Annotated in this window: 106 protein-coding genes, 4 tRNA genes and 1 pseudogene (2 of these 111 running past the window's edge); 63 read left to right on the top strand and 48 right to left on the bottom strand. The window is 66.3% G+C overall.

Annotated features, from left to right (window positions below; all coding sequences use genetic code 11):
• Positions 1 to 417, bottom strand: partial view of an EamA family transporter RarD gene (rarD, locus tag ACIGJD_RS14800; RefSeq protein ID WP_483689510.1) — the 5' end (the start) only. 480 nt of this gene lie to the left of the window's left edge; the window shows 417 of its 897 coding nt (coding positions 1-417); its start codon is at positions 415 to 417; its stop codon lies off the left edge, out of view.
• 247 nt (positions 418 to 664) lie between these two features.
• On the opposite strand from rarD, the gene ACIGJD_RS14795 reads away from it, so the two are divergent.
• The 8 genes from ACIGJD_RS14795 to ACIGJD_RS14760 all read left to right on the top strand — a co-directional run bounded on the left by ACIGJD_RS14795 (position 665) and on the right by ACIGJD_RS14760 (position 10,381).
• Complete coding sequence (locus ACIGJD_RS14795; protein ID WP_483686812.1) at positions 665 to 1,660, top strand: DNA topoisomerase IB; 996 nt, start codon at positions 665 to 667, stop codon at positions 1,658 to 1,660.
• A gap of 38 nt (positions 1,661 to 1,698) precedes the next feature.
• Positions 1,699 to 3,165, top strand: coding sequence for an FAD-dependent oxidoreductase (locus tag ACIGJD_RS14790; RefSeq protein ID WP_483686811.1), 1,467 nt, complete (start codon positions 1,699 to 1,701; stop codon positions 3,163 to 3,165).
• 58 nt (positions 3,166 to 3,223) lie between these two features.
• Positions 3,224 to 3,829, top strand: coding sequence for a TetR/AcrR family transcriptional regulator (locus ACIGJD_RS14785; protein ID WP_483686810.1), 606 nt, complete (start codon positions 3,224 to 3,226; stop codon positions 3,827 to 3,829).
• Complete coding sequence (locus tag ACIGJD_RS14780) at positions 3,829 to 5,103, top strand: glycosyltransferase (RefSeq protein ID WP_483686809.1); 1,275 nt, start codon at positions 3,829 to 3,831, stop codon at positions 5,101 to 5,103. The genes ACIGJD_RS14785 and ACIGJD_RS14780 overlap by 1 nt, the downstream gene beginning before the upstream one ends.
• 81 nt (positions 5,104 to 5,184) lie before the next feature.
• The gene (locus ACIGJD_RS14775) at positions 5,185 to 6,564 is read left to right on the top strand and encodes a helix-turn-helix domain-containing protein (RefSeq protein ID WP_483686808.1); all 1,380 of its coding nucleotides are present in this window, start codon (positions 5,185 to 5,187) and stop codon (positions 6,562 to 6,564) included.
• Positions 6,565 to 6,697: 133 nt separating this feature from the next.
• Complete coding sequence (gene exaC, locus ACIGJD_RS14770; protein WP_483686807.1) at positions 6,698 to 8,221, top strand: acetaldehyde dehydrogenase ExaC; 1,524 nt, start codon at positions 6,698 to 6,700, stop codon at positions 8,219 to 8,221.
• 3 nt (positions 8,222 to 8,224) lie between these two features.
• The gene (locus ACIGJD_RS14765; protein WP_483686806.1) at positions 8,225 to 8,632 is read left to right on the top strand and encodes a DUF779 domain-containing protein; all 408 of its coding nucleotides are present in this window, start codon (positions 8,225 to 8,227) and stop codon (positions 8,630 to 8,632) included.
• A gap of 186 nt (positions 8,633 to 8,818) precedes the next feature.
• A complete protein-coding gene (locus ACIGJD_RS14760) occupies positions 8,819 to 10,381 on the top strand; it encodes an APC family permease (RefSeq protein WP_483686805.1) in 1,563 nt (520 codons plus the stop codon).
• A gap of 84 nt (positions 10,382 to 10,465) precedes the next feature.
• Here ACIGJD_RS14760 and ACIGJD_RS14755 read toward each other — a convergent pair whose 3' ends face one another.
• The 3 genes from ACIGJD_RS14755 to ACIGJD_RS14745 form a co-directional block, all read right to left on the bottom strand.
• The gene (locus ACIGJD_RS14755; RefSeq protein ID WP_483686804.1) at positions 10,466 to 11,101 is read right to left on the bottom strand and encodes a DUF2461 domain-containing protein; all 636 of its coding nucleotides are present in this window, start codon (positions 11,099 to 11,101) and stop codon (positions 10,466 to 10,468) included.
• Positions 11,102 to 11,228: 127 nt separating this feature from the next.
• A complete protein-coding gene (locus ACIGJD_RS14750) occupies positions 11,229 to 12,725 on the bottom strand; it encodes a catalase (protein WP_483686803.1) in 1,497 nt (498 codons plus the stop codon).
• 7 nt (positions 12,726 to 12,732) lie between these two features.
• Positions 12,733 to 13,218: a Fur family transcriptional regulator gene (locus ACIGJD_RS14745; protein WP_142133005.1), complete on the bottom strand. Its 486-nt coding sequence runs from the start codon at positions 13,216 to 13,218 to the stop codon at positions 12,733 to 12,735.
• Positions 13,219 to 13,298: 80 nt separating this feature from the next.
• Between ACIGJD_RS14745 and ACIGJD_RS14740 the strand changes: the two genes are divergently transcribed.
• The gene (locus ACIGJD_RS14740; RefSeq protein ID WP_483686802.1) at positions 13,299 to 14,570 is read left to right on the top strand and encodes an MFS transporter; all 1,272 of its coding nucleotides are present in this window, start codon (positions 13,299 to 13,301) and stop codon (positions 14,568 to 14,570) included.
• A 28-nt stretch (positions 14,571 to 14,598) separates the two neighbouring features.
• A complete protein-coding gene (gene htpX, locus ACIGJD_RS14735) occupies positions 14,599 to 15,465 on the top strand; it encodes a zinc metalloprotease HtpX (protein WP_483686801.1) in 867 nt (288 codons plus the stop codon).
• A 31-nt stretch (positions 15,466 to 15,496) separates the two neighbouring features.
• On the opposite strand, the gene efeB is transcribed toward htpX, so the two are convergent.
• The 4 genes from efeB to ACIGJD_RS14715 all read right to left on the bottom strand — a co-directional run bounded on the left by efeB (position 15,497) and on the right by ACIGJD_RS14715 (position 19,704).
• Positions 15,497 to 16,858 carry an iron uptake transporter deferrochelatase/peroxidase subunit gene (efeB, locus tag ACIGJD_RS14730; protein WP_483686800.1) on the bottom strand — a complete coding sequence of 454 codons (1,362 nt, stop codon included), beginning with the start codon at positions 16,856 to 16,858 and terminating at the stop codon, positions 15,497 to 15,499.
• A complete protein-coding gene (gene efeO, locus ACIGJD_RS14725; RefSeq protein ID WP_483686799.1) occupies positions 16,855 to 18,060 on the bottom strand; it encodes an iron uptake system protein EfeO in 1,206 nt (401 codons plus the stop codon). The genes efeB and efeO overlap by 4 nt, the downstream gene beginning before the upstream one ends.
• Before the next feature lie 32 nt (positions 18,061 to 18,092).
• Positions 18,093 to 18,953 (bottom strand): iron uptake transporter permease EfeU, encoded by an 861-nt coding sequence (efeU, locus tag ACIGJD_RS14720; protein WP_483686798.1) that lies wholly within the window; start codon positions 18,951 to 18,953, stop codon positions 18,093 to 18,095.
• A gap of 259 nt (positions 18,954 to 19,212) precedes the next feature.
• Positions 19,213 to 19,704 (bottom strand): YajQ family cyclic di-GMP-binding protein, encoded by a 492-nt coding sequence (locus ACIGJD_RS14715; protein ID WP_159631240.1) that lies wholly within the window; start codon positions 19,702 to 19,704, stop codon positions 19,213 to 19,215.
• Positions 19,705 to 19,893: 189 nt separating this feature from the next.
• Here ACIGJD_RS14715 and ACIGJD_RS14710 point away from each other — a divergent pair, with 189 nt between their 5' ends.
• From ACIGJD_RS14710 to ACIGJD_RS14700, 3 genes are all read left to right on the top strand, one after another.
• A complete protein-coding gene (locus ACIGJD_RS14710; protein ID WP_483686797.1) occupies positions 19,894 to 20,148 on the top strand; it encodes a hypothetical protein in 255 nt (84 codons plus the stop codon).
• Between the two features lie 164 nt (positions 20,149 to 20,312).
• Positions 20,313 to 20,394, top strand: a tRNA-Tyr gene (locus ACIGJD_RS14705).
• 187 nt (positions 20,395 to 20,581) lie between these two features.
• A complete protein-coding gene (locus ACIGJD_RS14700; protein ID WP_483686796.1) occupies positions 20,582 to 21,007 on the top strand; it encodes a CBS domain-containing protein in 426 nt (141 codons plus the stop codon).
• 88 nt (positions 21,008 to 21,095) lie between these two features.
• On the opposite strand, the gene ACIGJD_RS14695 is transcribed toward ACIGJD_RS14700, so the two are convergent.
• Both ACIGJD_RS14695 and ACIGJD_RS14690 read right to left on the bottom strand, forming a co-directional pair.
• A complete protein-coding gene (locus tag ACIGJD_RS14695; RefSeq protein ID WP_483686795.1) occupies positions 21,096 to 22,127 on the bottom strand; it encodes a LysM peptidoglycan-binding domain-containing protein in 1,032 nt (343 codons plus the stop codon).
• Between the two features lie 336 nt (positions 22,128 to 22,463).
• Positions 22,464 to 23,198 (bottom strand): potassium channel family protein, encoded by a 735-nt coding sequence (locus ACIGJD_RS14690; RefSeq protein WP_483686794.1) that lies wholly within the window; start codon positions 23,196 to 23,198, stop codon positions 22,464 to 22,466.
• 70 nt (positions 23,199 to 23,268) lie between these two features.
• Here ACIGJD_RS14690 and ACIGJD_RS14685 point away from each other — a divergent pair, with 70 nt between their 5' ends.
• Together ACIGJD_RS14685 and ACIGJD_RS14680 are read left to right on the top strand one after the other, a co-directional pair.
• Positions 23,269 to 23,823: an acyl-CoA thioesterase gene (locus tag ACIGJD_RS14685; RefSeq protein ID WP_483686793.1), complete on the top strand. Its 555-nt coding sequence runs from the start codon at positions 23,269 to 23,271 to the stop codon at positions 23,821 to 23,823.
• Between the two features lie 94 nt (positions 23,824 to 23,917).
• Entirely contained in the window at positions 23,918 to 24,355 is a 438-nt protein-coding gene (locus ACIGJD_RS14680; protein WP_483686792.1) for a thioredoxin family protein, read from the top strand.
• Positions 24,356 to 24,418: 63 nt separating this feature from the next.
• On the opposite strand, the gene ACIGJD_RS14675 is transcribed toward ACIGJD_RS14680, so the two are convergent.
• Positions 24,419 to 24,697 carry a putative quinol monooxygenase gene (locus ACIGJD_RS14675; protein ID WP_483686791.1) on the bottom strand — a complete coding sequence of 93 codons (279 nt, stop codon included), beginning with the start codon at positions 24,695 to 24,697 and terminating at the stop codon, positions 24,419 to 24,421.
• A 103-nt stretch (positions 24,698 to 24,800) separates the two neighbouring features.
• Between ACIGJD_RS14675 and ACIGJD_RS14670 the strand changes: the two genes are divergently transcribed.
• A complete protein-coding gene (locus ACIGJD_RS14670; protein WP_483686790.1) occupies positions 24,801 to 26,477 on the top strand; it encodes an AMP-binding protein in 1,677 nt (558 codons plus the stop codon).
• Here the strand turns inward: ACIGJD_RS14670 and ACIGJD_RS14665 are convergent.
• Together ACIGJD_RS14665 and ACIGJD_RS14660 are read right to left on the bottom strand one after the other, a co-directional pair.
• A complete protein-coding gene (locus tag ACIGJD_RS14665) occupies positions 26,474 to 27,097 on the bottom strand; it encodes a hypothetical protein (RefSeq protein ID WP_483686789.1) in 624 nt (207 codons plus the stop codon). The two genes, ACIGJD_RS14670 and ACIGJD_RS14665, sit on opposite strands and share 4 nt — an antisense overlap.
• A gap of 135 nt (positions 27,098 to 27,232) precedes the next feature.
• Positions 27,233 to 28,219, bottom strand: coding sequence for a DNA-3-methyladenine glycosylase family protein (locus ACIGJD_RS14660; protein ID WP_483686788.1), 987 nt, complete (start codon positions 28,217 to 28,219; stop codon positions 27,233 to 27,235).
• Between the two features lie 133 nt (positions 28,220 to 28,352).
• Between ACIGJD_RS14660 and ACIGJD_RS14655 the strand changes: the two genes are divergently transcribed.
• Entirely contained in the window at positions 28,353 to 28,757 is a 405-nt protein-coding gene (locus ACIGJD_RS14655; protein WP_483686787.1) for a VOC family protein, read from the top strand.
• A gap of 14 nt (positions 28,758 to 28,771) precedes the next feature.
• Here ACIGJD_RS14655 and ACIGJD_RS14650 read toward each other — a convergent pair whose 3' ends face one another.
• Positions 28,772 to 29,959: an SLC13 family permease gene (locus ACIGJD_RS14650; RefSeq protein WP_483686786.1), complete on the bottom strand. Its 1,188-nt coding sequence runs from the start codon at positions 29,957 to 29,959 to the stop codon at positions 28,772 to 28,774.
• 59 nt (positions 29,960 to 30,018) lie between these two features.
• On the opposite strand from ACIGJD_RS14650, the gene ACIGJD_RS14645 reads away from it, so the two are divergent.
• From ACIGJD_RS14645 to ACIGJD_RS14625, 5 genes are read left to right on the top strand one after another with little or no spacing between them, the layout of a single operon-like run.
• Entirely contained in the window at positions 30,019 to 31,404 is a 1,386-nt protein-coding gene (locus tag ACIGJD_RS14645) for a cystathionine beta-synthase (protein ID WP_483686785.1), read from the top strand.
• A 25-nt stretch (positions 31,405 to 31,429) separates the two neighbouring features.
• Positions 31,430 to 32,593 (top strand): cystathionine gamma-synthase, encoded by a 1,164-nt coding sequence (locus tag ACIGJD_RS14640; protein ID WP_483686784.1) that lies wholly within the window; start codon positions 31,430 to 31,432, stop codon positions 32,591 to 32,593.
• 53 nt (positions 32,594 to 32,646) lie between these two features.
• Entirely contained in the window at positions 32,647 to 33,153 is a 507-nt protein-coding gene (locus ACIGJD_RS14635; protein WP_483686783.1) for a winged helix-turn-helix transcriptional regulator, read from the top strand.
• On the top strand, positions 33,150 to 34,508 hold the full coding sequence (locus ACIGJD_RS14630; RefSeq protein WP_483686782.1) for an MFS transporter: 1,359 nt from the start codon (positions 33,150 to 33,152) through the stop codon (positions 34,506 to 34,508). The genes ACIGJD_RS14635 and ACIGJD_RS14630 overlap by 4 nt, the downstream gene beginning before the upstream one ends.
• Before the next feature lie 35 nt (positions 34,509 to 34,543).
• Positions 34,544 to 35,314: an SDR family oxidoreductase gene (locus ACIGJD_RS14625; protein WP_483686781.1), complete on the top strand. Its 771-nt coding sequence runs from the start codon at positions 34,544 to 34,546 to the stop codon at positions 35,312 to 35,314.
• An 18-nt stretch (positions 35,315 to 35,332) separates the two neighbouring features.
• On the opposite strand, the gene ACIGJD_RS14620 is transcribed toward ACIGJD_RS14625, so the two are convergent.
• From ACIGJD_RS14620 to ACIGJD_RS14605, 4 genes are read right to left on the bottom strand one after another with little or no spacing between them, the layout of a single operon-like run.
• On the bottom strand, positions 35,333 to 36,538 hold the full coding sequence (locus ACIGJD_RS14620; RefSeq protein WP_483686780.1) for an acyl-CoA dehydrogenase family protein: 1,206 nt from the start codon (positions 36,536 to 36,538) through the stop codon (positions 35,333 to 35,335).
• Between the two features lie 11 nt (positions 36,539 to 36,549).
• The gene (locus ACIGJD_RS14615; RefSeq protein ID WP_483686779.1) at positions 36,550 to 38,043 is read right to left on the bottom strand and encodes an APC family permease; all 1,494 of its coding nucleotides are present in this window, start codon (positions 38,041 to 38,043) and stop codon (positions 36,550 to 36,552) included.
• Complete coding sequence (locus tag ACIGJD_RS14610; RefSeq protein WP_483686778.1) at positions 38,040 to 39,251, bottom strand: glutathionylspermidine synthase family protein; 1,212 nt, start codon at positions 39,249 to 39,251, stop codon at positions 38,040 to 38,042. Before ACIGJD_RS14610 ends, ACIGJD_RS14615 begins: the two co-directional genes overlap by 4 nt.
• Before the next feature lie 3 nt (positions 39,252 to 39,254).
• Entirely contained in the window at positions 39,255 to 39,878 is a 624-nt protein-coding gene (locus ACIGJD_RS14605) for a Tat pathway signal protein (protein WP_483686777.1), read from the bottom strand.
• A gap of 178 nt (positions 39,879 to 40,056) precedes the next feature.
• On the opposite strand from ACIGJD_RS14605, the gene ACIGJD_RS14600 reads away from it, so the two are divergent.
• From ACIGJD_RS14600 to yidC, 5 genes are all read left to right on the top strand, one after another.
• On the top strand, positions 40,057 to 40,710 hold the full coding sequence (locus ACIGJD_RS14600; RefSeq protein ID WP_483686776.1) for an MOSC domain-containing protein: 654 nt from the start codon (positions 40,057 to 40,059) through the stop codon (positions 40,708 to 40,710).
• A 407-nt stretch (positions 40,711 to 41,117) separates the two neighbouring features.
• On the top strand, positions 41,118 to 43,106 hold the full coding sequence (locus tag ACIGJD_RS14595; RefSeq protein ID WP_483686775.1) for a DEAD/DEAH box helicase: 1,989 nt from the start codon (positions 41,118 to 41,120) through the stop codon (positions 43,104 to 43,106).
• A gap of 298 nt (positions 43,107 to 43,404) precedes the next feature.
• A tRNA-Thr gene (locus tag ACIGJD_RS14590) sits at positions 43,405 to 43,476 on the top strand.
• A 60-nt stretch (positions 43,477 to 43,536) separates the two neighbouring features.
• A tRNA-Met gene (locus tag ACIGJD_RS14585) sits at positions 43,537 to 43,610 on the top strand.
• Between the two features lie 93 nt (positions 43,611 to 43,703).
• On the top strand, positions 43,704 to 44,492 hold the full coding sequence (gene yidC / locus ACIGJD_RS14580; protein ID WP_483686774.1) for a membrane protein insertase YidC: 789 nt from the start codon (positions 43,704 to 43,706) through the stop codon (positions 44,490 to 44,492).
• Positions 44,493 to 44,499: 7 nt separating this feature from the next.
• Here yidC and ACIGJD_RS14575 read toward each other — a convergent pair whose 3' ends face one another.
• Both ACIGJD_RS14575 and ACIGJD_RS14570 read right to left on the bottom strand, forming a co-directional pair.
• Positions 44,500 to 45,399 carry an SDR family oxidoreductase gene (locus ACIGJD_RS14575; protein WP_483686773.1) on the bottom strand — a complete coding sequence of 300 codons (900 nt, stop codon included), beginning with the start codon at positions 45,397 to 45,399 and terminating at the stop codon, positions 44,500 to 44,502.
• Complete coding sequence (locus tag ACIGJD_RS14570; protein ID WP_483686772.1) at positions 45,396 to 45,848, bottom strand: nuclear transport factor 2 family protein; 453 nt, start codon at positions 45,846 to 45,848, stop codon at positions 45,396 to 45,398. Before ACIGJD_RS14570 ends, ACIGJD_RS14575 begins: the two co-directional genes overlap by 4 nt.
• A gap of 92 nt (positions 45,849 to 45,940) precedes the next feature.
• Between ACIGJD_RS14570 and ACIGJD_RS14565 the strand changes: the two genes are divergently transcribed.
• Both ACIGJD_RS14565 and ACIGJD_RS14560 read left to right on the top strand, forming a co-directional pair.
• Entirely contained in the window at positions 45,941 to 46,600 is a 660-nt protein-coding gene (locus ACIGJD_RS14565) for a TetR/AcrR family transcriptional regulator (RefSeq protein WP_483686771.1), read from the top strand.
• A gap of 40 nt (positions 46,601 to 46,640) precedes the next feature.
• Positions 46,641 to 47,195 carry a dihydrofolate reductase family protein gene (locus tag ACIGJD_RS14560; RefSeq protein WP_483686770.1) on the top strand — a complete coding sequence of 185 codons (555 nt, stop codon included), beginning with the start codon at positions 46,641 to 46,643 and terminating at the stop codon, positions 47,193 to 47,195.
• Here the strand turns inward: ACIGJD_RS14560 and ACIGJD_RS14555 are convergent.
• From ACIGJD_RS14555 to ACIGJD_RS14535, 5 genes are read right to left on the bottom strand one after another with little or no spacing between them, the layout of a single operon-like run.
• Positions 47,180 to 48,400: an MFS transporter gene (locus ACIGJD_RS14555; protein ID WP_483686769.1), complete on the bottom strand. Its 1,221-nt coding sequence runs from the start codon at positions 48,398 to 48,400 to the stop codon at positions 47,180 to 47,182. The genes ACIGJD_RS14560 and ACIGJD_RS14555 overlap by 16 nt on opposite strands.
• A gap of 39 nt (positions 48,401 to 48,439) precedes the next feature.
• A complete protein-coding gene (narI, locus tag ACIGJD_RS14550) occupies positions 48,440 to 49,237 on the bottom strand; it encodes a respiratory nitrate reductase subunit gamma (RefSeq protein WP_483686768.1) in 798 nt (265 codons plus the stop codon).
• Positions 49,238 to 49,239: 2 nt separating this feature from the next.
• A complete protein-coding gene (narJ, locus tag ACIGJD_RS14545) occupies positions 49,240 to 49,860 on the bottom strand; it encodes a nitrate reductase molybdenum cofactor assembly chaperone (RefSeq protein WP_483689509.1) in 621 nt (206 codons plus the stop codon).
• A gap of 11 nt (positions 49,861 to 49,871) precedes the next feature.
• Entirely contained in the window at positions 49,872 to 51,581 is a 1,710-nt protein-coding gene (gene narH / locus ACIGJD_RS14540) for a nitrate reductase subunit beta (protein WP_483686767.1), read from the bottom strand.
• Entirely contained in the window at positions 51,581 to 55,291 is a 3,711-nt protein-coding gene (locus tag ACIGJD_RS14535; RefSeq protein ID WP_483686766.1) for a nitrate reductase subunit alpha, read from the bottom strand. The genes narH and ACIGJD_RS14535 overlap by 1 nt, the downstream gene beginning before the upstream one ends.
• Before the next feature lie 104 nt (positions 55,292 to 55,395).
• On the opposite strand from ACIGJD_RS14535, the gene ACIGJD_RS14530 reads away from it, so the two are divergent.
• Together ACIGJD_RS14530 and ACIGJD_RS14525 are read left to right on the top strand one after the other, a co-directional pair.
• Positions 55,396 to 56,052: an NAD(P)H-binding protein gene (locus tag ACIGJD_RS14530; protein WP_483686765.1), complete on the top strand. Its 657-nt coding sequence runs from the start codon at positions 55,396 to 55,398 to the stop codon at positions 56,050 to 56,052.
• Between the two features lie 21 nt (positions 56,053 to 56,073).
• Complete coding sequence (locus ACIGJD_RS14525) at positions 56,074 to 57,645, top strand: Na+/H+ antiporter (RefSeq protein ID WP_483686764.1); 1,572 nt, start codon at positions 56,074 to 56,076, stop codon at positions 57,643 to 57,645.
• A gap of 6 nt (positions 57,646 to 57,651) precedes the next feature.
• Here the strand turns inward: ACIGJD_RS14525 and ACIGJD_RS14520 are convergent, their stop codons facing one another.
• Complete coding sequence (locus tag ACIGJD_RS14520) at positions 57,652 to 58,854, bottom strand: ROK family protein (protein WP_483686763.1); 1,203 nt, start codon at positions 58,852 to 58,854, stop codon at positions 57,652 to 57,654.
• Between the two features lie 96 nt (positions 58,855 to 58,950).
• Between ACIGJD_RS14520 and ACIGJD_RS14515 the strand changes: the two genes are divergently transcribed.
• The 10 genes from ACIGJD_RS14515 (at position 58,951) to ACIGJD_RS14470 (ending at position 68,397) form a co-directional block, all read left to right on the top strand.
• On the top strand, positions 58,951 to 60,663 hold the full coding sequence (locus tag ACIGJD_RS14515; protein ID WP_483686762.1) for a glycoside hydrolase family 13 protein: 1,713 nt from the start codon (positions 58,951 to 58,953) through the stop codon (positions 60,661 to 60,663).
• 31 nt (positions 60,664 to 60,694) lie between these two features.
• Positions 60,695 to 61,636, top strand: a complete 942-nt coding sequence (locus ACIGJD_RS14510; protein ID WP_483686761.1) for an aldo/keto reductase — start codon at positions 60,695 to 60,697, stop codon at positions 61,634 to 61,636.
• A gap of 166 nt (positions 61,637 to 61,802) precedes the next feature.
• Positions 61,803 to 62,666, top strand: coding sequence for an HpcH/HpaI aldolase/citrate lyase family protein (locus ACIGJD_RS14505; protein WP_141942759.1), 864 nt, complete (start codon positions 61,803 to 61,805; stop codon positions 62,664 to 62,666).
• A 27-nt stretch (positions 62,667 to 62,693) separates the two neighbouring features.
• On the top strand, positions 62,694 to 63,638 hold the full coding sequence (locus tag ACIGJD_RS14500; RefSeq protein ID WP_483686760.1) for a DUF2797 domain-containing protein: 945 nt from the start codon (positions 62,694 to 62,696) through the stop codon (positions 63,636 to 63,638).
• A gap of 42 nt (positions 63,639 to 63,680) precedes the next feature.
• Entirely contained in the window at positions 63,681 to 63,905 is a 225-nt protein-coding gene (locus ACIGJD_RS14495) for a DUF3188 domain-containing protein (protein ID WP_483686759.1), read from the top strand.
• A gap of 64 nt (positions 63,906 to 63,969) precedes the next feature.
• On the top strand, positions 63,970 to 64,431 hold the full coding sequence (locus tag ACIGJD_RS14490) for an FAS1-like dehydratase domain-containing protein (RefSeq protein WP_483686758.1): 462 nt from the start codon (positions 63,970 to 63,972) through the stop codon (positions 64,429 to 64,431).
• Positions 64,432 to 64,433: 2 nt separating this feature from the next.
• On the top strand, positions 64,434 to 64,871 hold the full coding sequence (locus ACIGJD_RS14485; protein WP_483686757.1) for a MaoC family dehydratase: 438 nt from the start codon (positions 64,434 to 64,436) through the stop codon (positions 64,869 to 64,871).
• Between the two features lie 10 nt (positions 64,872 to 64,881).
• Positions 64,882 to 66,156, top strand: coding sequence for an MFS transporter (locus tag ACIGJD_RS14480; RefSeq protein WP_483686756.1), 1,275 nt, complete (start codon positions 64,882 to 64,884; stop codon positions 66,154 to 66,156).
• A gap of 22 nt (positions 66,157 to 66,178) precedes the next feature.
• Entirely contained in the window at positions 66,179 to 67,246 is a 1,068-nt protein-coding gene (locus tag ACIGJD_RS14475; RefSeq protein WP_483686755.1) for a UDP-N-acetylmuramate dehydrogenase, read from the top strand.
• A gap of 47 nt (positions 67,247 to 67,293) precedes the next feature.
• Positions 67,294 to 68,397 (top strand): winged helix DNA-binding domain-containing protein, encoded by a 1,104-nt coding sequence (locus ACIGJD_RS14470; protein WP_483686754.1) that lies wholly within the window; start codon positions 67,294 to 67,296, stop codon positions 68,395 to 68,397.
• Positions 68,398 to 68,463: 66 nt separating this feature from the next.
• On the opposite strand, the gene asd is transcribed toward ACIGJD_RS14470, so the two are convergent.
• From asd to ACIGJD_RS14400, 14 genes are all read right to left on the bottom strand, one after another.
• Positions 68,464 to 69,594 carry an aspartate-semialdehyde dehydrogenase gene (gene asd, locus ACIGJD_RS14465; protein WP_364397219.1) on the bottom strand — a complete coding sequence of 377 codons (1,131 nt, stop codon included), beginning with the start codon at positions 69,592 to 69,594 and terminating at the stop codon, positions 68,464 to 68,466.
• 114 nt (positions 69,595 to 69,708) lie between these two features.
• Positions 69,709 to 70,119 (bottom strand): hypothetical protein, encoded by a 411-nt coding sequence (locus ACIGJD_RS14460; protein WP_483686753.1) that lies wholly within the window; start codon positions 70,117 to 70,119, stop codon positions 69,709 to 69,711.
• A 76-nt stretch (positions 70,120 to 70,195) separates the two neighbouring features.
• Positions 70,196 to 70,624: a hypothetical protein gene (locus ACIGJD_RS14455; RefSeq protein ID WP_483686752.1), complete on the bottom strand. Its 429-nt coding sequence runs from the start codon at positions 70,622 to 70,624 to the stop codon at positions 70,196 to 70,198.
• A 117-nt stretch (positions 70,625 to 70,741) separates the two neighbouring features.
• A complete protein-coding gene (locus tag ACIGJD_RS14450; RefSeq protein ID WP_483686751.1) occupies positions 70,742 to 71,158 on the bottom strand; it encodes a hypothetical protein in 417 nt (138 codons plus the stop codon).
• 2 nt (positions 71,159 to 71,160) lie between these two features.
• A complete protein-coding gene (locus ACIGJD_RS14445) occupies positions 71,161 to 71,805 on the bottom strand; it encodes a hypothetical protein (RefSeq protein ID WP_483686750.1) in 645 nt (214 codons plus the stop codon).
• A 23-nt stretch (positions 71,806 to 71,828) separates the two neighbouring features.
• Positions 71,829 to 72,809, bottom strand: coding sequence for a hypothetical protein (locus ACIGJD_RS14440; protein ID WP_483686749.1), 981 nt, complete (start codon positions 72,807 to 72,809; stop codon positions 71,829 to 71,831).
• A gap of 113 nt (positions 72,810 to 72,922) precedes the next feature.
• Positions 72,923 to 73,141, bottom strand: coding sequence for an NF038396 family protein (locus ACIGJD_RS14435; protein ID WP_483686748.1), 219 nt, complete (start codon positions 73,139 to 73,141; stop codon positions 72,923 to 72,925).
• 4 nt (positions 73,142 to 73,145) lie between these two features.
• Positions 73,146 to 73,730 (bottom strand): dihydrofolate reductase, encoded by a 585-nt coding sequence (locus tag ACIGJD_RS14430; protein WP_483686747.1) that lies wholly within the window; start codon positions 73,728 to 73,730, stop codon positions 73,146 to 73,148.
• Positions 73,727 to 74,530 (bottom strand): thymidylate synthase, encoded by an 804-nt coding sequence (locus tag ACIGJD_RS14425; RefSeq protein ID WP_483686746.1) that lies wholly within the window; start codon positions 74,528 to 74,530, stop codon positions 73,727 to 73,729. Before ACIGJD_RS14425 ends, ACIGJD_RS14430 begins: the two co-directional genes overlap by 4 nt.
• Positions 74,508 to 76,148 carry a hypothetical protein gene (locus ACIGJD_RS14420; protein ID WP_483686745.1) on the bottom strand — a complete coding sequence of 547 codons (1,641 nt, stop codon included), beginning with the start codon at positions 76,146 to 76,148 and terminating at the stop codon, positions 74,508 to 74,510. Before ACIGJD_RS14420 ends, ACIGJD_RS14425 begins: the two co-directional genes overlap by 23 nt.
• 71 nt (positions 76,149 to 76,219) lie before the next feature.
• Positions 76,220 to 77,188 carry an NUDIX hydrolase gene (locus ACIGJD_RS14415; RefSeq protein ID WP_483686744.1) on the bottom strand — a complete coding sequence of 323 codons (969 nt, stop codon included), beginning with the start codon at positions 77,186 to 77,188 and terminating at the stop codon, positions 76,220 to 76,222.
• 8 nt (positions 77,189 to 77,196) lie between these two features.
• On the bottom strand, positions 77,197 to 79,446 hold the full coding sequence (locus tag ACIGJD_RS14410) for an RNA degradosome polyphosphate kinase (RefSeq protein WP_483686743.1): 2,250 nt from the start codon (positions 79,444 to 79,446) through the stop codon (positions 77,197 to 77,199).
• 131 nt (positions 79,447 to 79,577) lie between these two features.
• Positions 79,578 to 80,546: a mycothiol synthase gene (gene mshD, locus ACIGJD_RS14405; RefSeq protein ID WP_483686742.1), complete on the bottom strand. Its 969-nt coding sequence runs from the start codon at positions 80,544 to 80,546 to the stop codon at positions 79,578 to 79,580.
• 33 nt (positions 80,547 to 80,579) lie between these two features.
• A complete protein-coding gene (locus tag ACIGJD_RS14400; RefSeq protein ID WP_018769102.1) occupies positions 80,580 to 81,278 on the bottom strand; it encodes a winged helix-turn-helix transcriptional regulator in 699 nt (232 codons plus the stop codon).
• A gap of 341 nt (positions 81,279 to 81,619) precedes the next feature.
• On the opposite strand from ACIGJD_RS14400, the gene ACIGJD_RS14395 reads away from it, so the two are divergent.
• The 5 genes from ACIGJD_RS14395 (at position 81,620) to ACIGJD_RS14375 (ending at position 86,321) form a co-directional block, all read left to right on the top strand.
• A complete protein-coding gene (locus tag ACIGJD_RS14395) occupies positions 81,620 to 82,387 on the top strand; it encodes a permease (protein WP_483686741.1) in 768 nt (255 codons plus the stop codon).
• 173 nt (positions 82,388 to 82,560) lie between these two features.
• A complete protein-coding gene (locus ACIGJD_RS14390) occupies positions 82,561 to 83,169 on the top strand; it encodes a nitrobindin family protein (protein WP_142133067.1) in 609 nt (202 codons plus the stop codon).
• 64 nt (positions 83,170 to 83,233) lie between these two features.
• Positions 83,234 to 84,316, top strand: a complete 1,083-nt coding sequence (gene ygfZ / locus ACIGJD_RS14385; protein WP_483686740.1) for a CAF17-like 4Fe-4S cluster assembly/insertion protein YgfZ — start codon at positions 83,234 to 83,236, stop codon at positions 84,314 to 84,316.
• Positions 84,316 to 84,741, top strand: coding sequence for an ankyrin repeat domain-containing protein (locus ACIGJD_RS14380; protein WP_483686739.1), 426 nt, complete (start codon positions 84,316 to 84,318; stop codon positions 84,739 to 84,741). Before ygfZ ends, ACIGJD_RS14380 begins: the two co-directional genes overlap by 1 nt.
• A gap of 50 nt (positions 84,742 to 84,791) precedes the next feature.
• Positions 84,792 to 86,321 (top strand): DHA2 family efflux MFS transporter permease subunit, encoded by a 1,530-nt coding sequence (locus ACIGJD_RS14375; protein WP_483686738.1) that lies wholly within the window; start codon positions 84,792 to 84,794, stop codon positions 86,319 to 86,321.
• Here ACIGJD_RS14375 and ACIGJD_RS14370 read toward each other — a convergent pair.
• The 5 genes from ACIGJD_RS14370 to ACIGJD_RS14350 all read right to left on the bottom strand — a co-directional run bounded on the left by ACIGJD_RS14370 (position 86,283) and on the right by ACIGJD_RS14350 (position 90,487).
• Complete coding sequence (locus ACIGJD_RS14370) at positions 86,283 to 86,999, bottom strand: GNAT family N-acetyltransferase (RefSeq protein ID WP_483686737.1); 717 nt, start codon at positions 86,997 to 86,999, stop codon at positions 86,283 to 86,285. The genes ACIGJD_RS14375 and ACIGJD_RS14370 overlap by 39 nt on opposite strands.
• Positions 87,000 to 87,045: 46 nt before the next feature.
• The gene (locus tag ACIGJD_RS14365) at positions 87,046 to 88,071 is read right to left on the bottom strand and encodes a 6-phosphofructokinase (protein WP_483686736.1); all 1,026 of its coding nucleotides are present in this window, start codon (positions 88,069 to 88,071) and stop codon (positions 87,046 to 87,048) included.
• 228 nt (positions 88,072 to 88,299) lie between these two features.
• Positions 88,300 to 88,557, bottom strand: a complete 258-nt coding sequence (locus ACIGJD_RS14360) for a PspC domain-containing protein (RefSeq protein ID WP_483686735.1) — start codon at positions 88,555 to 88,557, stop codon at positions 88,300 to 88,302.
• A 3-nt stretch (positions 88,558 to 88,560) separates the two neighbouring features.
• The gene (locus ACIGJD_RS14355; RefSeq protein WP_483686734.1) at positions 88,561 to 88,815 is read right to left on the bottom strand and encodes a hypothetical protein; all 255 of its coding nucleotides are present in this window, start codon (positions 88,813 to 88,815) and stop codon (positions 88,561 to 88,563) included.
• Between the two features lies 1 nt (position 88,816).
• Positions 88,817 to 90,487: a PspC domain-containing protein gene (locus ACIGJD_RS14350; protein WP_483686733.1), complete on the bottom strand. Its 1,671-nt coding sequence runs from the start codon at positions 90,485 to 90,487 to the stop codon at positions 88,817 to 88,819.
• A gap of 125 nt (positions 90,488 to 90,612) precedes the next feature.
• Here ACIGJD_RS14350 and ACIGJD_RS14345 point away from each other — a divergent pair, with 125 nt between their 5' ends.
• Both ACIGJD_RS14345 and ACIGJD_RS14340 read left to right on the top strand, forming a co-directional pair.
• Positions 90,613 to 91,992: an ATP-binding protein gene (locus ACIGJD_RS14345; RefSeq protein WP_483686732.1), complete on the top strand. Its 1,380-nt coding sequence runs from the start codon at positions 90,613 to 90,615 to the stop codon at positions 91,990 to 91,992.
• Positions 91,989 to 92,708 (top strand): LuxR C-terminal-related transcriptional regulator, encoded by a 720-nt coding sequence (locus tag ACIGJD_RS14340; RefSeq protein ID WP_483686731.1) that lies wholly within the window; start codon positions 91,989 to 91,991, stop codon positions 92,706 to 92,708. The genes ACIGJD_RS14345 and ACIGJD_RS14340 overlap by 4 nt, the downstream gene beginning before the upstream one ends.
• Positions 92,709 to 92,908: 200 nt before the next feature.
• On the opposite strand, the gene ACIGJD_RS14335 is transcribed toward ACIGJD_RS14340, so the two are convergent.
• Positions 92,909 to 94,126 carry a pyridoxal phosphate-dependent aminotransferase gene (locus ACIGJD_RS14335; RefSeq protein ID WP_483686730.1) on the bottom strand — a complete coding sequence of 406 codons (1,218 nt, stop codon included), beginning with the start codon at positions 94,124 to 94,126 and terminating at the stop codon, positions 92,909 to 92,911.
• Between the two features lie 276 nt (positions 94,127 to 94,402).
• On the opposite strand from ACIGJD_RS14335, the gene ACIGJD_RS14330 reads away from it, so the two are divergent.
• The 9 genes and pseudogenes from ACIGJD_RS14330 (at position 94,403) to rplL (ending at position 99,983) form a co-directional block, all read left to right on the top strand.
• Positions 94,403 to 94,475 (top strand) — tRNA-Trp (locus ACIGJD_RS14330).
• 82 nt (positions 94,476 to 94,557) lie between these two features.
• Positions 94,558 to 94,842 carry a preprotein translocase subunit SecE gene (secE, locus tag ACIGJD_RS14325; RefSeq protein WP_286398234.1) on the top strand — a complete coding sequence of 95 codons (285 nt, stop codon included), beginning with the start codon at positions 94,558 to 94,560 and terminating at the stop codon, positions 94,840 to 94,842.
• 114 nt (positions 94,843 to 94,956) lie between these two features.
• Entirely contained in the window at positions 94,957 to 95,757 is an 801-nt protein-coding gene (nusG, locus tag ACIGJD_RS14320) for a transcription termination/antitermination protein NusG (RefSeq protein WP_483686729.1), read from the top strand.
• 128 nt (positions 95,758 to 95,885) lie between these two features.
• On the top strand, positions 95,886 to 96,317 hold the full coding sequence (gene rplK / locus ACIGJD_RS14315; protein ID WP_018760472.1) for a 50S ribosomal protein L11: 432 nt from the start codon (positions 95,886 to 95,888) through the stop codon (positions 96,315 to 96,317).
• Positions 96,318 to 96,497: 180 nt separating this feature from the next.
• Complete coding sequence (gene rplA / locus ACIGJD_RS14310) at positions 96,498 to 97,205, top strand: 50S ribosomal protein L1 (RefSeq protein ID WP_142133078.1); 708 nt, start codon at positions 96,498 to 96,500, stop codon at positions 97,203 to 97,205.
• 217 nt (positions 97,206 to 97,422) lie between these two features.
• Positions 97,423 to 97,521 (top strand): annotated as a pseudogene (locus ACIGJD_RS14305) (GNAT family N-acetyltransferase); the annotation flags it as partial.
• 7 nt (positions 97,522 to 97,528) lie between these two features.
• Positions 97,529 to 98,647, top strand: a complete 1,119-nt coding sequence (locus ACIGJD_RS14300) for a GNAT family N-acetyltransferase (RefSeq protein ID WP_483686728.1) — start codon at positions 97,529 to 97,531, stop codon at positions 98,645 to 98,647.
• Between the two features lie 296 nt (positions 98,648 to 98,943).
• Positions 98,944 to 99,528 carry a 50S ribosomal protein L10 gene (rplJ, locus tag ACIGJD_RS14295; RefSeq protein ID WP_142133080.1) on the top strand — a complete coding sequence of 195 codons (585 nt, stop codon included), beginning with the start codon at positions 98,944 to 98,946 and terminating at the stop codon, positions 99,526 to 99,528.
• Between the two features lie 77 nt (positions 99,529 to 99,605).
• Complete coding sequence (rplL, locus tag ACIGJD_RS14290; protein WP_018760467.1) at positions 99,606 to 99,983, top strand: 50S ribosomal protein L7/L12; 378 nt, start codon at positions 99,606 to 99,608, stop codon at positions 99,981 to 99,983.
• Positions 99,984 to 100,062: 79 nt separating this feature from the next.
• On the opposite strand, the gene ACIGJD_RS14285 is transcribed toward rplL, so the two are convergent.
• A complete protein-coding gene (locus ACIGJD_RS14285; protein ID WP_483686727.1) occupies positions 100,063 to 100,560 on the bottom strand; it encodes an aminoacyl-tRNA deacylase in 498 nt (165 codons plus the stop codon).
• Positions 100,560 to 101,759, bottom strand: coding sequence for an acetyl-CoA C-acetyltransferase (locus tag ACIGJD_RS14280; RefSeq protein ID WP_483689508.1), 1,200 nt, complete (start codon positions 101,757 to 101,759; stop codon positions 100,560 to 100,562). Before ACIGJD_RS14280 ends, ACIGJD_RS14285 begins: the two co-directional genes overlap by 1 nt.
• A 246-nt stretch (positions 101,760 to 102,005) precedes the next feature.
• On the opposite strand from ACIGJD_RS14280, the gene ACIGJD_RS14275 reads away from it, so the two are divergent.
• The 6 genes from ACIGJD_RS14275 to fusA form a co-directional block, all read left to right on the top strand.
• Positions 102,006 to 102,530, top strand: a complete 525-nt coding sequence (locus tag ACIGJD_RS14275; RefSeq protein WP_483686726.1) for a hypothetical protein — start codon at positions 102,006 to 102,008, stop codon at positions 102,528 to 102,530.
• Positions 102,531 to 102,844: 314 nt separating this feature from the next.
• A complete protein-coding gene (gene rpoB, locus ACIGJD_RS14270; RefSeq protein ID WP_142133082.1) occupies positions 102,845 to 106,354 on the top strand; it encodes a DNA-directed RNA polymerase subunit beta in 3,510 nt (1,169 codons plus the stop codon).
• 104 nt (positions 106,355 to 106,458) lie between these two features.
• The gene (locus tag ACIGJD_RS14265; RefSeq protein ID WP_483686725.1) at positions 106,459 to 110,358 is read left to right on the top strand and encodes a DNA-directed RNA polymerase subunit beta'; all 3,900 of its coding nucleotides are present in this window, start codon (positions 106,459 to 106,461) and stop codon (positions 110,356 to 110,358) included.
• Positions 110,359 to 110,738: 380 nt separating this feature from the next.
• The gene (rpsL, locus tag ACIGJD_RS14260; RefSeq protein WP_009358312.1) at positions 110,739 to 111,113 is read left to right on the top strand and encodes a 30S ribosomal protein S12; all 375 of its coding nucleotides are present in this window, start codon (positions 110,739 to 110,741) and stop codon (positions 111,111 to 111,113) included.
• A 1-nt stretch (position 111,114) separates the two neighbouring features.
• A complete protein-coding gene (rpsG, locus tag ACIGJD_RS14255) occupies positions 111,115 to 111,585 on the top strand; it encodes a 30S ribosomal protein S7 (protein ID WP_003803829.1) in 471 nt (156 codons plus the stop codon).
• A gap of 69 nt (positions 111,586 to 111,654) precedes the next feature.
• Positions 111,655 to 112,727 carry the 5' portion of an elongation factor G gene (gene fusA / locus ACIGJD_RS14250; protein ID WP_483686724.1) on the top strand. Its footprint extends 1,042 nt past the window's final position, so 1,073 of the gene's 2,115 nt are visible here — the first part of the coding sequence; its start codon is at positions 111,655 to 111,657; its stop codon lies beyond the right edge, outside the window.

Below are 112,727 nucleotides of genomic sequence, written 5' to 3'. Positions count from 1 at the left end.
CCCGTACGAGTAGGTGAGGACACCCACCGCCAGGAAACCTACAGCCACCGCGGCCCACTGGAGCGGCCGCAGCCTTTCCTTCAGCACCAGCACGCCCAGCAGCACCGAGACCAGTGGGTTGATGAAGTAGCCCAGGGACGTTTCCACGGCCTGTCCCGTGGTCACGCCGTAGGTGTAGGTCAGCCAGTTGATGGCGATCAGGAACGCAGCCAGCGCCAGGGAGCCAAAAACCCGCCGGTCCTTCAGGGCCGCGGCAAGCACCCGCCACGTCCTGGTGACGGTGATCAGGAGTGCGCAGAACAGCAGCGACCAGACCACGCGGTTGGCGACGATTTCGACGGCGCCCGCCGGCATCAGGATGAAGAAGTACAGGGGGAGCAGCCCCCACAAAACGTACGCGCCGATGCCAAACAGCATTCCCGCCGTCGTGTCCTTGCCCGCGGGCCCGGGACGCGCCGGTGCCGGGGCACCTGCTGTCGATTTTGCCGCGGAGGGAGAGGCGGCCGGGGTGGCGACGGGCGTGGCTGGAGAGCTTCCTTCTGGCATGGGCACGCTGTCAATAACAGCATCCAGCCGGCAGGTATTCCAGCCGGCAGGCGGCAATCCGGAAAATAATCAGTAGGCTTGCTTTCATGACACGTGCGCCTCTGCCGAAGCCCGCCCCATGAGGCTCCGGCGCAGCAATGCCTCGGGCCGTGGCTACCGCAGGGTGGCCGCCGGCAAGGGCTTCAGTTACCGGGACCTGGACGGCTCCACGCTTCCGGCCGGTCCCATCCGCGACCGGCTGGAAAGCATCGGCATCCCGCCGGCCTGGACCGACGTCTGGATCGCCCCGTTTGAGAACGGCCACATCCAGGCCACCGGCGTGGACGCTGTCGGCCGCCGCCAGTACATCTACCATCCCGAGTGGCGCGAGCGTAAGGACCGGGTGAAGTTCGACCGCTCCCTCCAGTTGGCCGAATCGCTGCCCGCAGCCCGTCGGCGCGTCACCATGGACCTGCGCAGCGACGGCTTCCCCCGCGAACGCGTCCTGGCCGGCGCCTTCCGCATGCTGGACAGCGGGTCGCTCCGTGTGGGCTCTGAGCGGTACACGAACGAGAACGGCAGCCGCGGCCTTGCCACCCTGCTGTGCGCCCATGTCCAGGTGCGCAAGGATCGTATCCTGCTGCGCTTCCCGGCCAAGAGCGGCAAGGACTGGGAATCGGAAATCCGGGATCCGGACCTCGCCGTCCTGCTGCGCCTGCTCAAGCGCCGCGGCCCCAACGCCCGGCTCCTGGCCTACAAGGAGGGCAGGACCTGGCGCCCCGTCACCAGTGCGGACATCAATGCCTACGTGAAGGAGCGCACCGGGTCCGACTTCACGGCCAAGGACTTCCGGACCTTGCGTGGAACGGTGGCTGCTGCGGAAAGCCTTGCCCGCACGGGCGCCCAGCGCACTGCCGCCAAGCGCAAGCGGGCCATCAGCCGGGCAATGTATGACGCCGCGGAGACGCTGGGCAACACCCCTTCCATCGCCCGGAAGAGCTACGTGGATCCCCGCGTGGTGGACCACTACCACGACGGTGAAACCATCGACCCGAAACGGCTGGACTCGGCGGAAGCGGAACTGCGCGCGCTGCTGTACCGCGAAGGCAAGGTTGTGCCCCTGCCCGCCAACTAGAATGGGGGACTGTGCGCTGCACCATGCTGCGCACCCTCATGGATCATGAGCAGGACCAGTCAGAAGGGCTCCCGGTGTCCAACCACAGCGAAACCCCAGCCAACCGTCCCCTCCGCGTTGCCATCGTCGGCGCGGGACCGGCAGGAGTCTATGCTGCGGACATCCTCACCAAGTCCAGCGGCGTGAAGGATGGCGACTTCCAGGTCAGCATCGATCTCTTCGAGGCCTACCCTGCGCCCTACGGCCTGATCAGGTACGGCGTGGCCCCTGACCACCCCCGTATCAAGGGCATCGTCAACGCCCTGCACAAGGTCCTTGACCGCGGCGACATCCGCTTCCTGGGCAACGTGACCTACGGCCGGGACCTCACGCTGCACGATTTCCGCGCCTTCTACGACGCCGTCATCTTCTCCACGGGTGCCGTCAAGGACGCGGACCTGGACATCCCGGGCATCAACCTTGAGGGCTCCTTCGGCGGCGCCGACTTCGTCTCCTGGTATGACGGCCACCCGGACGTGCCGCGGGAGTGGCCCTTGGAGGCCAGGGAAATCGCCGTCATCGGCAACGGGAACGTGGCCCTGGACGTGGCCCGCATGCTGGTCAAGCACCCCGAGGAACTGCTTACCACCGAGATCCCGGACAACGTTTACGCCGGCCTCAAGTCCTCGCCTGTCACCGACGTGCACGTCTTCGGCCGCCGCGGGCCGGCCCAGGTCAAGTTCACGCCGCTGGAGCTGCGCGAGCTCAGCCACATGGACGACGTGGACATTGTCCTGTACCCCGAGGACTTCGAATTCGACGAGGCCTCGGACGAGGCCATCCGCACCAACAACCAGGTGAAGACCATGGTGAACACCCTCACCAACTGGTTGGTGGAGGAGCACGCGGAATCCGAAAACCCCTCCTCGCGCAGGCTGCACCTGCACTTCCTGCACAACCCCGTTGAAGTGCTCGACGACGGCACAGGCAAGGTGGGTGGCATCAAGTTCGAGCGCATGCAGCTGGACGGGACAGGCAACGCCAAGGGGACGGGGGAGTATGTCGAGTACCCGGTCCAGGCCGTCTACCGGGCCATTGGCTACCACGGCTCGGCCCTGGATGAACTGGAATACGACGCCAAGAGCGGCGTCATCCCCAACGAGGGCGGCCGCGTATTGGATGCCGAAGGCAACCCGGTCCCTGGTGTCTACACCACGGGGTGGATCAAGCGCGGTCCCGTCGGGTTGATCGGGCACACCAAGGGTGACGCGTTGGAGACCATCGGCTTCCTGCTGGAGGACCGGCTGAACCTGCCCGCGGCCAGCAACCCGGATCCGCAGGCCATCATCGATCTCCTTGAGGAACGCGGCATCGAATACACCACCTGGGAAGGGTGGAACAAGCTCGATGCGCACGAGGCAGGCCTGGGCGCGGCCTGGACCGGCCCTGAAGAACTGGACCACGTGGTGCGCGAACGCATCAAGGTGGTGCCGCGCGAGGACATGATCCGCATCTCGCGCAGCTGACCCGATCCCGGGACCTTGGGCCCTGTCTGCGGGCTGTATTCGAGTTAATCTGATTAACATGAATACGGCGGCGGCCAGGAGCCGGCCCTACGATTCGCCCAAGCGGACTTCCGCCGCCGCCCAGACCGGGCGTCGCATCCTGCAGGCTACCGAGGACCTCTTCATGGAGGGCCCGCTCGCCGACGTCACGCTGGGCGCCGTTGCTGCGCGGGCCGGCGTGACGGTCCAGACCGTCATCCGCAGGTTCGGAGACCGGGCAGGCCTCATTGAGGCCTGCAGCGCGGCCGCGATGGACCGGGTGGGCAGCGAGCGCAACGCTGCTCCTCCCGGCGACGTGCCGGCCGCCGTCGACAATCTCCTGCAGCACTACGAAACCACCGGCAGCCTGGCCCTGAAGCTGCTCGCGGAGGAACACTCCTCGCCTGAACTGGGCCGGATCACCGAAGGGGGCCGCCTCCTGCACCGCCAGTGGTGCGCCATGGTCTTCGCCCCGTTCCTGGAACCCCTGCAGGACAGCCCGGAGCACGACCGCCGGCTGGCCCAGTTCGTCGCGCTCTGCGACGTCTACACCTGGAAGCTGCTCCGCCTCGACGCCGGGCTTTGCCGGGACCAGGTGGCACATTCCCTGCTCGAAATGCTGGAACCCTTCACGCGGAGGTCCTGATGTCCACTGTCCTTGCCTACACCTCACCCGCCATCGGCCACCTCTTCCCGATGGTCCCGCTGCTTCAGGAGCTGAAGGCCCGCGGGCACGAGGTCCATGTCCGCACTCTCCGCCGGCAGGTTCCCGTGCTCCTTGCGGAAGGACTCCAGGCGCGGCCGCTGGATGACAGGATCCTTGCGGTGGAGGCCGCGGATTATCAGGCCGGCAAGGCAAAAGCGGCCTTGGCTTCCAGCGTGGAAACCTTCACTGCCCGCGCCCGCGTCGACGCCCCCGACCTCCAGAAAGCCATCGATGATGTGGACCCCGACCTGCTGCTCATCGACATCAACGCATGGGGAGCCCGCATCCAGGCGGAGGCATCGGGACTGCCGTGGGCCACGTTCAGCCCCTACACTCCGCCGCTGCAGTCGAAGGGCACGCCTCCGTTTGGTCCCGGACTCGCCCCCATGCCCGGGCTGCTGGGGAGGGCCCGGGACGCGCTGGCCCGGCGGCTGGTGATCGGCGCCGTCGAAAAGCTGATGCTGCCGAACATCAACTCCCTGCGGGCTGAACTGTCCGGCGGCAAGCTTCCGCCCGTCAGCGGTGCCGACGACATGTTCCGGACCTCGCCGCTGATGCTCGTGGCCACGTCCCGACCGTTCGAATACCCGCACCCCGACTGGGGCCCCGGCGTGCGCATGATCGGCGCACTCCCATGGGAGCCTCCGGTCAACCCTCCAACGTGGCTCCAGAACGCGGAGGATCCACTGGTCCTGGTGACCACCTCGTCCGAATACCAGGCGGACGAAGCCATTGTCCGGGCCGCCCTGGCGGGGCTGGCCGCAGAGCCCTTCACCGTCGTCGCCACCTTGCCGGCGGCGGAAACCGGTTCTGCCGGTGCCCACCGCGCCTCCGGAACCGAGAGCCTCGAGCCTGTGCCGTCCAACGCGAGGCTCGAGCATTTCGTCCCCCACGGCCCGGTCCTTGAGCATGCCGCCGTTGCCGTCACGCACGGCGGGATGGGGGCCACCCAAAAGGCGCTGTCCAAGGGGGTTCCGGTGGTGGTGGTTCCGTTCGGCCGTGACCAGCACGAGGTCGCGGCCAGGGTGGAGGCCGCGGACGCCGGGGTGCGGCTGAACCGGAAGCACCTCAGCCCGGAGAAGCTGCGCGCCGCCGTCCACCAGGCACTGGCCAAAGCGCCGGGCGCGCGGCGGGTTGCCCAGGGCTACGCTGCGGCAGGGGGAGCTTCTGCCGGAGCGGACGCCCTGGAGGAGCTGGTCCGGATACACCCATGACACGGGCTTTTTGGCCAGCTATGCTGGCTTGGCCACCCTCCAGCCCTGCATGGCTGGCTAAAACCCTGGACCGGGAGTTCGATGACGAACCTGCTCCATCCTGAATCCCGCCAGCGTGCCGCGCTGGCCGGGCACGAGCGCCTGGACGCCCTCACTCCCGGAATTCCGGGCCTGGGCGATGCCACCCCCGAAGTTCCGGGCCTGCGCAAGCTCATCCGGGAGTCCTGGCAGCGGTCCGCACGTTTCAAAGCCAACCCGGACAATACCGCCGCACCGCTGGCCTTCGATTGGGACGAGTTGGAGGACTACCGCCGGCAGCACCCCCTGGCCGCCATCATGCCGGTAATCAATAAACTCCTGGTCCAGCCCAGCCACGACAGCGGCCTCCTGGTGGCCGTGGGCGATGAAGTGGGCAGGCTGCTGTGGGTGGACGGCGACCCCACCCTCCAGCGGCGCGCCGAAGGCATGATGTTCGTTCCCGGCGCAGACTGGTCCGAGGCCAGCGTCGGCACCAGCGCACCCGGAACCGCCCTTGCCCTGGGCCGGGGGATCCAGATCGCCGGTGCCGAGCACTACCAGCGCGCCGTTCAACCCTGGAGCTGCACCGCCGTCCCTTTCCATGACCCGGACTCCGGCGCCATGCTCGGCGTCGTGGACATTACCGGTACGGACACAGCGGTGGCCCCGCATACGCTGTCGCTGGTGGAGGCCACGGTGGCCGCCGCCCAGGCGCAGCTGCGGGTGGAGCGCCTGCAGCATGCCGCGGAGCTGGCCAGGAAACCCGTACGGCGGCGGTCCACGGCTTCCGGAAGCAGGCAGGCACCAGGTGCGGGGGACGGCGGCCGGGGCAGGGAAGGCAGCCTCTACCGGAACAGCCTGCAACTGCTGGGCCGCGACCAGGCGCTGCTCAGCCTGGGTGGGCGGACGGTCTCCCTGTCCGCCCGGCACAGCGAGATCCTTGCCCTCCTCAGCACGCACCCGGACGGGCTCAGTGCCGAGGAGCTCGGCTCCCTGCTGTACCCGGGACAGGGTTCCACCATTACGCTCCGGGCCGAGATGGTCCGCCTCCGCAAGGTCATCCAGGAGCTGAGCCCGGACGCAGTTCCCGGCTCACGTCCGTACCGGCTCCCGCTGGACCTGGTGCCGGACACGGGCCAGGTGCTCAGCTGCCTGCAGCGCGGGGCGCACCGGATTGCCCTGGAGATCTACCGCGGCGAGGTGCTTCCGCGCTCCGAGGCGCCCGGCATCGTGGACCTGAGGAACAGGGTTTCGTCCCTGCTCCGGGAAGCTGTCCTTACCGATGGCAGCGCCGAGTCCCTGCTCAAGTACGCCGCGCTGCCTGAGGCAAGGGACGACGTCGGCATCCGCCGCGCCGCGCTCCGCCTCCTGCCGCCGCGCTCACCCAAGCGCGCCGCCATCGTCGCCGACCTGGAACGGCTGGAAGCCGAACTCCGCGCCTGAATGCCAGGCCTGCACCCCGTCTATGGCGCAGGCCACACCCCTGCAACGTTGCTGCAACCTTCCCGCTCCTACGCTGGGTCCATCGGCAGCGCCCTAACGGGGCCGCCTTCTGCACAGCAAAGGAGCTAAGCACATGACCGTTTACGCACAGCCGGGAACCGACGGTTCGAAGGTCACCTTCAAGGACCGGTACGAGAACTGGATTGGCGGCGAATGGGTGGCCCCGGTGAAGGGCCAATACTTCGAGAACGTCACCCCGGTGACGGGCAAGGCATTCTGCGAGGTGGCCCGCGGCACGGCGGAGGACATCGAACTGGCGCTGGACGCGGCGCACAAAGCCGCCCCCTCCTGGGGAAAGACCTCCGTGGCGGAGCGCGCCGCCATCCTGAACAAGATCGCCGACCGCATCGACGAGAACCTCGAAATGCTGGCCGTGGCCGAAACCTGGGACAACGGCAAGCCCGTCCGGGAAACCCTCAACGCGGACCTGCCGCTGGCCTCGGACCACTTCCGCTACTTCGCCTCCGCCGTCCGGGCCCAGGAAGGCAGCCTCTCCCAGCTGGACGAGAACACCACGGCTTACCACTTCCACGAGCCGCTCGGCGTGGTGGGCCAGATCATCCCCTGGAACTTCCCCATCCTGATGGCCGTCTGGAAGCTGGCCCCCGCGCTCGCCGCCGGCAACACCGTGGTACTCAAGCCCGCCGAGCAGACGCCGTCGTCCATCCTGGTGCTGATGGAGCTCATCGCGGACCTACTGCCCGCCGGTGTGGTCAACGTGGTCAATGGCTTCGGCGTGGAGGCCGGCAAGCCGCTGGCATCCAGCTCCCGGATCCGGAAGATCGCCTTCACCGGTGAGACCACCACCGGGCGGCTGATCAGCCAGTACGCCAGCCAGAACCTCATCCCCGTCACCCTGGAACTGGGCGGCAAGAGCCCCAACATCTTCTTCAACGATGTTGCCCAGGAAAACGACGCCTTCTATGACAAAGCCCAGGAGGGCTTTGCGCTGTTCGCCTTCAACCAGGGCGAGGTCTGCACCTGCCCCTCGCGGGCGCTGATCCAGGAGGACATCTACGAGTCCTTCATGGCAGACGCAGTGGCCCGGGTGGAAAAGATGATCCAAGGCAACCCGCTGGACACCGAAACCCAGGTGGGCGCGCAGGCGTCCAATGACCAGCTGGAGAAAATTCTGTCCTACATCGACATCGGAAAGCAGGAAGGCGCCAGGATCCTCACCGGCGGTGCCCGTGCCGAGCTGCCGGGCGACCTGGCCGGCGGCTTCTACGTCCAGCCCACCGTGTTCGAAGGCCACAACCGGATGCGGATCTTCCAGGAGGAGATCTTCGGACCCGTCGTGGCGGTGACGAAATTCAGCGACTACAACGACGCCATGGGCATCGCCAATGACACCCTGTACGGCCTGGGCGCGGGTGTATGGTCCCGCAACGGCAACGTGGCCTACCGCGCCGGCCGCGAGATCCAGGCCGGCCGTGTCTGGGTGAACAACTACCACGCCTACCCGGCAGGTGCCGCTTTCGGCGGCTACAAGTCCTCGGGCATCGGGCGCGAGAACCACGCCATGATGCTGGACCACTACCAGCAGACCAAGAACCTGCTGGTCAGCTACGACGAAAACAAGCTGGGCTTCTTCTAAGCCATGGTTCCGACCAGGCTGGACGCCGCCGTGACGCTGCCCGGGGAGGACTTTTCCCGGGTGGCGCTCACGCCAGACGCTGTGGACCTGCTGCGCATCCTGTGGGACCGGCACGGCCCGCTCATGTTCCACCAGTCCGGCGGCTGCTGCGACGGGTCCTCGCCAATGTGTTACCCGGCGGGGGAGTTCATGACCGGCGACTCGGACGTCCTGCTGGGACTGTTCGATCTCTCCGACGGTCTGCAGCCCATGCCGCTTGAGTTCTGGATGTCGAGGGAACAGTTCAATTACTGGAGCCACACCCACCTGACCATCGACGTTGTCCCCGGACGGGGGAGCGGCTTTTCGGTGGAAGCGCCGGAGGGCAAACGCTTCCTCATCCGGTCAACGCTGATGGACTGGCCGGTCTAGGAAGTTCGACTCAGCGCCACTCGGGGCTCTCCATTCGGAGGGCCCCGAGTTCGTTGGGCAGAAGAATGTTCGGCGTTTAGGGTAATAACGACATCTCACTATTTGGGACGATTGGGACCGTCCAGTGGATGGACACTATCGTTGATAGGTCTGTTTCCCTCACAAACCAAGATTGTGACCCCCCTTATGAACCTTCTGCGGACAAAATCCATCGAGCAGTCGATCGCCGACGCCGATGAGCCCGGACGCAAGCTCAAGCGTTCCCTCAGCACCTGGGACCTCATGATCATGGGCGTCGCCGTTGCTGTCGGTGCCGGTATCTTCTCGGTGGGTGCCAAGGCTGCCGCCAACTTCGCCGGTCCCGCCGTCACGCTCTCCTTCGCCATCGCCGCCATCACCTGCGCGCTGGCCATCATGTGCTACGCCGAGTTCGCCACCGCCATCCCCGTGGCGGGGTCGGCCTATGTCTTCACCTACGCCACCATGGGCGAACTCCTTGCCTGGATCATCGGCTGGAACCTGATCCTTGAGCTGTTCACTGCAGCGGCCGTGATCGCCAAATACTGGGGCATCTACCTCAGCAAGGTGTTTGCCCTCACCGGCCTCGACGTCCCGCCGGCCATCTCGCTGGGCGGTGTGGACCTTTACTGGGGCGCCTTCCTGATTGTGGCCATCTTCACCGTGCTGCTGGTGCTGGGCACCAAGCTCTCCGCCCGCGTGGGCAACATCTTCACGCTGATCAAGATCGCCGTGGTGCTGTTCGTGATCGTGGTGGGCTTCACGTACGTGAAGTTCGAAAACTACACTCCCTTCGTTCCAGCAGCCGAGCCCACCGCGGGCACCGGCGCCGCGGACGTCCTGAAGCAGTCCTTCTTCGGCTTCCTGACCGGCGCTGCCCCCGCCCAGTACGGCACCATGGGCATCTTTGCCGGTGCCGCCCTGGTGTTCTTCGCCTTCATCGGCTTCGACGTGGTGGCCACCTCCGCCGAGGAAGTGAAGAACCCGCAGAAGACCCTGCCTCGCGGCATCTTCGGCGGCCTGGCCCTGGTAACGCTGCTTTACATCCTGGTCTCCCTCGCCCTGACCGGCATGGTGTCCTACACCCAGCTGGCCGAAGCCAAGAGCCCCACCCTCACCACCGCTTTCGAAGCGGTCGGCGACACCTCCGCCGCCAAGGTCATCGCCTTCGGTTCCCTGGTGGGCCTGACCACCGTCATCATGGTGCTCCTCATGGGCTTGTCCCGCGTGGTGCTGGCCATGAGCCGCGACGGCCTGCTGCCGCGCGCGCTGTCCAAGACCAGCGACAAGCGCGCAACGCCGGCCCGCCTCCAGATCATTTGCGGCACCGCGGTTGCCCTGGTGGCAGGCCTCACCAACGTGGACCTGCTCGAGGAAATGATTAACATCGGCACGCTGTCCGCCTTCGTGGTGGTCAGCCTGGGCATCCTGGTGCTCCGCAAGAAGCGCCCGGACCTCAAGCCTGCCTTCCGCGTCCCGTTCGGCAAGGTCCTGCCAGTGGTTTCCGCCGTGCTGTGCCTGTACCTGATGACCAACCTGGCCGTGGAGACCTGGATCTTCTTCGCGTTCTGGCTGGTCCTGGGCCTGGCCATCTACTTCGCCTACGGCCAGCGCCACTCGCGGCTCAACGAGCGCTTCGCCGAGGCCAACGCCACGGTCAACGGCACCGCCGGCAAGGCTTCGCACACGGCAGAAGAGCCTGATGACGAGGACGAGCTGAGCCGCACCTGACGGCCCGCCTTCCGAGTTGTCCAACTGCCCGCCCGGCCTCTGCCGGGCGGGCAGTCCCGTTTCCGCCGGTAGATTCGATGCTGTTCACGGTGCCGCGTACCTCCCCACCCACTCGACGAGCGGCCGCAGCTGCCGCCACCTGCCGGCAATCTCCGCCGCTGCAGCCTCCGTGGACATCCATTCCTCCTGGCCCAGGTCCACTCCCGTATACAGGGTCTTGTGCTTGAGAAGCTCGGCCCGCGGATGGTGCCGGTCGAAGCCGCGGGGGACTGTCTTGAGCTTCTCGCCTTCAACGCGGAAGCCCGCCGCAGCGATCGCATCCACGATCTCCTGCAGGGAAGTACCGCTGCCTGGGGCGTCTGCTGCCGCCCGGAACCTGGCCAGCTGCGCAGGCGTATGGGAACGGTACCCGCCTCCCACCAGCAGCCCGTCGGCGCTGACCTGGAGGTAATAGCCCACCCCTTCCTGACGGGTGGCGAAGGCGCCCTGGGCCGTCTTGTAGGGGGACTTGTCCTGCGAAAAGCGGACGTCCCGGTAGGGGCGGAACAGCTTGGCCGGACCAAACTCCGGCTCGAGCTCGGCCAAAAGTGCCCACAGCGGCTCCCTGACTGCGGCGTCGTACACGTCCTTGTGGCCAAGCCACCACTCGCGGTTGTTGTTCTCTTCCAGCTCCGCATAGAACCGGAAGGCTTCCGGGGGAATGCCTGCAATTGTGTCCATGAACGGAGCCTAGGAGGGCCGCCGGAGAGCCGGCCAGGGGACCAGGACCGTATGTGCAAAAAAGACCACCCCTCCACGACAAGCCCGTGGAGGGGTGGTCTTTCAGTTCAGCCTGCAGGAAGCCTGTCTAGCCGATCTTGTTGGCGGACTCAGCATCCGAAGCCGGAGCCGACGGGGCAGCCCCGGCACCGAGGTTGGCGCGCAGCTTGGCGCCCAGTTCGGCGTCGACGTTGGTCCAGTACTGGATGGCGCGTTCCTTGATGTCGGAACGCTTCACGCCGCCCACCGCACCGGTGATGGTCTCCAGGAAGCGGGCCTTTTCACCTTCGTTGTAAACCTCGCGGTAGAGCGCACCGGCCTGAACGAAGTCGCCGTCCTCGGCGTGGAGGGAGTGCGCGGCGAGGGTCAGTTCGCCGTCGTTCTCCCAGCCGCCCGCAGCGTTCTGCGGCTCAACTGCAGCCGGGCCGCCAAAGGTGTTGGGGGCGTAGACCGGAACCGAGGGGGCGTTGAACAGGAAACGTCCCTGGCCGTCCTGGCTGTAGTTGTTGACCTGGTTCTTGGGCTGGTTCACCGGGATCTGCGCGTGGTTGGTGCCCACGCGGTAGCGGTGTGCGTCCGCGTAGGAGAAGATGCGGGCCTGCAGCATCTTGTCCGGGCTGGCGGCGATGCCGGGCACGAAGTTCGACGGCGCGAAGGTGGCCTGCTCGATCTGCGCGAAGTAGTTCGCCGGGTTCTTGTTCAGCTCCATGGTGCCCACCTTGATCAGCGGGTAGTCCGCGTGCGGCCACACCTTGGTGAGGTCGAACGGGTTGAAGCGGTAGGTCTTGGCGTCCTCGTACGGCATGACCTGCACATGCAGGTCCCAGGACGGGAAGTTGCCGGCCTCGATGTTCTCGGACAGGTCGCGGATGTAGAAGTCCGCGTCGGAACCGGCAAGCTGTTCTGCCTGCTCGGAGCTCATGGAGTTCACGCCCTGGTTGGACTTGAAGTGGTACTTGACCCAGAAACGCTCGCCGTCGGCGTTGATCCACTGGTAGGTGTGCGAGCCGTAGCCCTGCATTTCGCGCCAGGAGGCGGGCAGGCCGCGGTCACCCATCAGCCAGGTGACCTGGTGGGCGGACTCGGGGGACAGGGTCCAGAAATCCCACTGCATGTCGGCGTCGCGCAGGTGCGTGCCCGGGAGGCGCTTCTGCGAGTGGATGAAGTCCGGGAACTTGATGCCGTCGCGGATGAAGAAGACGGGGGTGTTGTTGCCCACGAGGTCGTAGTTGCCCTCGCTGGTGTAGAACTTCACGGCGAACCCGCGGGGGTCCCGCCAGGTGTCCGGTGAGCCGTTCTCGCCCGCAACGGAGGAGAAGCGGATCAGCATTTCGGTCTCGACGCCCGGCTGCAGGAATGCGGCCTTGGTGTACTTGGAAACATCCTCGGTGGTCTTGAACGTGCCGAATGCACCGCCGCCCTTGGCGTGCACTACGCGCTCCGGAACCCGCTCACGGTTGAACTGGGCGAGCTTCTCCACCAGGTAGTGGTCAGTCAGGATGATGGCACCATCGGCACCAACTGACTTCGAGTGTGCATCGGACGTAACCGGCGCACCTGACTGGGTTGTGGAAACGGCAGTCATTGTTCTCCTATTTCTCTTTTTCTTGCGAGGGACTATGGGGAGGAAGTTGCTGGGCCTGCTGGCATTCCTGGCAGATGCCCTGGTACATGACGTCCGCAATCTGGATGGTCATGGGCTTGGCGTCCGGGTTCCAGTGCGGGGTGAGGCAGGGTGCGTGGCCGACGGCGCAGTCCACGTCTTCCACGCGGCCGCAGCTGATGCAGATGGCGTGGTGGTGGTTGTCGCCCACGCGGGTTTCATACAGGGCGGGGGAGTGCGGCGGCTCGAAACGGCGCAGCATGTGCAGGTCCGTCAGGTCACCAAGGACCACATACACGGACTGGGCCGTCAGTTCGGGAAGCTCGGCGCGGGCGGCGGCAAGGATGCTTTCGGCAGGGGAATGCGGGTGGCGTTCGACGGCGGCGAGTACAGCGAGCCGCTGCTTGGTCACCCTGCGGCCGTGGGCGCGCAGGGCTGCAGCCCACGCTTCCTGGCCGTCAAAGTGCTCCGTCATGGCTCCATTGAAGCACTTATTATGACCAACTCACAATAAGGCTTGGCTTACCTTCCCGTGTTGCCCGCTACTGTTGCCGGGTGGGGAAAATACTTGCCGATGTCGCGCCGCTCAAGGAAAGCCCCGCATTCCGCCGGCTCTGGCTGGGATCGGCTGTGTCCGCCGTCGGGAGCCAGCTCACCCTGGTTGCCGTGAGCCTCGAGGTGTACCGGCTGACCCAGGACAGCTTCTATGTGGGGCTGCTGGGCATCTTCGCGCTGGTTCCCCTGGTAATCGGCGGCCTGATGGGCGGGTCCATCGCCGACGCGCACGACCGCCGCCGCATCGCCCTGCTCGCCTCCGCAGTGCTGTGGCTGACCACCGGCCTGATCGCGCTCCAGGCCTGGCTGCACCTGGGCAGCGTCTGGCTGCTGTACCTGCTCGTGGCACTGCAAAGTGGAGCCCAGGCCATCAACCAGCCGGCCCGCAGTGCCATCATCCCTATGCTGATCCGGAAGGAACTCCTGCCCGCGGCCAACGCGCTCAGCATGCTGTCCATGGGCCTGGCCATGACCGCGGGGCCCCTCCTGGCCGGAGTCCTGGTGGCCTGGCTGGGGTTCGGCTGGACCTACACCATCGACTTCGCCAGCTTCGCCTTCGTCCTGTGGGCTGTGTACCGGCTCCCGCCCATGCCGCCCGCCGGAGCCGGCGGCAGGCCCGGCACCCGTTCCGTGATCGAGGGGTTCCGTTTCCTGGGTACCCGGCGCAACCTCCGCATGACCTTCATCATCGACCTCGTGGCCATGGTCCTTGCCCAGCCGCGGGCGTTGCTCCCGGCCGTCGCGGCGCTGATGATCGGCGGCGGAGAGGCAACCGTGGGCATCCTGCTGGCGTGCACCGCCGTCGGGGCTTTCCTGGCAGGCCTGTTCTCCGGCCCGCTGGGCAGCGTCCGCCGCCAGGGGACTGCCGTCGTCGTATCCGTCATGGGCTGGGGCGCCTCCATCGGCGCGTTCGGCCTGGTGGTGCTCCTCGCGGGCCCCGCCCCGGACGGCGCCGTGACCGTGTGGCTGCTGCCCGCCGCGGTGTGCTGCGCCCTTGCCGGCATCGCGGACTCCATCAGCAGCGTCTTCCGGAACACCATCCTCCAGGCTGCAGCCCCCGACCACCTGCGCGGGCGGCTGCAGGGCGTCTTCATCGTGGTGGTGGCCGGCGGCCCGCGGATCGGGGACCTGCTGGCCGGCGGCGCGACTAAGCTTTTGAGCGAGGGCTGGGTCCTGCTGGTTGGCGGTGTGCTGTGCATCGCGGGGGCGTGGCTGGCGGCGAAACTGCAGCCCGGTTTCCGGAAATACGATGCCCGGAACCCGGTGCCCTAGCAAGCCGTTCCTTAAGCAAGGAGGAAACGTGCACAACCATCACAACGGCCTGAAGACCGCCGCACTGTTCGGGGTTCTGTGGGCGGTGCTGCTGGGCCTCGGCGGGCTGATCGGAGTGGGGACGCGGAGTTCGGCGCCCATCTGGATCATGGCGCTGATCGGCGTCGGCACCACGTTCTACGGCTATTGGAACAGTGACAAGATCGCCATCCGGTCCATGCAGGCCTTCCCGGTGACCGAAGCCCAGGCGCCGCAGCTCTACCAAATCGTCCGCGAGCTGTCGATGCGCGCCAACCAGCCCATGCCGCGCATCTATGTCTCGCCCACGATGAACCCCAACGCCTTCGCCACCGGCCGCAACCCGCGGAACGCGGCCGTCTGCTGCACCGAAGGCATCCTGCAGCTCCTGGACGCCCGTGAGCTCCGCGGCGTCCTGGGCCACGAACTCATGCACGTCTACAACCGGGACATCCTTACCTCCTCGGTGGCGGCTGCCGTCGCCGGCGTCATCACCTCGGTGGGGCAGATGCTGCTGTTCTTCGGCGGCGGCGACCGGCGCAACGCCAACCCGCTGGCCATGATCGCCATGGCGCTGCTGGCGCCCTTCGCGGCGTCACTGATCCAGATGGCCATCTCCCGCACCAGGGAGTACGACGCCGACGAGGACGGTTCGCAGCTCACCGGCGATCCGCTGGCGCTCGCCTCAGCCCTGGCCAAGATTGAGCGCGGCGTCGGCCTTGCGCCGCTGCCGCAGGACCAGCGGCTGGTGAACGCCTCGCACCTGATGATCGCCAACCCGTTCCGCGGCGGGGCGATGAACAAGCTGTTCGCCACGCACCCGCCCATGCGGGACCGGATCGCCCGGCTGGAGCGGATGGCCGGCCGGCAGCTGTAGCCGGATCGGAGCGCGTCCGGACGGTCCCACCCTAGGTGAAGAGGCCGTCCCCTATGAAACCGCCGGGCTTCACCCCGCCGGGGACCGCGAACAGCCCGGAGCCGGTGTGCTTCAGGTACTCCACGGCCAGCGTGTCGCCCTTGGCCATGGCCAGCTGCATGGGCACGTAGTGGGTCCGCGGGTCGGTGACGAAGGCGATGAAGAACAGTCCGGCGTCGAGGTGGCCCACGCCGTCGGACCCGTCCGTGTAGTTGTAGCCGCGGCGGAGCATCCGCACGCCGCCGTTCTGGGCGGGGTGTGCCATCCGGACATGCGAATCGAGCGGAATCAGGGGCTTGCCGCCCTTGCCCTGGCGGGCGAAATCCGGCTCGCTGAACTCCTCCCCGCCGGACAGGGGCGAGCCGGTCCCCTTGGTCCTGCCGATCAGGCCTTCCTGCTCGCCCAGCGAGGTCCGGTCCCAGATCTCGATGTGCATCCGGATCCGGCGCGCCACCAGATAGCTGCCGCCCGCCAGCCAGTCGTCCTCCGGCCGGTGCACCTGGGCCCACACGTGCTGGTCCAGCAGTTGCGCGTCCTCAACCTTGAGGTTGTTGGTGCCGTCCTTGAACCCGAACAGGTTCCGCGGGGTCTGCTGGGCGCGGGAGGTGGAGGACGTCCGGCCAAAGCCCAGCTGTGACCACCGGACCCGGACCTTCCCGAATCCTATCCGGGCCAGGTTCCGGATGGCGTGGACTGCCACCTGGGGGTCGTCTGCACACGCCTGGACCACCAGGTCACCGCCGCTGCGGGCAGGATCCAGGTCGTCGCCGGGAAAGTGTGGCAGGTCGACCAGGGCCTCGGGCCGCCGCCCGTCCAGGCCAAAGCGGGCAGTTCCGTCCTTCTCGAAGAGGCTGCCGCCGAACCCGAAGGTGAGGGTCAACTTGCCCGCATTGAGGTCCAGGGCCTCGCCGGTGTCCTCGGGCGGTGCGCCGTAGGGCCCGTCGATGGCACCCGTTGCCCCCGCCGGCCGGCCCGCGGTGAGCGCTGCCGCAGCCTCGGTCCAGTCCTTGAGCAGTTGGATGAGTTCTTCACGCTTGGTCGTGGTGACATCGAACGCCGCCATGTGGAGGCGGTCCTGGGCGGGGGTGGTGATGCCGGCCTGGTGGACCCCATGGAAGGGGACAACAGAGTCGTCGGCAGCAGGCGCGGGCGCAGCGGAGGCAGCGACGGCGTCGTGACCCAGGAAGCCGGCAGCGAGCCCCGCGGCGGCGCCCCCCAGTCCGGCGATGCCAAACAGACCGCGCCGGCTCAGGCGGGATCCCGCCGTCGACTGTTCACCGCCGCCTGAACCAGAAGGTGGGCCGGAAAGCCCGGAAGCTTCCGGGGGCCGGCCGCCAAACGGGCACCCGGTCACAGGACCACCGCCGCGGTCAGCCGGGACAGCGGTTCCCCGAGGGCGTCAACCAGCGAGGCGAGCCGCTGGACCTGTTCCGGAGTCAGTTTGTCGTAGGAGGTGAAATCCGCGCCCTGGGCATGGGTGGCCAGTTCAGCCTGCAGCGCCGCGAACTTCTCGTCCAGTGAGGCGGCCAGGGCGGGGTCCTTCTGCAGCAGGGCGGGCTTCAGGCCGTCGAACGCAATGCGCGCGCCGTCAACGTTCGCCTGGAAGTCCCAGAGGTCGGTGTGGGACCAGATCTCCTCTTCACCGGTCACCTTGCCCGTGGCCACTTCGTCGAGGAGTTCCTTGGCGCCGTTGCCCAGCATGTCCGCGGAAATCTCAAGTGTGCGGGTGCGTTCCACCAGATCCTTGGTGTCGGCCACCATGCGCTCGGCGATGGCTGAGCGTTCGGCAGGCGTCATGGCGGTGTAGCCGGCGGGCGGGAAGAGGTCCTTTTCCGCGCGGTGCCAGCCGGTCCATTCCTGGCCCGGTTCGAGGTCGGCCTCGCGTGCATCCAGCTGCGGGTCCAGGTCCCCGAAGGATTCGGCAACGGGCTCAATCCGTTCCCAGTGCTGCCGGGTAGCCGCGTACAGCCGCTTCGCCTCACCGGCGTCGCCGGCCGCGAAAGCTGCGGCGAACTGTTCAGTGCCGGTGAGCAGCTGTTCGCCCTGGTCCTTGACGTAGGACGCGTACTGGGAGGTGGCAGTGTCGAGCAGGTGCTGGAAGTCGGCGTCCGCAGACGGCTGGTTCCCGGACTGGGTCACCTCCAGCGCACCCCTGATCCCGTCGCCTTCCATGCCGGGCTTGCAGGCGGTGGTGTAGCTGCCGGCCGGGGCGGTCACCACCAGGTTGCGGCTCAGCCCCGGGCCAATGTTCTCCACTTCGCCCAGGATGCGCAGCCCGTCGGCTGCCAGCAGGTAGAACTCCGTAACTTCGGTGCCTTCATTCTTGACCGAGAATGTGAGGTTGCCGCTGGGGACGCTGGTTGCCGAGACTTTGCAGTCGGTGTTCGAGCTGACCACGTCGATGGCACCCCCGGAGGCGTCCGAGGCCTTGGTGTTGTCCGTGCAGCCGGTCAGGAGCAACGGGACAGCGACGACGGCGGCCGCCAGCGAAGCGAGCTTGGTACCGCGGGCGGCATTGTTGGGCAGTTGGTTTTTGGGCAGGGTGAAGCCAGGCATGGGGGATTCCTTTGGGTGCGGGTGGCGGGGAGTTAAGCGGCTGCGACGGCCTTGCCGGCGGGGTTGGCGGCGGAGGCAGCGGGGCTGGGCGGTGTCTTGCGGTTGATGCGCAGGTACAGGAACAGCACCGGCAGGACGTAGAGGAGCCAGGCGGCTGCTTCAAGCCAGGTTGTGGCGGGAGAGAAGTTCAAGGTTCCCTTCAGCAAGGTGCCGTACCACGACGACGGCGGGACGGTGCCGCTGATGTCGAAGGCCAGGGAATGCAGCCCCGGCAGCAGGCCGGCCTCCTGGAGGTCGTGGATTCCGTAGGACAGGACGCCGCCGGCGATGATGACGAGCGCGGCGCCGGTCCAGGTGAAGAACCGGGAGAGGTTCACTTTCAGGACGCCGCGGTGCAACAGGTAACCGAAGCCGGCCGCGGTGGCCAGGCCGAGGAGGGCGCCGGCAAGCGGTTGGGTGGATTCACCCGTTGCCTTGGCCGCGGCCCACAGGAAGAGCGCCGTTTCCAGGCCCTCACGTCCCACCGCAATGGCGGCAACCACGGCCAGGCCCCACCCGGATCCGCCGGCTGACTTGTCGACGCGGGACTTCAGGTCGCTTCCCAGCGTCCGCGCGGTACGGGCCATCCAGAAAACCATCCACGTGACCAGGCCGACGGCGAGGATGGAGAGGGTGCCGCCGATCGCCTCCTGCGCCTCGAAGGTGAGTCCTTTGGGACCGAAGGTCAGGAGCGCGCCGAAGCCGGCCGACACAGCCACCGCCGCCGCAACACCAGCCCAAATGCGGGGGATGAGGTGGCGTCGGTCCGTCTTGGCCAGGTAGGCCATCAGCAGGACTACCACCAGGGTGGCTTCGAGTCCTTCGCGCAGGCCGATCAGGAAGTTGGCAGTCATGGAAGTTCTTTCACTCAGGTAAGCCTTACTTAGGAAGACCTAAGAAAGAGGTTACCCGGCCTGCGGGATTACGCAAACTAAATGTGCCGTAATATCCTGCCGCTCGCGTTCGGCGTCTGTTGCCCTTGCTGCGCCTGGGGTGCTGCGACGCGGTTAACCGCCGCCGACACGCAAAAAGGCCGGCGCACCCCAAATTCGGGGTGCGCCGGCCTTTTTGCGCAGCGAGGATCCTCTCGCGCGTCGAAAACGACGGCGGGGGCTAGCTGCGGAAGTTCACGAACTGCAGGTCGGCTTCCTCGAAGTCCTTCAGCAGGGCCATGGTGGCCTGCAGATCGTCACGGGACTTGGACGAAACGCGGAGTTCGTCGCCCTGGATCTGGGACTTGACGGACTTGGGGGCTTCGTCGCGGATCAGCTTGTTGATCTTCTTGGCCAGGTCCTGGGCGATGCCTTCCTTGATGGAGGCCTCCAGGCGGTACTCCTTGCCGGAGGCGTAGGGCTCGCCTTCGTCCAGGGACTTCAGCGAGATGCCGCGCTTGATCAGCTTGGACTGGAAGACGTCCAGGACAGCCTTGACGCGTTCCTCCGAGTTGGCCTTCATGAGGATTTTTTCGCCACTGAAGTCGATCTCGGCACCGACGCCCTTGAAGTCATAGCGCTGGGCAATTTCCTTCTGTGACTGGTTGAGTGCGTTGGCCACTTCCTGCTTGTCCACCTTGCTTACGACGTCGAACGTTGACTCGCCTGCCATGACTCTCCTTTTGCTGATGGGAACCCTGCGCGAAGGACAGGGCCTGGATTCCTGCGTTCCAGCCTAGTACGGATGCCCCGCCCGGTGGGATGCGCATTTCACAGTTCCCTCTCAGCGGAAGCACCGGCGGAACGAAGGAGGGGTGGCCAGAGTTGGACCAGATGTACAGCAGTTGAAGGGAACACCACGATGCACCGCAAAGCCGCCCGTTACGTCACCCGCACCACCACCGCAGCAGCCGGGGCGGTGGCAACAGCCGCAACGTCAGTGGCCGCGGCAGCGGTGGCGGCATCCATCGTCTTCAGCCCGGCGGCAGACGCCTCCTCCCGGATGGACGGCGTGCGCGCAGACCTCCAGCGGGCAGTCCAGTTGAACCAGATCACCGAAGAACAGGCGCTCAGCTTCGAGGCCAAGCTGGCGGGGCGCATCCTGGGCCAGGCGTGAGTCCGCTTTTTGGCGTATTTTCGGGGCTTTTGAGGTGCCGCAGGACCCGATTCGATTCTTCGCCCGAAGTTCTGTAAAGTTGTCTTGCCCGCGGTTACTGAAGCGGAACGGACCGGAAACGGCCCTTCCGAACACTGCATCGGCGGGTACTTCTTTTGAAGTTCGGCAGATTACCCGAGCGGCCAAAGGGGGCTGACTGTAAATCAGCTGGCAACGCCTACGGGGGTTCGAATCCCTCATCTGCCACCCAAGGAAAGCCTCCGGAACCATCAGGTTCCGGAGGCTTTTTCGTTGCCTGGCTCTCCTCGTGAACCCTCCGAAAGAAGCCTTCGTCCGCCGTCGACACCCTCTTGGGGCGGGCGTAATCTGGCAGCATCGGCGCATGTGCTCCGGTGCCCTGCGTCGATATCCCATATCGATGAAGGAGGATTCAATGAGTGCCGTACGCGAATTCATGACTACTGATGCGCGATGTGTCGGGGAGAATGAATCCCTTCAGGAGGCTGCCCGGCTGATGCGGGACCTCGATTGCGGAGCTCTTCCCATCTGCGGTGACGACGGCAAGTTGAAGGGCATGATCACCGATCGTGACATCGTGCTCAAGTGCGTCGCCGCCGGCCGCGACCCGGGCCAGATGATGGCCCGCGACCTCGCTGCCGGCAAGCCGTACTGCGTTGATGCCGACGCCAACGTTGATGCAGCCATCGACATGATGGAGCAGCACCAGGTCCGCAGGCTCCCGGTGATCTCGGACCACAAGCTGGTGGGCATCATCAGCCAGGGCGACATTGCGCGCAACTACTCCGAACAGCGCGTGGGTGAACTGGTGGAACACATCTCGGAACGCCACGGCATCTAGCGCAGGCAATCATGGCCTTGTCCGCGGATCCAGCCCCTGAAGGCCAGGACCCGCGGACAAGCTTAGGAAGTCCTGCGGTGGGACAGGTTCAGTTCAGCGCGATCAGGAGCATCGTGCTGGTCCCCGGGATACAGGTCTGCAGGATGGCCCGGGGGAAGCCGCCGAACACCCCGATGACGTCATTGGTGGTTCCCGGGTTGGGAACCGTGCCGCGACCCGTCACCGTGTAGGTGCCGTAGCCCGGAATGCTCACCGTCTCGCCCACACCGATCCCGGAGAACCGGGCCCACCCGCCGCAGAAGTCGTGCTCGGTGATGAACAGCGAGTAGCCGTCGTTCGGCGTGTAGTGGATCGGCCCGATGCAGGCGTCAACCATGGACTGTCCGCCCGAGCCCGCAACGTAGATGGTGCGGACGGCGGGCGCTGCAGGGACGGCCACGGGAGCGGGCGCAGGAGCGGGCGCCGCGGCTGGAGCCGGTGCCGCGGCGGGCTCAGGTGCGGCAGCCGGCGCCGGTGCAGGGGCGGCGACCGCTACTGGCGGGCCGGTCAGCAGCAGCGTCTCGCCCGGGTAGATGATGCTGTAGGCGCTCAGTCCGTTGGCTGCGAGCATCGCGTTCATGTCCACGCCATGGTCCGCGGCGATCGCCCCCACGGTGTCACCGGGCACCACGGTGTAGAGGTTGGGGTCACCGGCGGGTTCGGGGGCCGGTGCGGGCGCGGGTTGGACAGGGGGCACTGGTTCCGGCGCAGGAGCGGGTTCCGCAGGAGGGGCAGGCGGCGCCTCCGCAGCCGGGGCGGCTGCCTGGGCCGCCACCGCGGCAACGGCGCCTTGGTCTCCCTGCCCGGACCCGGGGCCGGAAGGCGCTTCGGCGGGGGTGCTGGGCGACGGCGGTGAGGCGGCTTCCGCAACCTGGGCGGCCGCCGTCGTACTTCCATTGAGGGAGGCGGGCGGCGCGGCCAGGGCGCCGACGCCCACGGCGGCCACCACTGCCGCGGTGGCCATGCCGGCCCAAAGCTTGTTGCTGATAACCGGATGGCCGGTGCTGAGGTCCGTGCGGGGTTCGTCGGTGGCGAAGCTCCGGCTGGTGACGTCGGGGGAGGGGGAGGAAGGCTTGTTCATGGGTTGCCCATCAGGGATCGGTCCTGTCCGGGCATGCGGTGCACGCCGGGACTGGACGGAGCGAGATGTCATTGCACCGCCGGCCCCGGCGAACGACGGAGCCGCTGGCGGTACAGGTTGGAGGCATCCGCACACCCAGAAAATGCGGAGCTCCGCGTGAAGGAAGGTCTCCCGGAAGCCACCCGGGGGACCTGCCAGTGCGTGTTGGTCCTAGGAATCCCGAGTCTAGGAATCACGCCAAGGGGCAGGCACCAGTAGGAATTACCCGACTTTTCCGGCCCGGTACTCGCCCGCCCGGGACCCCCTACTCAACCCCCGAAGGCCCGGTACTTGCCGTCACAGCGGGCGGTGGTCCCGCAGTTCCGCGATTTCCCGGCGCAGCAGGGCAATCTCCGCCACCAGTTCCGCCACCTCAACCCGGACCGGTTCCTCCACTGCCTCGGCCACGGATTCAGCGGTGTCCTCGACGCGTTGGACCAGCCAGGACGCGATGGAGGCGGTGACAACACCCAGCACCGCGATACCGCTCATCATCAGCGCCGTGGCCACCAGGCGGCCGATGGGTGTCACCGGATACATGTCCCCGTAACCCACCGTGGTAATGGTGGCGGTGGCCCACCACAGGGCGTCGCCGAACGTGGTGATCTTGGCATCAGGCGCCCACTGCTCCACATCCAGCACCGCCAGCGCCCCTACAAAGACCAGCAGCGCCGCGGAGGCCGCAACGTAAGTGACCACCCGGCCGCGCAACGTCTCGCCCACGGTGCGGTGCAGCACGGACAGCAGCGTCACCAGGCGCAGCAGGCGCAGGGGCCGGAAGAACGGCAACGCCACGATCACCAGCTCGTGCAGGTTCCGGACGAACCACTGCCGGCGGTTCTCGGCCAGCCACAGGTTCGCCGCGTAATCCAGGACGAAGATGCACCAAGTCACCCACATGACGGCCTCAAGCCAATCGGCACCCGCGCCCTCAATGCGGCCGATCACCTGCCACGCATAAGCGGCCAGGAACACCAGCGCCGTAGCCATCAGGGGCCACTCCGCCAGGGCCCGGTAGCGTTGCTGCGTCATGCAGGAAATCCTACGGCGGATGGCCCCAGGCAGCAGGCCGCAAGATGTTACTGACGGGTAGCATTAGCCTATGCACCTGCTCCTGAGAACCCTTCTGCTGCTCTTCCGTTCGTCCCGGCGCCCGCCTCTCGCTGTCTGGGAAGCGTCGTCGCTGCCGCTGCGGGTACTGCCGACGGACATCGACATCGCCATGCACGTCAACAACGGCATGTACCTCTCCCTGATGGACCTGGGCCGGTTTGACCTGATGGTGCGCAGCGGCGTCTGGAAGCGGATGCGCCGGCGGGGGTGGAGCCCGGTGGTGTCGGCCGAAACCATCTCCTTCCGAAAATCACTCCAGCTGTGGCAGGAATACACCATCGAGACCCGCATCATCGGGCTGGACACCAAGGCCATCTTCTTCGAGCAGCGCATGGTGGCCGACGGCGAGATTTACGCACGTGCCTACATCGCCACCCGGCTGGTCACCAAGGCCGGCCCGGTAAGCCAGGAGGACATCCTCGCGGAATTCGGCGCCCCGCCCGCAGACCTCATGCTTCCCGAGTGGATCCACGAATGGCGCGCCTCCAGCGCCCTCCCCGGCAGCCGCACACCGGCGCCCCACCTCTGGGGCGCCGGCGCCTGAAAGCCGGGTGCCGGCGTCGTCCTTCCTGCTATTCCCAATGACGCGGGGAGCGAACAGGCGCGACAGGGACGGGCCGGGCGCGTACCGTGGACACATGGCTACCCTTGACATCACAGGTGAAAAGTTCGCATCCACGATCGAAGGCAACGACATTGTCCTGGTCGATTTCTGGGCAGAATGGTGCGGTCCCTGCAAGCAGTTCGGCCCCACGTACTCCGCGGTCTCGGAGAAGCACCCCGACGTCCTCTTCACCAAGGTTGACACCGAAGCCGAGCAGCAGCTCGCGGCGGAGGCAGGCATCACCTCCATCCCCACGCTGATGGCCTTCCGCGAAAAGGTGCTGGTGTTCTCCCAGCCCGGCGCTCTGAACGCCCAGCAGCTGGAACAGGTGGTGGACGCCGTGAAGGCGCTGGACATGGAAGAAGTCCACGCCCACGTGGCCAAGCAGCGGGAGGAAGCAGAAGCGGCGGCAAGCAGGCCCGCCGGATCCCAGGGCGGCACCCAGGACGGTACGCAGATCCCCGACTTCTAAGACTCTTAAGCAAATGCGGGACCTCCCATTGGAGGTCCCGCATTCTGTGTTTAAGGCTTTGCGCTAGACGCGTTCCACCTTCACCGGCTCGGCCAGCAGCGCGCTCAGCGACTCGTTCAGGTCCTGCACTGCGGTGCCCTTGGAGTGCTTGTCCAGATCCTCCTGGGACGCCCACTGCTCGGTCAGGACCAGCTTTTCCTCCGTGGCCTCGGTCAGCTCGTAACGGATGCAGCCGGGCTCCTTCACCACCTCATCGATCGCGATATCCAGCGCGAGCTTCACGCGGTGGAACTCGCCCTCGTTGGGGATGAACGTTGCTATCAGGTCAATGGGTGCACTCATGGTTTTCACAATACCGGGCGCCGCCGAACCCGCCGGTTCTGTTGCGTCCGTTTCCCCGCCTGTCGTCCTTCTCCTGCCGTGATCCTGTTGGTAGCGTGCCTTCATGCGTGCTTACACAGCCGGGGACACTGACGTCCCGCTCCTGGAGGAAACCATCGGCGCCAACTTTGAGCGGGTGGTGGCGCAGTTTCCGCTCCATGACGCCCTGATAGAGGCCGCGCCGGTACCGGGCGGTGACGCCCGGCGCTGGAGCTACACCAAGATGAACGACGACGTCGACCGGCTGGCACGTGCGCTCCTCGCCCTGGGCGTCGCCAAGGGGGAGCGGGTGGGCATCTGGAGCCCCAACTGCGCCGAATGGACGCTGCTGCAGTACGCCACCGCCAAAGTCGGCGCCATCCTGGTCAACGTCAACCCCGCCTACCGCAGCCATGAACTCGAATTCGTGGTCAAGCAGAACGGCATGCGCGTGCTGGTCACGGCGCCCTCGGACAACAACAGCGACTACGTGGCCATGGCCCGCCAGGCGCTCCTTACCTGCCCGGATCTGCGGGAGCTCGTCTTCCTCCCGGACCACGGCCTGGATCTACTCAAAGCCGGCAGCCCCCAAAGCGACGCGGAACTCACGTACGCCGAACTGCTCACCCGGGCGGACGGCGTGGCGCATTCGGTCCTGCAGGCCCGCATGGCCGACCTTTCGCCGCACGACCCCATCAACCTGCAGTACACGTCCGGCACCACCGGATTCCCCAAAGGTGCAACGCTGACGCACCACAACATCCTGAACAACGGCTTCGCGATCGGCGAGCTGCTGGGCTACACGGAACGGGACCGGGTGGTCATCCCCGTGCCGTTCTACCACTGCTTCGGCATGGTGATCGGCAACCTCAATGCGCTCAGCCATGGTGCCGCCACGATCATCCCGGGGCGCGGCTTTTCTCCCGCCGCCGCCCTCGAGGCGGTCCAGGATTTTGAGGGGACGTCGCTGTACGGCGTGCCCACCATGTTCATCGCCGAGCTGGCCCTTGCCGACTTCGGCAGCTACGACCTGTCCACGCTCCGTACCGGTGTGATGGCGGGTTCGCTGTGCCCCATCGAGGTGATGAACCGGGTGATTTCGGAGATGAACATGGTGGATGTGGCCATCTGCTACGGCATGACCGAGACCTCGCCGGTGTCCACCATGACCCGCAAGGGGGACACGCTCCAGCAGCGCACCGAGACAGTGGGACGCACCATGCCGCAGCTGGAGAGCAGGATCGTGGACCCTGCCACCGGCGAGGAGCTGGAGCGCGGGCAGATCGGCGAACTCTGCACCCGCGGCTATGCCGTGATGGCAGGGTATTGGAACCAGCCGGACAAGACGGCTGAGGCCATCGACGCCGACGGGTGGATGCACACCGGAGACCTCGCCCGCATGGATGACGACGGGTACGTGGTGGTGGAAGGCCGAATCAAGGACATGGTGATCCGGGGCGGCGAGAACATTTACCCCCGCGAGATCGAAGAGTTCCTGTACACCCACCCCGACATCCAGGACGTGCAGGTGATCGGGGTCCCGGATTCGCGGTACGGCGAGGAACTGATGGCCTGCGTCATCCTCAAGCCAGGGGCAGGGCCGCTGACCGCTGAATCCCTCACCGAGTTCTGCCGCGGGCAGCTGGCCCACTACAAGATCCCCCGCTATGTGGAAGTCAGGGAGAGTTTCCCCATGACGGTTTCGGGGAAGATCCGCAAGGTCCAGATGCGCGAGGAAGCCGTGGCCCGGCTGGGCCTCTAGGCGTTTACGCGGCGCCTGCGGCTGGTTCCCGCCCGGACAGCCACGACGGCGGCGACGGCAACGGCTGCCAGTGCCGCCAGGGCCAGGACCGCTCCGCTTTCCCACTGCGGCAGCGACAGCGTGCGGGTACTGCCGCCGGTCGTCTCGCTGCGGGGGATGTTCCAGTCTTCCTGGGAGGGGAAGATACCGGCCGGGAGCTTTTCCTGCTGGAGCTCACGCTGGGCGGCCAGCCGGTCCCGGACCTCCTGGTTCGGGGCGGGCACAATCGTGTCTGCGACCACCGCCGCAGGAAGGTTCACGATGTACGGCTCACCGTAAAAGGCTGAGGATGCCACCGATTCCAGCCAGGTGCCCGGCGGTGTCTCGACGCCGTGCCGTGCGAAGGCGGCGCGCAGCATCTCCTGGATCTCGGCGAGGCTCCTGCCATCGGCGTCCCGGGTGACCTCGAAGATGGCCAGCTGGAGCCGCACCTTCTCGTCCCCCATTGGGTCGGCGACGGTGGGATCATCACTGTTCGGGTCATCGGCGGTGGGGTCCTGTGCATCGGGGTCCAGGGCTGCGGGGCCGGCGGCCTGCCGCTCGCTGCTGGCCCGGTTCGTGCTGACTGGGTTGGTGCTCATGGGGTCCCTTCCGTCCTGTGCAGCCCTCCGCCCCGGCGGGCGGCTCTCACCAATGGCCGTACCCACTGCGCGGCCGGTCAAGCACCGGGTTGAAAAGAGGGCCCGTGGTGCGCGCCCGGATCACGGCCCGCAGGGTCAGTGCCCGCGGTGGTCCTGGATGGTCATGCGGGGGCCGAAGGTGGGCTTGCGGTAACCGGTGCTCTGGATCATCCTGACCACGCGCTGCCGGTGCCCGCGCCAGGGTTCCAGCAGCCGGAGCATGCCGGCGTCGTCGGTCCGGCGTCCGGTCAGTGCCGCCCCCACGTATGCCGCCAGGTGGTAGTCACCAACCGAAATGGAGTCCGGGCAGCCATGCGTGCGCTGGACTACCTCGGCCGCGGTCCACACCCCGATGCCGGGGATCACCTGCATCTTCTCGGCTGCCTGCCCGGCCGGCAATGCGGCAAGGCGTTCGAGCGCGACGGCGGAACGCAACGCCCGCATGACCGTGGCCGAGCGCTGGGGTCCTACGCCGGCCTTGTGCCACTCCCAGCTGGGAACCTGCAGCCACTGCGCCGCGGTCGGTGGCACGACGAGGCCCGCCGGTGTGGACGTTCCGGCCGGGGGAGCCGGCGTTCCATAGCGGTGTGTCAGGTAGCGGTAGGCGCGCCGCGCCTCAATCACCGTCACCTTCTGTTCCAGGATGATCGGCACCAGCTGGTCCACCATGCGGCCGCTGGAGGGCAGCCGCACCGCGAGGCAGCGCCGCCGCGCCTCCCGGACCATACGGGGGAGGGTGGCATAGAAGGAGGGGTCGTCGAAACCGCGCCAATCGTCGTCCGCACCCAGCAGCCGGGGTGCCGCTTCCACGGCGGCCGCAGCCCCGGGGCCCCATGCCTGGATGTCCACCAACGGCACGCCTGCTTCGCCGCCGCCCGCCGGGGCGAGCCGCATGGTTGCCGGGCCGTCCGGCGTCGTAAATGCGTTCCAGATGACGTCCCCCTGGACGCTGAACGAAGGATCACTGTTGCCGCGCAGGAGCGGCGCAAGGGTGCGGGAAAGACTGTAGGGAGCCTCCGGATACCACCGCAGGGACACGTCCGCCGCGGCTGCCAGCCGGGGAGGTGCCTCTGCGATCGTCATGCCTTCCATCGTCCCACGGACCACCGACAGCGGCGGGACCATCGGCCCTTCTGCGCCTTCCGGGCCCGGATTACGATCACCGTGGCACCCGGGCGACCGGCAAATGACCCCGAATAACGGAACACGGAGGGCAATGATGGGCGGAGTAGTGCATTTCGAGATCCCCGCGGACGACCAGAAGCGGGCCAGGAAGTTCTACCAGGAGGCGCTGGGCTGGCGGATCGAGGCGGTGCCGGGGATGGACTACAGCATGGTCATCACCACGGACATGGACGACGACGGCCAACCGGCGGCCGCGGGCGCCATCAACGGGGGAATGATGGCCAGGGACGGCCGGATCACTACCCCGGTCATCACAGTCGACGTTCCGGACATCAACGCCACCCTCAAGAGCGTGGAACAACTGGGCGGCTCGGTGGTCATGCCCAAGAACGAGATTCCAGGAATGGGCTACACCGCGTACTTCAAGGACCCCGAGGGCAACGTCATGGGCCTGTGGGAAAACCTTCCCGGGGCGGGCCCGGGAGCGGGCAGCTGATCGAGAGCCGGGCCTCAGGGCATCCCGGACACGGCCCACAGCGTTAGGACGGCCAGCGGGACGGTCAGCGCAACGGCCACCAGGCCAGCTGCGGCGAACCCTCCCCACCTGATGGGGACGTTCAGGACGCGCAGCCGCTCGTGCCACAGCAGCGTGGCGAGCGAGGCCCACGGGGTCACCAGCGGGCCCAGGTTCACCCCGATCAGCAGGGCAGCCAGCCTGGCCGGCGATCCCGCCACCGGTTCCAGCGCCAGATAGGCGGGAAGGTTGTTGGCGGCGTTGGCCGCGGCCGCCCCGACGCTGGCCAGTTGCAGCAGTGCGGGCAGGGTGTCCCCGGACCCGGCCACACCTGCCAGCAGGGTGGTGAGCCCATGCGCGTGCAGGGCCTCCATCAGCATGAACAGGCCCACCGTCAGCATCAGCGGCCGCCAGGGGACCATGGACCACCGCAGCACGGAGGGCCTGCGGCGGAGGAAGACCGCCAGCAGGACGGCGGCCGCGGCGAGTGCCGGGTACTGGACGGGTATCCCGGACACCAGCGCGGGCAGCAGGACCAGGAGCGTGACGGCCGCCGCCTTCAACAGGGTGGTGTCGCGGACGGGATGCGCCGGCTGCGGCCCGTAGGTGCCGCGCAGGTCCCGGCGGAACGCGAGCCAGAGCAGGGCAAGCGGGACCAGCAGGCCAACCAGGGCAGGGGCCCAGACCAGCCCCGCAAAGCGCCACGGGGTCAGGCCCAACCGGTCCTGGGCCAGGAGGTTGGTCAGGTTGGAGACCGGCAGCAGCAGGGAAGCGGTATTGGCCAGCCAGATGCTGGTCAGCGCAAACGGCAGCGGCGGGATCCGGGCATGGACTGCGAGGAGGACCACAACGGGAGTCACCAGCACGGCGGTGGTATCCAGGGACAGGAATACCGTGGACACCGTGGCTACTGCCACCACCAGGAGCCATAGCAGGAAGACGCGCCCCCGGCCCAAGGCCGCAAGCCGGTCCGTCACCACCCGGAACAACCCTGCCTCGTCCACCAGTTCGGTGACCAGGGACATGGCCAGGACGAAGGCAAGGATGGGAATGGTGCGGGTTGCCAGCTCCCCGAACGCTGGCAGGGGGAGTACGCCCCAGGCCAGGGTGGCCACGCCCGCTGCCAGGATGGCGCCGGGCAGCAGGTAACTCCGGGCGGCTTTGAGCCATGCGAACTGCTTCACCGGGCTATCCTCGCACCCCCGGCAGGGAAGGGCTCACAGGAAGCGGTAGTTTTGTACCTATGAAGTACGCCCAGTCCATCCTGGACCTCATCGGCAATACCCCGCTCATCAAACTCAACCACGTGACCGAAGGCATCAAAGCCACCGTCCTGGTCAAGCTGGAGTACCTGAACCCCGGCGGCTCCATCAAGGACCGCATCGCGGCGCAGATGATCGAGGACGCCGAACGCGAGGGCAAGCTGAAGCCCGGCGGCACCATCGTGGAGCCCACATCCGGCAACACCGGGGTGGGCCTGGCCCTGGTGGCACAGCAGAAGGGCTACAAGTGCGTCTTCGTGGTCCCGGACAAGGTGGGCGAGGACAAACGTGCCGTGCTCCAGGCCTACGGCGCTGAAGTGGTGGTCACCCCCACATCGGTTCCGCCGGACAGCCCGCAAAGCTACTACGGTGTGTCCGACCGGATCACGCGCGAGACCCCCGGCGCGTTCAAGCCGGACCAGTTCTCCAATCCTGCGGCACCGGGCAGCCACTACAAGACCACGGGCCCGGAAATCTGGCGGGACACCGACGGCAAGGTCACCCACGTGGTCATCGGCGCCGGCACGGGCGGCACCATCACCGGCACCGGCCGGTACCTTAAGGAGGTTTCGGCTGACAGGCCGGAGTCCGACGGCGGGGTGGTACGGATCATTGGCGCGGACCCGGCAGGCTCGGTCTACTCAGGCGGTACCGGCCGGCCCTACTTCGTCGAGGGCGTGGGCGAAGACATGTGGCCGGCGAACTACGACAAGACCATCCCGGACGACGTCATCGCTGTCACCGACGCCGACTCCTTTGCCATGACCCGCCGCCTGGCCCGGGAAGAGGGGCTGTTGGTGGGCGGCTCCTCGGGCATGGCTGTAGTAGCGGCCCTGCATGCGGCCAGGGAGCTGCCGGAAAGCGCCGTCGTCGTGGTCATCCTTCCTGACTCAGGCCGCGGCTACCTTGCCAAGATCTTCAACGACCAGTGGATGCGTTCCTACGGGTTCCTTTCCGGCGGCGAAGAAACCTCGGTGGGGGAGGTCATCAAGTCCAAGAACGGCGAACTGCCGGACCTGGTGCACATCCACCCCAACGAGTCGGTGCGCGACGTCATCAACATCATGAACGAGTTCGGCGTCAGCCACATCCCGGTCCTGTCCCAGGAACCGCCCGTGGTCATGGGTGAGGTCCTGGGTGCCGTGGACGAGCGCACCTTGACCGCCAAGCTGTTCCGCGGCGAAGCCAAGCTGACGGACAAGATCTCCGAGCACATGGGGCCCAAGCTGCCCGTCATCGGATCACTGGAAACCATCTCCGCTGCCAGGGAGTTGCTCTCGGACTCGGACACCCTGATGGTTACGTTCGTGGGCGCGCCCGTGGGCATCCTCACCCGGCACGACCTGCTGGCCTATCTCAGCAACTGAACTGCGCTACCAATAAAGGAGCATCATGCCTGCCTCTGAAAACCAGGGTTTCAACACCCGCGCCGTGCACGCCGGCCAGGACTTCGAGCCCCGCACCGGTGCCGTGGTGCCGCCGCTGCACTTCAGCTCCACGTACGCGCAGGACGGCATCGGCGGCCTGCGCAGCGGCTACGAGTACGGCCGTGGCGGCAACCCCACCCGGGACGCGCTGCAGGAACAGCTCGCGGCGCTGGAACTGGGCACCCACGCGTACAGCTTCAGCTCCGGCCTCGCCGCCGAGGACGCCCTCATCCGCGCGCTGACCCGTCCCGGGGACCACATTGTGCTGGGCAACGACGCGTACGGCGGCACGTACCGGTTGATCAGCCGGGTTCTGGGGGACTGGGGCATCGGCAACACGCCCGTGGACATGGCCAACCTGGACCGGGTCCGCCATGCGGTGGAAGCCCACAAGACCCGGTTCGTGTGGGTGGAGACGCCGTCCAACCCGCTGATGAAGATCACCGACATCGTGGCGCTCGCCGACATTGCGCACGACGCCGGCGCCCTCCTTGTCGTCGACAACACCTTCGCGTCCCCGTACCTGCAGAACCCGCTCGCCCTGGGTGCCGACGTGGTGGTCCATTCCACCACCAAGTACATCGGCGGCCACTCCGACGTGGTGGGCGGCGCCGTCGTTGTGAAGGACGCAGAGCTGGCCGAGAAAATCGGCTTCGTGCAGTTCGCCGTGGGCGCCGTGTCCGGGCCGATGGATGCGTTCCTGACCACCCGCGGCCTGAAGACGCTGGGCGTCCGGATGGACCGGCACAGCGAGAACGGGCAGGCCGTGGCCGAATGGCTGCTGGAACGCCCCGAGGTGGAGGCCGTCCTCTACCCGGGCCTGCCACACCACCCGGGCCACGAGCTGGCCAAGCGCCAGATGCGCAAGTTCGGCGGCATGGTGTCCGTCCAGTTCAAGGGCGGTGAAGCTGCTGCCAGGAAGGTGGCCGAGTCCACGTCCGTGTTCACGCTGGCGGAGTCCCTGGGCGGGATCGAGTCGCTCATGAACTACCCCTCCGAAATGACCCACGCTTCGGTCAAGGGCACCGAGCTGGCCGTCCCCGTGAACCTGCTGCGCCTCTCTTGCGGCATCGAGGACGCGGAGGACCTGATCGCGGACCTGGACCGGGCGTTCTCCAACATCCCTTAACATCCCTCCGGAAACCCTAGCTTTCTTCAAGAAAGTCAACTAGCTTTTTCCGTATGCCTCTTCGATCCGACTGGTCCCAACGCAACTGCAGCATGGCCCGCGGCCTGGACATCCTGGGCGACCCCTGGAGCATCCTGGTGCTGCGCGAGGTCTTCTTTGGAAACGGCCGCTTTGATGCCATGAAGGACCGGCTGGAGGTGGCGGACTCGGTCCTCACCAAGCGCCTGGCAGGCCTGGTTGAGTCGGGGCTGCTGGCGAAAAAGGCATATGACGACGGCGGCCGCACCCGCCGGGAGTACGTCCTCACCCCCATGGGTGAGGACGCGCTCCCGGTCCTGAACGCGGTGACCATCTGGGCGGAGAAGCACCTGCCGGCGCCCTCGGACAAGGCGCACCTCTACGTCATCCATGCCGGGTGCGGGAAGCCCACCACCTCGGCGGACACCTGCACGGAATGCGGGGAAAGGCTGACCGCGGCTAACACCAGCTGGCACAGCCGGGCCAGGTCTGAGCAGCCCATTCCGTTGTCCACTGCTTCCGCGAAGGGATCAGCCGCATGAGCACCCTGCCTGAAGAGGCCTCCAAGGTTCCCGCGGACTCCGCTGCCCTCCCCTCGCCGCCACGTAAGCGCACGCGCCTGCACCCCGCCTGGATGGTGGCCGCCGTCGCGTTCCTTGCCCTCGTCGGGGCAGCAGGGTTCCGGGCCGCCCCGGGTGTCCTCATGGTCCCGCTCCAGCAGGAGTTCGGCTGGTCCACCACCGTGTTGTCCGCGGCCGTGAGCATCAACTTGGTCCTCTTCGGCCTGACCGCACCGTTCGCCGCCGCCCTGATGGAGCGGTTCGGGGTCAGGGCCGTCACCGCCACGGCACTGGTCCTGATCGGCATGGGCAGCGCCCTGACCGTCCTGGTGAACCAGTCCTGGCAGATCCTGCTGACCTGGGGCCTGCTGATCGGGCTCGGTACGGGCTCCATGGCCCTGGTCTTTGCCGCCACCATCGCCAACACCTGGTTCACCAAAAGCCGCGGACTGGTGATCGGCATCCTCACCGCCGGCAGCGAGGCCGGGCAGCTCGTGTTCCTGCCCTTCATCGCCATGCTGGCCCAGGACCCCGGCTGGCGGCAGGCCTCGCTGCTGATCGCCGCCGGCGCGCTGGCCGTGGTCCCGCTGGTGCTGAAGTTCCTCAAGAACTCGCCGGCCGACGTCGGGGTGCTGCCCTACGGTGCTGCGCCGGTGGACCTCGAAGCTCAAGAGGCCGCACTGGTCCGGGACAGCGGCCCCCGGACCAACGCCGCCATCCGTGCCCTGCAGGTGCTCCGCCGCGCCAGCAAGGTCAGGACCTTCTGGGCGCTGGCGGCCGGGTTCGCCATCTGCGGCGCCACCACCAACGGCTTGATCGGCACCCACTTCATCCCCTCCGCGCACGACCACGGCATGCCCGAAACCACCGCAGCGGGGCTGCTCGCCGTCGTCGGAATCTTCGACATCATCGGCACCATCGCCTCCGGCTGGCTGACGGACCGCTTCAACCCCCGCATCCTGCTGGCTGTCTACTACCAGTTCCGCGGCATCGGCCTGCTGGTGCTGCCGCTGCTGCTCAACGCCGAGGTGCAGCCCAGCATGATCGTGTTCGTAGTGATCTATGGCCTGGACTGGGTGGCCACCGTTCCGCCCACGGCAGCCATCTGCCGCGAAACGTTTGGGGCGGACGGCAGCGTGGTTTTCGGGTGGGTCTTCGCCGCCCACCAGCTCGGGGCCGCTGCGGCCGCCGTCGCTGCCGGCGCCCTCCGCGATGCCACCGGGCACTACACCTACGCCTGGCTGGGAGCGGCGGCCATGTGCACCATCGCCGCGGTCATCAGCGCCACCATCCGCCGGCACAAAGGCTCAAAGGAAGCGGAGCCGGCAGCGGCCTGAGCAGCACGGGCACCAGCCGCGGCTAGGCTGGTCGAATGGAATCCACCGTGCCCGTCCCCGCCCGCCCCGTTGCCCTGGTCACTGGAGTGGGGCGCCTGGCCGGCATCGGCGCCGGCATCGCCCGGCAGCTCGCTGCGGACGGCTGGGACCTGGTCCTGTCCTACTGGGCCGACTACGACGCCCGCATGCCCTGGGGGAGCGAACCGGAGGACGTGGTCCGGCTTACCGCGGAGCTGGAGGCCATCGGTGCCAAGGTCCACGTCCTGTCGGCCGATCTCCAGGACCCGGGCGTCCCGGACCGGCTGGTTGCGGAGTCCGCGCAGCTGGCCGGACCGCTGCAGGGCCTGGTGCTCAGCCACGCCGAGTCGGTGGATTCGGGTGTGCTGGACACCACCATCGAATCCTTCGACCGGCACTTCGCGGTGAACACCCGCGCCAGCTGGCAGCTGATTGCCGCTTTCGCCCGGCAGGCAACGGACGGCGGCGGCGCGATCGTTGCGCTGACCAGCGACCACACAGCGTTCAACCTTCCATACGGCGCCTCGAAGGGGGCGCTGGACAGGATCGTGATTGCCGCCGCCCGCGAGCTGGGCCCGCGGGGGATCTCAGCGAACGTGCTGAACCCGGGCCCGGTGGATACGGGTTGGATGACGACCGACATCCGCGAGGAGCTCACCGCGCAGCAGCCCACCGGCCGGCTGGGCACCCCATCGGACGTTGCCGGAACCGTGGCCTTTCTGCTCTCCCCGGCCGGCCGCTGGGTGTCCGGCCAGCTGATCAAGGCAGACGGCGGCTTCTCCGCGTAACTCCTCCCAACCCGGGGGTCAGTGGAACGCGTCCAGGCCGGTGATGTGCCGGCCCAGGATCAGGGTGTGGACCTCGTCGGTGCCCTCATAGGTCCGCACCGACTCCAGGTTGGCAGCGTGCCGCAGCGGTGAGTAGTCGGTGGTGATGCCGTTGCCGCCCAGAATGGACCGGGCCTCCCGTGCCACGGCGATGGCTTCCCGCACGTTGTTGAGCTTGCCCAGCGAAATTTGCTCCGGCCGAATAGCCCCCGCATCCTTGAGCCGGCCGAGGTGAAGTGCCAGCAGCGTGCCCTTCTGGATTTCCACCAGCATGTTCACCAGTTTTTCCTGCGTGAGCTGGTAGCCGGCCAGCGGCTTGCCGAACTGCAGCCGGTCCTGCGAGTACGCCAGGGCCGCCTCATAGGAATCGCGGGCCGCGCCCATGGCGCCCCAGGCGATGCCGTAGCGGGCCTCGTTCAGGCAGGTGAACGGGCCGCGCAGCCCCCGTGCTCCCGGCAACAGGGCCTCGGGACCCAGCCTGACGTCGTCGAACACCACGTCGCACTGGATGGATGCGCGCATGGACAGCTTCTGGGGGATTGGTGTGGCGGTCACGCCGGGGGTGCCGGCCGGCACCAGGAAGCCGTGGACGCCGTCGTCCGTCATGGCCCACACCACCATCACGCCGGCCACTGACGCCAGGCCGATCCAGCGCTTGGCGCCGTTGAGGACCCAACCGGCGTCGTCCCCTGTGCCGTCGCGTCGGGCGAAGGTGGCCATGGACGCCGGGTCCGAACCCGCAGTGGGTTCGGTCAGGGCAAAGCAGCCAATGACTTCGCCCGCCGCCATCCGCGGCAGCCACTCCTGCTTCTGCTCCTCCGAGCCCCAGGTGTGGATGGCGGTCATGGCCAGCGAGCCCTGGACGGATACGAACGTGCGGATCCCGGAGTCGCCGGCTTCCAGCTCCATCGCGGCAAGGCCGTATTCGACGGCGGAGCGGCCGGGGCAGCCGTAGCCCTCCAGGTGCATGCCCAGGACGCCCAGCTCGCCCAGCTCCGGCGCCAGCTCCAGGGGGAAGACGGCGTCCTCATACCAGCGGGCGATGTCCGGCTTGATGCGCTGGTTGGTGAAGTCCCGGACCCTTTGCCGCAGTTCCAGTTCCCCCGCTGACAGCAGGGAGTCAAGGTCCAGGACGTCTGACAGGCCGGCGGCCGGGGCTTCAGCAGTCATTTCTTCGCCTGTCATGTGTTCATCCGTCATTTCTTAGTCAGGAAGTAGCCGCGGGTGGCGGGCAGGAACCGGCAAACGGCAGCCAGCACCACACCGAGGGCCAGCAGCACCACACCGCTTACGAACGCTCCGCCCACGCCGAAGATCTGCGTATCGCCGTACGCCGGGTCCCACATCTGCACAGCGGAAATGAAGAACGCGGCGGTCAGCAGCAGCGCGCCCACCAGGGGCAGGATGCCGCGGAACCAGAGGTTGCGGGCGGACTTCCGAAGTGATCCGCGGAAGTACCAGAAGCAGGCGAAGCCGGTGAGGGCGTAGTAGAAGGCGATGAAGAGGCTGATGGCACTGATGGAGTCCGCCAGCAGGTTCTCACTCAGGAAGCTCATGGCCACGTAATAGGCCGCGGCCGCGCCGCCCATCACCTGCGTGGAGAAGCCGGGTGTCTGGTTCTTCGGGTGCACCTCCGCGAACCTGGCCGGCAGGGCGCCGTGGACCCCCATGGACAGGGTGCCGCGGGCGGTGGGCAGGATGGTGGTCTGCGTGGAGGACAGGACAGAGGCCAGGACCGCGACGACGATCAGCCAGCCCCACGGCCCCAGCACCACGTCCTTCATGGCCAGGAACACGTCGTCCTTGTTCGCCTCGTTGCCCAGGCCGATGCCCTCCGAGCCCACCGTGGCGTACATCATCACCAGGAGCGCCACGGAAACGTAGATGGCCACCAGGACAAAGGCCGAGATCACGGCGCCGCGGCCGGGGGTCTTGGACGGGTCCTCGGTTTCCTCGTTGACCGCCAGGCAGGTGTCCCAGCCCCAGTAGATGAAAAGGGCCAGCAGGGCGCCATGCACCACGGCGCCGGGATCGGTGAAGGCCCCCACAGGGTTGAACCATTCAAAATCGAAGGCCTGGCCTTCGGGGGCACCACCAACAATCCGCAGCACGATGGCAAGCGCGAAGATGCCCAGCGCTATGTACTGGACGTAGGTGAGCACGCGCTGGACGTGTTCGCCCAGCCGGATCCCGCGGTAATTCACCAGGGTCATCAGCACGATGAACAGCAGGCCCGTCCCGGTGACCAGAACCTTATTCTGCGCCAGCGACCCGTCGCCCACCAGCAGCCACAGGTACTGCCCGGCCACCTGCGCCAGGTTGGCCAGGACCACGATTCCGGCAAGCGCGACGCCCCACCCGCCCAGCCAGCCTGCCCAGGGGCCGAAGGCCTGGCGGGACCAGGTGAACGTGGTGCCGCAGTCCGGGATGGCGCTGTTGAGCTCACGGAAGGCATAGGCGATGAACAGGACCGGGATGAAGCCCAGCAGGAGGATCAGGGGAGTGTAGTTGCCGTTGACGGCAACGATCAGGCCCAGGGTGGCGGCCAGCGAGTACACCGGCGCGGTGGAGGCCAGCCCCAGCATCACTGAGTCGCCCAGGTCAAGGATTCCGGCCCGCAGCCCCTTGGCCGGCACCGGGGTGCCCGGACCGCCTCCGGAGGCGCCCGTCGTCGTCATGTCCGTACTCATAGGGTGATTCCTGCCTTGGTGGAGTCGGCAACCGCTGACAGCGGCGCCGGTGCGTCAATGGTGTTGGGGACGAAGCGGCAGAAGTAGTCAGTGACCGGCCCGTCGGATTCGCGGATGCCGCAGCCCACGGACTCGCCGTCCACCACCCAGAGCCCCAGGACTGGACGGTTGCCGTCGAAGTCCGGCAACGGGTGGTACTGCTGGTAGCACCAGCCCTCGCGGCCATACCCGCCCGGCTGCTCCAGGTTGATGCCGTCCGCGTGGATTCGGATGTTGTCGCCTTCGCGGCCGTGCAGAGGTTTGCCGACCCATTCCTTCAGTGGTCCGGGATCGGTCAGGTAGGCCGGCAGCAGGTTGGGGTGGTTGGGGTAGAGGTGCCAGAGCGCGGCCAGCAGGGCTTTGTTGGAGAGCAGCATCTTCCAGGCAGGTTCCACCCAGCGCGGGTTGTGGGCACGCTGCAGCAGCCGCGGGCCGAACTCCTCCTTCACCATCAGCTCCCAGGGATAGAGCTTGAAGATGGTGCTGATCATGAAATTGTCCAGGTCCACGAAGCGGTTCAGGTTGGGGTCCCACCCAATATCGGACATATTGATGCCGATGGTGGTCCAACCGGCCTGGCTGGCCACGTCGCGCATATACGCGGCGGTCATCCAGTCCTCGCCGGACTCCTCCACCTCCGAATGGGCCACGTGCAAGGTGCTCATTCCCGTCCGGTACTGGAATTTCTTCCACTGCCGGATCAGGGACTCGTGGATGCCGTTCCACTGGTCCTTTTCCGGATGGACGTCCTGCAGCCAGAACCACTGGGCCACGGCGGCCTCGATGAGTCCGGTGGGCGTGTCCGCGTTGTATTCGAGCATTTTGGCGGGGCCGCCCTGCCCGTCGTAGATGAAGTCGAACCTGCCGTAGACGTCCACGTCGCCGGCCTGCAGGGATTCGGCTGCCAGCTCCAGGGCCTGGGGACCGATGCCGATGCTGCCCATGGCGCCGGTGGCCAGGAACTTGGCGGCCTCAAGGCACATCCGGTGCATGTCCTCGGCCACCACCTCGAGGGTCTCCACCTCGTCCATGGTGAATTCATAGAACGCCGACTCGTTCCAGTATTCGATGCGGCGCCCGTCGTCCATGGTGGTGGTGGAGAAGACCAGGCCCTGCTCCTCGATCTTTTGCTTCCAGTCCGGCCGGGGCTCAGACAACATTCTTTTCATCCGTCAGCCCCCCGAAACCTTTCCGCCGCCGCCGCTGGAACCGCTCTTGGCGCTTGACCCAAAGCCGCCGCGGCTCACCGTGCCGCCCTTGCTGCTGTAGCCCGTGGAGGCCTTGGCCCCGCTGGGAACGGTCCGGGTGTAGTTGGGCGCGGTGGACCGGTTCTGGCCGATGGAGGGAACGCTGGCGCCGCGCGAATAGAAGTACCAGGCGTAGATGCCACCGCTGCGGCCCGCCGAGCTGTCGCAGTTCCTGTCCTCAACGCGCTCGCCGGTTTCATCGTTGAAGCACACCTGGGCATACTCGGGATCGTCCTCGTTGCTGGCCACCACGGCTGTAATGGTGCCGGCCAGGAGGGCGGTCACGCCGAGGCCCACCACCACCGCCCGGCGCTGGGAGCGCTTCTTCCGCGCCGCGCCATTGTTGAGCTGCTTTTCCCGCTCGCGCGCAAACGGGTCCACCGGGGTGACTGGTTCGTTGAGGAGCTCGGGACGCAACTCAGGCTTGGGCACCTGCCAGGGCGGGGGCTTGGCACTGTTGCCCGCACCACTGCTGCCCCCGGCGCTGTCCGCCCCATTCGGGGGCCCGTCCTCCGGTTCCCCTTGTGGGTTTTTCTGGTTCGAGTCCACGGCGTCCCCCTCAGTTGTCCGCACGATTTGGGCGCAGCACTGCCCCCCAATGCAAGTCTCGAATCAGCGTAGTCCCTGCCGGTGCCGCCTGCGAGTAGGAACGCAATGCGGCAGCAGGGGAGAACTGCCCATGGCCGGCAGCCGGGAACGGCGCGCCGGGGAACCCTAGACTGATGCCATGGAATCAGGTTCTGTCCTTGCCGTCTGCCGCGTCCACCAACTCGTGGGGGACCAGGGAAGCATCGGCGTCACTGCCATCGACAAGCGTCCGGCAAGTGGTGCCGTCAAGGTGCACAAGCTTGGACTGCGCGGGGACATCCAGGCCAACCGGGCACACCACGGCGGGGAGGACCAGGCCGTCTACGCATACTCCCAGGCCGACGCCGATTACTGGGCCGGCGCTTTGGGCCGGGAACTGCCGCCGGGCAGCTTCGGCGAGAACCTGAGGGTGTCCGGCATTGAAGCCACCCACGCGGTGATCGGGGAGCGCTGGAAGGTGGGGTCCGACGTCGTACTCGAAGTCACCTCCCCGCGCACCCCTTGCGCCACGTTCCAGCGCCGGATGAAGGAGCCGCAGTGGGTCAAGCGGTTCACGGACGAGGGGCGGGTGGGGACGTACCTGCGCGTCATCCGCACCGGCAGCATCCGGGCCGGCGACACCATCGAGCGGACGTTCGTCCCGCGCCACGGGATCACCATCGGCAGGTGGTTCAGTGAACCGGACGCAGAGGCCATCGAGGCCCTCCGCGGTGCAGAGGCCGACGGCGAGATCAGGCTCCAGGACGAATACCACGCCAGGTTTGAGGTACTGCTGCGGCGGCTGGCGCAGTAGCCCTTCTTTCCCGGGGTGCCGCCCAGGGCGGGCTGTGTGCGCAAGCTCACCGCCGCCGTCGCCCGTTCGATTAACGCCGCGGTGCCTGCGTGCCCTACACTTGAAACATCCCCCACTCCGGAAATCCCTTATTCCTGCCCAATTTTTGAGGCAGGACTGGCAAGTGTTGGGGCCCGCGCAAGCGATGCGGGCATTTTCATAGGGAGAGCCGGCTAAAGAGAAACGCTGTACAGACTGCTGGGATAGCAGCCAAGAGATGCAGCGCGAAGTCCTGCCATGGGATTGCGAAAGCGCCGGACTTCTGTGACCGGCCGGTCAACGTTTGCCCGGCACCATCGGCACGTGTACTGCGGCTCCGCTCACCTTGGGTAGTGCCGCCTGGCCCCCTATGGATGAGGAATTTCCCTATGCCCGAAAACCAGAACGAAACCACCGCCGTTATTGAGGACGCCCCCGTGGCCGCCGCTGAGGCTCCCGCGAACGCTGAGGCTCCCGCAACCGCGGCACCTGCCGCGGACGCTGACGAAAACGCCGTGAAGTTCACCGACCTCGGCATCGACGGCCGCGTCCTTGCCGCCCTCCAGGATGTCGGGTACGAAAAGCCGTCCCCCATCCAGGCAGCCACCATCCCGCTGCTGCTCGAAGGCCGCGACGTGGTGGGCCTGGCACAGACCGGTACCGGCAAGACTGCAGCATTCGCAGTGCCGGCACTGTCCCGCCTGGCCGAACTCCACGACCTCAACGGCCCCTCCCGCAAGACCCAGGCCCTGGTCCTGGCCCCCACCCGCGAGCTGGCCCTCCAGGTGGCCGAGGCCTTCACCTCGTACGCCAAGCACATCGATGACTTCACCGTGCTGCCCGTCTACGGCGGCTCTGCCTATGGTCCCCAGCTGGCCGGCCTGCGCCGCGGCGCCCAGGTGGTGGTGGGTACCCCCGGCCGCGTGATCGACCACATCTCCAAGGGTTCCCTGGACCTCTCCGAACTCCAGTACCTGGTGCTTGACGAGGCTGACGAGATGCTGCGCATGGGCTTCGCCGAAGACGTGGAGCAGATCTTCCAGCAGACCCCCGAGGACCGCCAGGTGGCGCTGTTCTCGGCCACCATGCCGGGCCAGATCCGCCGCATGTCCAAGCAGTACCTGAACGATCCCGCAGAGATCTCGGTCAAGACCAAGACCACCACGGGCAACAACATCCGCCAGCGGTACCTCCAGATCATGGGCCCGCAGAAGCTCGATGCCATGACCCGCATCCTTGAGGTGGAAGAGTTCGACGGCGTCATCGCCTTCGTGCGCACCAAGATGGCCACCGAGGACCTGGCTGACAAGCTGAAGTCCCGCGGTTTCCAGGCTGCCGCCATCAACGGCGACATCCCGCAGCAGCAGCGTGAGCGTACCGTTGACGCGCTGAAGGAAGGCCGGATCGACATCCTGGTGGCCACCGACGTTGCCGCCCGCGGCCTGGACGTGGAGCGCATCAGCCACGTCATCAACTACGACATCCCGCACGACACCGAGTCCTACGTGCACCGGATTGGCCGCACCGGCCGCGCGGGCCGCAACGGTGACGCCATCCTGTTCATGACGCCGCGGGAGAAGTACCTGCTGCGCGCCATCGAGAAGGCCACCCGCCAGCCGGTGGAGCAGATGCACCTGCCCACCGCGGAGACCGTGAACACCCTTCGCCTGGGCAAGTTCGCGGACCGGATCACCGAGACGCTCGCTTCCGAGGACGTGGCCATGTTCCGCGACCTCATCGCCTCCTACGAGGAAGAGCACAAGGTGCCGGCAGCAGAAATCGCTGCGGCACTGGCTGTCATGGCCCAGGGCGGGCAGCCGCTGCTGGTCAAGGAACTGCCTGCTGCTCCCGAGTTCCAGAAGCGCGAGCGCTCCAAGGACGGCTTCGGCTCACGCGGTCCCAGCCGCCAGCTGACCGAAGGCAACGCCACCTACCGCATCGCGGTGGGACGCCGCCAGCGGGTCATGCCCGGCTCGATCGTTGGCGCCATCGCCAATGAGGGCGGCATCTCCTCCGCACAGATCGGCGGCATCGACATCCGTTCGGACCACTCCCTGGTGGAACTGCCCGCGGACCTGAGCCAGGACCAGCTGCGCGCACTGTCCCGCACCCGGATCGGCGGCGAGCTGATCCACCTGGAACTGGACAACGGACGCCGTCCCTCCGGCGACCGCCCCAGCTACCAGGGCAACCGCGGCGGCAACTTCAAGGGCAACGGCGGCTTCAAGAAGGAATTCCGGAAGAACGACGGCGAACGGTCCTCCGCTGACCGCGGCGGCCGTTCGTACAGCGAGCGTTCCGAGCGTTCCTTCAGCGGCCACGGTGACGGCTTCCGCAAGCCCCGCCAGGGCGACTTCAACCGTAAGGGCAAGTGGTAAACCTTCCGCAGGTTTGAGTAATTGACGACGGCGATGGGCCGGCTTTCGAGCCGGCCCATCGGCTTTTAAACGATTGGGTGTGGGGATGGACACATTCCGCTCCCGGCATGGAGGCGTTGGACCTCCAAAAGGTGCCTCCCGTCGTCGTAGGCTCTCCTGTCCATGGCCGCTCCAGCCCCGTAAATCCGCGGAAAGCTGGCCTTCCGGGGTTCCGGTTTGGCAGCGTTCCCTGGTCCCGGGAGCGCCCCGGCCGCCGATTTGTTGGTGCGGAAATCTTCCGGTAGAGTATTTACTCGTTGCCCCCCTAGCTCAGTGGTAGAGCGCGTTCTTGGTAAGAACGAGGTCACCGGATCGATTCCGGTGGGGGGCTCTGAATGAGGGCCTGCGTCAAGGCGGTTTGACCGGCTTGACGCAGGTTTTTCTCATTCGTGGCGGTGTAGCTCAGTTGGTTAGAGCGCACGACTCATAATCGTGAGGTCGGGAGATCGAGCCTCCCCACCGCTACAGGCTAAGCCCCCGGATTCCTCAAGGATCCGGGGGCTTTCTTGTTTCCCTGATGCCCGGTAGCTTTGCAGCAACTGGCGGATGGGGGATTCGGTGGACTTTTTCGCGGCGGTGATGGAGCCGTTCCGGTGGCTGGTGTCCGTTATCCTGGTGGCTTTCCATGACGGGCTGGCCGCGGCAGGCATGCCGGCAGCAGGTGGCTGGACGTGGACGCTGGCCATCATCGGGCTGGTCCTGGTCATCCGTGCTGCGCTGATCCCCGTTTTCCTGGCGCAGGTCCGCACCCAGCGCCGGATGCGCCTCCTGCAGCCGGAGCTTAAAGAGCTCCAGGACAGGTACAAGGGCAGGACGGACCAGGCATCCCGGCAGGCCATGGCCCAGGAACAGATGGCCCTGTACAAGAAGCACGGCACCAACCCGTTCTCCGCCTGCCTGCCGCTGCTGATCCAGGCGCCGTTCTTTCTGGCCCTGTTCCAGGTACTGTCCGGAATCTCCAGCGCCGCGCCGCAGGGCCAAGGTATCGGCGCCCTGGGCCGGGACCAGGTGGCCCAGTTCGATTCCGCCGGCATCTTTGGCGCGCCGCTGTCCGCCTCGCTGCTGCACGGCGGCGGCGACCCCACCGCCGTGGCCGTCCTCGCCGTCGTGATGATCCTGGTGATGATTGCCTGCCAGTTCCTGACGCAGAAACTGGTGGCCTCACGGACGCTCGCCGGGCACGGCAGCGACAGCCCCCTGATGCGCCAGCAGAAGGTACTCCTCTACGTCCTGCCGCTGGTCTTCGGCGTCGGCGGGATCTTTTTTCCCATCGGCGTCCTGGTCTACTGGACGGTCTCCAACCTCTGGACCCTGGGGCAGCAGTTCCTGGTGTCCCGGGAACGTTGACGCAGCTTCACCTTTCGGCGTGTGACCGGGCCTGCTCCCTGAGGAAGTCGCTGACGGGCCGCGGATTGATCCCGCGCTGGCGCAGGGGTTTGTCGTCCCAGGTGGCCTCGTGGAGGTCTGTCGTCAGGCCGGCCCCCAGGGCAGAGGCCAAACCATCCCTGCGGCGGCTGAGCACCCTGACGGCGAGTCGTGCCAAGGGGCGGGGCATGTGCTGCACCTTTATGGTGCGATGCATCAACTCCGCGGCCAGCAGGCTCGCTTCGTTCTTGGTCAGCGGCTCCGGGCCGCCAAACTCGACCCGCTGGGGCGGGTCCGGCTCGAGGGCGACGGCGCAAAGGAGGGCCGCCACATCATCCGTCGCCACCCACCGCGCCTTCGTGTTGCCCTTTCCAATCACGGACACCTTGCCGGCCGCCACATCGAAGCGGCTGATGGGGGACAAATGAACTTCCTGAAACGCGTCCGGCCGGACAATTACAGTCCGCATGGCAGAAGCCGACAGGCGCCTCTCCATGGCCAGCTTGGCGTGCCTCAAAGGTGTTTCAACAGCGGTATCAACCCCGCCGAATGACAGGTAGACGAACCGTTGCACGCCTGCCGCCTCCGCAGCATCAATAAGGTGCCCCATGCCTACCTCATCCACATCCCGGATGCTGGCCGGGCTGCTGCCCTGCAGGCGGCGGCTTATGGCAGTAGCGGTGGCGATCACCGTTTCCACGCCCTGGCACGCGGGCGGCAGCGTGGCGGGCTCGGTGAGGTCTCCGCGCACAATTTCCGCCCCGATCGCCCTCAGCGACGAATCGTCAGTGTTGCGCCGGACCAGGCATCGGACCTCGTGTCCGTCAGCGCGCAGCCGCTTTGCGATCCGGCCACCCAAGTCACCGGTGGCCCCAACCAGGAGGATCATGGCACGGCTCCTTCCGGTCCGGCCCCGGCCATTGCCCGGACCGCGGCATTCACGTCCCCGGTGTCCTGATCCACCGGCTCCAGGTAGAACCTGACGGCAGCAATGCGGTCATCGCGAAGGGTGAAGATGCCTATCCCGGCCTGCACGACGGCGATGCCGTCGCGCCGGGTGCCATGGGATGCCCACTCAACCCAGACCTTGCCATCGGTGCCCGTTGCGGCATCGACAACCTGCACGCTTAGGTCGGGGACGCCCGCGAACAACGCAGACCAGTTGGACCGGACCTGGGCGCTTCCGGTGAAGCTGCGGGAGGGGTGGTTTGGGGTGGTATTGACATAGTCGCCGGCAAACTCGGCCACCATGGCGTCGAGGTTGTGTTGCCCGGCTGCGGTAAACATGCGGCGAACAGGGCCGTCGGGGAGGCGGTCCACGCCGTCTGGCGTGTCCATGGAAAAACTCCTTGGTGCCTCGGCGGGCGAGGCAGTGACCTGTTAGATTGATTTCAATACAGTTGACTGTATTGATTGGAGTCTAGGACGGCATGCAAAGCCCAGTCAATGCTTCCGGGAAAGTGCCTGGCGTACGCCGTTATGACGCAGGCCGACGGCGGAAGCTGGCCGCAGAGTCGCTACGTACGGTCCGTGCCCGCGCCCGTGAACTGTTCCTGGCGAAGGGATTCGGCGCCACCACCATCGCCGAAATCGCCGAGGCTGCGGGGGTATCACCAGAGACCATCTACAAGAATTTCGGCGGCAAACCGGGGCTGGTCCGGGCAATTTACGAGGAGAGCCTCCTCGGTGCCGGTGGGTCTCCGGCCGAGGAACGATCCGACCTGGCCCAGCTGGCCAGCACCGACCCTGCCGCCCTCATGGAGCAGTTCGGCCGCTTCACCACCGAGGTGAGCCCGCTCGGGGCGCCGGTGTTCCTGCTCATCCGCGAGGCTGCTGCCGGCGGTGATGCCACCATGGCAGCGCTGCTGAATGAGGTCGACGAAGCACGGTACCGGCGGATGCTGCACAACGCGCGGCAGTTGGTGGGCAGGGGACTCCTTCGGCCAGGGCTCAGCGCCAGGGAAGCGGCAGATGTCATGTTCACCTGCACCGCGGCTGAGCTTTACGAAACGCTGGTTCTGAAACGGGGCTGGTCGGCTGAGCGGTACGGGACCTTCATCGGCAGGACCCTGGCAGCGAACCTGCTTTAAATTGCGTGCGGGATCTGCCCAGTACCGGCAGAATGGGCCCATGGCGCAGCTGCTCTACTCCGCAATCATGTCCCTGGACGGCTACACGGCAGACCCCGACGGCAACTTCGCCTGGTCCATGCCGGACGAGGAAATCCACGCCTTCATCAATGACCTGGAGCGGGACGTGGGCACCTACCTCATGGGCCGCCGCATGTATGACGTGATGTCAGTCTGGGAGACCATGGGCGCGCCCGAAGACCCACCGGTGATCCAGGACTACGCCCGCATCTGGCAGGGAGCGGACAAGGTGGTGTACTCGACGTCGCTGGACACCGTCGCCACGCCAAGGACCCGGCTGGAGCGGCAGTTCGCTCCGGAGGCGGTGCAGGAACTGAAATCCAGCAGCGACAGGAACATCAGCATCGGCGGCCCCACCCTCGCCGCGCACGCCCTTAAGGCCGGGCTGGTGGACGAGTACCAGCTGTTCATCAACCCGGTTACGGTGGGCGGCGGCCTGCGCTTCCTGCCCGACGGCTTGGACCTGAAGCTGGAACTGCTGGAGGAGCGCCGGTTCGGCAACGGCGTGGTGTACCTGCGTTACCGGGCCCTCTGAACCGCCGCGGTGCCGGCCTTGGGCTGGACCGCGAGGAGGGTGAACACCAGGGCCACCAGGGCCGTGCCCACCAGCAGGAGCAGCCCGATCGAGTAGCTGCGCGTCACGGCGTCGTACGTTGCACCCATGACCAGCGGGGGAAAGTAGCCGCCCAGGCCGCCGGCGGCGCTGACGATGCCGGTGATGCTGCCCACCTTTCCGGCGGGGGACAGGACGCCGACCCACGCAAACACACCGCCGGTCCCCAGCCCAAGCGCGGCAGCCATGGCGACGAACGTGGCACCCGCCGGGACCTCGCCGTCCGGCCGCAGGTTCACCACCCAGCCCAGGACGGCCACCGCGCCGAGGGCCACCAGGACCACCGGCTTGGGGCCGAGCCTGTCAGCCAGCACGCCGCCTACGGGACGGGCCAGGACGGCTGCCAGGGCGAATCCCGCGGTCCGCGCCCCGGCGCCGGCGGGGTCGAAGCTGTAGACGTCGCGCAAATAGGTGGGCAGGTAGGTGGCAAAGGATACAAAGCCGCCGAAGACCACGGCGTACAGGAAGCACATTTTCCAGGTGACCGCCGTCCTGGCCGCGTCCATCAGCTTGGGCAGCACCGGTGCGTGGTTGGGTGCCCAGCCGGGGGACTCCTTCATGAGGAACCAGACCAGCGCCGCCATGACGGCCAGGACACCGGCGATCAGCAGGTGCGTCGGGAAGTAGCCGATTCCTGCCACCAGCCGGGGATTCAGGAAGGCCGCCAGCGCCGTCCCGCCCATGCCGGCACCGAAGACGCCGGTGGCGAACCCTCGGCGGGCCGGCTCGTACCAGGCACTGACGAAGGGAATCCCAACGGCAAATACTGTTCCGGCCACGCCCAGCAGCAGCCCGGCACCCAGCACCAGCGCGAACGAACTGATGAGGCCGCCCAGGGACACCAGGAGGATGGGAGGGATGGCCGCCAGCAGCACGAACGTGAACATGGCCCTGCCGCCGTACTTGTCCGTCAGGGTGCCCACCACGATCCGGCCCAGCGACCCAACGAACACAGGCATGGCCACCAGGACCCCCGTGGCGGCCGGTGTCAGCGCCAGGTCCTGCGTGTAGAAGGCACCCAGCGTGGCCACCGTGTTCCACGCCCAGAAGCCTGCCACGGAGGCCGCCGTCGCGAGCGCAAGGTTCAACGCCCTTCCGGTAACTGGCGTTGGGGTTGTTCCGGCCACGGCTAGCTCCTCAGCACATTGTCTAAAACGCACCGCCGGTCAGCGGTTGCGGGTGTCCCGGTCCGGCGTGCCCACGGCGGACCAGCCCCGGCCCTTCGTCTCCCTGTCCCGGGATCGGTAGACGATGTACGGGCGGAACAGATAGTGCAGCGGCGCGGTAAAGGCATGCACCAGCCGCGTGAACGGCCAGATGACGAACAGCGCCATCCCCACCAGGGTGTGCAAGTGGAAGGAGAACGGCGCCGCGGCCATCGCCGCGATGTCCGGCTGGAAAATGAATAGAGACCGGAACCACGGCGCCACGGTTTCCCGGTAGTTGTGCCCGTGTTCGCCTTCGAAAACGCTGGCCAAAGTGGTCCACAGCCCGAACACGATGGCAGCGGTCAGCACCACGTACATGGTCTTGTCGTTTTTGGTGGTGGCCATGAACACCGGCCCGGTGGTGCGGCGGCGGTAGATCAGCAGTGCGATTCCGCCCAGCGTCGCAACCCCGGCGATGCCGCCAACCAGCAGGGCATTGAAATGGTAGAACTCCTGGCTCATCCCCACCGCCGCGGTCCAGGCCATCGGGATCACCAGGCCGAAGAAGTGCCCGGCGATGACAGCCAGCAGCCCGAAGTGGAACAGCGGGGAGGCAATCCGCAGCAGCCGCGACTCGTACAGCTGGGAGGACCTGGTGGTCCAGCCGAACTGGTCGTACCGGTAGCGCCACACCAGTCCGCCCACCAGCATCACCGCCATGACGTAGGGCAGGACGCCCCACAGGACAGTGTCCCAGGTGTTAAGCACGACGGCGGGTCCCGGCTCTGTCTCCGGAAGCGCCCTCAGTGCCTGCATGGTCAGCCCTTCCTGACGGGCAGCAGCCGTGGGTCGTAGGGATCGAGCCCCACGCTTTCGGTGGGCGGACCGTAGCCGGCCATGCGCATCACTTCCTGCTCGTCCTGCGGTGACTTCCCGGGCAAGGTGGCGCAGATGGCCGCCAGGATCCGGGTATGGGGGAGGTTGTCCCGCAGCAGCCCGAGCCGGAGCATTTCCAGGCTGGCGCGGTAGCGCGTCAGCAATTCCCGCCCTGCCTGGCCGTCCACCCGGGCGGCGAATTCCAGCACCATGGGCAGGTAGTCCGGGAGTTCCCCGTCCAGGTTTACCAGGACCCCGCTGCGCCGGTAGGCCTCCTTGAAGGAGGCCAGCACCTCGCCGCGGCGCCGGGTGTCGCCGTCCGTCCAGTAGCTCAGGTGCAGGGCGTGCCGCCTGCCCAGGTCGAATTCGCGGACGTACTGGGCCTGCAGATCCATGGGCGGGGTGGTAGCCAGGAAGTCCAGCACCGGCGCGAACTCCGGGAGTGCCCCGGGAAACTCGGCCAGGGCGGCCCGGACCAGGGGAACGCGTTCCACCAGTTCCCCGTCCGGATAGGACAGGCACCAGGCCGCGGCGAGATACACCACGCGGTCACGGCGGTGCATGGTTAACGGCTTCATGGCTGGTCCTCGGCTGCGGCCAGGGTGTTCGGCTCCGGGCCCCTGTCCGGGGAAGGCTTGTCCGGGAACAGTCCCGGCGGTGCGCCGCGGCCGTCCCAGTTCAGCAGGTTTACCCGGCCATGCAGGCTGGAGCCGGCCGCGATCGTGTCGGTGCTCTGCCGGTCCCGCAGCGCGTGGAAGGTGTCAACGGCCACCGGGACGGGCCTGCCGCTCGCCTCGCCGAACGGTGCCGAATCCTGCATGCCCGGGCCGCCGTCGAAATCCAGCGAACAGCCCAGTTCCTCAAGGTCGTGCGCCTGCTCCAGGTGTGCCGTGGGGATGACGTAGCGCTCGCTGTATTTGGCGATCGCCATCAGCCGGTACATGTCGTACATGCTTTGCCCGTCCATGCCCACGGACTCCGGGATGACCTCGTCCGGGTCTTCGCCCAGGCTGATGCCGCGCATGAAGGACCGCATGGCCGCGAGCTTCCGCAGCACGGCGGTGACCCGTTCCGTGTCCCCGGCGGTGAAGAGTTCGGCCAGGTACTCCACCGGGATCCGCAGCGCGTCGATGGCGCCGAACAGGTTGCCGGCGTCCTCGGCGTCGTGCCCCTGGTCGCGGAGCAGATCCACTACGGGTGAGAGCGGCGGCACGTACCAGACCATGGGCATGGTGCGGTACTCCGGGTGCAGCGGGAGGGCCACCTTGTACACCTTGGCGAGGGCGTAGACGGGGGAGCGGCGGGCGGCGTCGAGCCAGTCCTCCGGGATGCCCTGCGCCCGCGCTTCGGCCTGGACGCGGGGGTCGTGGGGGTCCAGCAGCACGTCCATCTGGGCGTCGTAGAGGTCCTGCGGGTCGGTGACGGACGCTGCCGCGGTGACGGCATCGGCGTCGTACAAAAACAGCCCCAGGTAGCGCAGCCGCCCCACGCACGTCTCGGAGCAGACGGTGGGCAGCCCGACCTCCGCGCGGGGGTAGCAGAACGTGCACTTCTCGGCCTTGCCGGTCTTGTGGTTGAAGTAGATCTTCTTGTACGGGCAGCCGGTGACGCACTGCCGCCAGCCGCGGCACCGGTCCTGGTCCACCAGCACGATCCCGTCCTCCACCCGCTTATAGATCGCGCCCGACGGGCAGGACGCCATGCAGGACGGGTTCAGGCAGTGCTCGCAGATCCGGGGCAGGTAGAACATGAACGTCTGCTCGTATGCGAACTTGATCTTGTCCTCGGACTCCCTCCGCACCTTCTCCACCAGCGGGTCCAGATGCCCGTGGTCCCGGGAACCGCCCAGGTTGTCGTCCCAGTTGGCGGACCAGGTGATTTTGGTGTCCTCACCGGTGATCAGGGACTTGGGCCGGGCCACGGGAAAGTCGTCGCCCAGGGGGGCGTCCACCAGGGTTTTGTAGTCGTAGGTCCAGGGCTCGTAGTAGTCCTTGAGCTCAGGCTGGACGGGGCTTGCGAAGATGCCGAACAGCTTCTTGACCCGTCCTCCGGCCTTGAGTACCAGCCTGCCGCGCCGGTTCAGGGTCCAGCCGCCGTACCAGCGCTCCTGGTCCTCGTAGCGGCGGGGGTAGCCCTGCCCGGGCCTGGTCTCCACGTTGTTGAACCACACGTATTCGGTGCCAGCCCGGTTGGTCCAGGCCTGCTTGCAGGTCACGGAGCAGGTGTGGCAGCCGATGCACTTGTCCAGGTTCATCACCATGCCCATTTGGGCCATCACACGCATCAGTACTGCACCTCCTGCGAGCGGCGGCGCACTGTGGCCACCATGTCGCGCTGGTTTCCGGTGGGGCCGAGGTAGTTGAAGGCGTAGGCCAGCTGGGCGTAACCGCCGGCCAGGTGCGAGGGTTTCACCAGCAGCCGGGTCACGGAGTTGTGGATGCCGCCGCGCCGCCCGGTGGCCTCGGACTTGGGCACGTCGATGGTGCGTTCCTGGGCATGGTGGACGTAGACCACGCCGGCCGGCATGCGGTGGCTGACGATTGCGCGGGCCACCAGCACGCCGTTGACGTTGGTGCACTCCACCCAGTCGTTGTCCCGGACCTGGATGACTTCCGCGTCCTCCGGGCTCATCCACACGGTGGGTCCGCCGCGGGACAGGGAAAGCATCAGCAGGTTGTCCTGGTATTCGGAGTGGATGGACCACTTCGAGTGCGGGGTCAGGTACCGCACTGTGACCTCCATGGCGCCATCGGAGCCCAGCCGCGGCTCGCCGAAGAGCCGGTGCATGTCCAGCGGCGGCCGGTAGATGGGCAGGTTTTCGCCGATGTCCGTGATCCAGTCGTGGTCCAGGAAGAAATGCATCCGGCCGGTGAGCGTGTGGAAGGGCTTGAGCCGCTCGATGTTGATGGTGAACGGCGCGTACCGCCGCCCGCCGGTCTCGGAACCGGACCATTCCGGGGACGTGATCACCGGGACGGGACCCGCCTGGGTCTGGGCGAAGGTGATGAACTTTTCCTCCGAGCCCTCGGCCAGGTCAGCCAGCTTCCGGCCCGTGCGGACCTCCAGCTCCTTGAAGCCCTGGACGGACAGCAGGCCGTTGGTGGTGCCGGAGAACGCAAGGATCGCTTCGGCCATCTTCGCGTCCGTGTCCATGGCCGGGCGCCCGTCCGCCGCGCCGCCCAGCATCACCCCGTTGGCATGGCCCAGCCTGGCCACCGGCCGGGCCATGTTGTAGGTGACGTTCTTGACGGTGAAGCCCAGCCGGTCGGCCAGCGGCCCGACGGCGGCGAGTTTGTCCGCGATGGCCGTATAGTCCCGCTCCACTATGGAAAAGACGGGCATGTTCTGCCCGGGCACCGCGGGGATGTCCGGATCCCGCCAGTCCCGGACCCGCCCGCCGGGCTGTGCCAGCTGGCCGGGGGTGTCATGCGTCAGCGGCACGCTGACCAGGTCCTTCCGTACGCCCAGGTGCGTCCTGGCGAGCCGGGAGAACTCCCGGGCCAGGAGGTGGAAGGTGTCGAAGTCGGTCTTGGTTTCCCAGGGCGGGTCGATCGCGGGGCTGAAGGCGTGCACGAACGGGTGCATGTCCGTGGAGGAGAGGTCGTGCTTTTCGTACCAGGTGGCGGCCGGGAACACGACGTCGGACAGCAGCGTGGTGGAGGTCATCCGGAAGTCGGCGGAGACCAGGAGGTCCAGCTTTCCCTCCGGCGCCGTCCCATGCCAGGCCACGTCCCGGGGTTTGAGCTCCTCCGTGCTGTCACCGCCCAGGACGTTGTGGTGGGTTCCCAGCAGGTTCCGGAGGAAGTACTCGTTGCCCTTGGCGGAGGAGCCGAACAGGTTGGACCGCCAGAGCACCAGGGTGCGCGGCCAGTTCTGCGGTGCGTCCACGTCCTCAATGGCAGGGTTGAGGGAGCGGTTCTTCAGGGCTTCGGCAATGAAGGACGGCGCATCAGCGGCAGTGCCGGCGGCGACGGCGGCCTCCGCCTCATCCGCCACGTCCAGCGGGTTGCGGTCGAACTGGGGGTAGAAGGGCATCCACCCCAGCCGGGCGGACTGGGCGATGGCGTCCGCCGTGTGCATGCCGTCGAGCTTCCCGGTGGACAGCGGGGACTTCAGGGCGTCCGCCGAAAACCCGTCCTGCCTCCACTGGTCAGTGTGCATGTACCAGTAGCTGGTGCCGGTCATGGTCCTTGGCGGCCGCGACCAGTCCAGTGCGTTGGCCAGGGACACCCAGCCGGTGACCGGCCGGGTCTTTTCCTGGCCCACGTAGTGCGCCCAACCCCCTCCATTGCGGCCCATGCAGCCGGTGAGCATCACCAGGGCCAGGACGGCGCGGTAGGTGGTGTCGCCGTGGAACCATTGGCAGATGCCGGCGCCCATGATGATCATCGAGCGGCCCTTGGACTGCTCGGCGTTGCGGGCGAACTCACGGGCCACCCGGATGCAGGCCTGGGCGGGGACGCTGGTGATCTCCTCCTGCCAGGCAGGCGTGTAGGGCGTGGCGGCATCGTCATAGCCGGCCGCCCAGTCGCCGGGCAGGCCTTCCCGGCCCACGCCGTACTGGGCCAGCATCAGGTCGAACACCGTGGTGACCAGATGGCCGCCGACCTCCATGGCGGGAACACCGCGGCGCAGGATGCTGCCCTCGCCGCCTGCATCCTCGAAACAGGGGAGCAGGATTTCGGCACTCTCGGCGGACACTTCCTTGAGGGACAGGGCGGGCTCGATTCCTTCGAGATCCAGGTTCCACTTGCCTTCGCCGCTGCCCGAGTACCGGAACCCCATGGATCCGTTGGGAACGGCGGGCCGCCCCGCCGCCTTGTCGTACAGGACTGTGCGGAACGCTGCATCCTCGGCCAAAGACTCACTGGGGACGTCAAGGGCGGTGAGGAATTTCGACGGCGTGAGCGCGCCGTCGTTGTTCTTCTCCAGCCTGACCAGGAAGGGAAGGTCTGTGAACTGCTTGACGTAGTCGGTGAAGAACGGCACCTGCCGGTCCACGAAGAATTCCTTCAGCATCACGTGGCCCATGGCCATGGCGAGGGCCGCGTCCGTCCCGGCCTGGGCGGGGAGCCATTCGTCGGCGAACTTGGTGTTGTCCGCATAGTCCGGGCTGACAGTGACCACCTTGGTGCCGCGGTACCGGACTTCGGTCATCCAGTGGGCGTCCGGCGTGCGCGTCACCGGAACGTTGGAGCCCCACATCATCAGGTACCGGGCATCCCACCAGTCCCCGGACTCGGGAACGTCGGTCTGGTCTCCGAACACCTGGGGGCTGGCTACGGGAAGGTCCGCGTACCAGTCGTAGAAGGACGTCATCACTCCGCCGATGAGCTGGATGAAGCGGGTGCCCACAGCATGGGAGACCATGGACATGGCCGGGATGGGTGAGAAGCCCGCGCAGCGGTCCGGGCCGTAGGTCTTGATGGTGTTCACGTGGGCGGCGGCGGCGATCTCGATGGCTTCCTGCCAGGACACGCGCACCAGCCCGCCCTTGCCGCGGGCCTGCTGGTAGCGGCGGCGCTTCTCCGGGTCCGCGGCGACCTCTGCGAAGGCCAGTACGGGATCGCCCAGCCGGGCCTTGGCTTCCCGGTACATCTCCACCAGGACGCCCCGGGCGTAGGGGAAACGCACCCGGGTGGGGGAGTAGGTGTACCAGGAAAAGGCCGCCCCGCGCGGGCAGCCCCGTGGTTCATACTCCGGGCTGTCGGCCCCTACCGAGGGGTAGTCCGTCTGCTGCGACTCCCACGTGATGATGCCGTCCTTGACGTACACCTTCCAGGAGCACGAACCAGTGCAGTTCACTCCATGGGTGGAGCGCACCACCTTGTCGTGGCTCCAGCGGTCGCGGTAGAAGATGTCACCCTTGCGGCCGCCCTCGCGGAACACCGCCCTGCCGTCCTTTGTCTGGTCCCACTTCGTGAAGAAACGGCCCAGCTTCAACATCGCTTCTGATGCGGGTCCATCTAACCCCGCATGGGGTCCGGCAGCCATGCCCCCAAGCTAGGTGGGTTCCGGAAACCCGGGACAGGGCACAAAGGCCCTGTCCATGGCCATGTCGCTTCTGCCTGTCGGTGCCTGGCGGGCAGAATGGGTGCATGACACGCATCGCCATCATTGGCGGCCACGGAAAAGTGGCCCTCCTCCTGTCCGAACTGCTCACCGGCGAGGGCCACTCCGTGACCTCGTTCATCCGAAACCCGGACCATGCCGGCGACGTCAATGCCACCGGCGCCACTCCGTCGGTCCTGGACGTGGAAAATTCCACGACGGCGGCCATCGCGGAGGCGCTCGCCGGGCACGACGCCGTGGTCTGGTCCGCAGGCGCCGGCGGCGGCAACCCGGACCGCACCTACGCGGTGGACCGGGATGCTGCCATCCGGTCCATGGACGCCGCTGCCCAGGCGGGGGTAAACCGTTACGTAATGGTGTCCTACTTCGGCGCCGGCAAGGACCACGGGGTGCCGGAGGACAGCAGCTTCTTTGCCTACGCCGAAGCCAAGGCAGCCGCGGACGAGTACCTGCGCGGAACCGGGCTGGCGTGGACCATCCTGGGGCCCGGCGCCCTGACAGACAACCCTGGAACGGGACGGATCGACGTCGACCCCTCGCCGGAAGGGGAACGGGAAACCTCCCGCGCCAACGTGGCGATCGTGGCGGCGGCGGTGCTGGACCTGCCGCAGACCGCGGGCCGGACCATCGAGTTCCGCGACGGCACCCTGCCGGTGGCCGCTGCACTGGAACCGCGCCCGTAGGCGCCGGCGGGGAAGAGGCTTATGGATCAGCTCGCGCTAATAGTCGGACTGCTGCTGGCCACGGTGGTGGCGGTGGGCCTGGGGGACAGGCTGCGACTGCCGTACCCGGTCCTGATGCTCCTCCTGGCGGTGGCCCTGACGTTCATTCCGGGCTTCCCGGACCTGGAAATTGAACCGGAGCTGATCCTCCCCATCTTCCTGCCGCCGCTGCTGTTCGCCACCGCCCAGCGAAGCTCCTGGGCCGTGTTCCGCGTCCGGTGGCGGACCCTGATCATGCTGGCCGTGGCCTTGGTGGTGATCAGCACTGCCGTGGTGGCCGGGGCCGCGTGGCTGATGATCCCAGGCATCGGTATTCCCGCCGCCATTGCCTTGGGCGCCATGGTGGCCCCGCCGGATCCTGTGGCCGTGGAATCCGTCGCGGGCCGCGTGCACATGCCCCGCCGCCTGATCACCGTCCTGCAGAGCGAGGGGCTGTTCAACGACGCGGCCGCCATTGTCATCTTCCAGGCGGCCGTGGCGGCTGCCGTCGGCGGCACCAAGGTGGGGGCCGACGTCGTCCTGCAGTTCCTGGTGGGAGCGGCACTTGCCGTGCTGGTCGGCGTCGCCATGGGCTGGCTGATCGCGCTCATCACCCGGCTGGTCACGTCCATGGTTGCCCGGAGTGCCGTGACCCTGGTGGTGCCGTTCGCCGCGTACATCCTGGCGGAGGAGGTGCATGCCTCCGGCGTCATTGCCGTGGTGGTCACCGCCCTGGAAATGCAGCGCCACGCCCGCCCGCAGGATGCTGCCGAGCGGGTCACCCGGAACGCCTTCTGGGATGTGGTGGAGCTGCTGGCCACGGGACTGGCGTTCGGTCTGGTGGGGCTGGAAATCCGTCATGTCATCCGGGATGAGGGGACGGAAATCTTCGGCATGATCGGGGTGTCCCTGGTGGTCTGTGTCCTGGTCTTCGCGGTCCGGTTCCTGTGGCTGGGCGTCCTGGCCCTGGGCGCCAGGAAACGCAGGAACCTGCTGCAGCCCACATCGCTGAAGGAAGTCCTCATCCTGACGTGGTGCGGCATGCGCGGCCTGGCCACCCTGGCGCTGGCCCTGGCACTGCCGCTGACGTTGGCAGACGGCACGCCGTTCCCGGGAAGGGACTACCTGCTGGTCATCGCCTGCGCCGTGCTGCTGGCCACGCTGGTACTTCCGGGCCTGACGCTGCCATGGCTGATGCGGGTCCTCAAAGCTTCCGAGGACGGCACGGCCGAACGCGACGCCGTCCGGCTGCTGGCCACCAGGGCCCAGGCCGCCGCGGTAGCGGCCCTGAAACAGCACGACTTGATGACGGACCTCCCACCGGAGAAGGTGGCCCTGGTCAAGGACAGAATGCGGCGCCTGCACGCGGAACTGACGGACGGCAGCCTGCGGAACGAGCCCCTGGCGGAAAAGCGCCAGCGCGGACGCGAGCTGGCGATCGCCGTGCAGACCATCGCACTGGACGCGGCCCGGCAGGAAGTGGTGGCAGCCCGGAACGAACCGGACATGGATCCCGAGGTGGCGGACAGGGTGCTGCGGCAGCTGGACCTGCGCACCATGGTCATGCCGGAATAGCGGGGCTCACGCCGGGGCAGCCAATTCCAGGTCCAGGGAGTTCTTCTCCACGTAGTCCAGCGCGCACCGTACCGCGCCCACCGTCACGATGGAGTCACCCAGCGGCGACACCGCCACGCGGGCGGGGGTGGCAGTGAACTCCTTCAGGCGCTCGCTGATGGGCGCCAGGAGGACGTCCGCTGAATTGGCCACGCCGCCGCCGATCACCACCAGCTCGGGGTTGAGCAGGGTGGCCACGGTGCCCACCACCCGTGCCATCCTGTCCGCCAGCCGGTCCAGGATGCCCAGGGCCACAGAATCCCCTCGGGCCGCTGCGGCGAAGACCTGCTCGGCCTCCACCCGCCCTGGCCGGAAATCGCGGAGGGCAGTGGGCCTGTCCGTGGCCAGTGCCTCGGCTGCCCAGGTCCGGGCCAGGTGGGCGATGCCGTAGGTGTCACCTACGCCTTCCACCAGGTCCAGGTAGGCAAGTTCCCCGGCGCTGCCGCGGCTTCCGTGCACCAGCCGGCCGCCTTCCACGATGCCCGACCCCAGCCGTTCACTGGCCAGGATCACCACAACGTCGTCTACGCCGGCGGCCGCCCCCTGCCACCGGTCACCAAGGGCTGCAAGGTTGGCATCGTTCTCCAGCAGCACCGTCCATCCGCGGGTCTCCTTAAGGGCCGGCCGCAGCCCGAGGTCGAACAGTCCCCAGAATTCTTGCGTGGCCACCACGTCCCCGTGCCGGTCCACGGGTGCCGCCACCCCGGCGCAGACGGCCAGTACCTGTTCAGGCCCGGTCTCCGCGGAACGCAGCGCCGCCATGGCCACGCCGTCAATGAAGGCGATGCGTTCCTTCGAGCCCACGTCGCCGGCCTGGAAGGGGCGGCTGGACCGGCCGAGGGTGTTGCCCCGGAGATCGGAGACCACCACAGTGACCTTGGAGAAGCCGATGTCCATGCCCAGGACCACGCCCGCCCGTCCGTTGAGCTCGAACCGGCGCGCGGGGCGGCCCTTTTGGTATCCCCCAAATTCGCGTTGGTTCTCCAGTTCCAGGATCCAGCCGCGCCGCACCAGATCCTCGCAGACGGCGATGGTGGTGGCGCGGGTAAGCCCGGTGGCAGCCATGACGTCCGTGACCGTCACCGCAGCCGTGGTGCGCATGAATTCCAGGACCGCGCCGGCGCTGACGCGCCGCAGCAACTGGGGAGTCGCCGGAACCGGTTCGGGCATGGTGTTGACCTTCCTGTGCAAAGCACCAGATAATACTTGAGGAAGTAAATTTAGGATCAATATAAATATAACCGCACTGAAGAAGAGGGTTAGTCCTTGTCCACCACTGCCACGCTGGCAACCCTGTCCGACTCCGATCGTCTGGCCGACCCCAACTGGTGGCGCCAGGCATCCGTCTACCAGATCTACCCCCGCAGCTTCGCCGATTCCAACGGCGACGGCATCGGCGATCTCAAGGGCATCACCGCCAAGGTCCCGTACCTTAAGGCGCTGGGAATCGACGCCGTCTGGCTGAGCCCGTTCTACCCGTCCGCGCTCGCCGACGGCGGTTATGACGTTGACGATTACCGTGACGTCGACCCCAAGCTGGGCACGCTGGCCGACTTCGATGAGATGGCCAAGGCCCTGCACGACGCCGGCATCAAGTTGATTGCCGACATCGTCCCCAATCACTCCTCGGACCGGCACCAGTGGTTCCAGGAGGCGCTGGCCTCACCGAAGGGCTCCGCCGCCCGTGACCGCTACATCTTCCGGGACGGCAAAGGCCCCAACGGTGAGTTCCCGCCGTCGGACTGGGACTCCGTGTTCGGCGGAGCGGCGTGGGAACGCATCACCGAACCGGACGGCACCCCCGGCCAGTGGTACATGCACATCTTCGCGAAGGAGCAGCCGGACCTGAACTGGTCCAACCGCGAGATCCGCGACGACTTTCTCAAGACCCTCCGCTTCTGGTCCGACCGGGGCGTTGACGGTTTCCGCGTGGACGTGGCACATGCCCTCACCAAGGACCTCACCGAACCGTTGCTGTCCAAGCTGGAACTGAGCGCCGCCAACACCGGCGTGGACGGATTCGACGACGGCACGCACCCGTTCTGGGACCGCGATGAAGTGCACGAGATCTATGCGGAATGGCGTGAGGTGTTCAACGAATACAACCCGCCCCGCACCGCGGTGGCCGAAGCCTGGGTGCACGCTACCCGCCGCGCCCGCTACGCCAGCCCCCAGGGCCTGGGCCAGGCCTTCAACTTCGACCTGCTGCAGGCCGACTTCGATGCCGCCGAGTACAAGGAGATCATCACCCGCAACCTGGCCGAGGCCGCCGCCACCGGCGCCTCTTCCACCTGGGTGTTCTCCAACCACGATGTTGTGCGGCACGCCACCCGCTACGGCCTGCCCCAGATTGCCAAGGAAAAGGCCGGCGCCAAGGGCCAGGACGGCAAGGACTGGCTGCTCGCCGGCGGCCCCAAGGACCAGTTGGACGTTGAACTCGGTGAGCGCCGCGCCCGCGCCGCCACCTTGCTGATGCTCGCCGTGCCCGGCTCTGCGTACCTGTACCAGGGCGAGGAACTGGGCCTGCAGGAAGTGGCCGAGATCCCGGAATCCGAACGCCAGGACCCGTCCTTCTTCCGCAACAAGGGCGTGGAGGTCGGCCGCGACGGCTGCCGTGTGCCGCTGCCCTGGAAGGTGGAAGGCACCTCCTTCGGCTTTGGCGACGGCGGCTCCCACCTGCCGCAGCCGGACTGGTTCAGCAAGTACGCCGTCGAGGCCCAGGACGGCACCGAAGGTTCCACTTTGGAGCTCTACCGCAAGGCCCTGAAACTCCGCCGCGAACTACTCACCGGCGAAGAGCTGGAGTGGGTGGAGAACGGCAACCCCAATGTCCTGCACTTCAAGCGCCCCAACGGCTGGCAGTCCGTGACCAACTTCGGGGACACCGCCGTGGACCTGCCCGCCGGCGAGGTCCTGGTCAGCAGCGCGCCGCTGGAAGACGGCAAGCTGCCGGCCAACACCACTGCCTGGCTGCGCTGATGCCGGGAACGTGTCCGGGCGGGACGTCCTGATGCAGGAAGTCATCTATGGCTGCATGGGCCTGGGCGGCAGCTGGTCCGGGGAACCGCATGAAGCACACCATGTGGACCAGGCCGCCGCTGCCGTCCTGGCCGCCCTGGACGCCGGTATCACCTTGTTCGATCATGCGGACATCTACCGCACCGGCAAGTCGGAAGCGGTGTTCGGTGAGGTGCTGGCTGCCGAGCCGGGCCTGCGGGAGCGTATCCGTCTGCAGACCAAATGTGGCATCCGGTTGAACGAACGCGGCCTGCAGACCCACTACGACCTGAGCCGGGACGCCATCCTGGAACGGGTCAACGGCAGCCTCAAACGGCTCCGGACCGACTACGTGGACATCCTCCTGCTGCACCGCCCGGACCCCTTGGCGGACCCTGCCGAGGTGGCGTCCGCCGTCGGGCAGCTCATGGCCGAAGGGAAGGTGCGGCAGCTGGGTGTCTCCAACATGTCCGCGGCGCAGATCGAGGTGCTGCAGGACCGGCTGGAGACGCCCGTAGTGGCCAACCAGCTGGAGATGAGCCTGCTCAAGCGGGCGTGGCTGGAAAGCCAGGTCCTGGTCAACCATCCGGAGCACCTGGACTACAGCTTCCCGCACGGCACGCTGGAGTTCTGCAGCCGCAACAACATCACCTTGCAGGCCTACGGCTCCCTGGCCAAGGGCGTTTACACCGGCGCCGAGCAGGAAAATCCCACCTCTGCGGAGGCAGCCACTGGCGAACTAGTGGCGGAACTGGCACGGGAGTACGGCAGCACCGGCGAAGCCATCCTCCTGGGGTGGCTCATGAAGCACCCGGCCGGGATCGCGCCGGTGATCGGCACGGTTAACCCCGACCGGATCCATGCCTGCGCCGACGCCGCCCGGGTGGCCAAGGCTCTGACCCGTGCCGACTGGTACAAACTGTGGATCACGGCGCGCGGCAGCAACATCCCCTGACCCTCCCAATTGACTGGCAGTAGTTGTCGTTTTGAAGCTCCACAACGACAACTACTGCCGGCTGCTTTCCCACTAAGCCAGTCACATCGCGTTTAGTTCGTATTGATCCTCACAAGCCGGCCGTTTTCTTCGCCGAGCCGCTTACGGGCCGGATACTGTAGAAGGCATGACGTCTACCATCGCCGCCGAAACCGTTAGGCCGGAACGGAATATCCCCGCCGAGATCGCCCGCTCATGGCTGCTGGTCAATGCCATGAAGCCTGAGCTCTTTGACCAGTCGGCCGTGTCCCGCGCTGACTCGATCATCCTGGATATTGAAGATGCCGTGGACCCCTCGCAGAAGGACCAGGCCCGGAACAACGTCATCGACTGGCTGACTGCCGGCGGCAAGGCCTGGGTCCGCATCAACGACGCCACCAGCCCGTTCTGGGCCGACGACCTCGCCGGCCTGCGTGGTACCCCCGGCCTGCTGGGCGTCATGCTGGCCAAGACCGAATCGGCAGACCAGGTGACCGAAAGCTACCACCGTATGGACGGCAAGACGCCCGTCATCCCGCTGGTGGAATCCGCCCTCGGAATCGAGGAAGCCAACCACATCGCCAAGGCCCAGGGCGCGTTCCGCCTGGCCTTCGGTTCCGGCGACTTCCGCCGCGACACCGGCATGGCCGCCACCCCGGAAGCCATGGCCTACCCGCGCGCCAAGCTGGTGGTGGCCAGCCGCGTTGGCAACCTGCCGGGCCCCATTGACGGGCCCACTGTGGGCACCAACCACCCCATTCTGCGCGAACAGACCGGCATCACGGTAATGATGGGCATGACCGGCAAGCTCTGCCTGGCCATCGACCAGACCCCGGTCATCAACGAGGTCATCAGCCCCACGCCGTCGGACGTCGCCTGGGCCACGGACTTCATGAATGATTTCGAAGCCAACGGCCGCGTCATCCGTGACGGTTCCGACCTGCCCCGCCTGGGCCGCGCCGAGAAGATCATGAAGCTCGCGGTAGCCTTTGGGGTGCAGCCCGCGCTGTAGCGCCAACCCACCACTTCAGGAGACCCCGTGACCGATACCCGCTATCTGGTCCACGGGGTCTTTTGGGATGGGCTGGCGGACGACGGCGGCAGCCCGGTTCTGCGCCTCCAGTCACCGGAGGGGGAGTCCCGGCAGGTCGCTCTCGGCCCGGGCCAACGGCTCGGCTTCCAGGTGGTGGAACCCGGCAGGTTCTGCCTTGGCCACGTCACGGTCCAGTCCGCCGGCTCCCGCAGCCACGTACTCTGTACCTCCGCTGCTCCGGCCGTGCGGGGAAAGCAGTGCGAGCGGTGCTTCGTGCTGGACGAGTCGCGGCTGATGCACGATTTTCATCGTGGCGGACGGGTCACCCCAGGCCTGCGCGACTACCTGATGCAGGAGCACTGGCTCTACGTGGCCACCTTCGCCGGTGGCTCCACCAAGGTGGGAACGGCGTCCGGCCCGCGGAAGTGGAACCGGCTCGCGGAGCAGGGGGCCGCGGTGGCACGTTATGTTGCCCGGGCGCAGGACGGCCGGGTGGTGCGCATCCTTGAGGACCTGGTGACGGCCGACGTCGGGCTGACGCAGCAGGTGCGCTCGGCGGCCAAGGCCGAGGGGCTACTGCAGCCGCAACCGGCCACAGCCTTGGACGCCGGCAACGCCGCTGCCGCCGGGGACGCTCGAGCCCTCCTGGCGCGCACCGCAGTCGAGGGTTTCGAAGCTGTGGAGGAGCAGTGGACGCGGCCCGGGCCTGCTGACGCACTGTACGGCACAGGCGGCCGCTACGGACACAAGCCGCGTCACGCTTACCCGCATTTCCTGGACGCGGGGCAGCACGGCTTCGACATTGCCGCCCTCAGCGGCGCGAACGCGTTGGTCCGGCTGGGCGGCTCGGACGCCGACTTCGTGGTCAACCTGTCCCAACTGGCCGCGCGGACCATCGTCCTGGGCGACTTCACTTCGGCGTTGCCCGCAGTCCAGGAAGCCTTGTTCTGAGCCTGACCGGGGCCGGCCGGCCGCGGCCGGTAGACTTGAACGGTGCTGAACGAATTCTGGGCCACTGCGCCAACCCGCTATAAAATCCTTGTTTTCAGCGCTATGGGCCTGATCGCCGTCGGCATCATCCTCACCCTCATCGGCAACACCAGCGGCAACCAAGGACTGGCCATGGCCTCCCTGCCGCTGATCGGGCTCGGCTTGGTCCTGCACGTCGTCGGCCTCGTGGTCCGCGGGCAGGCCATCCGCAGGAACCTCCGCCGGTAGCGGGCCCAGTAACCGCGGCGGGCCCTTTTCTGCCCGCCAACATGCGGGCGATAGGCTGGAATCCATGACTATCAATCCGGATCTGCAGGGCCGAAGCTACCCTGCCGCAGAGGTGTACGACGTTGGCCGCGAAAAAATCCGCGAATTCGCCCGCGCCGTGAAAGCCACCCACCCTGCACACTTCGACGTGGAAGCAGCCAAGGCCCTGGGCCACGACGACCTGGTAGCACCGCCCACCTTCGCCATCATCATCGCCCAGCGCGCCGATGCCCAGCTGATCCAGGATCCGGAAGCAGGCATCGACTTCTCCCGCGTGGTCCACGCCGACCAGCGGTTCACCCACCACCGGCCCATCGTCGCCGGCGACCGCCTCGTGGCGGAGCTGCACGTGGACGGCGTCCGCGCCATGGGCGGCGGGGCCATGATCACCACCCGCTCGGAGATCTTCGCCCTGGGTTCCGGTGACTCACGTGAGCCCGTCACCACCACCACGTCATCCATCCTGGTCCGGGGAGAGGGACAGTAGCCATGAGCCTTAGCATTCACGAACTCAGCCCCGGCCAGGAGATCGGCAGCCGCACCATTGAGGTCACCCGTACCGATTTGGTCAAGTACGCCGGCGCTTCCGGTGACTTCAACCCCATTCACTGGAACGAGGCCTTCGCCACCAGCGTGGAACTGCCGGGGGTGATCGCGCACGGCATGTTCACCATGGGCTCGGCCGTCCAGCTCGTGACTGAGTGGGCCGGCGATCCGGGCGCCGTCATGGACTTCCAGACCCGCTTCACCAAGCCAGTCCTGGTCACCGACACCACTGGGACCGAAGCACCCGGCGCCACCATCGAGGTCACCGGCATCATCGGAAAGCTCGACGCCGAAGCCAACACGGCGCGCATCGACCTTACCGTGGTATCCGCAGGGCAAAAGGTCCTGATGAAGGCCCAGGCCCTCGTCAAGCTGTCCTAAGCTGCACCTTTTGGCCACTCCTGCAGGAACCACCGCAACCGCCGCCCAAGTCACCGCCTGGCGCAACGCCGTCGTCATTGCCTACGGCGCCAGCGGCCTTGCCTTTGCCTCCTGGGTGTCCCGCCTGCCGGCCATCCGGGACGCGCTGGACCTGACCCCGGGCAACGTGGGCGTCATCCTGCTGTGCATGACGCTGGGCTCGTTCGCTTCCGTATCCGCCTCAGGCCTCATCGTGCTGCGCTTGGGCTCTAAGCGGACTATCCGCGCGGGCAGCATCATGGTGGGCGCCGGCCTGCTGACCACCGGTTTTGGCACAACCGTGCTGGAAAGCCCGATCGCAACAGCCATCGGCCTGGCAATCATCGGCCTTGGCACAGGGAGCTGGAACACCGCTTCCAACGTGGAGGGCGCGGCGGTGGAACGCGCGGTGGGCCGGCACATCATGCCCCGGCTCCACGGAGCGTTCAGCCTGGGAACGGTGGCCGGCGCAGGGCTCGGTGCGCTGGCTGCGGCCGTGTCCCTGCCGGTGTTCTGGCACCTCGCGGCTGCAGGGTCGGTGGTGGCAGTATCGGTGGCGACGGCGGCCTCCTGGTTCCGTGCCGACGTCACCCCGGTGGCGGGGGAGCGCAGCTACTCACCGGACAACTTTGAAGACCCCACCACCGGGCCCATCCCCGTAATTCCTGCCGGGACAACAACCGAGGCGCCGCTGGACAACAAGCGCAAGATCGCCCAGGCCTGGCGGGACCGCCGGACCCTGCTGCTGGGGGTCCTGGTGCTGGGCCTGGCCCTGGCCGAAGGTGCGGCGGGGGACTGGGTAGCCTTGGCGCTGGCGGATGGCCACGGGCAAAGCGATGCCGCCGGCGCTGCCGGGTACGGCCTTTTCGTCACGTTCATGACCATCGGCCGGTTTGCCGGAACGCCGCTACTGGACCGCTTCGGGCGGGTGCCCGTCATGCGGTGGTGCGCGGCCATGGCTGTGGTGGGACTAGGCATCTTCGTCTTCGCCCCGGTCCCTTGGCTGGCATACGCGGGACTTGCTGCGTGGGGGCTCGGAGCCTCCCTGGGCTTCCCGGTGGGCATGTCCGCCGCTGCCGACGATCCCGCCCTGGCCGCAGCCCGCGTGTCCGTTGTGTCCACGATCGGCTATGCCGCGTTCCTCTGCGGACCGCCGCTGCTGGGCCTGCTCGCCGAACACGTCGGCATCCTGCACTCGCTCCTGGCCGTGATGGTGATGCTGGCCGTGAGCTTCGTCCTGTCACCGGTAGCCCGGAAGGCCGTATAGGTTTCCCTAGTATTGTTGACGGGTGACTCCCACCCTGCTTTCCTCCCTGACCACGTCCGCCGTCGGCGGCCCCGCCGGTACGTTCATCGAGGCCCGGACCGAGGCGGAGATCATCGACGCCGTCCATTCCGCCGATGCCGCCGGTGAGCAGGTGCTGATCATCAGCGGCGGGTCCAACCTCCTGGTGTCTGACGACGGGTTCCCCGGAACCGTCATCAAGATCGCCTCCGAGGGGTTCACGGTCAACGCAGAGGACTCCTGCGGGGGAGTGGCCGTGGTGGTGCAGGCCGGCCACAACTGGGACAAGCTTGTGGAGCACGCCGTCCGCCATGCCTGGTCCGGCATCGAGGCGCTCTCCGGCATTCCCGGCTCAACCGGCGCCACCCCCGTCCAGAACGTGGGCGCCTACGGTGCGGAAGTTTCCCAGACCATCGCCGCCGTCCGCACCTGGGACCGCCAGCGGAATGCCGTGCAGACCTTCACGAATTCCGAGCTGAAATTCGGCTACCGGGATTCCATCCTCAAGCAGACCACCGTCAACGGCTCGCCCCGGTACGTGGTCCTCACGGTGGAATTCCAGCTGCCGCTGGGGCGGATGAGTGCCCCCATCCGGTATGCCGAACTGGCCCGGGCCCTGGGCGTGGAGGTGGGTAAGCGCGCCTATGCCAACGATGTCCGCCGTGAAGTGCTCCGGCTGCGCGGCTCCAAGGGCATGGTGTGGGACGCCGCGGACAGGGACACCTACTCCACCGGTTCGTTCTTCACCAACCCGATTGTTCCCGCCGACGTGGCGGACAAGCTGCCGGAAGCGGCGCCCCGCTACCCGGCCGGGCGGGACGGGCTGGTGAAACTGTCGGCAGCATGGTTGATCGACCAGGCAGGGTTCGGCAAGGGCTTTGGTTTGGGACCGGAAGGCGTGGCCGGCGGCCGCGCCTCGCTGTCCACCAAGCACACCCTGGCCATCACTAACCGCGGCTCAGCAAGCGCCGCTGACATGGTGGCCGTGGCACGGGAGGTGCGGGCCGGCGTCGAACGCCAATTTGGTATTTCGCTGCACCCCGAGCCGCTGCTGATCGGCCTGGAGCTCTAACCGCCCAGTCCGTGTCCTGTACCTGCGGCCGGGCCTAGGATGGGCGCATGGCTGCACGAGCTGGTTTGCGCGACCCGAGGATCATGGGGCGGCTAAGGCTCGCGTCCCAGCGGCTCACCGAGGATGCCGGCACCTCCGTGCCGGAGTTGGTGCGTTGGATGACCGCCATGCAGGCACAGGACCTGCAGGCGGCACTGTGGGCGGTAGGTGTCCGGGTGCCCGGGGCCGGAGTCGCCGACGTGCGGGCCGCTCTCGATACGGGCGCCGTGGTCCGTTCCTGGCCCATGCGGGGGACGCTGCATCTGGTTGCTCCCGAGGACCTGCGGTGGATGCTGGGCCTGACGGCCGAGCGGCTGACCAGGAGCATTGCCGCGCGGCACCGGCAGCTGGACATTACCTGGCCGGACGTGGCGAAGGCACGCGATCTGGCGCTGGACCGCATCGTGGCTGAGGGTCCCATCAGCCGCTCAGAGCTGTTTAAGGTGTTCGACGCCGGTGGCCAACCGACGCAGGGCCAGCGGGGGATCCATCTCCTGGGTTCGCTGTGCCGGCACGGATGGCTGGTGTTGGGGCCCCTTGCCGGCAACCAGCAGCTGATCGCGGCCTTCGACCAGTGGATTCCGGTATCCCGGGCCATGGAGCGCGAGGAGGCGGTCGCCGAGTTCCTGCTGCGGTACATCCGCAGCCATGGACCAGCCACCCTCCGCGACTTTGCCTGGTGGACCCAGCTGCCGCTGACCGAGGTACGTGCGGCGCTTGAGCACATCCGACACGAGCTCGTGGAAGTGGAGTTTGCGGGAACCAGCTATTGGGTCTCGCCTGACGTGGCGGCCCTCCTGGACTCAGGCGTGCCAGGTGCGCGGTCCCTTCACCTGCTGCCCGGTTTCGACGAGTTCGTGCTCGGCTACACGGACCGGACGCTGGTCCTGAACCATGGGCATGCCGACCTGATCGTGCCCGGCGGAAACGGCGTTTTCAAGAAGACGGTGGTCGCCGGGGGGAAGGTGATCGGCACCTGGGCGCTGCAGGGCGCGGGGCCGCGTGCCGTCGTCGTACCCGAACTCTTTGACGAAACCCAGCCACTGGGCCCCGCCGCGCAGGCCGCCCTCATTAAGGCCGCCCGGAGGTACACGAGGTTCCTGGCCACCTGACCGGTCCTGCATGCGAGCGGCCCCTGCCCGTCCGGGCAGGGGCCGCTCGTGAGCCAGTTGTCGGCGTTACAGGTTGCCGGTGGCGATGTTGAGCATGCGGCGCAGCGGCTCGGCGGCGCCCCAGAGGAGCTGGTCGCCCACGGTGAACGCGCTGATGTACTGCGGGCCCATCTCCATCTTGCGGATGCGGCCCACCGGGATGTCCAGGGTGCCGGAGGCGGCCACCGGAGTCAGCTCGGCCATTGAGGCTTCCTTGGTGTTGGGAACCACCTTGGCCCACTGGTTGTCCTCATCCAGCAGCTTCTCGATCTCGGCGACCGACAGGTCCTCGCGGAGCTTCAGCGTCAGGGCCTGGGAGTGGGAGCGCATGGCGCCGATGCGGACGCAGAGCCCGTCCATGATCACATGGTTTTCCTCGGAAGTGCCCAGGATCTTGTTGGTTTCCACCCCGGCCTTCCACTCTTCCTTGGACTGCCCGTTGCCCAGGTCAGCATCGATCCAGGGGATCAGGGAGCCGGCCAGTGGGACGCCGAACTGGGTGGCGTCGATGTCGGTGCGCTGGTGGGCCAGGACCTTGCGGTCGATGTCCAGGATGGCCGACGCCGGGTCATCCAGTTCCGTGCTGACCTCGGCGTTGAGCGTGCCGAACTGGCTGAGGAGCTCACGCATGTGCCGGGCGCCGCCGCCGGAGGCTGCCTGGTAGGTCATGGAGGTTCCCCATTCGACCAGGCCGTTCTTGAACAGGCCGCCGAGGCCCATGAGCATGCAGGAGACGGTGCAGTTGCCGCCGATGAAGTCCTTGGTGCCGTTGACCAGGCCCTTGTCGATGACGTCGCGGTTGATGGGGTCCAGCACGATGATCGAGTCGTCGTTCATGCGCAGGGTGGAGGCGGCGTCGATCCAGAGGCCGTCCCAGCCGCGGCTGCGCAGCTCGCCGTGGACCTGCTTGGTGTAGTCGCCGCCCTGGGCGGTGACGATAATGGGCAGCTTGGCCAGGGTGTCGAGGTCGAACGCATTCTCGAGCTTGCCGGCGCCGTCAGCGAAGGACGGCGCGGCACCTCCCGCGTTGGAGGTGGAGAAGAACACCGGGTTGATGTTGGCGAAGTCGCCCTCGTCCTGCATGCGCTGCATCAGGACGGAACCGACCATGCCGCGCCATCCGACCAGGCCGACGGAAGGGGTAGCTGCTGTAGTCATTGGTCCAGTTTAGACTTCGCATCCGGAAGGGCGCAGTCGGTTACGTCACGCCCGGCGCCGGGGTTCGGTCATAAAGTACGACGGCGTCAGGCGGCTTTTTGCTGTCGGCTGCCGTTACCAGTCCGGCCGGCTTGAGCGGCGGGTAGGAGGTTCAAGGGTCTTCCCGGCCGCCTTCCGGAGGAGTGCAGCCTTGCGCTCTTTGAAGTAGTAAGCCCATGACGTGGGCACCAGGACGATGACAATGGCGCAGCCGACGACGAATTGCACCCAGTTGGTGACCCCTTCGCCCGTGAGCAGAATGATGGCCGTTCCACAGACAACAGCTGAAAACACTGAGATCAAGATAGCAAGGAACAGTAGGCCGCCAGCCGAGTTGATGGGCCTGATGGCGCTGCCGGTTGAGCCCTTGTAGACCCCATATTTCTCGACAGTGAGTCTCTGTTTCGCGGCCTCGAGATCCACCTGCTGCCGGTAGTAACCCTTCCCGCGGCCCGGCTCTGTTGGTCCAGGAGCGGCGTCGTTCATTAATTTCCACTTCCGTTGTGAGGTTTTGGGTGAGCAGCGGCGCGGTCCCTGGTTGAGCGCCAGGGATCCCGGACTGCTAAGTGGCTGGCGCGTCCCCAGGAAACGGACGAGTGCTATCAGGGAAGTTTTCGCGGGTGATGGTGATGTGTGACGGATTCGATTCGAACCAGGCGCGTGCCTGGTCATCGGTGAGGGCAAAACGCGGTTTAGGCAACCCTTTCAGCTTGCGCTTTTTGGACGCCCGCAGTTCGCGGCGAAGGCTGCGGACTCCCAGGAGCCAGCCTCCTGTAAAGAGGACAGTACCGAGCAGTCCGAAAATGACAACAATTACATTGAGGCTGGCAAGCGCAATGATCAGCATCAGGGGTGCGCCGAGGGCTGGAATGGTCATGAGGGCTGTCACGACAACGAGCCCTGTAGTCGTATGAACCGAGTAGTTTCCGGTTGGCTGGGAGCCGCCAACACCCCATTTGTCCTTTGTATAGGCATGGACGGTGCGGTCCATTCCCGTGGCGTAGAAGTAAGGCCGATCCACAAGTAGCTTCTGTACGGCAGGACCGATCGCCCTGGGCGACTCGCGCTTTATCGGGAAGCCGCAGGCGGTCGGATCCTGTGCGGAGAATCACTGGTTGACATGTCCTGCTCCGGGTTCCGGCGCGTGCCGTTCCTTACGCAGCCTCTTGGCCCGGTACTCGTCCCTTGCCATGCCGAAGGTGTACCACGCTCCGAAAATGCCGAACGCGGTGAGAACAAGGGCGCCCCAGAACGGCTGGCCACCGTCGGTTACCGGCCTCAGCAGTATCACCAGGGAAAGAACGACCAGGACCGCCATAACGGCGGTCAGGATTCCCATACCCCACCACGTTCGCACCTGCACGTGTCCACGGCCGGGTGAAAATCCGATCTCGTCGCCCGGGTAGCTGTGCAGTTCACCTGTATCTGTCCTGCGCAGTACCCGCTTCTCACCCCGGGCAAGCGCTGCCTTGTGCTCGGCATAGACGGCGTCATTGCGGCGTTCACGGTCTCGGTCGAATGTCACAGTCAGTCCTGACGGATGATTTGGATGTGGCGAAGGAGGACTGCGTCGTCCACACCCCTAGTTTCGGCTATGTCTTTTTGTCCGGGAGTGGAGAGGCCGATAGTCCAGGACTCGTCGCCGCCCTTCTTCACATACAGGGTCTGTCCCGTGGGATCCTCGCGGCGCCGGAGCGTGGCACCGCCGTGGGGGTTGTCGCGCAGATGCTGTTTGATGACCAGGAGGTTGGCCTCGGCGGCCGTGACGTCGGGTCTCTGCGCCATTGCCCACCAGGTGAAGTAGGCGCGGGGCTGGAACAGGAGATGCAGGTCGTCGCCTTCCATGCAGATAACGCTATCGCCCCCTTCTGCGGTCAGCAGCGATATTTCAATGCGACGGCTGGCGGAAGAGAGGACAGCGGCGACCGCGGCAGTTGGTCCTGATACGGAGAGGAGTCCATCGCTTTCGGCCTTGGCGAGTCCACGGGCCACCAGAGACGACGCACCTGCGCTCACCATGTCCGTATTGTCCAGGTAGCCGGCCACTCTCAGGGCTTCCGCGCTGAGCACTCCAGCCTCGCCGCCCCGGAGGGTTGCTAGGGCGGCTATCTCGGCAAAGCCGTATCCGATGGCATCGGGTATGGCGGTGGTTTCCGCAGTTGTCTCAGTCATCGTCGATACCTCTCCTTGTGGGCTCAGAATCCAAAGAAGTCGCCGACCTTTTCGGCGGCATCCCCGGCACCTTCCCAGGCTTCCTTGGCACCATCAGCGATGGACCCGCCGATGGCATTGACTGTCTCCTTGACTATCGGAACATTGTCGTAGATGGCCAGTGCGCCGGACGCTACCATCGCCGCTGTTCCTACAGGAGGGGGAGCGAAACTCGCCACTCCCAGGCCGGCCTTAACTCCAGAGTAGAGGGCGGCCCATCCGTCGCCTTCCTTGATGTTGTTGACAGTGTCAAGCACGTCAAGACCGACCCCGATTCCGCCCAAGGCTTTACCGCCGAACTCGAAGAACTTCGCTGCCTTGCCGCCCTCGGCGAGGTTCAGTGCAGTGTCCCACCTGCCGTCGAATAACTCTGACGAGGTGTTGAAATACTGGCTCAGCATGTTCGAGTCCTGGAATGCCTTCGCCGCGGTCCGGAAGTCCCTGGAGAAGAGGAACTCGCCGAGGTTGTCTGCCTTGCCAATGAAGTGGGGAAGATCGAACAGTCCTGCCCGGAGATTCGGTAGTGCCTTGGTGAGGTTGTAGATATCCCAGCCGCTGCGGAACGGGGAGTTTGGATCCGTTAGCCAGTCCGGGCCCCAGGGATCGTTGCTGCCCTGCCCCGGGATTGGCGGGCGGGGACCGTTGTTGCCGGTGGGCGAACCGGTGCCAGGTCCACCAACAGCGCCTGCGCCGTTGGTGCTCGCCTTTTCCTGCTCATCTGCATTCCTGAGCAGCACCTTCGATTCCTGCTGCAGCCGCGAGACAGTCTGCTGAAGGAGCGTGCGGTGGCTGCTGTTCCAGTCAGACCGGAACCGCTGGGCGTCTGCGCCTTTCCAGGCCGGGTTGTTGTTGATCTGGCTGCTTAGCTGCGTCGACTGCTGCTGCAGCAGGTCGGCCGTCTTGTTGAACTGCTGCGCGAGGGCCCGAAGTTGCTCGACGTCGGCGCCCCACAAAGTTCCTGCCACCAGGATTCCCCCCAATATTCATCCAGCAGCCCCCAGAGTGCTGCGTGCCCCAGCCTAGGCCAGGACCGCGCCACCCGCGATGGGGTGGCCTCCCCATGCCGCTGCCAAAAGCGCTAACTGCGGTCCGACTGCTCCAGGACGGCTGCCTTCCGCGCGCGCAGCGCGAAGAACGCGCCGAAGGTGAACACCTGGGTGACCACCACCAGCACGATGGCCCCGGCGATCTTGTTGCCGCCCAGGATCATGGTGAGGCCCACAATCGCTGAGAGCAGTGCCAGTAGGGGCAGCAGCATGTAACCCAGGACGAACAGGGTTTCCGGTTTTTTCAGCATGTTCCTAGCCCTCGGTCCGGGTCCATTTGGTGAATCGGTAGCGCGTACCGTTGGCCGCCGTCAGCCACCCGTCCGGCGGGACGGAGGCGGACGCCTCCCAACTGGGGCCGAGCTCGGGAGCGAAGGTGTCGCCGTCGGCCTTGACATCGATGGTGGTGACCACCGCGACGTTGGCGAGTTCGGTGGACTGGCGGAACACTTCGCCGCCGCCCAGGATCCATACCGTTTCGCCGCCGTCGACAAACTGCGACTCAAGGAGCGCGTCATCCAGGGAAGGAACCACGACGGCGCCCTCCGCCTCAGGCGTGTCCGCCCAGCTTTTTTGCCGGGTGATCACAATATTGGTGCGGCCGGGCAGGGGACGGTACTTGTCCGGGAAGGACAGCCAGGTTTTGCGGCCCATGATGACCGGATGCCCGGTGGTCAGCTTGGTGAAGTGCTTGAGGTCCTCGGGCAGGTGCCAAGGCATGTCCCCGTCCTTGCCGATCACACCGTCGGAGGTCTGCGCCCAGACCAGCCCGACGCCGGTGATCGAGGCGGCCAGCTCCTCCGTGAAGGACTGGGGATCCGTGGAGTTTTCGGTGCTCATACGGCAATCGGCGCCTTGATCGTGGGGTGGTGCTTGTAGCCCACCACTTCGAAGTCCTCAAGGGTGTAGTCGAAGATCGACGCCGGCTTGCGGGTGATCTTCAGCTGCGGGTATTCGTAGGGCTCGCGTTCCAGCTGCTTGAGCACCTGGTCCATGTGGTTCTCGTAAATATGCACATCACCGCCGGTCCACACGAACTCGCCCGGCTCCAGGCCAACCTGCTGGGCAACCATGCAGGTCAGCAGCGCGTAGGAGGCGATGTTGAAGGGGACGCCCAGGAACATGTCCGCCGAGCGCTGGTACAGCTGGCAGGAGAGTTTGCCGTTGGCCACGTAGAACTGGAAGAACGCGTGGCAGGGCGGGAGCGCCATGTCGTTGAGTTCCGAGACGTTCCAGGCCGAGACGATGTGCCTGCGGGAATCCGGGTTGGACCTCAGGTTATCGATAAGCTCGGCGATCTGGTCGATGTGGCCGCCGTCCGGAGTGGGCCAGCTGCGCCACTGCACGCCGTAGACCGGGCCGAGGTCCCCGTCCTCGTCCGCCCACTCGTTCCAAATGGTGACGCCCTGGTCCGTCATCCACTTGATGTTGGTTTCGCCGCGCAGGAACCACAGGAGTTCCACCGCCACGGACTTGAAGTGGACCCGCTTGGTGGTGATCAGCGGGAAGCTTTTAGAGAGATCGAAGCGGATCTGGCGGCCGAAAACGCTGGTTGTTCCGGTGCCCGTGCGGTCCGATTTATGGGTGCCGGTGGCCATGACATCGCGCAGGAGGTCTTCATAAGGCGTTGGGATGCTCACCCGTCAAGTCTACTGGCTGGGGGTTGTTCGCTGGCGGCACTGGCGCGTCTCCGCTGGAGCGAACTCCTGCAACGGGGATCACCGCGATCACCACTGCGGCGGTGGCCAAGAGAACCCCGACGGCGGGCGCCGCCTGCCACGCGAAGTCCCACGGTTCCTGCCCGGGTGGCGACGCCCGGTGCAGCTTTGTCCCTTCGCTCATCAGCAGCAACCCTGCCTGGGCGACCAGGAACGCGGCGAGGGTCCGGACCACGCGGTGCACGGTGATGGCGCGGAGGGCGGCGTCGAGTCCCTGGGCAGGTCCCGGGACGCTGTTACGAGTGCCGGCAAGCACCAGGGGAACGCAGGAAAAGAGCGCCGTTGCCGCGCTGGTCCAGGCGGCCATCATCCACGACGGGCCTACCTGCAACCCGGCCTGCCGCCAGGCAACAACACAAATTGCAGCCACAAGAATCGCCGCCGCGATAACGAACGTATATGCCATAGCGGGGGAGACTGTTTGGCGCGGCCAACGGCGGGGTCCGCCGGCCGTCCCGTAATTCCTGTGGACCACCACCTCGCCGAGGGAAACAACCGCCAGGACCGAGACAGCTGACCCGGCCACGAAAAGCGCGGGATGCCCGGTAAGCGCTCCCGGGACGAAGATTGCGGCGGGGACAGGCAGGAATGCGGCCAGCCCCATGACCGCACCGATGGAGACCAGCAGCTTCGTCACCGGCTGCGCACCCGCCGCGCCGTTCCCCCGGGCCGGCGATGGCCCGGGAAGCCGGGGCGGGGCCCACAGCAGCATCACCAGCAGGACAGCCAGGTTAAGGACCCCTGCAGGGTTGAACCAGTTGGCCGGCCCGGTGCCAGGATCGGGGCGGGCCGCGTGGTTGCCCGCGATGGCTGCCAGACCTGCAGCAACTGTTGCGACAGTGCGCAGGAGCCGGTTCGCGGTGATGGTCCTGAGGAGTCCATCGGCCTTACTGCCCAGTCCAGCCATCGGCGGCCGCCGGGCGGTCAGTGCCAGCACAAGCAGGGTCCCCACCGCCAGAACGAGAAGCGCCCCGCCAAGGTAGGCCGCGAGTTCAACGCCGGGAATCCGGCCTTCCCCGCCGAAGGTGGCATATCCACCCGAACCGTCCGGACGCGAACCGTAGGGATGGGCGGCGAAGCCTGACAGCGTGGATGTCCGTACGATTTGCGCGGCAGAAAACAGGAAGACCGCCGCGACGGTCCAGGCCAGGCGGCGCGGCAGGAAGGTGCGGATGGGCCGGACAGCTCCAGCCTGGGCTTCCACGGTCGGGGCACGGGAATAGCTCAGTTGGCCGAGGATGTGCACGGCCAGGCAGCCGAGAACCGGCCAGGCGAGGGCCGGCAAAATCCCGACAGGTCGGCTGGCGGTTTCCGGTACCGGGAGGATCCCGGCGTTGGCTGCCGGAAGCAGTGAACTTCCCAGCCAACCAAGAACTCCGATGCAGAACGCGTGCCGGGACGCCGCTGCCGATACTTCGTGGCCCCGGGCACCACGGATCAGGTATCGAAGCAGGAGGTAGACCCCAGCGGTGAGCAGGAGCGGCCAGAGAACGGCCGCAGGTGGAACATCATGGACAACAGCGATCGTGGCAGCCTGCATTTTTCCCCCAAAAGTGTGCGTGGTCCACTAAGTCAATGCTGCGGGGTCCGCTGGGTCAACCTCGGCTTGCGCTAGTCTTCAAACGGCTTGAACTGCTCCACCGCCACAACGCCTTTCCTCCCGTTGCAGGCCACGTGGCAAACCACCACCTCGCCCGGAGAGAGGTACGGTTCATGGGCCGGCAGCCGCTTCGCCAGATGTGCAGGCATGTGTGCCGCAAGTTGCCTGAGCACAGTCGGCAGGGCTGGCCTGTGCGTGCAGACCACCACGGACCGCTGCTTGTCGAACAGCGAATTGACGACGGCGGCTGTCTTCTTGGGGCTGCGCTGGTGCTTGTGCTCCGTCAGGCCTTCCGCCAGCTTCACCTTGGCACCCGTCGCCCGGGCGTAGGGAGCAACGGTGGCCACACATCGCAGCCAGGGGCTGGTGACCACCCGCATCGGCTTCCAGGACTGCAGGAGCCGGCCAACCGCCTGCGCCTGCCGGGTGCCCGTGGCGGCCAGGGGACGCTCGCCCTCGGCCTTGCTCCAGGATGAGCGGGGCTTTGCCTTGGCGTGGCGGAGCACCAGCAGCGGCCACGTCTCCAGTGCGTCCCGTTCGTGCGCGTCCCGCAGGTATTCAAGGGGGACGACGTCGGACGGGTTGGACAGCAGGCGGGCCGCCTTCTCAGGGGCGCACCACATGACGCTGTCCACCTCCTTGCCGTCCGGCACCAAGGCGTCGCCGTTGACCCTGACCGCCCAGTAGTGGACCACCTTGAGGCCTGATGCCACGTGGTAGTGGATAGGGGGCAGCGGGATGCCCAGCGGCGCCCGGAGGCCGATCTCCTCCCAGACCTCACGGACAGCGCATTCGGGGACCGTCTCGCCGGCGTCGATCTTTCCCTTGGGCCAGGACCAATCGTCATAGCGGGGCCGGTGGATCAGCAGGACCTCAAGGCGGTCCTTGTTGATCCGCCAGGGGATGGCCCCCGCGGCGGTGACGGCTACGGGTTCCCCCGGGTGGTCGGTCTGGTCAGCTACGAGTGCATCGCTCGACACGCGGCTGCCTATCGCCGGCTCAGGCTGCGTTGCCGCGGCCGGGATGCCAGCAGCCAGGACTGGACGTCTTCAAGCGGCTTCCCGTCCTCGGACAAGTGGTGCCGTGTCCAGTGGCCCTCGTTGTCCAGGTGCCAGCTGGAAGTTTCGGGGTCCATGTAACGCCGCATGAGGTCCAGGACGTAGTTGATGTCATCGGGGCTGGCCAACTGGACCAGCGCTTCCACCCGGCGGTCCAGGTTCCGGTGCATCATGTCCGCGGAGCCGATGTACACCACTGGGTCGCCGCCGTTGGCGAAAGCGAACACCCGCGAGTGCTCCAGGAACCGGCCCAGGATGGAGCGGACCGTGATGTTCTCGCTCAGGCCGGGAACGCCGGGGCGCAGTGAGCAGATGCCGCGGACCACCACGTCCACCTTCACTCCCGCTTGGGATGCGCGGTAGAGCGAGTCGATGATGGCCTCGTCCACCATGGAGTTCACCTTGATCTGCACGTGGCCCGGCACTCCCGCACGGGCGTTGCGGATCTCGGCCTCGATCCGGTCGATGAGTCCCGACCTGACGGACCGGGGTGCCACCAGGAGCCGCTTGAAGGTGGACTTGGGGGCGTAGCCGGAGAGCTGGTTGAACAGCTTGGACAAGTCCTCGCCCACCTGGTCGTTGGCGGTCAGCAGGCCCAGGTCCTCGTAGTACCGCGCGGTGCGGGGGTGGTAGTTGCCGGTGCCGATGTGGCAGTAGCGGCGCAGGCCGTCCACTTCCTGGCGGACCACCAGCGACAGCTTGCAGTGCGTCTTCAGGCCAACGATGCCGTAGACAACGTGCACGCCGGCCTGCTCCAGCTTCCGCGCCCAGGAAATGTTGGCCTGTTCATCAAAGCGGGCTTTGATCTCCACCAGTGCAAGGACCTGCTTGCCGGCCTCGGCGGCGTCGATCAGGGCATCAACGATGGGGGAATCGCCGGACGTGCGGTACAGGGTCTGCTTGATGGCCTGGACCTTCGGGTCCGCCGCAGCCTGTTCCAGGAACGCCTGGACGGAGGTGGAGAACGAGTCGTAGGGGTGGTGCAGCAGGATGTCCCGGCGGCGCATGGCGGCGAACACGTTCGCGGCCTTGGAGGTCTCGGACTCGTTCAGGTAGCGGGAGGTGTGCGGGACGTGCTTCGGGTAGTGCAGGTCGGCCCGGTCGATGCCGGCGATGACGGACAATCCCCGGAGGTCCAGCGGAGCCGGCACCGAGTACACCTCGGATTCCTCCACGCCCAGTTCGCGGATCAGGAGCGCGCGGATGTTGGGGTTGATGTCATTGGTGACTTCCAGCCTGACCGGCGGCCCGAAGCGGCGGCGCAGGAGTTCCTTCTCCAGGGCCTGCAGGAGGTTTTCGGCGTCGTCCTCTTCCACCTCCACGTCCTCGTTCCGGGTGACGCGGAAGGTGTGGTGCTCCAGGACCTCCATGCCGGGGAACAGCTTGTCCAGGTGGACGGCAATCACTTCCTCAAGCGCAATGAAGCGGGCAACCCGACCGGGTACGGCACCGGCGCGGGGACCGTCGATGGAGATCAGTCGCGGCAGCTGGTCCGGGACTTTGACGCGGGCGAAGAGTTCCTTGTCGCTGACGGGGTTCCGGACCACCACGGCCAGGTTCAGCGACAGGCCCGAGATGTAGGGGAAGGGATGTGCCGGGTCAACGGCCAGGGGAGTGAGGATGGGGAAGACTTTTTCCGCGAACATGGCGCTGAGCTGCTGCTGGGCGGCGTCGTCCAGTTCGTCCCACTGCATGAGGTGGATGTGCTCGTACGCCAGCGCCGGCCGGATCTGGTCCGCGTACACCTGGGCGTGCCGTTCCTGCAGCCGGTGTGCCTCCTCGCTGATGCTCTCCAGCACCTCGACCGGGCTCAGCCCGGCAGGGGAGGGGACGGCCAGGCCGGTGGCGATGCGGCGCTTGAGTCCGGCCACGCGGACCATGAAGAACTCATCCAGGTTGGAGGCGAAGATGGACAGGAAGTTGACGCGCTCCAGCAGGTGCAGGGTGGGGTCTTCGGCCAGCTCCAGCACCCGGGAATTGAAGGCAAGCCAGCTCAGCTCGCGGTCCAGGAACCGGTCCGGCCGGATATCGCCCTCCGGCTGCAGGTTAGGCGCGAACTCCGGGATGTCGATGCGGTCCTGGGTTGCCCTGGATGCCGGTACCTCGGAGGAGCCGAAGCGCGCCCGCACTGGCACCGCTACATCCTGGGACGTGGCTGTTCCGGAGGGTTCCGGGTTCATGGCAACTCCTTTTGCTGGCGCTTTGGTGCCGGCGCTTCCGCCCCGCGCGGTTCCCTTCCAACCTTACAAGCAATCACTCCGGCCACAGCCGTTGTTTTACCCGGCAGCAGGGTTTGTTGAGGCTGCTCCGGTCACCCTGCCGCCGGACCGTACATGACGTCCATGTCCCAGCGGGTGAATCCCAAACGCCGGTAGAGGGCCACTGCCGCGGTGTTGTCCGCATCGACGTAGAGCATGACGGCGGTCAACCCCACGTCACGGAGGTGCTTGAGGCCCGCGATGGTCAGGGCCTTGCCCAGGCCCATGCCCTGCGCCTGCGGCGTCACTCCCACCACATACACCTCGCCGATGGCCGGATGCGCGCCATGCCGCGGGTGGACCTTCGTCCAGTGGTAACCCAGCAGCCGCCCGTCCCGGTCCTCGGCCAGGAAGAATCCGGCGGGATCAAACCAGTCTTCCGCCATGCGTGCCTCGAGGTCGGCCCTGGTCAGGTTGCCCTGTTCCGGGTGGTGGGCAAACGCCGCCCGGTTCGCGGCCAGCCAGGAATCCTCGTCCTTGCCGGGCACGAAGGTGCGGATGGCCACACCCTCCGGGAGCCCGGCATCGGGCAGGTCCGCTCCCGCCGTCGTCATCCGCATCTTCCACAACTCCCGCACCGGCGCATAGCCGTAGCGTGCGGCGAGATCGGCAGCGGCTTCGTGGTTCCCGTGGGACCACGCCTTCAGCCCGTCAAATCCCCGTACCTCCTTGAGCGCACCCACCAGCCGGTCCGCCACACCCTGGTTCCGGTAGGAGGGGTGGACGGCGATTTCCAGGATGCCGTTGCCGTCCGGCTCTTCGACCACCACGGCGAAACCTGCCAGGTCCTGGGCGGTGGCGGGATCGGAGTCCTCGTCCGGGGCGTACAGGGCCAGTGTCAGCAGCGTGTGCCCGGCGGAATCCCCGGCACGCATGGTCACCAGGGTCTGTTCGGAAATGGAGGGGTTGCCGTCTGATTCCTCGGCGGCGGCCAGGAGATCCCGGCAGTCTTTCAGGAGTTGCTGGTCAACTCCGCCACGGAGGACACGGACGGGCCACTTCTGCGGATGCGCTGGAGTCATGAGCCAAGGCTATACGTCGGCGCGGGTCGGGGCTCAGGCTTCGGTGAGTTCGTCTTCCTGCTGCCGGACCAGGGTGAGGCGGTAGCCGACGTTCCTTACCGTGCTGATGAGGTTCTCGTGGTCCGCTCCGAGCTTGGCCCGCAGGCGCCGGACGTGGACGTCCACGGTGCGGGTGCCGCCGTAGTAGTCGTAGCCCCAGACCTCGGTTAGCAATTGCTGGCGGGTGAAGACGCGGCCGGGGTGCTGGGCAAGGTACTTCAGGAGCTCGAACTCCTTGAAGGTCAGGTTCAGCGGCGCCCCGTTTACCCGGGCAGTGTAGCTGGCTTCGTCGATGATGACGCCGGCGGCGCGGATTTCGCTTGGGGCGTCTTCCTGTTCCGGGACGGCACGGGCAACGGACAGCCGGATGCGGGCCTCCACCTCGGCGGGACCGGCGGAATCGAGGACGATGTCGTCAACAGCCCAGGCCGACGAGACTGCAGCCATGCCGCCTTCGGTCAGGATCAGCACCAGCGGAGCGGAGAGGCCGGTGGCTTTCAGGAGCTGGGTGAGGGAGCGGGCGCCCACCAGGTCCTTGCGGGCGTCCAGCAGGACGATGTCGCAGGGGTCCGTTTCCAGCAGGGCGGTGGGTTCGGCGGGCAGGATATGAACCCGGTGGTTCAGCAACTCGAGGGCAGGCAGGATGTCCACCGAAGAACCGGTGCTGTTGGTCAGTAACAGGATGTGCGACATTGTTCCTCCAAGGGCCGTCCGCGCATCATTGGGCGACTGAACCGGTTTCTCACCGGCCGGTACTGGCTTCCTGCAGGAGGTTTTTGGACCGTCGGCACGCCGCCGGCCAGCCACCTCAGCAGGGAGCGTAGCTGAACCTTGAGTATACCCGGCGGCCCCCTTCCAGCCACAGATTGCGGCCATGAACAGGCCCGATTTGCGACATATCCGGTTCACATAAGGCAGGATTGAACCAGGGCTGACCAGCCCTGCCACGAGGGGGCGGACCAGCCTTCCGGCCGAACGCCAGGATGGGAAAACAGCGCAGTGAGTGCACCGACGAAGCACAGGCCGGGCCCCGCATGACGGCCGAATTGCAGGCACCCGTGCGTTCGCTTGGTTCCTGGACCGTCGGGGTCGTTGGGATCGCCGGCCTCATCGCCATCATCGCGGGGGTCTATGCCTCACCGGAGGCGCTCGTGGCAGTGGGCATCGTGATCGCCGCGGCCGTGGGCATTGGCTGGCCGCACTTCCTGCGCATTCCCGCCAAGAAGACCCTTGCCGCCGTCATCGCCCTGCCCGGTGCGGCGTCCGCAGTGGCCGCTGCCCTGACTCCGGCTCCCGGGTATCTGGACTGGACACCGACATTTGTGGCGCTGGGGATGATGGCCGTCTTCGTGGTGCAGCTGATCCGCGGCACCGGCCAGGCGCAGCGGCTCGAATCCACCCTTGGATGCTGCGCAGGCGTCCTGCTGTCCTGCCTGGGAGCGGGCTGGATCGCCGGCGCCCGCTTCAACGGCGTCCGCGAGATGCTCCTGGTGGCGGCCGTCAGTGCGGCCGTGGCCCTGCTTGCCGGGCTCATTCGCTGGCCGGACAGCATCGTGGCGCCGCTGGGAGTGGTGCTGGCCGGACTGGCAGGTCCGCTCGCGGGACTGGTCCTGTCTGATATCGCCGTCCTGCCGGCCGCCGTCTTCGGCGTGGTGGTGGGTGCGGTCCTGGCCAGCTTCCGCCGTCTTGCCACGCTCCGGGGTGCCCCGCTGAACATCCCCGCCGCACTGAGCATGGGCCTTGCCCCGGTTTCGGCTGTGGGGTCCCTCGCTTACTTCATCGACAAACTACTCATCTACTAACGGGTTAGGATGGCACCATGTCCGTACTTGCTTTTGAAATCTTCTTCCTTGTCCTGCTCGGCATCGCGAGCCTGTCCATGGCCTGGTTCGCCGGTTTCGTGGTTTACCGCCTCTTCAAGGGCCAGAAGTAGCCACCCCTTTTCCGGTGCCAGCCGCATCTGGAGGTAAGACCAATGCCTATTGAGATTCCTACAGACCTGACCCCTGAACTCGTCCCCCTTTCCTGGCTCATTGGTGAGTGGGAGGGCCGCGGCCGTCTCGGCAGCGGCGACGAGGATTCCGAGCACTTCCTGCAGCATGTCTCGTTCACCCACAACGGCTTGCCGTACCTTCAGTACCGTGCCGAAAGCTGGCTGACCGACGACGAAGGGACACGGCTGCGGCCGCTGACCGTCGAGACAGGTTTCTGGGCACTGGAGCGCAAGCAGTTGGATGCCGACGGCGGTCCCGGCCTGGTGCCGGCAGACATCGTGCCGGTGTTGAAGAGCGCCGACGAGGTGGAAGCGCTGCGGAACAAGGACGGCGGCTTCGACATCTCCGTGTCCATCTCGCACCCTGGCGGAATCTCGGAGCTGTACTACGGCCAGATCAAAGGCCCGCAGATCCAGCTGACCACCGACATGGTGATGCGCGGCAGCCACTCCAAGGACTACAGCGCGGCCACCAGGATCTTCGGCCTGGTGGACGGCAACCTGTTGTGGCGGTGGGACGTTGCCACCGGCGGAGAGGCCGGCAAGGGACTGGAGGCCCACGCCTCCGCGTTCCTGCACCGCGTTTCCTGAGCAGGGTTCCACGCAATTCCCGGGAACCCGGAATACCGCAGACCCGTGAGGACTTCTACTTCATATGATTACGCCCAGCCCTTTGTTGTCGCGCCCGGGCGCCGTCGAGGCCGCCGGCCCCGACGCCGGTGTCGCCGCCCACTACGGTGAGCCGCTGCGCGAGCAGCGCGCCCTCGCAGCCGGAACCGCCGTCGTCGACCTTTCCCACCGCGGCGTGGTTACCGTCACCGGGCCGGACCGGCTGAGCTGGCTCAACACCCTGTCCTCACAGCAGGTGGCAGCCCTCAAGCCCGGCGAGTCCAGCGAGCTGCTGCTCCTGAGCGTCCAGGGCCGCATTGACTTCGACGCCCGGGTGGTTGACGACGGCGGGACCACGTGGCTGATCGTGGAGGCCGCCGAGGCCGCGCCGCTGGCTGACTACCTCAACCGGATGAAGTTCATGCTGCGGGTGGAAATCGCCGACGTTTCGGCGGACTGGGCCGTGATGGGAAGCACCCGTGCGGTCCCCGAATGGTCCGCCTACCTTGCCTGGCAGGATCCGTGGCCGCACGTGGGCGCCGGCGGCTACTCCTACGCCACCGTTTCCGAAGAGAACCATCCAGGCGTGGACCGTCCATGGTTCGAGTACCTGGTCCCTGCCGCCGAACTGGAGGACGCCGTTGCCGGCCGCCCGCTGGCAGGCGTGCTCGCCGCCGAAGCCCTGCGCATTGCCGCCTGGCGCCCCCGCATCGGCGCCGAAACCGATGACAAGACCATTCCGCACGAACTGGACCTGCTGCGCACCGCCGTGCACCTGGCCAAGGGCTGCTACAAGGGGCAGGAAACCATCGCCCGCGTCCACAACCTGGGCCACCCACCGCGCCGGCTGGTCTTCCTGCAGCTGGACGGCTCGCAGCACACCCTGCCCGCCGCCGGCAGCCCGGTCTTGGCGGGGGAGCGGAAAGTGGGAACGGTGACTTCCGTGGGGCAGCACTACGAGATGGGGCCCGTGGCTTTGGCGGTCATAAAGCGTTCCGTTGCCCCCGATGAAATACTGACGGTCCTGGACGGCGACGAGCCCTATCCGGCCGCCCAGGAACTCATCGTCGCCCCCGACGCCGGCCAGGTTGTGGGGCGCCAGACCGGATTCCTGAGGGGGCCACGCTGATGACCGAAAACACCACGCCCGTCCACGCTGGGACAGAGGCAGCGGAAGGGCGCGACGACGACGCTCTGGCTTTGGCGCATACGCTCTTCCAGGCTGCGCGGGAGGGCAACAGTGCGCTGCTGGGTGCCTACCTGGACGCCGGCGCCCCCGCCACCATGACGAACGCTGCGGGGGATTCCCTGCTGATGCTGGCCGCGTACCATGGCCACGCCGGCACCGTTGAGCTGCTCCTGCAGCACGGGGCCGACGCCAACACCGCCAATGACCGGGGGCAGACGCCCCTCGCCGGTGCGGCATTCAAGGGTTACACGGACGTGGCCCGGGTCCTGCTGGGCGCCGGAGCGGATCCGGACGCCGGTGCGCCCTCGGCCCGTGCCGCGGCGCAAATGTTTGCCCGCACGGAGATCCTGGACCTGCTGGGCTAGCCTCACCCGGGTTCAGCCCGGCACAGCCACAACTTCAAAAGGATGACAGAGTGGAAAACGTAGAAAAGCCGTGGCCGGCACTGTGGTCCCTGGTGATCGGGTTCTTCATGATCCTGATCGACAGCACCATCGTCTCCGTGGCGAATCCCCGGATCATGGAGGGCCTGCACGCCGACATCAACTCGGTGATCTGGGTGACCAGTGCCTACCTGCTGGCCTACGCCGTTCCGCTGCTTATTACGGGACGGCTTGGCGACAGGTTCGGGCCCAGGCGGCTGTACCTGCTGGGCCTGGTGGTGTTCACTCTGGCGTCCCTCTGGTGCGGGCTGGCCCAAAATGTGGAAACCCTCATCGCCGCACGTGTGATCCAGGGGCTTGGCGCAGCCGTGATGACGCCCCAGACCATGGCGGTCATCACCCGTATCTTCCCGCCCGACCGGCGCGGCTCCGCAATGGCCATCTGGGGCGCCACGGCCGGGATGGCCACCCTGGTGGGCCCCATCCTGGGCGGTGTCCTGGTGGACGGCCTTGGCTGGGAGTGGATCTTCTTCATCAACGTGCCCATCGGCGTCGTTGGCTTCATCCTGGCGACGCGCAACGTCCCGGCGCTGAGTACCCACCCGCACCGGTTCGATATTCCCGGCGTCCTGCTGAGCGCCGTCGGGCTCTTCCTGCTGGTGTTCGGCATCCAGGAAGGCGAGACGTACAACTGGGGCACCATTACCGGTCCCATCAGCGTGTGGGGCCTGATCATCGCCGGCCTTGTCGTGCTGGCCGCGTTCGTGGCCTGGCAGCGGTTCAACAAGGGTGAGCCGCTGCTGCCGCTGGGACTGTTCCGGGACCGGAACTTCTCCCTCGCCAACCTCGGCATCACCATGGTGGGGTTCACGGTGACGTCCTTCGGCCTGCCGCTGATCTTCTACTACCAGCTTGTCCGCGGCCTGACGCCCACCCAGTCAGCACTCCTGATGGTGCCCATGGCGCTGATCTCGGGAGGCATGGCACCGGTGGTGGGAAAGATCGTGGACCGGGTCAACCCGAAATACCTCGCCGCTTCCGGTCTGGTCTTGATGGCTGTCGCCCTGGTCTGGAACGGCCTGCTGATGCAGCCTGACACTCCCATCCTGCTCTTCCTGCTGCCAAGCGCGGTCCTTGGCTTTGCCAACGCAGGCATCTGGGCCCCGCTCAGCACCACGGCCACCCGGAACCTGCCTCCCCGCCAGGCGGGCGCGGGTTCCGGCGTCTACAACACCACCCGCCAGATTGGGGCCGTACTGGGCAGCGCGGCCATAGCCGTCCTGATCCAGTCCAGGCTTGCCGCTGAACTTCCCAGCGGCCGTCCGGGTGCCGGCGCCGGCGAGGGGATGACCATGGGAGGCAGCCTGCCCGAGTTCCTGCATGCTGGATTCTCGACAGCGATGGCCCAGTCCATCTTGCTGCCCGCTGCCGTGGTGCTGGCCGGGGCGGCGGTGGCGCTGTTCTTCGCCAAGCCCAAGCCCGTGCAGGGCTGGGGTGCTGCGGACGGTGCCGGCCCCGGGCAGTCAGCGAAGGTGGACGCTGGTCTGGATTCCGCCGGCTGAAAGCCCGAGTTTCCGGGCCAGGGCCAGGCATCCGGTGTTGCTGACGTCCGCGCGCCACTGCAGGGTCAGCCCGGCGGCGAGTGCCTCGTGGGCCGCGATGGACCCCGCCAGCGCGCCAAGGCCCCGGCGGCGCCACTCAGGATCCACCAGCACGCCCAGGTTGGCCAGCAGGCCTTCCCATTCCCCGTAGGCACCGCAGGCCAGGGGCACGCGCCTGCCGTCCAGCTGATGCACGATGGTGAAGCGGTTCTCCAGGTCGGAGAGTCCCACTTCGTTGACGTCGTCCGGCGGGCAGCGCCCCTCCAGCTCTATCGCCTCGGGGTTGCCGTGCGAGACGGTCAGTTCTTCGGACGGCTGCTGAAGCGGAAGGTCGTCCGCGAAGAACAGGGCAGCTGCACCCAGTCCGTGGCCACCGCGTTCCCTGGTCAGTTTCAGGAGCGTGACGTGCTGGGCCATCTCCTCATCGGGAATGCCCGCAGCGGCATCGATCACGCTCTGCGGGCCCACCAGCGCCGAACTCCCGAACAACCGAACGAACTCCACGGTGCGGCATGATTCGTCGGCCCGGACAATCCTTTTCCCGGACGCCAAAGCGTCACCGAAAGCGTCGTCGTCAAGGCCCAGCCGGCGCGCCCACGCCAGCTGGATGATGGCCGCAGAGCCGGGATCGAGTGTCATAGTCCCAGCCTAGGGCGGCCCGAAGGCTTAGCCGAACAGGACAGGCTTAGCCGAACAGGACCGCGGCTTCGTCGTACCGGTTTTGCGGGACGGTCTTGAGCTGGCCCAGCGCCTCCTCGAAGGCCACGTGGCGGATGTCAGTGCCCTTGAGCGCCACCATGGTGCCCCAGTAGCCCTCCACCACGGAGTCGATGGCGGCCATGCCCAACCGGGTCGCGAGGACACGGTCGAATGCGGACGGGACGCCGCCGCGCTGGATGTGGCCCAGGATGGTGGCGCGGGTCTCGATGCCGGTCCGGGCTTCGAGTTCGGGGGCCAGCTGGTCGGCGATGCCGCCCAGGCGCGGCCGGCCGAAGGTGTCCAGGCCGCGCTCGGAGTGCGGGCTTTCCATGTGCTCGGGCACAAACCCTTCGGCGACAACCACCAAGGGTGCGCGGCCGCGGGCCTGGGCTTCCTTGACCCACTCGGTGATCTGCTCGATGCTGACCTTCTGCTCGGGAATGAGGATGGCGTGGGCACCGGCGGCCATGCCCGCATGCAGTGCGATCCAGCCCACGTGCCGGCCCATCACTTCGGCGATCATGCAGCGGTGGTGCGATTCACCCGTGGTGCGCAGCCGGTCGATGGCCTCGGTGGCGATCTGCACTGCGGTGTCGAAACCGAAGGTGTAGTCGGTGGCGTCGAGGTCGTTGTCCACCGTCTTGGGGACGCCGACAATTTTCAGGCCGGCGTCGGTCAGGCGCTTGGCGGCAGCCAGGGTTCCCTCACCACCGATGGCGATGATTGCATCGATGCCCAGCCGGTCCAGGTGGGCCTTGATGGCCTCGGGGCCGCCGCCGTTTTCGAACGGGTTGGTGCGGGAGGTGCCCAGGATGGTGCCGCCCTGCTTGGCTATACCGCGGACCATGGTGCGGGGGATGTCGATGATGTCGCCCTCCACCACACCGCGCCAGCCATCGCGGAATCCGACGAATTCCTGGCCATGGACGGCGATGCCTTTCAGCACTGCGCCGCGGATGACGGCGTTCAATCCGGGGCAGTCGCCACCGCTGGTGAGGATTCCAATTTTCATGTTCGGCTCAAATCCTGGGAGAAGGTTTACAGGCAGAGCGCCACGCTGAGCTCACCTAGAAGTGTAGTGGGGTGTGTGGGGTACGACACAAACCGGTTACATAGGGGTGCGCTGTCAAGAAGCGGGGAACAGCGAAAGGCCCCTGCCTGCGCGAATCATTCGCGTCAGGCAGGGGCCTTGGTCCGGTGGGTGGAAGCCGGGTCCCTACAAGCGACCGGAAGGGGCCGGTCAGGGCCGGTTCAGCGACCGGCGGTCCAGGAACGTCTGGAGCAGGATTTCGTTGCGCTGGTCCGGAATGATGATCCAAGCCAGGAGGTAGAAGATCACGGCGGGTCCGGGGAGCAGGCAGAACAGCAGGAACGCGATGCGCACGTAGGCCACGTCCACGTTGAGCCGCGCCGCGATGCCACCCAGCACCCCGCCAAGCCAGCGCTGCGGGCCGCGCTTCAGGCCAAAGCCCCTGACAATGCTGAAGAACTTATCCATGGTTCAAGACTTCCCTGTAGTTGGTTCGTTGTCACGTTTCCGGGCCGAGAGCAGGCCGCCCACCACCAGGGCCACGCCCGCCCCGATCATGAGGCCGATCAAGACGTAGGTGCCGTTGAGGGTGACGATGCCCAGTTGCGCCACGATGATCAGTGCCGCCAGCGCCAGGACGATCAGTCCCCACACCACCGTTCCCACCCTGGCAGGTGCCGGGCCCCCGGTACCCGTTTCCGTCGTCGTGATGTTGCTGCTGTCCATGTCAGTTGCCTTCCTGGATGGTGACGTTGCTGAAGGTGCCGTCGATCTGCACCACCAGGTGGTTGCCGGGCCTGTCCGTGTTGTAGCTGCTTTCGCGGGTGGTGGTGCCGCCGCGCTGGCCGCTTGCCTCGTTCAGGTTCCCCATGGTCATGTCCGCCTTGATGTCCACGGGCACGTTGTGCGGGATCACCACGGTGACGTTGCTGGCGGTGATGTCCAGGGGAACCACGACGTCGGAGGCCAGGGGGGCGGTTGGGGACAGGCCCGTGAGGTCCACGGTTCCCCGGCCGGCGGTGATGTCGATGCCCCCGCGGGCCTCCTCTATGCTTGCCGGGTTCCAGTCCACCTGCTGGAAGCGCATCCGGCCGTCGTCCACCGTGTTGTAGACGCCACCGGTAACAAGGGCGATCACGGCGAAGAGGCTCAGGATGCCCGCGGTCCGGCCGCGGAGGCCCGCTACCAGGATGCCCAGGCCCAGGACCGCGGCCGCGCTGGCCCACACAATGGCGTTTGCGGAACCGCCCAGGTGGATGAGGTTGGCGGCGTCCAGTGCCTTGAGCCCGCCGCCTACCAGCAAGGCGCAGCCGGTTGCGATGGCGACGGCCGGGGCGCCGGGACCGGACGGCCGGGGCTTTGGCGGCCGCGGCGGGACCCATGGTGCCGGGTAGCTGCTGCCGCCGGGTACTCCGCTGCCGGGGCCGCCCGGTGAGCCACCGCCGGGTGCACCTGCGCCGGGGACCCTGCCCGGGGGAACGGTGCCGGCATACCCGCTGCCGGTTCCCGCGCCTGTGGTGCCGTAGCCGCCTTGGCTGGACCCCGTGCCACCGGGATAGGTGGGCGCACTGCCATAGGTAGGCGCCCCGCCGTAGGTAGGCGCACCGCTGCCGGACGCCGAAGGTTGGCCAGGTGCCGGTGCCGGAGCCGTGCCGGCGGAGAAGGATGACGTGTAGCCCGTGCCGGAGTGTCCCATGGGGTGGGTCGTACCGTGGACAGGTCCGTGGCCGGCCACAGTGGGGTGGGCCTTGTTGCGCTGGGAGAGGTAGTAGACCAGGTAGATCGCGCCGCCCACCCAGAAGACGGTCCACAGCAGGCCGCTCAGCCCGTTGTGGCTCCACCCCCAGAACCCTCCACCCAGGCCCGTTAGTCCCAGGACGGTGGCGATCAGGGAGCCCGTCATGCCGCTTGACCAGCGCCCGGCGCCGGCTTCCTGCACGTGGATCCTGCCATCCGGCTCCGGAAGGAAGGCCCATGCCAGGCCGTAGAGCAGCACGCCGATGCCGGCCAAGAGGGTCAGGACGATGAAGACGCCGCGGATGATGATGGGGTCCACATTCAGCCGGTGGGCGATGCCGCTGCACACGCCGCCGATCCACCGGTCGTTGCCCCGGTAGATACCGTGACTGCGGATCCATCCGAAGAAGTCCGTGGAAGGGGCTGGAGGCGGGCTGTTTTGGAAGGAGTATCCGTTGCCGGGAGCAGCGCCGGGGTTCGCATCAGTACCAGGGCCCGAACCTGCACTATCTCCAGCGGAGGGATCCGGCGCAGGCGCAGAGGGCGTCGAATCGGAAGATGCCAGCGGCTCGGTGGGCCGCTCGCTGCCCGTACCTCGCGGCCCTTCAGGGAGAGGTTCGGCAGGGTGTTCGTCGTCGGGGGAGGGAGTCTGCGAGTTCATACCTCGATCCTCCCGTCCGGGCCCGTTGCCGCTCTACTGGGGGAAACCCTGAACCGTCCCTGAGCTGTCCCCGGGAACAGGCCGGATGCGGTCCGGGCCACCCTGATCCGTGCTTGGATTGATCCATGACAACCCTCCCGGCACGCCCGCCCCTGGCACGGAGCAGCGACCGTGTCATCGCCGGGGTGTGTTCGGGCCTGGCCGCTCACCTGGGCTGGCCGGTCAAGAACGTTCGGTTGGGCATGGTTCTCGCCTCCTTCGCTGGCGGTGCAGGCCTGGTCTTCTACGCGTGGCTGTGGATCATGGTTCCCACGGCGGATGAGGCCGCCCGCCGCAATGCCCGCCGCCCGGCGTCGCCCATTGCCCCGGCCGTAAGCCAGCCAATGCCGGGCCAGCCGATTCAGGGCCCGGCCACCCCGGGCTATCCGGCGCAGGGAGCAGCGCCCGACGCCGGGACGCCAACAGGAGCCGACGGTTCCGTCCCCGACGGCCCGGCATCCGCCGCCCCACCATGGTTCCGGGTGCGCGGCATGCGGTACGGCAAGGAAATCCTCCTGGGCTGCGGGCTCCTGCTGGTGGCCGGAATCATGATTGCCCAGCTGCTGGGCGTGGACGTATCCCTCGGCACGCTGATCCCCGCCGCCGCCGTTCTGGGCGGCGCCTCCATCGCCTGGATGCAACTGGACGAAACCCGGCGCGCCGGACTGGTGGACAAGACCAAGGCGGACCAAGCCGGCGGATGGGGGCGGCTCGCCGCCGGACTGGCCCTGGTGGTGGCCGGCGTGCTGGTGATGGTCTCCGGCTCCGGATCGTGGGAACAGACGTGGCTCGCGCTGCTTGCCTCCGTGGCCGTGCTGGGCGGGGTGGTGCTGGTCCTGCTGCCGTGGGCGCTGAAGTTCTGGCGCGACCTGGAGGCTGAGCGGGCCGGCAGGATCCGGGAGACGGAACGGGCAGAGATCGCTGCCCATCTCCACGATTCCGTGCTGCAGACGCTCGCCCTGATCCAGCGGCGGGCGGGGAATGAGCACGACGTCGTCCGCCTGGCCCGTGCCCAGGAACGTGAGCTGCGGGGCTGGCTGTTCCAGGACCCGGGCCGCGAAAGCGGGCAACTCTCAGACCGCATCAAGGCGGTTGCCGCCGAGGTGGAGGACCTGCTGGGCAACGCCGTGGAGGTGGTCACCGTTGGTGATGCGGCCATGACCGAGGCACACGAAGCCCTGGTCCAGGCCAGCCGCGAGGCCATGCTCAACGCGTCACGCCACGGCGGCGGCACCGTCTCGGTCTACCTGGAGGCGTCGGACGGGCCGGCAGAGATCTTCATCAAGGACAGGGGGCCCGGCTTCGAGCTGGGCGACGTACCGGCGGACCGGCTGGGTGTGCGGGAATCGATTGTTGGCAGGATGAAACGCCACGGTGGTTCGGCTGCCATCATCAGCACGGGGGACGGCACCGAGGTCCGGCTCAAGCTGCCGGCTGCAGCAGAACATGCGGAAGGGAAATCATGAACACGGGCCAAGGGACAGGTACACAGGGGACAGGTGCACTTGGGACAGGCGTCGGAAGCGGCCGCCCCGCCGCCTCCGTGCGGGTGGTCATCGTGGATGACCACGCCATTTTCCGGTCCGGGCTGAAAGCCGACCTCGACGCCAGCATCCAGGTGGTGGGGGAGGCCGCCACGGTGGAACAGGCCATCGCCGTGATCGCGGAACAGCGGCCCGACGTTGTCCTCCTGGACGTACACCTGCCCGGCGGCCTCGGGGGCGGTGGGCGGGAGGTTATCGCCGGTTCCGCCGCGTTGCTGTCCACCACGCGTTTCCTGGCCCTGAGCGTCTCCGATGCGGCCGAGGACGTGGTGGCCGTGATCCGCGCCGGCGCACGGGGCTACGTCACCAAGACCATCTCCGGCGCCGAGATCACCGACGCCGTGTTCCGCGTGGCCGGCGGCGACGCCGTTTTTTCCCCCCGCCTTGCCGGGTTCGTCCTGGACGCCTTCGGAACCGCCCCCGCGGACATCGCCGACGACGAACTGGACAAGCTCTCCGCCCGCGAACTCGAGGTCATGCGCCTCATAGCCCGCGGCTACAGCTACAAGGAAGTGGCCAAGGAACTCTTCATCAGCATCAAGACCGTGGAAACCCACGTGTCGGCAGTGCTGCGCAAGCTCCAGCTCTCCAGCCGCCACGAACTGACCAAGTGGGCCGCGGAGCGCCGCCTCCTCTAACCCAACGCCCGCTCACTTTTGGCAACTGTTTCCCCAACGCCCGCTCAGCTCTTCCGCCTTAAACCCCAACGCCCGCTCACCTTTGGCAACATTTTCCCAAACGCCCGATCAGCTCTTACGCCTTAAACCCAAACGCCCGCGCACTTTCCCTAAGAAAGTGAGCGGGCGTTTGGGTTTTGCCTGTCAAAAGTGAGCGGGCGTTACTGGGCCTTGCCCAGGAAGTCCTGCAGGCGCTGCACACCCGTGGCGAGATCGTCGTCGCCCAAGGCATAGGACAGCCGCAGGAAGCCGGAGGGGCCGAAGGCCTCGCCCGGAACCACTGCCACCTCAACCTCGTCGAGGATCAGCGAGGCCAGCTCGGCGGAGGTCTGCGGCGTGGCGCTGCCGGACGCCGTCGGGAATTCCTTGCCCAGGAGCGCGCGGACGTCCGCGTACACGTAGAAGGCGCCCTTCGGCGTCGGGCATTCAACACCGGGGATGGCGTTCAGCCCGGCGACGATCGCCTTGCGGCGGCGGTCGAAAGCCACCTTCATCTCGTCGACGGCGGTCAGCGGCCCGGAGACAGCGGCGAGGGCGGCAATCTGCATGATGTTGGACACGTTGGAGGTGGCGTGCGACTGGAGGTTGGTGGCCGCCTTGATGACGTCGGCGGGTCCGATCATCCAGCCCACACGCCAGCCGGTCATGGCATAGGTCTTGGCCACGCCGTTGAGGATGACCACCTTGTCGCCCAGTTCCGGGGCAGCAGTGGCGATGGAGGTGAAGGGTACGCCGTCGTAGGTCAGGTGCTCATAGATCTCGTCCGTGACCACCCACAGGCCCTTGGCCGCGGCCCACTTGCCAATCTCGGCCACCTGCTCCGGGGAGTAGACGGCGCCGGTGGGGTTCGACGGCGAGACGAACAAAAGGATCTTGGTGCGGTCAGTGACGGCTGCTTCGAGCTGTTCGACGGTCACCAGGTAGTCCTGTTCCGGTCCTGCGAAGACCTCCACGGGGACGCCGCCGGCCAACCGGATGGCTTCCGGGTAGGTGGTCCAGAACGGGGCAGGCACAAGGACTTCATCGCCCGGATCCACCAGGGTGGCGAACGTGTTGTAGACGGCCTGCTTGCCGCCGTTGGTCACCAGCACCTGTGACGGGTCAACCTTGTAGCCCGAATCGCGCAGGGTCTTCTCGGCGATGGCCTTCTTCAGCTCGGGCAGCCCGCCGGCGGGGGAGTAGCGGTGGAACTTGGGCTGGCCCGCAGCCTCAATGGCTGCCTGGACGATGTAGTCCGGGGTGGGAAAGTCGGGTTCGCCCGCACCGAAGCCAATCACCGGCCGGCCAGCTGCCTTCAGCGCCTTGGCCTTGGCATCGACGGCCAGGGTTGCGGATTCGGCAATGGCGGAAATGCGTTGGGAAACGCGGGCGGCAGACATGGCAGGTCCGTTCTTCGCTTGCAGCCCGGAGGCTGGAATGTGGATTCGACGATTTCTACTCTATGCTGTTCACCGGACCCTCCGGGGTGCCGGTTTTGATTTATGACTGCCCCGCGCAGCAGGTTTCAGGCCGGTGGTTCGGACGGGCCGGAACGGGCTGGTTTTACCTATGCGAAGTTCTTGCGTAGACTGGTTCACCGGTGTTGAAACACGGATGATGACGTGTGCCCCAGTTCAAGCTGGTGTTGGGTCGTCAAAGAGTGGTATTCACTCCATAGGGTAGTGGCGCAATTGGTAGCGCAGCGGTCTCCAAAACCGCAGGTTGCAGGTTCGAGTCCTGTCTGCCCTGCGCAAGCTGTTCCGGGCGGAAGCCCGGAACAGGCGCAGCAACCATGGTTCTGATCAGGGCCGGGTAATCCACCATTGCAAAGATGAGCGAGGACCAGGTGACCGAAACAGCTGCCAGCAGCTCCAAGGGCCGCCCAGCTAAGAAGGAAGCCAAGGCAAGCTTCTTCGCCCGTATTGCACTTTTCGTCCGCCAGATCATCGGCGAACTGAAGAAGGTTGTTGCCCCCACCCGCAAGGAACTGATCAACTACACGCTCGTGGTGCTGGTGTTCGTGGCCATCATGATGGTCATCGTCAGCCTGCTGGACATAGGTTTTGGAACCGCTGTCAGCTGGATCTTCGGCGGTACCGGCTCCAAGGACAGCTAAGGCTGCACGGTCCGCAGGCCGCGTGTTCCGCCCCGAAACAGGGAAGGATGCACCGGTGTGCGGAATTGAGCCATTTAAATAGGCATGTTAGGCAATGAGGAAGCAGGAGACCAAGTGTCTGAGCAGGAGCTCGAGGTAACCGAGACTGGGCTGGAAGAATCCCCGGACGTCACGGCAGAAGCCGGCGAAGAGTCCGAGGTTGAGTCCTCCGCGCCCGAATCCGACGACGCCGCCTCCGACGTTGCCGACGCAGACGCAGAAGCCGGCGACGACGAGACCGACGCCCTTGCCGCCGCGGCAGCCTCTGCAGCTGCAGACCCGGCCGAGGAATTCAAGGCCAAGCTGCGCCGCCAGGAAGGTGACTGGTACGTCATCCACTCCTACGCCGGTTACGAAAACCGCGTAAAGGCCAACCTTGAAACCCGCATCCAGACCCTGGACATGGAAGATTACATCTTCGAAATCCAGGTCCCCATGGAAGAAGTCGTGGAGATCAAGAACGCCCAGCGCAAGGTGATCAACCGCGTCCGCATCCCCGGCTACGTCCTGGTCCGCATGGACCTGACCGACGCCTCCTGGGGTGCCGTCCGCCACACCCCCGGCGTCACCGGCTTCGTCGGCAACGCCCACAACCCGGTCCCGCTGCGTTTGGACGAGGTCTTCTCCATGCTCGCCCCTGTCTTCGAAGAAGAGCAGGCCGAGAAGGGCAAGCCGGTCAACAAGCAGAACCAGGCTCCCGTGGCTGTGGACTTCGAGGTTGGCGAGTCCGTCATCGTCAAGGAAGGCCCCTTCGAGACCCTTCCCGCCACGATCTCCGAGATCAAGCCCGAGTCCCAGACCCTCGTGGTGCTGGTCTCCATCTTCGAGCGCGAAACGCCCGTCACCCTGGCGTTCAACCAGGTCACCAAGATTTGAGAATCCTAGAATTCGTCCCGGCGCCGCCCGCTTAGCGGCACCGGAACGGCCGGCCGCCTTGCCATGGCGGCCAAAAACCTGAGGCACGCTCCTGTGTCCCAGGACGTTATTGAGAGAAGGACCCTACATTGGCTCCCAAGAAGAAGGTCACCGGCCTCATCAAGCTGCAGATCCAGGCAGGTGCCGCCAACCCGGCCCCGCCGATCGGTCCTGCGCTTGGCCAGCACGGTGTCAACATCATGGAATTCTGCAAGGCGTACAACGCTGCGACGGAAGCCCAGCGCGGAAACGTCATCCCCGTGGAAATCACGGTCTACGAGGACCGCTCCTTCACGTTCATCACCAAGACCCCGCCGGCTGCAGAGCTCATCAAGAAGGCTGCAGGCGTTGCCAAGGGTTCATCCACCCCGCACACCGTCAAGGTTGCCAAGCTGACCCAGGCCCAGGTCAACGAGATCGCCTCCACCAAGATGGAAGACCTCAACGCCACCAGCCTCGAAGGCGCAGCGAAGATCATCGCCGGCACCGCCCGCTCCATGGGCATCACCGTCGAGGGCTAATACCCCTTTACCGCTGTCCAGCGTCAGGGTAATTGACGACGACGGGCGGCACTACCGGGAAACCGGCACCACTAAAATTCAAATGTTGGCCATCCGGCCGGATAACGAACCGGATTGGGCGACTGTGGCAGGGCCCGGCGCGGTCCGCAGACCACAACTGCACAAGGAGAAACAAGCAGCATGGCAAAGCGCAGCAAAGCATATGAGGCAGCAGCCGCCAAGATCGATGCAACCAAGCACTACGCACCGCTCGAGGCAGTAACGCTGGCCAAGGACACCAACCCGTCCAAGTTCGACGCCACCGTTGAGGTTGCTTTCCGCCTCGGCGTCGACCCCCGCAAGGCTGACCAGATGGTCCGCGGCACCGTCAACCTGCCCCACGGCACCGGTAAGACCGCCCGCGTCCTGGTCTTCGCCACGGGCGACAAGGCAGAGGCCGCAATCGCAGCCGGTGCCGACTTCGTTGGCTCCGACGACCTGATCGAAAAGATCGCCGGTGGCTGGACCGACTTCGACGCAGCCGTTGCCACCCCCGACCTCATGGGCAAGGTTGGCCGCCTCGGTAAGGTCCTGGGCCCGCGTAACCTGATGCCGAACCCGAAGACGGGCACCGTGACCCCCGATGTCACCAAGGCCGTCAACGACATCAAGGGCGGCAAGATCGACTTCCGCGTCGACAAGCACTCCAACCTGCACTTCATCATCGGCAAGGTCTCCTTCGACACCACGAAGCTGGCCGAGAACTACGCAGCAGCCCTGGAAGAGGTCCTCCGCCTCAAGCCGTCCGCTGCCAAGGGCCGCTACATCCAGAAGGCCACCGTGGCCACCACGTTCGGCCCGGGCATCTCCGTGGACCCCAACGTCACCAAGGTGCTCACCGAGGCGTAGTCCTCGATTGAAGTTCCCGCTCCGGACTGGTTCCTGAGCATAAAGAAGACCGTCCCGGCGCATCAGCGCCGGGACGGTCTTCTTTTTTGCACCCGCGCCTTCTCCAGGCTGGCTGAACCCGTGCCCCGTCCTGCCCTCGCTTCGTCGGTGATTGCCGCCGTCGTACTTCCGCCTGCCCGGCGGGAAAAATGTCCTTCGGCGCGCTCGGCGCCCGGCATGGAATGCCGGCGAAAACCAGCATATGCTGGCGATAAATATTGCACTCGGATTCAGGCCTGCTGGCTATGAAGGTGAGTGGCAGAAACGGCTGGGATGATGCCCGAATGGCAATAGACGTTAAGATCGAGCAGCTCTGGATCCCCGACTCACTGGACACCCCGGACGCTGCGGACTTCCTGGCGGCCGTGGAAGTGGGCCGCAAGGTACGGATGCAGACCTGGGGAAGTGACGATCTCGCCTATGGGCCGCTTGAGAAGCTGTTGGAGTTCGCGGACCCCTATGAGCGCCAGCTGATCCTGGTGGCGAAGGTCGACGCTGCCATCGTGGGCACGGTGGACATCGCGCTGCCCCTGACCGACCATCTTGACCTCGCCGAGCTCACTCTGGACATCCTGCCGGAGTACCAGCGGCAGGGTGTGGGACGCCGGCTGCTGGAGGCCGCCGAACACCTGGCCCGCGGCGAAGGGCGCACCATGATCCTGGTGGACACCAACCACCCCGGCGCGTCGCTGCACGAGTTTCAGCAGGCCCAGCTGGTCCCCGGATCGGGCCAGGGGTTCGTGCCGCTGGAGAGCCGGGAAGTGGAGTTCGCACGGAAGACCGGATACACGCTGCAGCACATCGAGCAGTTCAGTTCCTGCCTTCTTCCTTTGGACACCAAGCTGGTGGCCGACCTCCAAGCCGAAGCGGAGGAGGCCAACAACGGCAGGTACCGGCTGCACCACTGGACGGACCGCTGCCCCGAACGCTGGCTGGAAGCGGTGGCAGCCCTTGAAAACCAGGCCGGAGTGGACGTTGACCCGTCGCTGGATGCGCCGATTGAGCAGGACATGGTGTTCGACGCCGGCATCCTCCGGGAGGCGGAAGACGTTGCCATCGCCCAGGGGAGGCGGACAGTGGTCACCGCCGTGGAGCACATCGCCACGGGAACGCTGGTGGGACTGACCACCATCACGGTGCTGGCGCACCGGGCCGACGTCGTGTTCCAGGACGATACCCTGATCCTGCAGGAGCACCGCGGCAACAAGCTGGGCCTGCTGATCAAGGTGGCCAATATGGAACGGCTCAGCGAGCAGTTCCCGGATGCACGCATTATCTACACCTGGAACGCGCCGGAGAACCGGTACCTGCTGACGGTCAATAAGCAGCTCGGCTTCCAGACGGCGGGGGTCACGGGAATCTGGCAAAAGGAGCTTCCAACCCTACGCACCAGCACCAGTTGAGCCCCGATTTGGCGGGCGGGCCGTGCCTCGCGTAAGCTGGAGGTACCAAAGACCGTCGGTTGTTGGAAATCCACTCTCCTGAACATGGCTCAACTCTGCAGTTGTGCGCTGGGGACCACAGTGGCTTTCCGGACGAAGGACCCTCAACGCAGGGCGGCCGGCGCAGGTGAACGAAGCAAAGCTCCATGGTACAGCCGTGTTGAGCCAAGCCCCGTGCATCTGCGCGGGGCGTTTTTAGTTTTAGCTCTCTTGAGCGGGGACCGTCGAATACCGGCACTATCCCCGGAAGGAGGGTTATGGCAACGCCTACCAAGGTTTCAGCAGTAGCTGAGATCACTAACGATTTCAAGGAATCGAACGCCGCTGTCCTGACCGAATACCGCGGGCTCACCGTTGCACAGCTCAAGCAGCTGCGTGTTTCTCTCGGCCAGGACACCAAGTTCGCGGTCGTCAAGAACACCCTGACCGCCATTGCAGCCAAGGAAGCCGGCGTCGAAGCATTCGACGGCCAGCTTGCCGGCCCCACTGCAATCGCGTTCATCAAGGGTGACGCAGTTGCCGCTGCCAAGAGCCTGACGGATTTTGCCAAGGCCAACAAGCAGCTGGTCATCAAGACCGGCTACTTCGAGGGCAAGGCGCTGGACGCCAGCGAGGTTGCCGCACTGGCTGCCCTCGAGTCCCGCGAGCTGCAGCTCGCCAAGGTTGCAGGCGTCCTCAAGGCCCCTGCTGCCGCAGCTGCACGCATCATCGACGCACTGCGCCTCAAGCTTGAAGAAGAGAACGGTGCACCGGCAGCTGCCGAAGCGCCCGCCGCTGAAGAAGCTCCCGCCGCTGAAGCAGAAGCGCCCGCCGCTGAAGCTCCCGCTGCCGAAGAGAACTAATTCTCTTACCCCCACCAGACTCCGGTGCCTGTCCGGCCCAGCGCCGTTCGGACACCACAACAGGAAGGACGCCTACCATGGCGAAGCTCAGCAACGAAGAGCTCATTGAAGCTTTCAAGGAACTGACCATCATCGAGCTCTCCGAGTTCGTCAAGCTCTTCGAAGAGACCTTCGAAGTTACCGCTGCTGCTGTAGCCGTTGCCGGCCCTGCCGGTGGCGGAGCTGCTGAAGAGGTTGAAGAGAAGACCGACTTCGACGTCATCCTCGAATCTGCCGGTGACAAGAAGATCGCAGTCATCAAGGAAGTTCGCGCCATCACCTCCCTCGGCCTCAAGGAAGCCAAGGACCTGGTTGACAGCGCCCCCAAGGCTGTCCTCGAAGGCGCCAACAAGGAAGCTGCCGAGAAGGCCAAGGAGCAGCTCGAGGCTGCAGGCGCCACCGTTACCCTCAAGTAACAGCGCTTTTTCCTTCGGACACCCCGCCCCACTGCGAACCAGTGGGGCGGGGTTTCCTGCTTTAACCCGGTTTCCGGCGCTAGCCGGGCTCGCTGATGTCGGCCACCACCGCGTCCAGGGCCGCCGTGAGTGCGTCGGCGTCAACAAAGGCGCTGTAGCCGTGGGCGCCGGCCCCCATGGAGATGCGGCGTCCGGTGATCGTGGCGTCGGCGTAGACAGGCCATGCGGTGGTGCTGCCCAGGGGCGTTATGGTGCCCCGCTCATAGCCGGTCGCCTCCAGTGCCGTTTCGGCCGGTGGCAGGGACAGCTTGTTCACGCCCACCAGCGTGCGCAGCTTGGGCCAGGAGATTTGCCGGTCGCCCGGGATCAGGGCGAACAGGAAGGTCCCGTCCTTGTGCTTGACCACCAGGGACTTGACGATGTCCGCCGGGTTGATGCCCAGGATGTCCGCGGCCTCTTGGAGGCTCTTCGCCGCGGGCCGCTCCACCACCTCGACCTGCAGGCCCCGGGCTTCGGCGTCGGCCAGGACCCGTTCCTGTCCGACGCCGTCCGCTCCGTTTCGCGATGCGCCCGCCATTAGTCGCGGTACAGCAGGAGGGCCTCGCCCTGCCCGCCCCCGCCGCAGAGAGATACGGCAGCCTTGCCGGTGCCGCGCCGCTTCAGCTCATGGGCAGCATGGGCGGCCAGCCGGGCCCCGGAGGCGCCAATCGGGTGCCCCAGTGCGATGGCGCCGCCGTGGATGTTGCACTTTTCCAGGGGGTAGTCCAGGTCCTTGAGGGACTGCACCGCGACGGAGCCGAAAGCCTCATTGATCTCGATGAAGTCCAGATCGGAGGTGCTCCAGCCGGCCTTGCCAAGGGCATTCATGATGGCGTTCGAAGGCTGGGAGTGCAGGGAGTTGTCAGGCCCTGCGACCTGCCCCGGCTTTCCCACCACCGCCAGGTACTCCAGCCCGTGCTCCTCCGCGTAGCCGCGCGAAGAGAGCACCAGGGCGGCGGCGCCGTCCGACAGGGGAGAAGAGTTGCCCGCCGTGATGGTGCCGTCGGTGACGAAGGCCGCGCGCAGGCCGGCCAGCGACTCCACCGACGTATTCGGGCGGACGCCCTCGTCGGTATCCACCACCAGCGGGTCGCCCTTGCGCTGCTTGACGCTGACAGGTGCGATCTCGCCGTCGAACGTTCCATTCTTGGCCGCAAGCGCCGCGCGCTGGTGCGACTGGGCAGCCACGTTGTCCTGGGAAGCGCGGTCGATGCCCAGCGTGAGGTTGCGCGTCTCGGTGGACAGCCCCATGGACTGCCCGTCAAAGGCATCAGTCAGGCCGTCGTGTGCGGCAGCGTCCAGCGCCTGGATGGACCCGTACGTCCACCCCTGGCGCGATCCGGGCAGCAGGTGCGGGGCCCGGCTCATCGACTCCTGCCCGCCCGCCACCACCACTGAGGCCTCGCCGGCGCGGATCATTCGGGCGGCATCGATTACCGCCGTCAGACCGGAAAGGCACACCTTGTTGACCGTTACCGCCGGGACGTTCCATCCGATGCCGGCGCCGATGGCGCTCTGCCGTGCGGGGTTCTGTCCGGCCCCCGCCTGGAGCACCTGCCCCATGATGACCGCCTCCACGTCGGTGGCCTCCACGCCGCTGCCTTCCAGTGCGGCCTTGATGGCGTGGGCACCGAGGTCCACTGCCGTGAGGCTTGAGAGTTGGCCGTTGATCCGGCCCTGCGGAGTCCGTGCCGCCCCGAGGATGACAACGTCGCTGCTGTCAGGAGAGTTGACCATGGTTACCACTTTCAATCCGGTTCCGGTGTAGGCCACCAAGGCTATCGTGAGCCTGGTCACCCTACTATTCAAACGCTGGGACGCCTATGTGCATTCCTGGCTTCGGTGCATCCCCGGCAGGGGAGCGGTACCCATCAGCGCATGGTGCACGACGGCGGCTGCTTGCGTAGGGTGGATGGCGAGGCTTTGCGGGGGATGCGCTTTGCGGGGAACCGGCCGGCAGGCGGGACGGACGGAGTGGGAATCATGAAGAAGACAGTGACAGCGGCAGCGATCGCAGTAGCCGCAGGGTGGGCTCTGGCGGGCTGCTCTGTATCCACGCCGGCACCGTCCGCGTCGGCATCGTCCACGCCGGCTCCGGCGGACTCGGCCCAGTCCAGCCCGTCTTCTTCGGCCCCGGGCCGGGAAACGGTGAGCAGCAGCCCCGCAGCCGGCGGCACAGCTGCCGGCACGGCAAGCCAGGGCGCCAACGCGGCCGCCACCCGCGAGGCCTGCGAACTCTTTAATAAGCTGGTGGCGGACTATGGAGCCGTGGCTCCCACTGACTCCAACGGCTACGAAGACGTGTACCTGAAGGCTCAGGATGCAAAGGACACGGTCTCCGGTGACCTCAGGGGGCTGTTCAGTTCCCTGGGTCTGCTGGCGATGGACCGGTCCTCCGCGGCGGAGTCCGGCGGAAAGCCGGCGCAGGAATCCCAGGACGCCGTCAGGGATGCCGTCTTCGCCAACTCCGCGGCGTGCACGGCAGCGGGCGTGACGCTCCGGCTCTGACGCAGGGGGCCGGGAGACGGCAGCTGGGAGCCGGATATCCGGTGCTTGCAATCCGGCCGGATGTGGGGTAGACACGTAGGCCGTTTTGCCGTATCGTAGATATTTGCGTCTTCCCTGTTTACCTTCAGCCTTCATATAGCGGTGGGCAACGCCCGGCAGCTGGCAATCAACGTGCCGTAACAACGGTCACAGCATAGCCAGTTCCGGGTCCCGGGTCATATAGCGGAACCGGATGGTAGCGCTGCGGAGTCACTTCGCAGGGTGCACAGCGGGGGAGATCTGAAAACGCCTGAAGGTCTGTGGAAGGATCCCTCTTGGTCGCCTCGAGCACCTCTAATAACGAAACCGCTAACACTGCCGACAGCACTGATGGTGCCACTCGCCGGCTCTCATTCGCAAAGATTCACGAACCTCTTGACGTTCCGAATCTGCTTGCCCTGCAGACGGACAGCTTTGACTGGCTGGTCGGCAATGAGCGCTGGCAGGCACGCGTGGCAAAGGCTGTCGAAGAAAACGATCTCAGCGTCGCCACCACGTCCGGCCTGTCGGACATCTTCGAAGAGATCTCCCCGATCGAGGATTTCCAGGGCACCATGTCCCTGAGCTTCTCCGATCCGGAGTTCGCTGACCCCAAGTACACCATGGCTGAGTGCAAGGACCGGGACGCCACCTACTCGGCTCCGTTGTACGTCAAGGCCGAGTTCATGAACAACAACACGGGCGAAATCAAGCAGCAGACCGTGTTCATGGGTGACTTCCCGCTAATGACCGAGAAGGGCACCTTCGTCGTCAACGGCACCGAGCGTGTCGTCGTCTCCCAGCTGGTCCGTTCGCCGGGCGCCTACTTTGAGCGCGCCGCCGACAAGACCAGCGACAAGGACATCTTCACTGCCAAGATCATCCCGTCCCGCGGTGCATGGTTCGAGCTCGAGATCGACAAGCGCGACCAGGTTGGCGTGCGCCTCGACCGCAAGCGCAAGCAGTCCGTCACCGTCCTGCTGAAGGCCCTCGGCTGGACCGAAGGCCAGATCCTCGAAGAGTTCGGCCAGTACGACTCCATGCGGGCAACCCTGGAGAAGGACGCCACCGAAACCCGCGAAGACGCCCTGCTGGACATCTACCGCAAGCTGCGTCCGGGCGAGCCGCCCACCGTCGAGGCTGCCCAGTCCCTGCTGGACAACCTGTACTTCAACTCCAAGCGCTACGATCTGGCCAAGGTTGGCCGCTACAAGATCAACCGCAAGCTGGGCATCGACCGCTCCCTTGGCGACAAGGAAGCTTCTGTCCTGCACGTTGAAGACATCGTTGCCATGATCAAGTTCCTCGTCGCGCTGCACGCCGGCGAGAAGACCATCAAGGGCACCCGCGATGGCCAGGAAGTGGACCTGCGCGTCGAAATTGACGACATCGACCACTTCGGCAACCGCCGCATCCGCGCCGTGGGCGAGCTCATCGAGAACCAGGTCCGCACCGGCCTGTCCCGTATGGAGCGCGTTGTCCGCGAACGTATGACCACCCAGGACGTCGAGGCCATCACGCCGCAGACCCTGATCAACATCCGTCCCGTCGTGGCAGCCATCAAGGAGTTCTTCGGAACCTCCCAGCTGTCGCAGTTCATGGACCAGAACAACCCGCTGTCGGGCCTGACCCACAAGCGCCGCCTGTCGGCCCTTGGCCCCGGCGGTCTGTCCCGTGACCGCGCCGGCATGGAAGTCCGTGACGTGCACCCGTCCCACTACGGACGCATGTGCCCCATTGAAACCCCTGAAGGCCCCAACATTGGCCTGATCGGTTCGCTGGCATCCTACGGACGCATCAACCCGTTCGGCTTCATTGAAACCCCGTACCGCCTGGTCAAGGACGGCGTCGTATCCGACGACGTCCAGTACCTGACGGCCGACGACGAGGCCGAGGTGCTGATCGCCCAGGCCAACGCGCCACTGGACGAGAACAACCGCTTCTCCGAAGACACCGTCCTGGTCCGTGCCCGTGGTGGTGGGGGCGAGCCCGTCCTGGTTCCGGCCGAAGACGTTGAGTTCATGGACGTCTCCCCGCGCCAGATGGTGTCCGTGGCTACGGCCCTGATCCCGTTCCTGGAGCACGACGACGCCAACCGCGCACTCATGGGTGCCAACATGCAGCGCCAGGCTGTGCCGCTGGTCCGTTCCGAGGCCCCCGTCGTGGGCACCGGCATGGAGCGCGCCGCCGCCGTCGACGCCGGTGACGTTGTCATCGCCAAGAAGGCCGGTGTGGTCACCGAGGTTTCCGCCGAGCTCGTCATCATGCTCAATGACGACGGCACCGAGACCAACTACCGCATCAACAAGTTCGCCCGCTCCAACCAGGGCAACTGCTACAACCACCGCGTCCTGGTGAACGAGGGCCAGCGCCTGGAAGTTGGCGGCATCATCGCCGACGGTCCGGCAACGGACCAGGGTGAACTGGCACTCGGCAAGAACCTGCTCGTGGCATTCATGTCATGGGAAGGCCACAACTTCGAGGACGCCATCATCCTCTCGCAGCGCATCGTTGCCGAGGACGTCCTTTCCTCCATCCACATCGAGGAGCACGAGATCGACGCCCGCGACACCAAGCTTGGTGCCGAGGAAATCACCCGTGACATCCCCAACGTGTCCGAGGAAGTCCTCGCTGGGCTGGACGAGCGCGGCATCATCCACATTGGTGCGGAGGTTGAAGCAGGGGACATCCTGGTCGGAAAGGTCACCCCGAAGGGTGAAACCGAGCTGACCCCGGAGGAGCGCCTGCTGCGCGCCATCTTCGGCGAGAAGTCCCGCGAAGTGCGCGACACCTCCCTGAAGGTGCCCCACGGCGAGTCCGGCACCGTCATCGGCGTGCGCGTCTTCGACCGCGACAACGACGACGAGCTGCCCCCGGGCGTCAACCAGCTGGTCCGCGTCTACGTGGCCGCCAAGCGCAAGATCACCGACGGCGACAAGCTCGCCGGCCGCCACGGCAACAAGGGTGTTATCTCCAAGATCCTGCCGATCGAGGACATGCCCTTCCTTGCCGACGGCACCCCCGTTGACATCGTCCTGAACCCGCTGGGTGTTCCGGGCCGTATGAACGTGGGCCAGGTGCTCGAAACGCACCTCGGCTGGGTTGCCAAGACCGGTTGGAAGATCGAAGGCGAGCCCGAGTGGGTCAAGCAGCTGCCCAACCTGCCGCGCGAGAGTGGTCCCACCACTGTTGCAACGCCGGTGTTCGATGGCGCCCGCGAAGAGGAAATCACGGGCCTGCTGGATTCCACCAACGTGACCCGCGATGGTGACCGCCTGATCAACTCCTCCGGCAAGACGCGCCTGTTTGACGGCCGCTCCGGCGAGCCGTTCCCGGATCCGATCTCGGTCGGCTACATGTACATCCTGAAGCTCCACCACCTGGTGGACGACAAGATCCACGCACGCTCCACCGGTCCGTACTCCATGATCACGCAGCAGCCGCTGGGTGGTAAGGCGCAGTTCGGTGGCCAGCGCTTCGGTGAAATGGAAGTGTGGGCGCTCGAAGCTTACGGCGCCGCCTACACGCTCCAGGAACTCCTCACGATCAAGTCGGATGACATCCACGGTCGTGTGAAGGTCTACGAAGCGATCGTCAAGGGCGAGAACATCCCCGAGCCGGGCGTTCCCGAATCCTTCAAGGTCTTGATCAAGGAAATGCAGTCGCTGTGCCTGAACGTGGAAGTTCTTTCCACGGACGGAACCACAATTGAAATGCGTGACTCTGATGACGCAGTCTTCACGGCTGCGGAGGAACTGGGCATCGATCTGTCTCGCGCAGAGCCCAGCTCCGTAGAAGAGGTCTAGCAGGCGCCCGTACGACGGCGGGTGGGAACCCGCCGTCGTACGCCGCCTCCCTCATCCCGCACCAAGACTTCAGAATTTAGAGAACAAGAGAGAACAGGGACCATATGTCCAGCGAATCCTCCTTCGGCCTCATGCAGATCGGCCTCGCCACCGCGGAAGACATCCGCGGCTGGTCTTACGGCGAGGTTAAGAAGCCGGAAACCATCAACTACCGCACGCTCAAGCCCGAGAAGGACGGCCTCTTCTGCGAGAAGATCTTCGGCCCGTCCCGCGACTGGGAATGCTACTGCGGCAAGTACAAGCGCGTGCGCTTCAAGGGCATCATCTGTGAGCGCTGTGGCGTCGAAGTTACCCGCGCCAAGGTCCGCCGTGAGCGCATGGGCCACATCGAACTGGCCGCTCCGGTCACGCACATCTGGTACTTCAAGGGTGTTCCGTCCCGCCTGGGCTACCTCCTTGACCTGGCTCCGAAGGACCTCGAAAAGGTCATCTACTTCGCTGCCTACATGATCACCAGCGTCGACGAGGCTGCCCGCCACGAGGAACTGCCCAACCTGCAGGTTGAGCACGACATCGAGAAGAAGCAGCTGATCGACAACCGCGACGCCGACATCGCCGCGATCGCCCGCGACCTCGAAGGCGAAATCGCCCGCCTTGAGGGCGAAGGTGCCAAGGCCGCGGACAAGAAGAAGGCCCGCGACTCCGCCGACCGCCAGATGGCCAACGTGCGCAAGCGTGCCGACGCCGATATCGAACGCCTCGAGCAGGTCTGGGACCGCTTCAAAAACCTGAAGGTCGCCGACCTCGAAGGTGACGAAGGCCTGTACCGCGAACTGCGCGACCGCTACGGCATGTACTTCGAAGGCTCCATGGGTGCCGAAGCCATCAAGAAGCGCCTTGAGAACTTCGACATGCAGGCCGAGTCCGAGGCACTGCGCGACGTCATCGCCAACGGCAAGGGCCAGCGCAAGACCCGTGCCCTCAAGCGCCTGAAGGTGGTCAACGCATTCCTGACCACCAACAACAGCCCGCTCGGCATGGTCCTCGACGCCGTCCCGGTGATCCCGCCGGAACTGCGCCCCATGGTCCAGCTGGACGGTGGCCGCTTCGCGACCTCCGACCTCAACGACCTGTACCGCCGCGTGATCAACCGCAACAACCGCCTCAAGCGCCTGCTTGACCTGGGTGCTCCGGAGATCATCGTCAACAACGAGAAGCGCATGCTTCAGGAAGCTGTTGACAGCCTCTTCGACAACGGCCGCCGCGGCCGTCCGGTCACCGGACCGGGCAACCGTCCGCTGAAGTCCCTGAGCGACATGCTCAAGGGCAAGCAGGGCCGTTTCCGCCAGAACCTCCTCGGCAAGCGCGTCGACTACTCCGGCCGTTCGGTCATCGTCGTCGGCCCGCAGCTGAAGCTGCACCAGTGCGGCCTGCCCAAGCAGATGGCCCTGGAGCTCTTCAAGCCGTTCGTGATGAAGCGCCTGGTTGACCTCAACCACGCCCAGAACATCAAGTCCGCAAAGCGGATGGTGGAGCGCTACCGCCCGCAGGTCTGGGACGTGCTCGAAGAGATCATCACCGAACACCCGGTGCTGCTCAACCGTGCACCTACCCTGCACCGCCTGGGCATCCAGGCGTTCGAGCCGCAGCTTGTTGAAGGCAAGGCAATCCAGCTGCACCCGCTGGTTTGTGGCGCGTTCAACGCCGACTTCGACGGCGACCAGATGGCAGTCCACCTGCCGCTGAGCCCCGAGGCGCAGGCTGAAGCCCGCATCCTGATGCTGTCCTCCAACAACATCCTGAAGCCCTCTGACGGACGCCCGGTCACCCTGCCTTCGCAGGATATGATCATCGGCCTGTACCACCTGACCACCAAGCGCAAGGGTTCAGCCGGTGAAGGCCGCGTCTTCGGTTCGGTTTCGGAAGCCATCATGGCCTTCGACGCCCGCGAGCTGCACCTGAACTCGCAGGTCAAGATCCGCCTCGAAGGCTTCGTCCCGTACGCCGGCTGGGAAGCTCCCGAAGGCTGGGAGCAGGGCGAGCCGGCTCTGGTTAAAACCTCCCTGGGCCAGGTCATCTTCAACGAGACCCTGCCCGAGGACTACCCCTGGGTTGAGGCTGTTGCCGACAAGGGCGAACTGTCCCGCATCGTCAACGACCTCGCCGAGCGCTACCCGAAGGTTGTCACCGCTGCAACGCTGGACAACCTGAAGGATGCCGGTTTCTACTGGGCAACCCGTTCAGGCGTCACGGTCGCCATCTCCGACATCGAGGTTCCTGCTGCCAAGCCGGAAATCCTTGCCGGGTACGAAGAGCGCGCCGCCAAGATCCAGGGCCAGTACGATAAGGGCCTGATCGATGACGACGAGCGCCGCCAGGAGCTCATCGAGATCTGGAACAAGGCCACCAACGACATCGCCTCGGTGATGCGTGAGAGCCTGTCCCCGATGAACACCATCAACCGCATGGTGTCCTCCGGTGCACGTGGTAACTGGATGCAGGTCCGCCAGATTGCGGGTATCCGTGGCCTGGTGGCCAACCCGAAGGGTGAGATCATTCCGCGTCCCATCAAGTCCTCCTACCGCGAGGGCCTGTCGGTGCTGGAATACTTCATCGCCACGCACGGTGCCCGTAAGGGCCTCGCCGATACCGCTCTGCGTACCGCCAACTCGGGTTACCTGACCCGTCGTCTGGTGGACGTCTCGCAGGACGTCATCGTCCGTGAAGAGGACTGCGGCACCGAGCGCGGCCTGGTCACGCCCATCGCCGTCGCCGACTCCAACGGTGAGCTGGTCCTGGACGAGAACGTCGAGAACAGCGCTTACGCACGTACGCTGGCCGTCGACGTCGTGGACTCCGAGGGCAACGTCCTCGCAGCCGCCGGCACTGACTGCGGCGACGTCGTTATCGACGAGCTCTTCAAGGCAGGCATCACCGAGGTCAAGGTCCGCTCCGTACTCACCTGTGAGTCCAGCGTCGGCACCTGCGCCCTGTGCTACGGCCGTTCGCTGGCCACCGGCAAGACCGTGGACATCGGCGAGGCCGTGGGCATCATCGCCGCACAGTCCATCGGTGAGCCCGGTACCCAGCTGACCATGCGTACGTTCCACACCGGTGGTGCTGTGTCCGCCGGTGGTGGCGACGACATCACCCAGGGTCTGCCCCGTATCCAGGAGCTCTTCGAAGCCCGTACTCCGAAGGGTGTTGCACCGATTGCTGAAGCAGCCGGCCGCATCACCATCGAAGAGTCCGAGCGCCAGATGCGCCTGGTCATCACCCCGGATGACGGCTCGGAAGAGATCGCCTACCCGGTGCTGCGCCGCTCACGCCTGCTGATCGAAGACGGCGACCACGTCTCCGTCGGCCAGAAGCTGATCAACGGCCCGGTGGACCCCAAGCAGGTCCTGCGCATCATGGGTCCGCGTGCGGCACAGAAGTTCCTGGTGGACGAAGTCCAGGGCGTGTACCGCAGCCAGGGCATCGGTATCCACGACAAGCACGTCGAGGTTATCGTCCGCCAGATGCTGCGCCGCGTCACGGTCATCGAGTCCGGTGAATCCGATCTGCTGCCCGGCGAGCTCGCCGAGCGCAGCCGGTTTGAGGAAGCCAACCGCCGTGTTGTGTCCGAGGGCAAGACTCCGGCTTCCGGGCGTCCTGAACTCATGGGCATCACCAAGGCGTCGCTGGCCACCGAGTCCTGGCTGTCCGCAGCTTCCTTCCAGGAGACCACCCGCGTCCTGACGCAGGCGGCCATGGAAGGCAAGAGCGATCCGCTGCTGGGCCTCAAGGAGAACGTCATCATCGGTAAGCTGATCCCGGCCGGCACGGGCCTCCCGCGCTACACCGAGGTCACCGTCGAGCCCACTGAAGAAGCAAAGGCCAACCTGTTCACCGGCCCCAGCGCATTCAGTGACTTCTCGTACGACACCCTGGGAGGTGACGGAGCTCCCGAGTTCCACGCCATCCCGCTGGATGACTACGACCTGGGCAACGACTTCCGCTGATAGGCGAAGCCTGACCAAGGGATGGTCCCGCACCGCAAGGTGGGGGACCATCCCCGTTTAACCCCTCGATTAAGGCATAGAGCCTGTCCGTGCTAAACTGGTTACCAATTGTTATTGTGGCAGTGGATGAGTGCGCCGGTATCAGCTGAGAGGCTGGACCAGAGCGACGTTTCCGGTTTGCAGGGTTCTTGTGCAACGTATGCCACATTTTTGCATGCCTAGGGAACTGCAGGAATGTATGTTTCGTCCCGGTGTGCGATCCGACTATTAAGGCTTCGCCTTCGCCGCCATGGAGATTCCCTTCAGGGCCCGGGCGGCGGGGCAACGCAACAGGAGAGTGGCCGGAAACAGCCACTCCGGATAAAACGGAGAACACGAGAGTGCCTACGATTAACCAGCTGGTCCGCAAGGGCCGCACGCCTAAGGTCTCAAAGACCAAGGCTCCCGCGCTTAAGGGCAGCCCCATGCGCCGCGGTGTCTGCACCCGCGTCTACACCACCACCCCGAAGAAGCCGAACTCGGCTCTGCGTAAGGTGGCACGTGTGCGCCTCAACGGCGGCGTGGAAGTTACCGCCTACATCCCCGGTGTTGGCCACAACCTGCAGGAGCACTCCATTGTGCTCGTTCGCGGTGGTCGTGTGAAGGACCTCCCGGGTGTCCGCTACAAGATCGTCCGTGGCGCCCTCGATACCCAGGGTGTGAAGAACCGTAAGCAGGCCCGCAGCCGCTACGGCGCAAAGATGGAGAAGAAGTAATATGCCTCGCAAGGGTCCGGCCCCCAAGCGGCCGCTCGTTTCGGATCCGGTATACGGTTCCCCGCTGGTAACCCAGCTCATCAACAAGGTGCTCGTTGACGGCAAGAAGTCCACGGCAGAGCGCATTGTCTACGGTGCACTCGAAGGCGCACGCGCCAAGTCCGGCGGCGACCCCGTTGCAGCCCTGAAGAAGGCCATGGACAACGTCAAGCCTTCCCTCGAGGTCCGCTCCCGCCGTGTCGGTGGCGCCACCTACCAGGTTCCGGTTGAGGTCAAGCCGGGCCGTTCCACCGCACTCGCACTGCGTTGGCTGGTTGGCTACTCCAAGGCCCGCCGTGAAAAGACGATGACCGAACGCCTCCAGAACGAAATCCTGGATGCGTCCAACGGTCTCGGTGCCGCTGTGAAGCGTCGCGAAGACACCCACAAGATGGCCGAGTCCAACAAGGCCTTCGCACACTACCGCTGGTAATACTCCCCGGCCGCCGCCGGCTCAACCGAGCCGGCGGCGAACGTGTAGTCCATCCCAAAAGGAGACCCCGTGGCACAGGACGTGCTTACCGACCTTAGCAAGGTCCGCAACATCGGCATCATGGCCCACATTGATGCCGGCAAGACCACCACAACCGAGCGCATCCTGTTCTACACGGGTGTGAACCACAAGATCGGCGAAACGCACGACGGCGCTTCGACCACTGACTGGATGGAACAGGAAAAGGAACGCGGCATCACCATCACGTCTGCCGCCGTGACCTGCTTCTGGGAAAACAACCAGATCAACATCATCGACACCCCCGGCCACGTCGACTTCACGGTTGAGGTTGAGCGCTCCCTGCGCGTCCTCGACGGTGCAGTTGCCGTCTTCGACGGCAAGGAAGGCGTTGAGCCGCAGTCCGAGACCGTATGGCGCCAGGCTGACAAGTACAACGTGCCGCGTATCTGCTTCGTCAACAAGATGGACAAGCTCGGTGCTGACTTCTACTTCACCGTAGACACCATCATCAGCCGCCTCGGTGCCAAGCCGCTGGTCATGCAGCTGCCCATCGGTGCCGAGAACGACTTCATCGGCGTCGTCGACCTGCTCTACATGCGTGCCCTGGTTTGGCCGGGCGACGCCAAGGGCGACGTGACCATGGGTGCCAAGTACGAAATCCAGGAGATCCCCGCGGACCTCCAGGAGAAGGCCGAAGAGTACCGGGCGAACCTCGTTGAGACCGTCGCCGAGTCCTCCGAGGAACTCATGGAGAAGTACCTGGAAGGCGAAGAGCTCACCATCGACGAGCTCAAGGCCGGCATCCGCAAGATGACCATCAACTCCGAGCTGTACCCGGTGTTCTGTGGCTCCGCCTTCAAGAACCGCGGCGTCCAGCCCATGCTCGATGCAGTTGTGGACTACCTGCCGAACCCGCTCGACGTTCCCCCGATGATCGGTCACGATCCCAAGGACGAAGAGAAGGAACTGACGCGCAAGCCTTCCGCCGACGAGCCGTTCTCTGCTCTGGCGTTCAAGATTGCCGCGCACCCGTTCTTCGGCCAGCTGACCTTCATCCGCGTGTACTCCGGTCACGTGGAATCCGGTGCCCAGGTGGTCAACTCCACCAAGGGCAAGAAGGA

Source organism: Arthrobacter sp. E1SS-5, from assembly GCF_057073715.1.
The sequence above is the reverse complement of the archived record's forward strand: the minus strand, read 5'-3'. Positions and strand labels throughout refer to the sequence as shown.

Bases quoted from the DNA above. Each gene is read 5' to 3' on its own strand.
- ACIGJD_RS14505 (WP_141942759.1), top strand. From the start codon at position 61,803: ATGACGTCTACCATCGCCGCCGAAACCGTTAGGCCGGAACGGAATATC.
- ACIGJD_RS14300 (WP_483686728.1), top strand. From the start codon at position 97,529: ATGGCAATAGACGTTAAGATCGAGCAGCTCTGGATCCCCGACTCACTG.
- ACIGJD_RS14610 (WP_483686778.1), bottom strand. From the start codon at position 39,251: ATGAAAAGAATGTTGTCTGAGCCCCGGCCGGACTGGAAGCAAAAGATC.
- ACIGJD_RS14380 (WP_483686739.1), top strand. From the start codon at position 84,316: ATGACCGAAAACACCACGCCCGTCCACGCTGGGACAGAGGCAGCGGAA.
- efeO (WP_483686799.1), bottom strand. From the start codon at position 18,060: ATGCCTGGCTTCACCCTGCCCAAAAACCAACTGCCCAACAATGCCGCC.
- ACIGJD_RS14635 (WP_483686783.1), top strand. From the start codon at position 32,647: ATGCCTCTTCGATCCGACTGGTCCCAACGCAACTGCAGCATGGCCCGC.
- efeU (WP_483686798.1), bottom strand. From the start codon at position 18,953: ATGACTGCCAACTTCCTGATCGGCCTGCGCGAAGGACTCGAAGCCACC.
- mshD (WP_483686742.1), bottom strand. From the start codon at position 80,546: ATGACTCCAGCGCATCCGCAGAAGTGGCCCGTCCGTGTCCTCCGTGGC.
- ACIGJD_RS14680 (WP_483686792.1), top strand. From the start codon at position 23,918: ATGGCTACCCTTGACATCACAGGTGAAAAGTTCGCATCCACGATCGAA.
- ACIGJD_RS14510 (WP_483686761.1), top strand. From the start codon at position 60,695: ATGCAGGAAGTCATCTATGGCTGCATGGGCCTGGGCGGCAGCTGGTCC.
- ACIGJD_RS14395 (WP_483686741.1), top strand. From the start codon at position 81,620: ATGACGGCCGAATTGCAGGCACCCGTGCGTTCGCTTGGTTCCTGGACC.
- asd (WP_364397219.1), bottom strand. From the start codon at position 69,594: ATGACTACAGCAGCTACCCCTTCCGTCGGCCTGGTCGGATGGCGCGGC.
- ACIGJD_RS14670 (WP_483686790.1), top strand. From the start codon at position 24,801: ATGCGTGCTTACACAGCCGGGGACACTGACGTCCCGCTCCTGGAGGAA.
- ACIGJD_RS14470 (WP_483686754.1), top strand. From the start codon at position 67,294: ATGGCTGCACGAGCTGGTTTGCGCGACCCGAGGATCATGGGGCGGCTA.
- ACIGJD_RS14615 (WP_483686779.1), bottom strand. From the start codon at position 38,043: ATGAGTACGGACATGACGACGACGGGCGCCTCCGGAGGCGGTCCGGGC.
- ACIGJD_RS14340 (WP_483686731.1), top strand. From the start codon at position 91,989: ATGAACACGGGCCAAGGGACAGGTACACAGGGGACAGGTGCACTTGGG.
- ACIGJD_RS14390 (WP_142133067.1), top strand. From the start codon at position 82,561: ATGCCTATTGAGATTCCTACAGACCTGACCCCTGAACTCGTCCCCCTT.
- ACIGJD_RS14360 (WP_483686735.1), bottom strand. From the start codon at position 88,557: ATGGATAAGTTCTTCAGCATTGTCAGGGGCTTTGGCCTGAAGCGCGGC.
- ACIGJD_RS14350 (WP_483686733.1), bottom strand. From the start codon at position 90,487: ATGAACTCGCAGACTCCCTCCCCCGACGACGAACACCCTGCCGAACCT.
- ACIGJD_RS14345 (WP_483686732.1), top strand. From the start codon at position 90,613: ATGACAACCCTCCCGGCACGCCCGCCCCTGGCACGGAGCAGCGACCGT.
- ACIGJD_RS14625 (WP_483686781.1), top strand. From the start codon at position 34,544: ATGGAATCCACCGTGCCCGTCCCCGCCCGCCCCGTTGCCCTGGTCACT.
- ACIGJD_RS14765 (WP_483686806.1), top strand. From the start codon at position 8,225: ATGGTTCCGACCAGGCTGGACGCCGCCGTGACGCTGCCCGGGGAGGAC.
- ACIGJD_RS14575 (WP_483686773.1), bottom strand. From the start codon at position 45,399: ATGATCCTCCTGGTTGGGGCCACCGGTGACTTGGGTGGCCGGATCGCA.
- ACIGJD_RS14760 (WP_483686805.1), top strand. From the start codon at position 8,819: ATGAACCTTCTGCGGACAAAATCCATCGAGCAGTCGATCGCCGACGCC.
- rplL (WP_018760467.1), top strand. From the start codon at position 99,606: ATGGCGAAGCTCAGCAACGAAGAGCTCATTGAAGCTTTCAAGGAACTG.
- exaC (WP_483686807.1), top strand. From the start codon at position 6,698: ATGACCGTTTACGCACAGCCGGGAACCGACGGTTCGAAGGTCACCTTC.
- ACIGJD_RS14365 (WP_483686736.1), bottom strand. From the start codon at position 88,071: ATGAAAATTGGAATCCTCACCAGCGGTGGCGACTGCCCCGGATTGAAC.
- ACIGJD_RS14695 (WP_483686795.1), bottom strand. From the start codon at position 22,127: ATGAACAAGCCTTCCTCCCCCTCCCCCGACGTCACCAGCCGGAGCTTC.
- ACIGJD_RS14460 (WP_483686753.1), bottom strand. From the start codon at position 70,119: ATGAACGACGCCGCTCCTGGACCAACAGAGCCGGGCCGCGGGAAGGGT.
- ACIGJD_RS14355 (WP_483686734.1), bottom strand. From the start codon at position 88,815: ATGGACAGCAGCAACATCACGACGACGGAAACGGGTACCGGGGGCCCG.
- ACIGJD_RS14370 (WP_483686737.1), bottom strand. From the start codon at position 86,999: ATGACACTCGATCCCGGCTCTGCGGCCATCATCCAGCTGGCGTGGGCG.
- ACIGJD_RS14445 (WP_483686750.1), bottom strand. From the start codon at position 71,805: ATGACTGAGACAACTGCGGAAACCACCGCCATACCCGATGCCATCGGA.
- ACIGJD_RS14745 (WP_142133005.1), bottom strand. From the start codon at position 13,218: ATGACGGAGCACTTTGACGGCCAGGAAGCGTGGGCTGCAGCCCTGCGC.
- ACIGJD_RS14535 (WP_483686766.1), bottom strand. From the start codon at position 55,291: ATGGCTGCCGGACCCCATGCGGGGTTAGATGGACCCGCATCAGAAGCG.
- ACIGJD_RS14490 (WP_483686758.1), top strand. From the start codon at position 63,970: ATGACTATCAATCCGGATCTGCAGGGCCGAAGCTACCCTGCCGCAGAG.
- ACIGJD_RS14420 (WP_483686745.1), bottom strand. From the start codon at position 76,148: ATGCAGGCTGCCACGATCGCTGTTGTCCATGATGTTCCACCTGCGGCC.
- narJ (WP_483689509.1), bottom strand. From the start codon at position 49,860: ATGCACCGCCGTGACCGCGTGGTGTATCTCGCCGCGGCCTGGTGCCTG.
- ACIGJD_RS14700 (WP_483686796.1), top strand. From the start codon at position 20,582: ATGAGTGCCGTACGCGAATTCATGACTACTGATGCGCGATGTGTCGGG.
- ACIGJD_RS14565 (WP_483686771.1), top strand. From the start codon at position 45,941: ATGCAAAGCCCAGTCAATGCTTCCGGGAAAGTGCCTGGCGTACGCCGT.
- ACIGJD_RS14595 (WP_483686775.1), top strand. From the start codon at position 41,118: ATGCCCGAAAACCAGAACGAAACCACCGCCGTTATTGAGGACGCCCCC.
- ACIGJD_RS14570 (WP_483686772.1), bottom strand. From the start codon at position 45,848: ATGGACACGCCAGACGGCGTGGACCGCCTCCCCGACGGCCCTGTTCGC.
- ACIGJD_RS14775 (WP_483686808.1), top strand. From the start codon at position 5,185: ATGACGAACCTGCTCCATCCTGAATCCCGCCAGCGTGCCGCGCTGGCC.
- ACIGJD_RS14630 (WP_483686782.1), top strand. From the start codon at position 33,150: ATGAGCACCCTGCCTGAAGAGGCCTCCAAGGTTCCCGCGGACTCCGCT.
- ACIGJD_RS14430 (WP_483686747.1), bottom strand. From the start codon at position 73,730: ATGAGCACCGAAAACTCCACGGATCCCCAGTCCTTCACGGAGGAGCTG.
- ACIGJD_RS14285 (WP_483686727.1), bottom strand. From the start codon at position 100,560: ATGGCGGGCGCATCGCGAAACGGAGCGGACGGCGTCGGACAGGAACGG.
- ACIGJD_RS14645 (WP_483686785.1), top strand. From the start codon at position 30,019: ATGAAGTACGCCCAGTCCATCCTGGACCTCATCGGCAATACCCCGCTC.
- ACIGJD_RS14675 (WP_483686791.1), bottom strand. From the start codon at position 24,697: ATGAGTGCACCCATTGACCTGATAGCAACGTTCATCCCCAACGAGGGC.
- ACIGJD_RS14715 (WP_159631240.1), bottom strand. From the start codon at position 19,704: ATGGCAGGCGAGTCAACGTTCGACGTCGTAAGCAAGGTGGACAAGCAG.
- ACIGJD_RS14525 (WP_483686764.1), top strand. From the start codon at position 56,074: ATGGATCAGCTCGCGCTAATAGTCGGACTGCTGCTGGCCACGGTGGTG.
- ACIGJD_RS14600 (WP_483686776.1), top strand. From the start codon at position 40,057: ATGGAATCAGGTTCTGTCCTTGCCGTCTGCCGCGTCCACCAACTCGTG.
- ACIGJD_RS14280 (WP_483689508.1), bottom strand. From the start codon at position 101,759: ATGGTCAACTCTCCTGACAGCAGCGACGTTGTCATCCTCGGGGCGGCA.
- ACIGJD_RS14620 (WP_483686780.1), bottom strand. From the start codon at position 36,538: ATGACAGGCGAAGAAATGACTGCTGAAGCCCCGGCCGCCGGCCTGTCA.
- ACIGJD_RS14665 (WP_483686789.1), bottom strand. From the start codon at position 27,097: ATGAGCACCAACCCAGTCAGCACGAACCGGGCCAGCAGCGAGCGGCAG.
- ACIGJD_RS14690 (WP_483686794.1), bottom strand. From the start codon at position 23,198: ATGACGCAGCAACGCTACCGGGCCCTGGCGGAGTGGCCCCTGATGGCT.
- ACIGJD_RS14400 (WP_018769102.1), bottom strand. From the start codon at position 81,278: ATGTCGCACATCCTGTTACTGACCAACAGCACCGGTTCTTCGGTGGAC.
- secE (WP_286398234.1), top strand. From the start codon at position 94,558: ATGAGCGAGGACCAGGTGACCGAAACAGCTGCCAGCAGCTCCAAGGGC.
- ACIGJD_RS14755 (WP_483686804.1), bottom strand. From the start codon at position 11,101: ATGGACACAATTGCAGGCATTCCCCCGGAAGCCTTCCGGTTCTATGCG.
- ACIGJD_RS14520 (WP_483686763.1), bottom strand. From the start codon at position 58,854: ATGCCCGAACCGGTTCCGGCGACTCCCCAGTTGCTGCGGCGCGTCAGC.
- ACIGJD_RS14485 (WP_483686757.1), top strand. From the start codon at position 64,434: ATGAGCCTTAGCATTCACGAACTCAGCCCCGGCCAGGAGATCGGCAGC.
- rplA (WP_142133078.1), top strand. From the start codon at position 96,498: ATGGCAAAGCGCAGCAAAGCATATGAGGCAGCAGCCGCCAAGATCGAT.
- ACIGJD_RS14660 (WP_483686788.1), bottom strand. From the start codon at position 28,219: ATGACGATCGCAGAGGCACCTCCCCGGCTGGCAGCCGCGGCGGACGTG.
- ACIGJD_RS14560 (WP_483686770.1), top strand. From the start codon at position 46,641: ATGGCGCAGCTGCTCTACTCCGCAATCATGTCCCTGGACGGCTACACG.
- narI (WP_483686768.1), bottom strand. From the start codon at position 49,237: ATGCAGGCACTGAGGGCGCTTCCGGAGACAGAGCCGGGACCCGCCGTC.
- ACIGJD_RS14750 (WP_483686803.1), bottom strand. From the start codon at position 12,725: ATGACTGCCGTTTCCACAACCCAGTCAGGTGCGCCGGTTACGTCCGAT.
- rpsG (WP_003803829.1), top strand. From the start codon at position 111,115: ATGCCTCGCAAGGGTCCGGCCCCCAAGCGGCCGCTCGTTTCGGATCCG.
- ACIGJD_RS14790 (WP_483686811.1), top strand. From the start codon at position 1,699: ATGGATCATGAGCAGGACCAGTCAGAAGGGCTCCCGGTGTCCAACCAC.
- ACIGJD_RS14410 (WP_483686743.1), bottom strand. From the start codon at position 79,446: ATGAACCCGGAACCCTCCGGAACAGCCACGTCCCAGGATGTAGCGGTG.
- ACIGJD_RS14640 (WP_483686784.1), top strand. From the start codon at position 31,430: ATGCCTGCCTCTGAAAACCAGGGTTTCAACACCCGCGCCGTGCACGCC.
- ACIGJD_RS14780 (WP_483686809.1), top strand. From the start codon at position 3,829: ATGTCCACTGTCCTTGCCTACACCTCACCCGCCATCGGCCACCTCTTC.
- ygfZ (WP_483686740.1), top strand. From the start codon at position 83,234: ATGATTACGCCCAGCCCTTTGTTGTCGCGCCCGGGCGCCGTCGAGGCC.
- ACIGJD_RS14710 (WP_483686797.1), top strand. From the start codon at position 19,894: ATGCACCGCAAAGCCGCCCGTTACGTCACCCGCACCACCACCGCAGCA.
- ACIGJD_RS14685 (WP_483686793.1), top strand. From the start codon at position 23,269: ATGCACCTGCTCCTGAGAACCCTTCTGCTGCTCTTCCGTTCGTCCCGG.
- ACIGJD_RS14530 (WP_483686765.1), top strand. From the start codon at position 55,396: ATGACACGCATCGCCATCATTGGCGGCCACGGAAAAGTGGCCCTCCTC.
- ACIGJD_RS14275 (WP_483686726.1), top strand. From the start codon at position 102,006: ATGAAGAAGACAGTGACAGCGGCAGCGATCGCAGTAGCCGCAGGGTGG.
- ACIGJD_RS14455 (WP_483686752.1), bottom strand. From the start codon at position 70,624: ATGGACCGCACCGTCCATGCCTATACAAAGGACAAATGGGGTGTTGGC.
- ACIGJD_RS14435 (WP_483686748.1), bottom strand. From the start codon at position 73,141: ATGCTGAAAAAACCGGAAACCCTGTTCGTCCTGGGTTACATGCTGCTG.
- ACIGJD_RS14335 (WP_483686730.1), bottom strand. From the start codon at position 94,126: ATGTCTGCCGCCCGCGTTTCCCAACGCATTTCCGCCATTGCCGAATCC.
- ACIGJD_RS14785 (WP_483686810.1), top strand. From the start codon at position 3,224: ATGAATACGGCGGCGGCCAGGAGCCGGCCCTACGATTCGCCCAAGCGG.
- narH (WP_483686767.1), bottom strand. From the start codon at position 51,581: ATGCGTGTGATGGCCCAAATGGGCATGGTGATGAACCTGGACAAGTGC.
- ACIGJD_RS14265 (WP_483686725.1), top strand. From the start codon at position 106,459: ATGTCCAGCGAATCCTCCTTCGGCCTCATGCAGATCGGCCTCGCCACC.
- rplJ (WP_142133080.1), top strand. From the start codon at position 98,944: ATGGCAACGCCTACCAAGGTTTCAGCAGTAGCTGAGATCACTAACGAT.
- ACIGJD_RS14795 (WP_483686812.1), top strand. From the start codon at position 665: ATGAGGCTCCGGCGCAGCAATGCCTCGGGCCGTGGCTACCGCAGGGTG.
- ACIGJD_RS14655 (WP_483686787.1), top strand. From the start codon at position 28,353: ATGATGGGCGGAGTAGTGCATTTCGAGATCCCCGCGGACGACCAGAAG.